Source organism: Paenibacillus sp. sgz302148 (genome assembly GCF_056120465.1).
Map to the genome: position 1 here is coordinate 115,344 of NZ_JBVYOJ010000013.1, position 83,857 is coordinate 199,200.

Sequence of the window (83,857 nt, forward strand, 5' to 3'; positions counted from 1 at the left end):
ATACGCCTTACGCTGTAAGACCTCATCGATCTTGGTACACCTTTGATTTCCAAGGACTGATTATAAATAAGCTGTCTCAGTCGGTATTCAAAATAGCTATCAACAACGTGATGATCGCAGTGTCCGAGCGCTTCGCCGATTACTCTTCCAGCCTTAATAAAGTCACGATTCGACCCGTCGGCATGTAGCTTCTCTATAGTCTTCAGCAAATAGGAATCGAAACAATTCTCATCGACGTTTTGGATCCTTTCTCCATCCCAAATACGCAACACGTTATGATGATTAGCAAGCGATAACCATTCATGCTCCATTAACTTTTTAGTTTCGAAATCTATTGATTCGTTGTCCTCGATTTCTCCGAAAACATTCTGAAGTTTTTCCGGAGGGATTTCGCCCGCGAATATATATTTGATATGTTGATCGGAAGTATTAAACCTTCTTTCGCAAGCTTCCACGGCATTAAAAACAAATATTTCATTTTGTTTTTTCCTTAGCAAATAAAGTGCATACCGCAACCCTATCTGTTCGTGGGCATTATTTCCGCTCCATATCACAATGGATGCTTCAGCAGGAATATGGTCTATTTGATCCATTATTCTTTGATGGTAGGTATCGTAATCATCATCATCGTCGCCATTGTTGATGTGGTCTCTGAACCATTCGACTCTATGGGCTCTTCCATCTTCCTCATGAAGCCGCCATAGAGGTCCCATAGAAAATTGATCTCGAAAACTTACCATCTTGTTTGTGTTTTCAATTCCCAGTTGCCTTATGACATATTTCAAACTCCCGGTTAAAATATCACCAAAAACAATATGCACTTTCGTGGCAGCATTATTCGGTTCCCATATCGAGATCCGATTATTAGGAACTAGCAGCTTCTCGTATAAGTCCTTCAAGTTTTTATTTAGATCTATTTTTGCATTACTGTCCCTTTCAACCATATCCAGTTGTAACTTGATGTTCGTAATAAGCTGTTTCGCTTCTTGCAGTGAAAGTCTATGGATTGCCTTCCTTATTTCTAAGTGCTTTTCCAAAAGCTGTGACCTGCCTCTCGTTTAATACTATAGGACAAACTCAGCGTATACTTCACCAGAAGGGTGGGTATTCCCTGTTTCAACAAAACCTAGTGATGAATATAGATTTTTCGCAATTAAGTTTTCTGGTTTATATGTAAGTTCAACGACCCTCGCTTCTCCATAAGGAGATGCCCTAGAAAATTCTATAGCTTTTATCATGGCTTCTTTGCCATACCCTTTGCCCTGATATCGCCCATCAATCATGATTTTAAAAACTCCATAACCGCTGTAATCGAAATTGCCATTTCCATCGTCATAATACATCATTATAAAGCCGACCATCTTCTCGTCTTTATAAATCGCAAATGTAATAATGACCTGACCTTCTTTTGAGGCAATATAAGCTTCTGCGAGTGCATGTTGGTTGGAGGAAATAAAGCGTTTCTGTTCCTCTGTAACTTGCAGCTCAATACATTCAATAAAGTTGTCCCACGTTATTTCTCTAAATTCCACTAACCAATCCCCCCACAAAATCTTTTCTAATTTCCAATATTAATTCTATAGATATTGGAAGTATCCTACTCGTCACTTCAACACGAATTGGAGCAGGTCGCCGCGGCGCCTGCTCCAATCATAAATAATTTTTACTATTGTTTCCCGTTAGCGTAGAATGGGCTATTTTGTTTCGATGACTGGCAGGACATTTACACGGTGTTTTAAATAGAATGTAATCGCAGCAAGGTCGATGTTAATAAACTGCACCGGATCGTTATGTATTCGTTCCGCCAATTCGTCTATGGTAATCCAGCGGGGGTTTTGCGTACTGTCACCTTCTTTGAGCAAATCACCTTCTGCCCTGCAAATAAAATAATAACCGACTGAATCGATACCTCCTTTAATGGTCTGGTACGCGGCAAATGGCCGAATACATTCGACAGCATAATCCGGATTGATCCCTACCGTATCAATACGTGTATCTTCTCCTTCAATCCAAGTAACATCGAGACCGGTTTCTTCCTTCACCTCGCGGCGCAACGCGACTGTTAAGGATTCGAACTGCTCCACCCCACCTCCCGGCAACTCCAGTTGCTTCGGTTGATTCGGCTTGTTTCGAGTTTGCACTATAATTTCGGTTTTCCCATCACGTTCACGCTCTACAATTGCACGGGCATTGACAAAAAACAATTGCACTCTCTCCTTTTTGAAATAATGGTAATTATCTATTTGAAATTCGTTATTCCCTACAATTTTCCTGCACTTCCATTGAGCATTACTGCCCGGTAGTTGAGAAAACTGCAACCGTTGGCCGGCTGCCGCTGTATCGTAATTTAGCTAAAGTATCTCCGTTAGTGCATTCACTCCCTAATCTTGTTCTTCAAATTCCATGATTAACTCCTGTGACCTTTTCATTGGTTCTGTTTTGTCTCTCGCTGGTCTTGTTATCATTTATCCGTTTGATGAAGGATGGCGTCATGAAAATTTATTTTAAAAAATGATGTGGCTTTTTACCTCCCTTCGGTGTCTAATGAATTGTAAGTTCAGGAGGAGGTACTACTGGTGTCACGAGCTCAAGACAAAACGAAAATCCCTGTTCTTCCGGAGGAGCAGGAACACATCCAGCATTTCGAAGACATTTATAATCAATATCAGGAGAGAATTCGAAAATATATCGCAGTAAAAACAAATTCAGCAGTTGCTGATGACTTAACGCAACAAGCTTTTTTAAAAGCAATGGAAAACTTCCACTTGTTTAAGCATAACTCCAGTATATTTACTTGGCTATTCAAAATCGCGCAGAATATCGTGAAAAACGAGTATCGTACAAGATCACGAAATAAAGAAATAGTGCACGAAGTTATTGATTTTCAGTCCCAATCGATTTCCCTCGATATCGTTAAAGATGTTGATATCCGTCTTGATATTAGTGCTGCATTAGCCCAATTGAATGAGTTAGATCAGCAAATCATATCATTGCGGTTTTTCGTCGACTGCACTCTATTGGACATATCCAAAATCATCGGGATGCCTGAAAGCGCGGTTAAGAACAGACTCTACCGCGCATTAAACAAACTAAAATTAGCATTAAAAGAATGGGGTGACATTACAATCATGTCTATCAAAGAATTGATATCGATTGTGGATAAGAACGAGGCTTCCACCAAGAATGATGGTATGAATAAGGTATACCATGACTTATTCGAGGAATTGAAATCCAATGTAGAGCGAATTCTAACAACCTATCGTCATCGACCATCTCAGAAAATCACTATCGAAATCTATCCAGATCTGTCCACTTTTCACCAAGCAATAGGCGAACCGGATGCGCCTAACTGGTTCATGGGTACCTACGAACACAACAAAATAAGAATCGTATCCCCACTGAACCCAGGCCCTGAACATACGTACCAATCGGTACTACGACACACGATAAGTTTGTTTACGATGTGGTTAGTGAAGGATATTAATCCGTTGGCACCGAAATGGCTTACTCATGGGCTTGGCGGACATGAAGCCAAACAAATGTCGCAAGAATATATCAAGTATAGCACCTCCGAAGCGATTCGAAATGAGGCTGTCCCTAGCTTTCAAGCATTAACTAATGATACGTGGGAATTCGAGAGGATGGGGGGATTTGGATTCTCGTATTTGATCGTTGAATTTCTCCTCCATTCTTACAGTTCAGATGAGCTCAACAAATTCATACGCGATGCCACTGATTTTCATGGCGCATTTCAGGTATCGGAAGCTGAGCTGCACGCGATGTGGGTGCAATATTTAAAATCTAGGCTATGTTAAACTTTAATAATGATATTTGACCATAACAAAACCACCTTCTAAAAGGTGGTTTTGTTATGGTCTCCCTTAGCTCAACAGTATACTATACATTGTTCTATCTAGTACCGCCTTATAGCTCCTATCATTAAACTATCTTGCCCGTTACTTTAACGAACTGGTTGCCGCGGCGCTTGCGCGAATACCGGAAAGCGGTGTAAAACAAGCGGTTTCTACTTTCTACATACATGACAGCTTGCATGAAACAGTTTTTTGGCCCGTACCCGATTCAGGCGAAATACCGTTTGCGTTCAGCGGCGGCGGGTTTTATAAAATTCGGGATGAAAAACAGCGGATACGCGAACAGGAACAAATTCGGAATCCACCAGGCCGGATCAAATTCCAAACGGATGGCCCAATAGGTGATGGCCTGCAGTCCCGAGCAAACAGTCAACACAAGCGAAGTTAATGCAAGGTTTTGCCAGATGGGCCGACCTTTTTTCCGCAAATAAAGGCTTGAAAGACCGGTCGCCGAAATAAACAGGTCCAGCGGGAAAAACGACCAGTTCCAGGCCACCAGCAGCGGATCGTTGTAGTTCTCGAACAAATATTCGGCCGGAATCAGGTGAAGCACCGTAATCGTCCAATAGACGATAAATCCGATATCCACGCCGAGAAAAAGCCATTTTAACGTCTTCGATTCCATGATGGTTCTCCTCTTCACTTAATTGTTGCGTTCTTGCGTCTCGACAGGTTTGCCTTCGCCATGCATGCCCCCGCCCAGGTTCAAGCCGACGACGCCGGCGATGATGAGGAGAATGGATACTAGCTTCAGCGTCGACACGGAATCTTTGAAAAACAATATGCCGATCGCCGCAATGAGCACCGTCCCGATGCCCGACCATGCCGCATAAGCGCTGCCGACGTCCATCCGATGAAGCGCAAGCGTAAGGAAGCTGAAGCACACGATGTAACACACCGCCACCGCTACGACAAATAACGGCTTTGTAAATCCCTCGGACAGCTTCATCGCCGTTGTCCCGAGCACTTCAAAAACGATAGCCGCAATCAAATAAAGCGACGCCATACAATCCCCCCTCCGCAATGCGAATGAAACGGTTAACTAAACCCGTCAAGCTTCAGGCCGTCCTTCGGCTGCGAGGCCGTTGACGAACACGTCGACCATAATAGAAAAAGACTCTGCCAGCGTCACATTGTTGTCCGCCAAATACTTTGGCTCGAATAAAGAATGGGTCGCCCCCTTGAACATTTGCAGCAATGCCGGGACGCTCGTTCGCCGCAAATGGCCCGAAGCCATGCCTTCCTCCAGAAGCCTCGCGACATAGTCCCATTCCTGCTGCATGAAAACGTCGATTTTGTTCCACTCCTTCGGATGAAACCGGCGGAGATCGGAAAACAGACGGGTAAACACAAACTTAAAGTCGCCCGGCAGCAGCGAAAGAATAGCCACGAGCTTCTCAATCACGTTCAGCTTGGGATCGTTGTAGATTTGTTCCTCTTGCCGCTGGATGTCCAGCAGCGCTTCATCGATGATAAAGCCGATCAGTTCGTCCTTCGAAGCAAAATGTTCATATAATGTACGTTTGCTTACGCCGAGATGGCTTGCCAGATCGTTCATCGTAAATCGGATGCCCTTGTCGTGAATGAGCTCGATCGTTGCTTGAATAATTCGCGGTTTCAAAAAACTGGCCACCTTTTCCAGAAAAATTATGAAACCATTATGGTTTCATTGGTACCAAAGACAACACTATAATATCGCCTCTGCTACGCCAAGTCAATCAAGAATGATACATATTCGGGAATGCCACGTAATGTGCGAGCCATGGTATAGAACGGATTTTTTAGTTTTACGGTGCTTAAATCCGCTCATACCCTTTCCAACGGCTCCACAAATCGACCCCTTTTCGCAATCTCCATTATTTGTACAGGTCATGCATGTCATTCTTCGCGAAGGGGGGTCATTTTGCAAAGGTGGAAATTTTGTAGGATCAATGTTAGTGGAAAGACGTTCCCCCGCATTGCGGAGTTCCCGAAAATTCTGTCTGGAAAAAGGTGTCCCAAAAACCTTGTTTCCTTTCACAAACAACGCGTAGAAGCGATTACTCTTTCTTGCAATGCCAACAAAATAGGCTTTTTTTGACAAGAACAGGTTCGTTTTTTATGACAGGAACACGCTCGTTTTTTATGGCAGGAACATGGTTTTTTAGTCGTGGAATTACGTTTCTTAACAGGAAGTTGCTTGTTTTGACAGGAAGAACTCATCACTACGCCTCCTTAGCTTAGATAATTACAGTAGATGTAAGCATAAGGATCGTTTCTTAGGCCAAATTGATAAATTATTATGTTCAATAGTGCCTCGATTTCAAAATCAAATTTAATGTACACGTGAATTAATGAAGTAAACTGCCAGTTACTTGAACAAACGAAAAGGAGCTGCCACGAAGGAGCTCCTCTACTATTGTATCCTTAAGGTCGCAGGTCAACCGCACAACTAAGCTGGAACGTAGGTCAGCCTGATCACCTGCTCGCCAATTCGATCGCTTGCCACGAGGCGCAGCGGCGGCCGTGGACCGGCGAAGAATGGTTTGCCGTGACCCAGCACGACTGGATGGAGATAGAGTCGATACTCATCAACGAGACCGAGCTCCGTTAGACTGTGCGCCAACTCCGGCCCGGCAACTTCAATCTCCCCTTCATGCTGAGCCTTCAGCCCACGTATGGCCGCTGCGAGGTCGCCCTCGATCAGAGAAGCGTTCGGACCGACGGACTTTAACGTCCTCGACACCACCCACTTCGGTTTGCTTTGCCACGCCGCTGCGTATTCCCGTTCCGGCGCATCCCATTCAATATAGTCTCCGTCCCAATACCGCATGGTCTCGTACATGCGGCGCCCATACAGGCAGCCCGCCAAGCCGCGCACGTCGTCGATGAAATGACGGAATAGCACGGGATCGGGTTGAAATGCCGGGTGGTCGTGGTCGACGAACCCGTCCAGAGACTGGTTCAATGCGAAAACGATCTTTGCCATTCGACTGACTCTCCTCCCTGGTATTCTCATAAATTCATCATCAGGATTACACGTCCCATATTCAGCCTCCTTAATGTCTACATTTTATCATACAACAGCATGGCCGGTTTCTCATGGATTGCTATTGTGCACAGTCCTGGCCCGACCGAAGGCAGACTGATCATCTCCTATCCTTTCAAACATTCCCTAATAGTTCATCGATGAGATTCAACTATCCTGCTCGTTAGTTCAAAAAACAAGAGGAACAGCTGCCGCGGCATACTGCTCCACTCTCGTTTTTCCCCATACGGGAATCTCGATACCATCAGGATCATACATTTTGAATAATAGTTCACATCCGCCTTGATCAATAATTTCGGTGACCTTGACGCTATTTTCTTGCAATAAGCTATGATGCTTTTCGACATTTTTAACATATAGTTCCAGACTAATAATTAATAATAATTAATAGAAAACGAACAGACGTCACTGCTCGAAATTCTACAAAAACATATCAGCCACCTCTGCCCAATCGTTTACCCTTGGTAAATCAGTAACATTCTTATTATACGGATTGGAAAAAAGTATTCCTTTACCCTTGAAGCTCTTTACATTATGTGCGCTATCATCAATCAAGTAGTCAGCTTGTATAATACTCTTATTTCCACAAAAAACGATATTTTCTCTCGGGATAAAACAAAAATGTTTTGATAGCCATTCTAGTTTATCGAGCATTGTTTTAGGTCTAAGTGTCGCGGCTGATACAATAAAAATTTCAAATTTTTTAGACAATTCTAAAATGACTTTCTGGCTATCTTTTATTACTTCAAGATCACTACAAAAGTTATCGTATTCCATGTAATTATAGAGTATGTTTCCTGCTATAGGGTTGTTGTTCAAGTGCTCTCTTATAGATTCAAAAGTTACATTCTCGCTATATTCTTTATTATAAAATGTTATCGCCTTCGAAAGGAAATCAGCAATTACTTCATCTTGATCGATTGCCAAACGCTGCTTTTCATTACTCATCGCTATCCCCCATTTTGAATAAGACATTCGAGACTCTCATAATTCCACCTTATGCCAACCAGCTTCACCTAAGAAATCTGATCTCGTCAATCCGTTTTCACCAAATAATAGCCGGAAGTTCGTTATCGTTCCGTTATGAGCAATTATATAAACTTTCTTTGTATCCAAAGTTTTTATCCATTTTATTAATTTCCACCCAAGTGCTTCAAAAGCTGATTCGCTGAGGGTATTAATTCCTTTATGCCATAATTCCTCATTATCGTTTTCTAGAACAATAAAGTCACTATGTTCGTTTTTTATTTTCTCAAGCGAATAGTTAGTATCACATTTTGAACATTAGATTCAAGACTTGCAATAAAAACATCATCCTCATTAAATGAGAATACCGATTTTAGATTAGTTACCTGCTCGCGGCCTTTTTCGGTTAAGCGCGGATTCACCACATTAGTCTGTCTGGAATATCTGTGTTATGTCCTCCCTGTCCATGACGAAGAAAAATTATTTCCAATATTTATCACCACCTCTAGTTTTTAAGTGATCTCATCGTAACATAAACTGTAAAATATATCCACACATCATACTGGTGAGCTAGAGAAGAAAAATCACTTAATTATTGGATATTTATTTTACGCCAATCTGCCCGAAAGCTTAACAAAAAGTGGAGTAACTGCCGCGGCATGCTACTCCACTATCGTTCCTCGTTAGTTCGGCCCTCATTTTTTTCTCCAAATATTTTTATATAGATCTGTAATCGTAAGTCTTACTATACCAGTATCTTCAACATTTTCTTTTTTGGGTACGTCACTCAAAAAGAAAGAGAATGAAAAGCAATCTCCGTTCTTATAATTCAAACCACATTGACCTGTAACTTGAGCGTTGTATATTTTTCCATTGTATTCTGCTGTTAATTTTGCGGTTGTTGATGTAGTGAATGAATGATCGTTAATCGACTCATGATGAACACCCGAGATCAGCGTAGCGCCTGATAAAGAATATTGTCCACTGGATCTAAATCCGATATCATATCCTCCATTTTGTGTTCTCTCAAGCCATGAAACGTAAATCCTATGTTCTCCATCGTTATAGATCTCTTTTCCAAAGTTACTCTCTAAGTTTGACAAATCAACTTTAAGCGAATATCGCCCGTCTACCAAATGACTATTTTTATCTGTAAATTCCTCTGTATTATTTGCAAGAAAAGATATTCCATTAGACCATAAGCCGAATAACCCCGATGACCAGAGGAATACAACCATCACTGCCATAAGAAGTACGGTGATGTAGAGTATCTTTTTAACTTTCATGTGTATCAAGCCTCCCTTCGTATGATTGAGACATAATGCCCGCACGGCAGAACCACTCTAATAACCAGTTCGTTTGTAAGACGGTTCACCACGAATTAATGTTCCATTTGTTTTAATTTTTGTGTTAAACTTCCCGTTATTTCAACGAATTGGAGCAGGTCGCCGCGGCGCCTGCTCCAATCATAATTATTACGCTATCGTATCCGTTAGCGCAACGAAGTACGCAGATCTGGATCGCAGCAGCCGCATTTGCTTGGATTGTATCATACAAGTCAATTCTGTCTATGACTCCGTTACGAGTTCTTGTAACTTTAATGCAAAAGTATCCCAGTTTGTATCAAACCCTCTATTAAACGTCCACCCGCTAGAACGCAGCTTCTCGCCTAAATAGATGTAATCGGCACGTTGCTTATCGTTTAGACTAATATCTAAAGCTATAGTTCCGTCACCAACCACGAACTTTTTCATGTAATCATGTAATTTCCAAAGAAGCGTTTCCTTATCGTCATCTCTTTCCATTCCCATGCGCATGATAATTGAATCCATAGCATCATCCAGTTTCTGGACAACAAGAGCTTCATTTTTCCAATTATGATCTTTTTGATCCTGTATCGTTGCTTCAAGCTGAGCCAGATCTCGATAAGTGTATGCATTCAATAACTCATATTTCAATTCTTGATTTCGGTTATCATGTTTATGATCCATAAATAAGTAAACATTCACGAATAACGATAATGCTAGAATTACTTTGATCCAATCAATTTTCCTCATACAATCCTCCAATCACTCAACAAGTTGTTTGGTGGTCAGCTCAATCGGGTATCCGGTTTGTAACCCAATGACCGTCAGAGAACTGGCTCTGCTGAAACACGTTAAACTGTTCATTTTCACACAACATGGCTTTTATGGAGGTTTGATCCCTTTCGGGTTTAGAGGATTTAATTATCAGTGATTCCACTAACATCCCCCCTTTCAATTTGGTGATCTAAAAACATGTAGTCAAAGAGGCCGTACTCATTTACATCGTCTTCGCCGTCATCTTCAAAGTAGCTCATATCGTATTGATATAATTCCATAAGATTTCGTAGTATCATTTTCTTTTCAAATGAAACCCTGATTAATTCCATGTAATCACCTTTTTGTACTGATCATACCACATGTTGGAATTAAACTGCCCGTTAGCTTAATGCCCTTCGTCAGTCTAATACTATATTTTCACGGTCTAACACTTTATTCTCAGTCTAAGACTTTATTTTCTTTGAACATCAGTCCAGTATCCCCATCGTACGCAATCGCCGTACGCCACCCGTCGCTCCAAGTAAGATTTAATGACTTCGACAATTATTCGGTTCATCATCAATGATCAGTACATGCTTTTTCTTTTCCAATTTAGTATGAACTTTTTGCATTTCCCGCAGGCTCATATCCAGGGGAGAGCTTCTATAAGGTCAGCGGAATGTTGCAGGCATTACTGTAAGCAATATAGTTACCCCGAGTATGGAAATTCGTTCGAATCCGTTGATTTTGTCCGTCTCATTGCTTAAACTTCATCATAAGAGCGCTTCCTTGATGTTGTTTTAGGTCGTCTTCAAGGCGGCGGAATACGGGACTATCCCGATTTTAGGACATGGCGCCTTCGGGGTGTACGAGGCGGAAACAGCCGGCATGCTGTGCTTCGATCAAATGAGCGGGGACGAGTTTTTCGTCACGAAAGCAATGCAAGTGGGATTACCGTCACGAATTGAAGCAAGTTGGAGCCTATGGTATTCCTGAAGCATTTCGGACCTAACCACCCGGATATGCCCCGATAAACCATTCAAGAGGAGTTTAACCATGATGACGAAACAAGTATTCGAACAGAAGAACGAGAAGATTAGAACGGCATTCCAAGAACTAAAGAAAAATCATCCGGAAAGATTGAAAAACAGGCTGAATTTGTCATGGAGCAATTGGGGCTTCGGCTTGGAGAAACTTGAGGTGTCGGCGAAAAGATTGCAGGAGTCAGGCATTGGATTTATCGAGTTGCATGGCAATCATTATGGTCCGGACCTGGGCTATCGCGTGAATGAAACGCTTGCGATTCTGGAAGGCCATGGCATCCGGACGGCTGGTGTATGTGGAATCTTCTCGAAGGACAACGACTTGTCGAGCAATCGCGCCGTAGATCGCCAGGCGGCGTTGGATTATCTCAAGCGGGAAATCGAGTTCACCTCTAGGATGGGAGGCTCTTATATTCTTGTCGTACCCGGAGCTGTCGGCCGACCGGGAAAATACGATGACATGGAGCTGGAAAGAAGCGTGGAAACGCTAAGGCTCGTTGCCGACTTATTTGTAGAATACGGCGTCAAGGCGGCGATCGAGCCGATTCGTTCCGCCGAAGTGAGCTTCGTGCACACGATCTCGGACGCGCAGAACTACATTCAAGCCGTCGATCATCCCGGTGTACAGCATATAAATGCGGATGTATACCATATGCAATCGGAGGAATCCCACATTGGGGAAGCGCTGCTGGCGGCCGGAGATCAATTGCTCAATCTTCATATGGCTGATAGTAACCGCTGCGCGCTAGGTGAGGGTTCTCTTGATTTGGACACCATCATTATGTCGCTTTACTTGCTCGGCTTTAATCGGGAAGGCAGATACTTCACTCCCGAGCCGCTTGGTCCCGGCGGAAATCCCTATCCGGCGATGTACGGGAAACCGGACAAGGCGCACTTGGACCACATGGTGATGAAGACCGCGTCCTATTTCCGCGAGCGGGAAGCTAATCTTCTTGGCTGAAGAGGAGATACTCAAGAAAGTTGTGGCGGCCGCTGGGAGTACGACGGTTCAGAGCGAAGTCATTTATACCACGTGATGGGAACAACGAACAAGGATACCGGCAAATACTCGGCTTTTACATCGAAGGCCATGAAAGCACTAACGGCTGGCAAGACGCGTTAAAAGATATGTACCGCCGCGGAGCAAAGTGCTGCTCGGTGTCTTCGATAGTCTGCCAGGGAACAGGCACCGTGGAAGTCTGCTCCCTGGTTATCTTTATTCTCCATTACTTCGCTGTGACGGCCTCGATCTCAACGAGCAAAACTGCCTGCAAACATTAAGCTGCTTTCCGTTTGTACGCGCGCATCGCAAAGATATAAGCTACGAGCATAATTCCGATGCACCAAGCAAGAGCGATCCAGATATCATTGCCTACCGGTTGATTTGATAATAGTGCACGGATGGTTTCTACGATAGAGGTCACCGGTTGATTTTCGGCAAAGGCCCGAACGACTTTCGGCATTGAATCGGTCGGCACGAAGGCAGAACTGATAAACGGCAGGAAGATTAACGGATAGGAAAAGGCGCTTGCACCTTCCACTGTTTTTGCGGACAGTCCGGCAATGGCTGCGACCCAAGTCAAAGCCAGCGTAAACAGCACCAGTATACCGGCTACGGCAAGCCAAGACAGTACCCCGGAGGGTGAGCGAAAGCCCATAATGAGCGCTACGAGAATGATGACGACAATAGAAATGACGTTGGATACCACCGAGGTCAGCACGTGCCCCCATAGGACCGTGGAACGCGCAATCGGCATGGAGTGGAACCGCTCAATGATGCCCCGTTGCTTATCCAAAAACAGGCGGTAAGCCACGTAAGCCACCCCGCTGGCAATAGCCATAAGCAGTATGCCAGGCAACAGGTAGTTCACATAGTTATCCGTACCAGTTTCGATTGCGCCGCCAAACACATAAACGAACAGCAGCATCATGGCAATCGGAGTGATGCAGACCGTGAAGATGGTGTCCATACTGCGAAAAATATGGCGCATGGAACGTCCAAGCATCACGCTCATGTCGCTGAAAAAATGGTTTTTTGCCGTCTCCATTTACATGGCCTCCTTTTTACCGATGATTGTGAGGAATATTTCCTCGAGTGTCGGTTGTTTTTCAACATACTCCACCTTTGCGGATGGAAACAGCTTTTTCAGTTCCGCGAGCGTGCCGCCGGCGATAATCCTGCCCTCGTGCAGAATGGCAATTCGGTCGGCAAGCTGCTCGGCTTCCTCTAAATACTGCGTGGTCAGGAATACCGTCGTGCCGCCGTCGGCAAGCTCCTTTACGATCTTCCAAACCTCGATACGCGCCTCGGGGTCAAGCCCGGTGGTTGGCTCGTCGAGGAAAATGATCTGCGGTTTTCCCACAAGGCTCAAGGCGATGTCGAGCCTGCGGCGCATACCACCCGAATAAGTAGATGGCTTACGGTCGGCCGCGTCAGTTAAGCCGAAACGTTTCAGCAAATCTTCCGCAACTTGACGCGGATGATCCAGATGCCGCAGCTTGGCAATCATGATCAGATTTTCCCGCCCGGTCAATATCTCGTCCACGGCGGCAAATTGCCCGGTCAGACTGATCGCACGCCGCACATTCTCGGGTTTTGACGCGACGTCAAATCCGTTTACGACGGCGGTGCCTCCGTCCTGTTTGAGCAGTGTGGTGAGAATTCTGACAATCGTCGTTTTGCCCGCGCCGTTGGAGCCAAGCAAGGCGTAAATCTCACCTCGCTTCACTTCAAAATCGACACCCTTTAGGACTTCTGTGCCCTTGAAAGACTTCCGCAGACCTTTCACTTCAATTGCTTTTTCCATCCCGACATCTCCCTTTTACTTTGATTTATCCGTAACCTTTTTTATGGCCTTGTAAACTTCTTGGTCAACAGATTCTTGATAGATGTCAGCGTAAGTTTTTGAATCTTTGATTAGATTGTCGCAGAAAGCCGCTACGTCACTACCCGTCACTTCGAGCACGCCTTTCCTCGAGGCCGCTCCCTCTTCAAAAAGATCGACAATCCCCGAGAGCAAACCCGTCCCCTCGGTTAGCTCAACAGGGCCAACCTTAAAGTAATATTTTTGAATCTCTTTATAAACAATCTGATAATCTTGCGGGAGCGCTTTGACACGGGCCATGTGCGCTCGCCACTCTTTTTTGCCTTCGATGATATCCCGAATTTTCATTTTATTTCCCTCCTATTTACCTAATTTTTTAGCGATATTATCGTTGAGTTGCTTGCGCCACTTGTCGCGAACAGACATTGCCCCTTCTTCGCCGGCCAGTGCTGAAACGAAGCCTTGGATATCGTCACCCAAAACCTCTTGGACACTCTGACCGTCCGCCGCCGATTCTTCCAGCAAGCCAAGCACACCGTCAAGAATGGGCATGAGGTTGCGACCGGTGAAATTAGAATGCCGCCAAAGATTGGCATTAATTTTTTCCCATGCCGCTTGATAATCAGCCGGCAGCTTTTTGGCTCGTGATTCAAAAGCTTTCAATTCCTTAGTCATGTCGCTGCCGGTGATTTTTTCCCAAAAGTTCATTGTTTTTTCTCCTTTAACTCGTTCATTTTTGATGATACAAATCCCCACTTTTCCCAGAACCTCCGAAGCTCCTCGCGCCCCGCGTCGTTGATCGCGAAAAACTTTCGCGGCGGTCCCATGTCGGATGGCTTCTTGGTGATCTCCACCAATTTGTTTTTTTCAAGCCGGATCAGGATGGTGTACACCGTTCCCTCCACAACATCTGTGAAGCCGAGGGCGTTCAGCCGCCGCGTGATTTCGTAGCCGTAGGTTTCTTGGCGGCTTATAATTTCAAGGACACAGCCCTCAAGCACGCCTTTGAGCATTTCCGTTAGGTTTTCCAGCACAATCACTCCTTGCTATTCTGTACGACTGGTATGCAGTGTTACTTACTACAGCTATAAAGTATCACGTAGTAGTCGGTTTGTCAATAGTGTTTTGCCCTGACACGGATTTTACATTTTCAACTATCCTTCGGGACGGGATCCTTTTTGGGCTTAGACTCTAGGTATTTTGCATTCCAGTTAAGTCGTAGTAACGATTTATTTTTTAGTCCGCAAAAAAAGTGAAGCAGCTGCCGCGGCATGTTGCTCCACTATCTTTTCCGTTATTAAAAGGGTGCGGACTCCTAATTGTTTTGTCGCGATAAAAATGAAACAAGAGCATTGTCGTATTCGGAAGAGTGCTTTCCAATCCATATGAGGTGGCCCCAAGAATCAAGCATACATACTTCCGAATGGGGAATCAGCGCTATCGCTTGTTCCGGATGACTTATGGGAACCGAGCTATCGTTTTGGCTGTGCATGATCAACGTTGGCGCTTGAATAGCCGCCAACTCCTTGGAATAATCACGTTGAGTTTGTTCCAAATCAATAAAGAAACCCGAATATGAACGCTGCCGTTTATTCATTTTACGAAACACTTCAGTGGAATGGTCGTCAAGCCGTTTCCGAATTTCTGAATAAGGGAGTTTAGAGAAGGAAGATGCCATCATTCTGAATGTTAGTTTCGGAAATAGGTTATTCATCACCGCAAGTATTTTCCATGTTCTTTTTTCGGTTTCTGGTTTGAAAATACGACTCGCCATTTTGTATTCTTTATCCTCCGGTGCAAGCCATGGTTTCGTAACCGCACATTGAAGTGTGAAACTGGCAACCCGATCGGGAAACATTGAGCAAAACACGATTCCGGTAGGCCCCCCTGCAGAAACCGCAATAACATGAACTTTGTCGATGGTCAGATGATCTAATAATAATTTATAAAAGTGGCAGGCTTGTCCTAAATCCGTAATCAGGGAAGTATGGCCATATCCTGCGCGGGAAGGAGTGATGATGGAATAGCCTGAAGTTAGCAATCTCTGATAACCGAATTCCTCATGACAGCTCGAATGACCGCCATGAAATACCAATATAGGGGTTCCCTTTCCGATAACCGAATATTCTAATGTAGTATCTCCGGAATTGATTATGCAAATTTCCCGGTGCATGGGGTCACCCTCCTGAATGGTAATCTTCTTGAAATGAAATTACGTTATTTTTGACCGGAAATCAATAACGAAACAGCTGTTTCAAACGTTTCGTTTATCTTACTTAAAGGTCCTCTATGAGTTGCTCCTACGTATTGGCCAGGAGGAATAGTGGCAGCCTGTTGTCGTTGTTCTATTGTTCCCGTTGGTTTAACAAAGCAACCAATCTAGCGGAATCTCTTTTACTATGCTACAATCTCCGCGCTATTTGAATCAACAAGTTTAGGACCATCCCGCAATGGATGGCCCTTTATCAATATCAAACTTTATCAACATAAAAGAAAATGGTTCCGTAGTATTTCATAAACCTTTTATAATCGTCATTTCCTTTCATAACGATTATGGTCGGAAAAGCATTTACTTTACGTCGTTTTAATACGGTCAGTAACTCCTTCTGTACGATGCAACGAAATTTGCCTTCTTCATACTGCACGACAAGCGGTGGCGGGGCCACTGCATGGTCATCATCTTCATCTGCAAGGTTTTCCCCGATCTCTATTCCATCACGCTGAATGAGACGAAGTGGAAACTTTACGACTCCGAAATAGAGATGATCTTCCTTTATGAAATCATCTAGAATGGGAATGACTTTTTGGGTAAGAAGCAGATAGCATTGAATCCATTCTTCGCACATCCCGACATTCGCATACTGTACAGCTGACTCCAAAGTCGGAGCATATGTTAAATGTCTATCGTTTTTCTTCGAATAGATGATTTTTTTAACGGAATCCAAGGATAAAAAGTATTCGTCCGCAAGTTCCGAAACCGTAACTCCATGCGCATACTTATTGCGAATCATGAGGTTGCGCCTCTGCAGCTCATCTCGGTAACCGGATGCCTCGCCCCAGGACTTTTTTTCCTCACCAGTAGGAATATAAAGAAGTTTTCCTGCCGCGTATTTCTGGATTTCTTTCAATAGCTCCTCCGGCAACACATCGCCGGCATTTTCATATTTCATACCATCACCATCTATAGGGCGTATAGTCGATCCTTCAATTCACTAATGGATTTCATGATGGACATGCACGATTCCGTGTCATCAATCGATGCATGCCAACGCAAGACATCGATCCCCTTATAGTAAGCCATACATAAGAATCTTTCTTTAAAATCCGGTATGACGATATCCCTTTTCTTGCAATACTCAGCTAACAATTCAGGTATCTTCAAGTAAGGCTTATTTAAATCCATAATGGCAAAATCCAATAGGAAATCGCAAATACCGGATCTGCTCCAATCAGGGAAACCGACCATCGTCTTGCCATCTGTGATCATATTGACGAAGAAGGTATTATTATTAACTAAATACCGTTTTCCTTCACAATAACGAATTCTGCCCTCCATTTCCTTAAAGTATTTCTCGAAAAATTCACGTTCTAAAATCGTTGTTTCGAACATTTCCCTCCAATTAAACCAATAGCCCTCTTTGTCTTCTGCAAATGTATCGATCAAAAATTCCCTGCAGGTCCCGTATTCTGTTGTACAATCATCATTAAACCCACCATAGCCTTGTACTCCCGCTATATCTGATGAACTGATCTCAAAAATCTTGTCAAAAAACAATTCGTAGCTTTCTGCAAACTGTGCAGGACTTAATTGATCTGCAACAAATCCATTAGGTGTCATACTTACCTTTTCAGAGAGCATCGCTTTTATGATATTATCCTTACCCACCCATTGATCGTCCCTTCCATTTTCAAATTGTAATCAAATCAGCTGCGCATCTGATATGAAAATCATAACATTGGAATTCGCTGTGTTATAGGCAACGAATATCTTTACTTAACTTTGCATAGGCAAAGGGGCTTGAAGCGTTACTGCATTTTTTAATCAGGCAAGTTTCCGGACCTCGTCCCTACTTCGTAGGAAGGACGCACATGATCGTAGTGTCATAAATCATTGAATTTACCGCCAGTAAATATCCTTCCAGATTTCAGGTGCAGCTGCGCGAAGCACATCGCCAGCGCCGTCCATTCCATGCTGTTCTATATACTTTTCCATCGCATCCAACGCCTTTTTAGCACGGGTCCAATCCTTATATTTCCTTTTTAGCAATTCAAGCGTTACACTGGAATTAAGTGTGTTTATCAGCTTCTTGACGAAAGGCTGGAATGGTGTTGTATCTTCCGGATCGTCACTTTTCCTCCCCCCGAGAACCAAGATTTCGGTCTCAATATTTTCTTTGTTCATCTCATAAATTGATTCTCTGAAATTCATAGGGCTGAGATCAATATCCCCGTCCTTCCACATTGTGACCATTTTCAGGATCCTTGTTTCGCCCTTGGTTTTCAGCATAGCGAGCATGTTATCGTAACCGCAGTCGGAACAGAAAAAGTCACGACAGACAGCTACGTATACGTTGTCGTGATTGGTAAGCAGCGCCGTCGCCTGTAAGTACGGTGCTGGTGTTTCTTCGGCAAGATTAGATTTCAATAATTCGAGCATAGTTTCAAACGTCGGCATAGCTTGACCATTCCTTTCGTTTGGGCTGCTTTTTTACAATATACAATATGTATTTGGCTTAACCTAATAATTTCCTTTTTTTGAACACCGCTTTATTTTTGATAAGTGCCTCTCGACAATGAAGCTGCCGAACATTTTCGTACGGCAGCTTCATGATGTGGTTTGCTTATTGTATCCGTTAGTTCAGTCTTCCGACCTCAACTCTGACAATCGTTTTCCATGTTTTCCGGTGGATAACAATCCGCCATTGCAGGAGTAAGATATATTTCTCTGCGGTCCCCCATTACTTTGTAGCCTTGCCCCACAACGAAATCATGAACTTCCTTCAGGGTTACCAGACTATCGCTATAACGGTGATCGTGAGTGATGTGTTTAACTTCGATGATGGACAAAGTCATGATCGAAGGCAACCACCAAAAAATAACTTTAATAAAAGTTCTTATCTGTGAGAACCTATTGGGTGGAACAAACCAAAGTTACCTGAGAAAAGGAGTTAGACCGATGGGAATATTAAGCGGTAATCCAAAAGATGAACCACTTCATTATGGAGAAGCGTTCGATCTGTGGTCATCATCAACGAAAGCGAAGGGCTGCGTTTCCGTTTATCGCGCATACCTATACCATGCCGGCGATAAAGATCTTAAACAAATATTGTCAGACTTGATCAACCAGTCGGAATTAGAAGCGAAGGAATGCGACCATATCTTACTTGGCAATGGAATCGTCCCTCCTCCCGATTTACCGGCAAGGCCCGAAGCTAAGCTAGAGGAAATTCCGGTTGGAGCAAGGCTTACGGATCAGGAAATATCCACGCTGACCGCCGCCGAAAACGCGGCGAGCATGACTGCTTGCAGCATGATGATGGGTAAATCAATCCGAGAGGACATCGCTGCCTTGTATGCCAAATATCACGCCACAAGAATGGCGATAGGCTTGAAGATTCTAGAAATGAACAAAAATAAAGGCTGGTTGGTTCCTCCTCCGCTTCATGTCAATAGACCTGAGCTTGTCGAAGCGTAAGAAACGAGTGTTCTATGAAATATAAACATGAAAAAAAGCCGCTTTATTCGGAGCTGGGAACCGTTGAATCGCAGCGAAATGAGATAACCGCCGAAGAATTCCCCGAAGGTCCATACGGCTCAATCATCGAGGCGAGTACGATCGGCAAAAGTAAGTCATGGCGGGACGATCAACGTGCTATAAACCCATATGGGTATGAAAATCGAGAATTACATGAAGGGATGCCCCGCGAGTACCCGCCGGATTATGAACCCTGATTGTTCAGTAGAAGCCGAACCGTAAGGTAAATCGGCTTCGTTTTTTTTCGCATTCTGGTCTGTAAGAGCACCTCCGTTGCCAAAGAATAGTATTAGGACAAAAAGAAATAATATTCATTCTTGCCTGCGTATTCATGAGTCTGAATGAAAAAACTAAATCATATTGGGGAGCGTAATGATTATAGTCGAAATTCTACACAAAATGGATGAAATTCTTCATTTAAACAAAACTCTATTCTCTGTCTGAAGTTTCCCCATGTTACCATCTCTAAGGCTTCTTCGATTGGGAAAAAGCCTACTTCCAAAGACTCAGGGGTCGTTGTTAAAATTTTGTTACCTCAATATCTATACCGCTCTCTTCTTTTGTTTCCCTGATCGCTGCATTTTTCAAAGATTGCAGCAGAAATAAAATGCTTTGCAGCCACTTCAACGTCCTCCTATTCTGCGGTTCAATTTTAGTTCAAAGGCTGGACTGGTGACATATTCCATATAATGTACTTTTCCGTTGAAATCTAAATAAGCTTGATAGCGAGTGCGAATAGCTGGAGCCGTAATCATATCCAGCACCTTATCTTTTTCAACCCAACGACATTCCGATGTTTCCTCAGATGTACACAATTCTCCTCCTACGGGTTTACATACAAAGTCTAGCATCACTTTAGTTGGAACATCAGTTACACCATCATGCCACTTATAAATTCCAGTATTAGAAAATACACCGAACAAATAAGAAACAGTTACATCTATTCCACTTTCCTCTTTTGTTTCTCTAATTAAAGCATCGATCAGGTTTTCTCCCACTTCTACTTGACCACCTGGCCATACCCATCCGCCATGTTGAGTTTTAACCAAAAGGACTTGCCCTTTTTCGTTTTCTACGATACCACTTACTGCTACAATATGAGTTGGCATTGCCATATGCATTCACCTCTTTATAATAAGACAATGTAGACCTTACTCTACATGAATTACTTCTTTGCCATCTTTATTGTAACCGCTCAAAATAAAACCAGGATGGAATTCACTGTATTTATCTTGCAATGCAAACCATAATTTATATTCATCACTTAGTTCCACTAATTCCGCGTCCTTATCAATATCCCCGCTTGACCCCTTCTGTTTAATATGAAGTCTAACAATCGACATTCCTTTGACTACGCCATAATAAAGCTGATATTTTTTATCATTATCTTTTGCATTGGAATCGAGATTAACCCAACCCCAAGTAACATCCATTTCAGCACTTGGGAACGACGTTGTTCCACCTCCGAAACCCCATTGATATCTATTGTTAATCTTATAAACTATTCCAACATCTATTCCTCCATTTGGATTTTCATAGAATAAGATGATACCGTTGTTTACTTCATGTTGATGATAGATTTGTTTGTATTTTATTCCTCCGTTTCGCATGGCCGCTTCAATCGATGTATATCCGTTATGAGTACAACCATTTTGTAGTAGGAGCAAGCATGTCGCCAATAGTAAAATCATCATTTTACGCATAAAGAAGCCCACCTTAAAGCAGAATGGTAAATGCCAAATATTTGTACGTTGGAAACAGAACAAAAGTTACATATTCTCCGGTCATGCTCATGTAAATCAAATTATATTGAATCATTTACAATAGTGTGTGAAGAACAACCGCGACGGCGCGCTCAAGAGCGTTCCGTTTCTGGACAACGATGTATTCCGACACTATTGGCCGCTTCTGTGGATCGTTGCCGCATTTTCCATTACGAAGCAAATTATCCGAATAGTTGTGCGTTATAAATCAAGCAAGCTGCTGGCTTTCTATATCGGAATGACGGTTATTACAACGATGCTTGTGTGCATCATGCTTACGGATAAAACTCTATGGAATCCCCATTTCATTCAAGATTTGACCGACTCGAGCCTTATGTCCACCGAAGGGTAACTTCAAAACCTTAGTGTCGACTTGGCCAAGGGTGAAAGAATGGCTCGTAAACGCCATCGTGTTGTTTGCATTGCTCAATATCATCAGAGAGTCCCTTGCCTGGTACCGAGCAAAATCATCGCCCTCTCCAATCCCAAAACAAAAGCCGCTTGTGTAGCGGCTCAGGATGTTAGAACTCCCCATTTCCCGATTATGGCCGGGTAAGAAGGGGTGTCGGCAAATTCTCGACAATCTGGCTGACCTCTTGTGGTCAACAGATAAGCCTCTGTTCCGTAACTCGGATCAGAGGCTTATTTTTACTTTAATATTGTCCTTTTATTACAAAAAACGAGCCCCGAATGGTTCCGGCTAGTTTAGACTTCTGCCTGGCAAACTTAAATTTCTCTTCTAACTCCTTCGGTACCTCCATCCCCTCCGACAGCTTAAAACCAACGGCCCGCTTCTTGGGGTCATCAACCGTATACATGACATTAAGCGCAAGACCATCCTCATAAAAGACGTAGGTAAATTGGATATTTTCCACTTGAAAACGCGACGTTTCTAAAGGTTTGGCCGCAAACTCAATATTGCGTTCTTCTTTTAAAATTCGGTTCACATAATCAAGGCTCTCCTGACTTTCGCTAGCGGGGACAACCGTAAATTCATGCTTGTATTTGGTCATAAAGTATCGGGCTTCATTCGCACGTAAACCGGCAAGCGCTTCTGCTACAGGTGAAGACTCTAGACCAACCGTGGATACATTTTTAAAATCAACGATATACGACATTTGAATCCTTCCTTCCCTCTCTTTATTCAAATTAATGCTCTTAACCACCGAATATTAAAATGGCGTTCACATAGACTGGTATTAACAAACACCTCTATCGATATTCGACGTTGTGCGTCAAAAAACCTTTTGAGGAAAAACCATAATCCCCTATCGCTTAATAAGGAGGTTCATCATGTTGAGGAAGAGTAAAAATTCAGGTAGAAGGTCTGCCGTAATTACCGGGGTGTTATTCATAGCCGGGTTGATTACAGGTATATTCAGTGTTGTTCCCGTTATAGATGGAGCAGACTACCTTATCAGGGCTTCTACAAATGAAAATCAGGTACTAATCGGAGCGTTTTTCCAGTTGTTCATGGTTGCTGCATATGTTGGTATTCCTATTGTGATGTATCCGGTTTTAAGTAAGCATCATAAAGGTTTAACTTTGGGGTCTGTTGCTTTCGGCACCATTGCGGGTGTGTTCATTATGATTGGTGTAATCATTCTTTTGTTGCTATTGACATTAAGCCATGAATTTGCAAAAATTGGAACACTGAATGTTTCGTATTTTCAGACCCTGGGCGGATTGTTACGGGAAGGGCGCGATTTGGTGAACCATGTGGCCACGACACTGGCATTTGTTCTGGCTATGTTCTTGTTTAACTGCGTATTTTACCAAACAAAATTAGTTCCACGTTGGTTGTCCTTTTCGGGTCTTATCGGGTCTATTTTGTCCATATTGGCAAGCTTATTATTTATGGTTCGTTTCATCGGTCTGGATGCAACCTACATGACGTTGAACATTCCAATAGCAGTTCAACAATTGGTTTTGGCTATATGGCTAATCCTTAAAGGATTCAATCGGGTGGATGCCCTAGAAAAGTAGGTGTAACTAAATGAAATCAGAACGTTTTTGGGACAAAACAGCAAGTCAATATGATCAAATCGAGATGAAGGACGAACAGACTTACATCAATATCATAAAAAGAACGAAAACCCATCTCAAAATAAGCGACGTTGTTATGGATTACGGCTGTGGGACTGGATTAATCGCAAATGAAATTGCCGAATATGTGAAAGAGATTCATGCGATGGATATATCTTCGAATATGATAGCAATTGCAGAAAAAAAGGCACAAGAGCGAGACATCGCAAATATAAACTATGCTCATGCGGCCATCTTTGATGAAAGGTATAAGAAAGGCTCATTTGATGCCATCTTGGCCTTTCATGTTCTGCATTTGCTCCAAGATGAACCTATTGTTCTGCAAAGAATGAATGAACTGTTGAAACCAGGAGGATTATTAATTTCCGCAACACCCTGCGTGGGAGAAAAGATATTTCTACGTAGTTTGTTATTCCTTGCAGGCAGGGCTGGTCTTACGCCGAAGATAAGATCATTTAAAATACGCAATTTAGTCGATACAATTGAGGAAGGGAATTTTTCAATTATCGAGTCGGATTGCTTGAAGAAAAGTTCTCAGGAATATTTCATTGTTGCTAAGAAGATATAACACATAATCGGAAATTCACCTTGTTCATCAGGCTTCTCTCCTCTTCCTTTAAGTCCTCTTACGCTATCCAGCTCTCTAATCCAGCCACCCCTTTTTTATGATAATATTCATAAAATTTCATTTCGCACTTGAAACTTACGTGACGTAATGCATTATGATGCGGATACCGGTAAAAATCTCGCGCGAAAAATAAGGGGATGATTATGGAACGGAAATGGAGAGTTGGAGAACTTGCGAAAGTAGCAACATATTCGGATGAGCCAACCTATAGGAGGACGAGATAAACCATGAACGAACGAGCCATAAATCACTCTACCTTTGTTATCAAACGTAATTATAACGCATCACCCGAGCGGGTATTCGCCGCTTGGTCGGACGCTTCGACCAAAGCCCAATGGTTCCCTAAAGCCGACGAGTTCGAATTCCAAATCGGCGGGCGGGAGATTAACCGCGGTGGTCCGCCGGGAGGGCCGATCTACACATTCGACGCCCGCTACCAAGAGATCGTGCAGAACAATCGCATCGTTTATACTTACATCATGGACTTGGGAGAAGCACGAATATCGGTCTCCGTGACAACAGTGGAAATTATACCGGCGGACAGCGGTACACAGCTTATCTACACTGAACAAGGCGCCTTCCTTGATGGCCATGATGCGCCGGAACAGCGCGAGCACGGGACGAAATATATGTTAGACAAGCTGGGCGAGTTTTTGAAGACCAAATGAAGAACACCATGAACGGAACTGAGATGCAGGCCGGCATGCGTGAATGGATCGGGCTCGCAGTGCTTGCCCTACCCGCCCTTCTTGTCTCCATCGATCTCTCCGTCATGATTCTTGCTCTGCCGCACATTGGCGCTGACCTCGGCGCCGACAGCGCCCAGCAGTTGTGGATCATCGACATCTACGGCTTCATGCTCGCCGGGTTCTTGATCACCATGGGAACGCTGGGAGATCGGATCGGTCGCCGCAAGCTGCTGTTGATCGGCGGGGCCGCATTCGTCATCGCCTCGATAATGGCTGCATTCTCCCGAAGCGCTGAGATGCTCATTGCGGCCCGCGCACTGCTCGGCATAGCCGGGGCAACTGTATCGCCTTCTACTCTAGCCTTGATAAGCAACATGTTCCGCGACCATAAGCAGCGCTCGCTTGCCATCGGCATATGGTTAACGTGTTCTGTGGGCGGCATGGCGCTCGGGCCTGTGGTTGGAGGAATCATGCTAGATCACTTCTGGTGGGGCTCGGTGTTCCTTCTGGGCGTGCCGGTCATGTTGCTTCTACTCCTAACCGGGCCCATGTTGCTGCCTGAATACCGACACCCCGTATCCGGCCGGCTGGATTTGACCAGTGTTGCTTTATCGCTAGGCACCATCCTACCGATCATATACGGACTCAAGGAAATCGCCAAATACGGTCTGCAGTTGGTCCCAACGCTGCTCATACTAGCGGGTGTCGTGCTAGGCACGGTGTTTGTGGCGCGGCAGCGCAGGCTGACGAATCCCCTTCTCGATTTACGCTTGTTCGCGAGTCCCGGATTCGGCGCTGCACTGGGAGGCATGTTCGGTATAACACTGACAGGAGCGACCATGCTCTTTGTCGCGCAGCACCTCCAATTCGTGCAAGGAATGTCGCCGCTTCAGGCAGGGCTTTATACACTCCCTGGGGTATTTGGCTCGATGGCCGGTATGTTTTTCTCACCGCTAATCGCACGCCGGATCCGACCGGCCCGTCTTATCGGAACGGGACTACTGATATCGGCCGCGGGCTGTTTTTTGCTTACCCAGGTGGGTGTTGAGTCAGGTCTCCCATTTCTGGTACTCGGGTACATCTGCTTCAATATGGGTTCAGCCCCACTCCCGAGCCTGTCCAGCGACCTGATTATCGGCTCGGCCCCGCCAGAGAAGGCAGGATCGGCGGCTTCCATGCTGCAAACCAGCGGCGAATTCGCCTTCGCGCTGGGCATCGCCGTCTTGGGCAGCATCGGCACGGTAGTTTATCGCAACCAAGTGGCGAACTCTATTCCCGCCGACTTGCCGGCATCTGCAGTGGAAGCTTCTCGAGACAGCTTGGCCGGTGCCACGGCTATAGCGGGAGGCCTCTCCGAACAAGTCGGCAAGGCACTGCTCACGGGGGCACGCGAAGCTTTTACGAGCGGGATGCATGTCGTTGCGGCTGTCAGCGGCGCCATCATGCTTGTTATCATCGTTCTTGTCGTTACGCGGCTTCGGCACGTACGGCCAATCGGAGAGAGACAGCCTAGCCAAGCCGACAGTATTCCGGAGGTTGCACCCAGCGCTGTCAAAGGATCAAGCTAGTTGCAAAATAGATGCGATGCGATTTGGTTTTACGCGTTGAAATATGAAATGAGACAATGGTATGATTGTTATTAATTTCATTTCATAATAGGTGACCTATGAGAAAAAAATTACAAGTCTACATATCGTCTACTTTTTACGATTTAATTGAGGAAAGACAAGCCGCTGTAGAAGCTATACTTCATACCGGTCACATCCCTGCTGGAGTTGAGCTATTCTTCAATGAAAGTCCATTAAAAACCAGGAAGAGATGGATCGACGAATCCGATGTCTTTATCCTCATTCTCGGAGGACACTATGGTCTAATGCTTCCTGACGGATCAAAGAGTTATACGCATTGGGAATATGATTATGCCGGAGAAGTCGGAAAACCTAGATTTGCTTTTGTTGTCACAGATGAAGCATTAAGACAGAAGCCATACGACTTTGTAACAGCGGAACACTATCAGAAGTTCCAAGCGTTTAAACAATCCGTATTTGAAGAAATCCCTACATTTTATGCTGAAAACGAACAGCACATTAAGTTGGTTATTCATGATAAATTGCCGGAATTTGCACGAAGGGACGATTTGTATGGCTGGGTTTCCCGCAAGGATATCCCAGATGTCCAAAAGTTATTGGAAGAGAATGCACGTTTGTTGAGTGAGAATGCTAAACTAATTGCTGAGTTAGAGAAAAATAAAAGCAAAGCAGCGACAAATCTAGGACTTCCCGGTTCCTAGTCTGTGTCACTGCTTTTTTATATGCATCTATTCTAAGCATTTAAAGCATTTCTCCAGTTGCCTGTCAGCTATGCGTCCTTACGTTAGCATTACGTATGCGTGATACAAGCTGGAATAAATACGTTCCGATCACAACGTCAACCCCAGCGCAAAACAACGGGTACCATTCTGGAACGCCGGGATTGACGAATAATCTATCGTGCACGAGATCGAACACCGCATGCACGATCCAAAGGATCCCGATGATTCTAGCTGACATCTGCACACGTAAGATCAGGCACACCGCTCCTCCGATGATAAAAGGCGCTCCGGCTAGCAACTCCATTGCAGCCGCGGTATAGTCCGCAGCGACAAGGGCAAAGGTTACGTAGATGAGGGGGAGTGAAATGACAACGGCCGCGTAGAGCCAGCTTTCCCCGTTAACTTTGCGTATGAGGAAGATCGACAGGATTCCAAGCGCTATACCGACAAATACTTCAATTAACATTCGGTGCTGCCTCCTTTGATTGATGCACGGCGGTTGCTTGGCCCTTTCTTCATTTTTCGAATGAATCGTCTATCCAGATAGAATGCAGTAAGCAATGCAGCTAAACTAAGCAAAACGGGTATACCGAAAGCTTCATAGGAAAACGGTTTGCCTTCGAATGTTAGATGGGTCGCACGGTATTCCACTCGCTTGGCACCATATTTGGCGGTTAGGACGTCCTCCTGCTTCGCTAAATCTTCAAATGGAGCATCAAACATAAATCTGTCAGCGTAGCCGCTGTGAATGAACTCAGGCACCACGTTGTTACCCCTTGCGTTCCACTGCTTGACTTCTTCCGCAGCTAAAGACTCGGCCTCTACCCCCGGAACGAACATTCGGTCCAGTTTCGGTGCATTCGACGTTTGATATCGGGTGACTAGGTTAAGGTGATACTTCGTAACGATCGGCTGCTTGGCGTCTGAGACGGTGTAAACCTTTGTTGTTCCCGAAGTGGCATACGTATCAAAAATGGCCGAAAGCGCTCCGTCATCCATCCCGTTGTACAACAATACCCCTGATCTCTTTTTGCTCCATTGGAATGCTTGGTTGAACAAAAAAATCAATTCGGTTCGATCAACATAATTAGGGTCTACCTTCGGATTTTTTAAGAAATGATAAGAAGGGTAATTCAACTCTTTCGCTATTTTCTCCGCCATGGGTTCGCCTAATTGCTGTGAGATCACATAGAGGACGGCATCGATTCCTGAAGTGATCGCCGCCGAAGAGACGATGTTCCCGTCTGCGACATAACGCAGATCCCTTCTCCACTTTGTTTCAGGATATTTGTCGATATCATGATAAGCAAAGCTTTTCCAGTCGGTCGCTGCTTCTTTCCCTTGTAATAATCCTGTATCGGCCAGATTCAACGCTCCGGCGCAAATGCTTAACAATTTCGTATCCGAATGTTTTTGTATCCATTCCCGGACCGGTTTATACTTTGCTTCGTCAGCCATAGGCATGGCCGGGATCACAATAAGGTCGGGACTTTTTCCTAATAATCGATCCAGCTCGTCAAAAGAATAGTGCGGCATCAGATCCAAACCGCCGGAGAGTGTTTTTACGTTTTTGTCCGGGGCAACTGCATATACGTTATAAGACTCCGTCATCGCAAACATTTCATACGGAACCATAAAATCAAACACTTCTGTCGTCGGATCGGATAAAAGGACAGCTACTGTTGGCTTTTTCGGATCATGTTCAGGCACGCTCACGCCTTGTAAAGCAGGCATTGGGGTTTGCCGGGTGGGAAACCAATATCCCTTATTGGATTGAATATACCCAAACGCACCGATCCCTCCGAAAAATATAACGAACATCATGACATAAACAACTACACGTAACAATAACTTCATCTTTCATTCTCCTCCGTTTTAATGAAAACCCATTTTTTTCGAACCATGCGGTGTTACCAACCGAGCCTTCCCTGCCAAAAAACCGAACACAAACATAATCAAAGCAGCGGCAACCGAAACCGCAAAAACTTGAAGTATTCCTGTACCCATCCCGTGTTGCAGAACATGCAGCGCCTGATCCGGAACCGTCTTCTGAAGCGTAGGATCCATGAGTAGGTTCGGGTCTTGAAGCAATTCCATCTGTGCACCCGAAAGGTTAACCGTATCGATTGTGGAAGCGGACTTTGTCAGTTGATTGTTCACCAAAGCGGCGAGCGAACTGCTTCCAACCGCCATTCCGATATTGCGGAAGAAGCTTAGCAATGAAGTTGCGCTTGTTGTCTGGTGATGGCTCACGGAAGTTTGGGCCAGTAGCGTGGTGATTGGAAAGAGCGGCCCAAGCCCAAGCCCCATAAGCAACATGGCAACGAAGAAGATTAGATCCGGCGTTTGAGGATCGATTTGGGTCAGCATATACCCGCCGATGCCGATCAAGACGACGGAAAGCCAGATCATGGTGCGGGCCGGAACCTTTTCAAGAAGATGACCGCCGATTCCCGTTCCGACAATCATCGCGACGATCATGTGGGTTAGAATCGTTCCGACATGCGTTACCGTGCCTCCCATTACCCCTTGAATATAGAACGGGATATAGACCATCACCGCAATCATAACAATGCCCTGCAACGATCCGATAACAACGGAGGAGACGACTTTCTTTTTAAAGAGGTTAAGGGCGATAATGGGTTCTTTGGCTATTCTCTCGACACGTATAAACAGATAAGTGAAGATTGCGCTCAGACCAAACAAAGTAACGATCTGCCAAGATGCCCAATCAAAATCCCTTCCGCCCATGACTAACGCAACCATGAAAGGTGATATTGCACAGACAAGCAGAGCTGCGCCGGCATAGTCGATGGAACCTTTGGAACGATGGCCCTTTTCTTCCTTGTAAAAGAGGCTGATCATGATGGCCGCTGCTACACCGAACGGAATGTTAATCCAAAAAACCCAGTGCCATGAATAGTGATCGGTAAGATATGCCCCGATGATGGGTCCGAGAATCAACGAAAGACCGTTAACCGCGGCGAATAACCCCTGAACCTTCCCTTGCCTTTCCGGTTTTACCAGATCGAAAATCATGCTGAACGCAATTGGCATAAGCGGTGCCGCGCCTAAGCCTTGCAATGCCCGGTAAGCAATCAGCTGCCCTATCGTTTCCGCATTCGCCGATAAGACCGACGCAACGACGAAGGTTGAGAAACCAATCAACAGAAAGGGCTTCTTGCCGAATTGATCCGCCAATTTGCCAAAGACCGGGATAAAAATCGTTGAGGTGAGCAAGTACACGGAAAATACCCAAGGAAAAACATTCATTCCTCCAAGCTGAGCGACAACCGAAGGTACTGCTGTTGCCATAATGGTGTGATCCAGATTTTCCATGAACACGCCGATAAACAAAGCGGCCAGAATAATCTTGACGTGCGTTGTTTTCATAACTAAGCTCCTTATCATAAATTTTCTCATTCGAAACATTTGTATACATACAAATATAAAGCATTATTTTTTATTGTCAATACTCAATTGTTGTACATTTACAATTATTTTTTTAATAAAAAACGGCTGCCTGTGAATTGAACTTCAGTTCAGCCGTTACTTGTTCAATGCTTAACGTTAGTATGCTTGATGATTTTCAATAAAATAGCCAGACTCTCCTCCACTTGTTTTCGCTTATTTTCGGGAACTTGGTTTAAAATGTCGGCAAACAACTGGTGATGTTTTTCATGAGCGACCCCAATCGCTTCCAAGCCCTTTTCGGTGAGTTTGATCAGCACTTCCCTTCGATTGTCCGGGTTGGGTTGCCTGTCCACCAGGCCGGCTTTCGCAAGTGGGTCCAGTGTTCTTGTCAACGTGGACGGGTCCACCCCAAGAATGCCTGCCAAATCTCCGTGACGGTAAGTTTGTGAACCGATTTCCATCAAAAGATGCAATTGTTTGGGGGTAAGCCCTTCGACAAAAGATTTGTCACCGCCGAGTACACCCGACATTTTAATAATGGAGTACGCGAATTCCCCGAATGTATCATGGATCATTTGTCATCACCTGTCTCGAATGTTTTATAATTGGTATATCAAAATAATTTCACTTTTGCAACAATTGCAATTTTGCTATTGACACAAAAAAATTTTGATTTATATTTGTATGTATACAATAATTGTTCCTAGGAAACAGTTATACAACATCAATCGCTGGAAAGCAATTCAAAAGGAGAGAGAACATGAACATCCACTTGTTAGAATGGGCACTCGTATCTTTTATCATCGGTGTTATATTGTCGCTGCCGATTGCTGCGATCTATTACGACAACTCGCCGCCTTGGGCCAAACTATTCACCAATCCCCGTAAGCTTAAATCCGCTCATCTCGATTTTTTTATGCAAGCATTTTCCGCCGGGCTTGTTTACTTGCTTGAGTTGTCAACAAAATCAGAATTACCTCTATTTATTGCTATACCTCTGATTTTCGGGATCATTTGTAACCCATTAATCCTTTTGATGGAGTCGACATCCTATTATCGTTCCGGATTTACCGGGATATTTTATCGATTACTTAAATATACAAGCCCTGTATCCCTGCTCTTCGCATGGATGGCAATCGCAATATACTTTCTGCCTCTCCATTTAATTATTTTTCTTTCCATCCTTGTGCTGACCGGGCTGATTATCATTTGGAACCATCGGCGCAAAATAAACTCGGAGGCGGAACCTGCATGAAACAGACGGTGTTAATCACGGGTGCATCAAGCGGTATTGGAAGGGCGTTAGCTGAACAATTCGCTGCCGATGGCTGTCATTTGGTGCTTACAGCGCGTAATAAAGCTAATTTATTGATACTTAAAGCGGTTCTGGAAGTGAAATATACGGTTTCGGTAAGCGTGATCCCAATCGATCTATCGATACCCAATTCACCCGATGTATTGTTTAACGAACTACAAAAAGATCGTATTACGGTCGATGTCCTCATAAACAATGCCGGATTCGGTATCCATGGCGCTTTTACGGAAACTCATTTGCCGGATGAGCTATCCATGATTGATTTGCATGCCCGAAATCTAACCCATCTTACCAAGCTGTTCTTACCCGGCATGTTGGAGCGCAAGCAAGGCGGCATCTTGAATGTCGCATCCACTGCGGCTTTTCAGCCGGGGCCGTTGATGGCGGTTTATTATGCAACCAAAAGCTATGTTCTCTCCTTCACGGAGGCACTGGCCAATGAACTCCGAGGGACCGGCATACGCGTGTCCGTTTTATGTCCCGGCCCAACGGAAACCAAGTTTGCAAATCGTGCAAAGATCCAAAACTCCAAATTGTTCTCGAGCAGTCTAATGAATGCAAATGCAGTCGCCCACGCCGGTTATGTCGGTTTTAGGGAGGGAAAAACCGTTATCATTCCTGGTTTTCGAAACCGCCTGATGGCTGCTTCCGTTCGATTTGCGCCACGGAATATCGTGCCCATGATTGTTCGGCACTTACATACAAAGTGAACAAAAAGCGGAGCAGCTGCCGCGGCAACCTGCTCCACTCTCGTTCCTCGTTAGAAATCCTATTCGTCGCAATAGCCCGTCATGTTCCTATCCCTTGATACGCCTCATTCCTTGCACGATCTGTTCCCTCTCACATTCTCCCAACGAATAGAGCACAGGCGCCGCAGGAATCTCAAACTTCAGATGAGAATGAGGAATTTCCGTCAATAACGCTCCAACCGGTTGTTGGCTTTTTTTATGACGGACAACATTCCAAAATATCCTGGATCTATTGTCTTCGGTTCCCCATTTTTCAATCGAATTTCGAAATAATAAACATTTGCCGATCACGAAATCATGCTCCACGAGGGGTTCCGTTGCTTCGAAACCGGCGTCCTCAAGGCCATCGAATAGCGCAGGCATTAACTGGTCCAAATACAGCCCATAGGCAGCGTCCTCGATTTCACGAAAAGCAACCGTTAATTGATCATGCATCGAATCATACAAGGGCTTCCATACCGATTCAATATACCGATTGCCTGCAACGCCGATCTCCTCGATTGTCATGCCGTCATGGAATACTGGTTTTACGCTCATATTTATTTCCTCCTTGAATGGTTTGCTCCCATCATACAACATGTAAGCAAATTGGAAGCTTTTGCGAAAAAGTTTGAAGGAAATTAACAAGAAGATCCGAATAACATTACAATGGTTTTAATGTTTGGGCATTCATTATAAAGGTGGGATTCGCATGGGCTTGCTCCCCAAAAAATTGGCGGGGAAATTTGGGATCAGCGCCAACACGTTGCGGAACTATGAAGCGAAGGGGTTAATCCCTCCTGCGGAACGATCTGCCACTGGATATCGTATGTATACGGAACGGCATGATGCCTACCTGGCATGTATTCAAGCCATGGCCCCGGCATTTGGGATGGAAGTGACGACCGAGGTGCTGCATTGTCTCCGAAGAAATGAGTTGGACGATGCATTGTGGATCGTTAGGGAAGGGGAAGTCATACTGCATCGGCAAAAAGCAGATTTGGATCAACTGATAACGGAGTTGAAATCGTATGCCGATGGAAGTCAAGCTTACGATTTGAACCAGCACTTCAGCATCCACGAGGTCTCAAGACGGACAGGGGTTCCCAAATCAGCGATCCGTTATTGGGAGAAAAGCGGCCTGTTCGCTACAGAGCGCGACCCTGATAACGGCTACCGTCTATATCAGGAATCACTTCTTCTTAAAATCAGGATGATTCAGGTGCTGCAAAGTTCTGTATATTCCGAGGATACCGTGAACTTGAAGCAATCGATTGCGCTTCTAGATTTGCATAACTTCGAACATGCGATAAAGCTGGCGGAAAGTATCCGAACCTATCTGCATAAAACGATCAAATGCCAGATGCGAGGTCTCTACTATCTATACCGCTTGATTGGATCGTTAGGCCTTTCGGAACCAAAATAACTACTTGTCTCGATGTTCTATCCCTTTCGTCAGCCCCTCTTCTCTGGCGGGCCACTTCAGGACGAGGATGAGCAGAATGATCGACATGATCGCGACGGGATAATCTTTCACCAAATGAACCTCGGACATCCCGAATGCTCCGAACACGACCAGCAGCAGCGACACAAACAACGATATGCGCTCCGTTGTTTTACGCAAGAAGATCAGCAACCCGGTTCCAAGGTATGCGAGTGTCGTCAGAACGTCACAGATGAGCGCGTAGTGGCCATAACCTTGAAGCGAGAATCCGTATCTCGCAAGCGCGGGAAGCTGCTCCTCACGGATCTGAAGGTAATTGCAAAACACCTAGCGAAACTCGATTCTCACTTATTTTTCCATCATACCATGCGAATTGTTCCTAAGGAAGTAACTCCATTATATCGAGTGAAGAGATGGAATGGATGTGATCTGCGTCCTGACTTCTCCAGGAAGAAATGTCCCTGCCGCATCGAACCATTGGGACATCGAGTCCTGAATGCGCATCAGCGAACATGTCCGGCAACAGGGTTTGGAAATGGATATCATCGGACAATTTTCGATCAGCTGGATTGTTCGTCTCAAAAAAACAGTCGCAGAGTACCGGCGGTCATGCCGATGCCCTGCGACTTTTCGGTGCGTCTTATTTATTTGCCTTCGTCGTCAGCCGAGGGACCGTAGAGGCCCGGCACCGGAATATCGAGAAGCCGCAAATAAACTCCGAGCTGCGCCCGGTGGTGAACCATGTGGCTTAATCCAAAGGAGCGAAGCGCGATCGCCCGCGGTTGGCGCAGGATGATATGGTCGCCGTTCCGCAAGGTCCATTCCTCGCCGAGCGTTTTCTCGTCGCATTCGGCTAGCAGCTTTTCAAGCTTGACGATGTTCGCGTCGAATTCTTCCAACACGTCTTCGCGTCTTTCCAAAGCTTCGCGCCGAAGCGGCACGGTCGAAAGGTCAAATTCCGGGTAAAGAAAAATCGCGATTTGCCAGTTCAGCAGGTTGATCAGGTGCGTAGCCAGCCCGCCGAGCGTCATCGACTTCACGTGCGGCTTCCACGTCATATGCTCATTGGGCAAGCGCTCCAGGATGCGGCGCGTCGTAGCCAGCTCATGCATGGCATCTCCGACAATCAATTGTTTCGCCATAGTTTTCCCCTCCTCCCTTATATGTCCAGCATACTATAATCCCGGTCCAGTGGAAAGGCTTGCCTTGGATAAAGCCTCCGGGGATGAATGAAGGGGAAAATCGTTTTCATTGTTTCTTTCGTACGGGAAAAATAATATCCGTAATGGATTCCTCTGACTCAGGACCATGATTTCGTTCATCGTAGATTTCGATATTATAGAGTCCGGAAAGTTCATATCCGCTTTGTCTTAACCACGTGGAATATAAGTAAGCATGTACAGCACCTGCATTTTCAAACGGACCTTTGAATGTAAACAACACATATGTATTTGCCGGAATCTCTCTAAACACCATTCCTTCCGGAATCTCCTCATTTGAGGAAACTTCGACTCCAATAAAGAATTCGAACGGGTCGGTTTCAGGGTTATAATCCTCAGGGTCTGTTGACAGCCCAAATACTTCTCTTTCGTTTCTACAATTCTTAATCTCCGATCTTCTCTGTACAAAGGTTTCCGCTAACTTTAGAGTCGTCCTGTTCTGTTGCACATCATATAGGGTAACATTCGTGGATAATCCAATGAATCTCATCGACGGCTTCTCTATAATTATCGCTTCCATAGTCAACCTCCTGTTTGTTTAAAACAAACATAGCAATAACTTCAAGAATATTATGTCGCAATTTTTCTTTATAGTAAACTGTTTTCCTCATGAAATTCGCATTGTGCAGTTTCTTGATCTGTGATAAAATGTGGACTTATTAAAGATATTTAATAAGTTGTGGTGGTGAATAACATAAAGCAGCCTTTTGTTAATCCGAAAATGATGGGCGATCTGATTCGTCAACATATTCGTGCAACGCTCTACCGCGATATGGAATCGACCAAGGCTGAGCTGGCGCAGAGCACGGGCATCAGCTTCCCTACAATCAGTAAAGCGCTTGATGAAATGAATGATTCCGGCGAGGTGCTGCTAACGGGGCTCGGCGTATCGAGCGGAGGCAGACGGCCGAAAACCTATAAGTTGAATCCCGACTACATGTCGGGGTTAGCCGTATATCTGGAGAAAGATTTCTCCTCCTACTCGATACTTAACTACGTGGGGGAAGTCATCGGACGGGAGACGCTTCCCGGTGTGCTGCAAGTCGGTCCGGAGCTCCTGACCGAACAAATCGGGGCTTTCTTGGCACGTTACCCCTCTGTTCGTGTTCTAACGCTGGGTGTCCCCGGTGCGGTGAATGACGGTCGCGCGTTCCACATTCCCGATTACGAACGGTTTAAGGATTTCAACTTCAAAGCTTTTTACGAGGAGCGGTTTTCCCTAAGGGTCCAAGTCGAAAATGACATGAATACTACGGTTATCGGTTATTACGACCGCATCGGCAACGACGATTCGCTCTCTCTTGTGTACCTGTATTTGGGCAAAAACGGACCGGGTGCCGGAATTATTATCAACGGGCACGTTGTGAGAGGCAGAACCTTTTTTTCAGGCGAGGTTTCCTATGTGCCGCTGTCCGGTACGCAGAACTTCGTTCAAATGCTTGATGATGCTTTATCCATACAGGACAGCAATGAGAGCCGTCTGAAGCTTATGGAAGCCATAAGCCGCCTCGTCGCCGCTTTCACGGCCACGATTAATCCGCATACCGTCATTTTCTGCAGCTCGGAACTCACCGACGTTGAACTTGTGCGGATCCGTAATCGAAGCGCTTCGTTTGTTCCGGAAGAGAATTTGCCGGACCTTGTCGTTAGCGACTGGGAGCAGGATTATCTTCATGGACTTCATCAGTTGACAGTAAGGAGTATGCTGACAGCGGATTGAAGCCTAACACCTTAGGAGGAAATTTATGAACCATTCATTAAGCGGTCGTCAAATTCATTTGTGGCGAATCGCTATTTATTTCATTTTTGCATTGCCCGGGTTCACGATAGCATCATGGGTATCGCGAACGCCAACGATTCGGGATGCTCTTGGGGCTACAACGGCACAGATGGGATGGATTATTTTCGGATTGGCCGCAGGCTCCATCATCGGTCTGTTGAGCGCTAGTCACCTGATTGCGAATAAGGGCGGGCGCTTTGTCATGGTAGCTGGGCTGGCGGTCAGTTCGGTTGGACTTGTCGTTGTAGGTATGGGCGGCTCATGGCTGATTAACGGCATCACGGTATTTTTGGGATTGGCCGTCTTCGGCTTCGGGAACGGAATATGCGATGTGGCAATGAATGTGGAGGGAACGGCCGTTGAAAGAGCTGCTCAAAAGTCGCTCCTAACCGGTTTCCATGCCGCGTTCAGCGTAGGTACGCTGCTTGGCGCAATGGCCGGATCGGCTGCGATTAAGGCCGACATATCGGTCGCTGTTCACATGGCGTTGGCCGTTGCGGTTACCTTGCTGTCTATTCTATATTTATACCGTCTCGTACCCGCAGGCACCGGGAAGGAAACCGGCGGTGATTCGATGGATCCGCCAATGAGTGCCAGGGGACGCATGGCCGTATGGAAAGAGCGGCGTACGGTTCTGATCGGTATCATTGTGCTTGGAATGGCTTTTGCGGAAGGCTCCGCCAATGATTGGCTGCCGCTTGTTATGGTGGACGGCTACAAGGTTACGCCGGCCATAGGTTCATTCGCTTTTGGCCTATTTGTGGCCGCGATGACGATTGGCCGCGCGGCAGGCGGCCTGCTGCTCGACCGGTTCGGCAGAGTTGTCGTTCTGCGGGCATCCGCGCTTTTTGCGATTACAGGACTGCTTATCGTTATACTGGGGCAAAGTTACGCGGTTGCAACAGTCGGGATTATGTTGTGGGGACTTGGCGCGGCGTTCGGCTTTCCGGTGGGGCTGTCCGCCGCTGGAGACGATCCGCGCGGAGTAGCCGCAAGGGTAGGCGCCGTATCGACGGCCGGTTACCTTGCATTCCTTGTCGGGCCGCCTTTTTTGGGGATTATCGGCGAATCGGTCGGCCTGCTTCGCGCCCTGATCGTCGTGCTTATCGCCGTCACCGTCGCCGGCTTGCTGTCACAAGCCGCGAAACCCATTGGACAGCACAATAAATGAAGCGGAATTCATCTGCCCGTTCTTGAACAAAAAGTGGAGCAATTGCCGCGGCAGGCTGCTCCACTTTCGTTTAGTATAAATCTTCCGTTGGCAGGATTCCTAAGCTTTTCGCTTTTTTGATGACCTCGACCCGCGAGCCTACATGCAGCTTCTGGAACAGCTCCGTTAAGCTGTATTCGAGCGATCGCTGGCTGATCATCAGCGTCGTCGAAATTTCCTTGTTGCTTTTTCCTTTCGCAAGCTCCCGAAGCAGCTTTTCTTCTTCCGGGGTAATCGTGGTTTTGTCGCTTTCCGTATCGCCGAGCACGACGATTTCCTGACGCCTTAGCTGCCTGAGCAGCCTCATCGGGACAATCGCCTCTTTCCTGGCCGCGCAGCGGATCGCTTGAATGAGCTGCTCGCGGGTGGACGTTTTGGCGATGAAGCCGGACACGCCCGACTCCATCAGCAAATTGAAATGAGGGGCGATATCGAAGCCCGAATAAATGAGAATGACCGCATCGGGAACATATTCGAGTATTTTTCGGGTCAAATCAGCGCCGTTAATATTCGGCATATATAAATCGAACAGCATGACGTCGAATTTCTTCAGCCGCACCAAATCGGACACGCAGTATACATCCGTTTCAATCGTAACGCTCATATCCGGCTCGGATTCGATCAACATTTTCGTCCCCTCGACGACGGATCGATGATCGTCAACCAATAAGATTTCCATAACGCTCACCTCCTTTAAGCTGCGTCGTTGTCGGAATCCGTATCTTCACATGAAACCCTTGCTTCGGAGCGGACGTTAGTCTCACTTCGCCCTCCAAGCTAAGAACCCTTTTTTCGATGCCCGCAATGCCCATATGCTGAAACGAGCCTTCAAAAGCGGATAAATCCATCCCGATCCCGTCGTCCGAATACGAAAAGTACAGATGGTCCTCCGTAACGGCCAGAGTCATCGTTACCTTACTTGCTCTCGAGTGTTTGTTCGCATTGTTAAGCAATTCCTGCACGATCCGGTATACGCCGAGAATTTGGTCCTCCTGCAGTGAGCAATCCTGGCACTCGGGCAAAAATTCGATCTCGTAATTGGCGAACATGCGCGTATACGAAAACAAGCTTTTGAGCGATTCGACGAGCCCCATTTTCATCAGAAAAGGCGGACGAAGCTCGTTGCACGTAATGCGAATCTGATGAATCGTATCCAGAAGCCCCTCTTCGATTTGCTTCAATTGCTGCTGCGTGTCTTGGGCGAATGCCGCGGTGGAACGGAGCGATTCCAGCTTGCGATACCAAATGATCAAATTTTGCAGCACCGAGTCGTGCAAATCGCCGGACAGCGAAGCCCGCTCCTTCTCCGACAATTTAAACAACAGTCTTAACATCCACCTCGGCGTTTCGTTTTTGGCCACCATATCCTCGAGACGCTTCATCAAATCTTCGAGCAAGTGAAGATTATCATACAGGATGGTCACGTAATGGACGGCCGTCTCCAGCCATTCCTCCTCGATCCTCAGCATGGTATGGTTCCCCGCGATCCGCAAATAAACGGGCTGCTGCTTCTCTCCGATTTTGACCCAAATGTCGTTCGTGTTCGCCAGCTCATGTTCCTGCCCACGCGGCACCTCTTCAATGGAAACGCCGGTGACCTGCAGGACCGTTCTTACCTCTTCGATAAGCCGGTTCTCGAGCTCCGATACTTTCATGACATTGGCAAGGTCGCTGGAGAAGCGATTCAAGCTTTCCTGAAGGCTTCTATATCTCTCTTCACTTTGGATCAGCTCTCGCTCTTCTCTTTTCCGTTCCGTAATATCTTTGACAATGCCGTGAATGCCGTGAAGCTCTCCGCCAAGAAGGATCGGAACAAACGTAATGCTGACGATCGTCTCCCCGGGTCCGGATTTCGTAATGCGGCATTCGATATCTCTGGATTCATTGTTCTGTATGACGGAAAATAAAGCCCCATATATCGCCGGATGATCTTCATCCAAGATTAAGCCGAGAAAGCAGCGGCCTTTCATCGTATCGATCGGAATGCCGGTGATCCGCTCGAAGGACCGGTTGGCATTTACAAAATAAAATCCGTTTAATTCAATGGAGAATACGCCGTCCAAGTTATTTTCGAACAACGATTTATACCTTTGTTCGCTTTCTTCAAGCGCCAGCTCGGATCGCTTCTTCTCGGTAATATCCAGAGTAATCATGTCGATTCGTTCAATCGCACCGGAATGGTCAAGATACGGGTGGATGATCATATTCCCCCACCTTGTTTCCCCCTCGGGAAGAACCCAGCGAAATTCTTGGCGAACCGGGGTCCCTTTATCGAGCTTTTCCTTCACTTCGGTCATGAGGACAACGTTATCGTCCGGATGAATGGCATCATGCGTACGCATCGGATTGTTCATAGCCTCAAGCCGCGGAATGCCCGTTATTCTCTCGAAGTTTTCCGAACAATACGAATACCGGGTAAAGTTTTGGTCCGTTGATATCACAACAGCGTTAACATTATCCAAAATATTTTCAAGCAACCGCTCGCTTTGTTTTCTTTCCGTAACGTCCCTGACCACGGCGACCACATATTTCACCCGATCCTCAGCGTCCAGCACAGGCCTTACCCGAGTCTCGATGTAAACGGTATGGCCTTGCTTGTGCAGAATCCGGTATTCCACATTCACCGACAGCTTCGATCGTACCGACTCCGCATGCAACAAACGAACGCGTTCCCTGTCGTCCGGGTGAATGCCTTCAAATGCGTCTATGCCTTCGTATTCGTCGACACGATAACCAACAATGGACATAAAGGACGGGGAAACATACCGTACGATCGCATCGTTATCCACCACGACAATCACATCCGAAATATTTTCGGCAATAATTCTATAAATCTCGTCCGATTGCACGGAATCCTGGTCTATCGCAGGATGCTTGGACTCGCGGAATTTCACGACGTGCGAAACGATTGCTCCGTCGTCTTCAACGGGGACAAGCTCGAATGCACTGTCGATTGCGTCATCGTCCAAATGTTCGATATTGCCGCCGAACCGGCTGCGGAAAGCGTCGTTACCCCATAAGATCCGACGATCCGGTCGGATGATGCACATCGGCTCGGGCATATGTTTCAGCGTCAGCTGCGCGCTTCGAATGACATCTTGAGATGGATCCACCTTATTCCTTCCCCCTTATAGATCACAACAATCGACCACACGACTATTATAAAGGAATCATCGCTCATTTAGCGCGCAAAAAAAAGCGGATGTCCGCAATTTTTGCGCTTGGCCCAAATATAAAGACCCGCGGCAACATACTGCGGGCCTTATCTCTCTATCTATTTGATCGTCAGTTCGAGCATTGTATTCTTCTTGCCGTTTAAGTACTTATCGAGGAACGACAGAATGACGTTGTTGGTGACCTGATAAAAATCGTTTGGTTTAACGGCCCCTGGAAGCGAGACGAAGCCCGTGCGATTGCCGTAATATGGCTTGAGCAAAGGATGATCCGGAAAGCTCAGGTGGTCCACCATTGTTGTTCCGCTTATTGTCATGTCATAAGTTTCGTCTCCTTGAATCGCCTGTTCGTACCTTGTTGCAAACTCATTAAATAATTTCTCGACCGCCTTCGGATCCACGCCCGGTTGTTGCGGCAGTGGGATTTGGCCGTGCAATTGTTGATCATGGGTTACCACCTTGATGAATGCAAACGGTTTGGACATCTTGGCCGATGGATCCGTCATGCCGTATAACGATCCGTCAAGGTTGATCGCCGCTTTGACCCTTGGATCAATCTGCAAAGCCCGCGCTGCGGTCGCCCCGCCCACGGAATGTCCAACGGCCGTGATTTTGCTTAGATCCAGCTTGTTTTTAAAGCCCAATTTATCGTCAGCTTTGTTTAAGACATCCAGTTGATCCATCACAAATTGCAAATCCTTAACCCATATATTATTCACGACATCGTCCGAATTTTTAATATCCAAAGCACCCTGAAGGTCATTGTTCTTCGTGTCGAACGGAATGAACTTGCCGTTTTTAAATTCGACCCCTAAGCTGAAGTGAGTATGCTCGATGCTGAATACGATAAACCCGTGGCTGGCCAGCTCCCGGGTGATCGATTGATATTCCCATCTGGCGTCGCCCATACCATGGGAAAACAAAACGATCGGATACTTGCCCTGTTTTTTCGATAACAATGCCTCTTTATACGTTTGGGTATCGACTTTGTTGATTTCCGCGAATTGCTCCCCCATACCGAGGCTGGCCGCAAAGCTCTTGATCCCTTTGACCGGCGAAGGAACGTACGTCTCCTTCTCTTTGCCTGCGCCGCTGTCAATCGGGTACCACGCTTGAACCATAATCTCCCGGTAATCGTTCGGGTCCTCGGTCAACAAATCTTTTCTCGATTTATCGGTCCAATCGAAGTTAACGGTTCCTACTTGATAAGGACCCGCCATTTTCGGCAAAACCGGTACGGAAACAACGGGCTTCGTTTGGGCGCTTTTTGGCGCGCTGTTTTCACTATTCGCTTGAGCGTGAACCGAAAGTCCATTGGAAAATAATGAGACTGCTGCGATCATGCCGATAACTGCTTTTTTCATATGATTTCCTCCACCACTATGATTTGAAATTGAATTTCTTTGTTTCTTGGTGCTTATAATCCGTCAATCGTCAACCTGAGTAGGCCCGCATATGTATCCATGGATCACCTCCCTCATCTTTACCGCCGCAAATCGACGCAATCGAAGAATGAATTAGGAGGCGACATCCCTTCGGGTGAACACCAGCCAGGAAGCTGCCATAAAAATGATATAATGGACGATCAACACGGCGATCGAAAACGACAGGGTCATTCCGGCGATTTTCGGCGTTCCGTTCAAATACACGGTCAAATCGGTATTTTCGAACAAAAAGTATTTCGCCCAAGAAAACGACGTCAAAAAATTCGCCACGGCCGAACCGACAAACATGATGCCGATCGAAAATCCGATAGCCAGCGAGCTGCTGCGAAAAACAGTGGAAATCATAAACGCCATCGTGACGATGATGATCAACTGAACGCATTCGTAGCCGTATGTACGAAGCACGTGGTGAATCATATTGACTTCATGAACGGCGCCGCCCTGCGCATACAGATACGGTGTCCCCACGTCGCCGAAGCCGACAAGCATGCCGGATAGGATGAAAGCGGAAGCGAATATCACTAAAAATTGAAACAGCGAAAAGGTAAGCGTGCTAAAATACTTCGAAAGCAGCACCTTGGAACGCGATACCGGACGGATGAGCAACAGCTTGATCGTCCCGGAGCTGAATTCGCCGGCAACGCTGTCCGCCGCTACGATCACCGTAAACATCGTGACGAATACGATTAAATTGGATGCCGTCAGCACATTGCCCCATAACGTATTCTCCGTTGGCGGGATATCGTGTTCGAGCCGATACTGATTCATCAGCAAGTCCGCTTGAAGCTCCGCTTTCCGATCGTCCGGCGTATCCTTCTTCGCCATCTGGCTCTGAGCGTCCTCGATCTGCTGCCGGACATTCGCTTTCCAGTCGCCGCCCACGCCACCATGCATGGAGGCAATATGATTTTGCACGAAAATTAAAGTAACCGCCGTAATGAGGATCAAGCCGGCAACCAACATCCATGTACGCAGCCGCCGATAAATTTTCATATTTTCATTCAAAAGCAAATTAAGCAATCTGCTCGCCTCCCGTCACTTGCAGGAACTTCTCTTCGAGCGTGAGCGTCATCTTCTTGATGCCGTAAACCTTGACTCCGCCTCTAACGAGCAGCTCGTTCACGGGGGCGATTTTCTCGCGCTCCAGAGCAAGCGCAAGACCCTCTTCCGTATCTTCTATTGCGCTAGCGAAATGAATTGACGCGAGCAGCTGGCGGGCCAAGTCCTTGCGATCTACATCGAATACGACTTGCGTGTCCGCTTCGCCGCCGACGAATTCGCGAATCGGCTGGACATCGACCAGCTTGCCTTGTTGAATAATGGCGACACGGTCGCACATGAGCTCCATCTCCGAAAGCAAATGGCTGGAGACGATGACGGCGATGCCTTCTTCCCTGGTCAGTCTCCGTAAGTAATCTCTTAGCTCGCGTATCCCCGCCGGATCCAGCCCGTTGGTCGGCTCATCCAAGATGAGCAGGGACGGCCGGTGCAGCAGCGCTTGAGCGACTCCAAGACGTTGTCTCATCCCCAGCGAATACGTCCGCACTTTATCGTGAATCCGGTTTTCGAGCCCTACAAGCGCGGTAACCTCCCGGATTCGCTCCTTTGTAACGCCCGGAACCATCCTCGCGAAATGGAGCAAGTTCCGATAGCCGGACAAATATTTGTACATTTCCGGATTTTCGACGATTGCGCCCACCTTTGCGATCGCTTGCTCATATTTTTTTGCAATGCTGTGGCCTTCGATCAGGATGTCTCCCTCGCTCATCCGCATCAAGCCGACCATCATGCGGATCGTGGTCGTTTTCCCCGCTCCGTTCGGCCCCAAAAAACCGAACACTTCCCCCGAATTGACATTCAAGCTCAGCCTGTCAATTAACTTCTTGCCGCCCATGATTTTGGATACATTATTCAATTGCAGGATTGGTTTCAAGCCGTCATTCTCCTCTCCAATCGAGTTCTCGTTGGCAATGCCGCATGGATCTATCATACCGAAGGGAAGAGTTTCGAAACCCGCAATGTTTTGCTATACTCCCGCATTGTTTTGCTGCATTCCCGCAAATATTTGCGGGATGCGCGCAGCTTTCTTAAAATATTTTTTTAATCTGTCGATTTTGTCATTTCTCATTCGTTGTCTCCATAGAGGCTGAATTTCGAACAGTCCAAACTAATGGAGAGAGGATGTTGTAAGATGGCAAAACACACAACTTATATTATGTCGGAGGACGCAAAAACTCAGGCCGAGTTCTACACGCATGCGCTCGGAGGAGAGATCCTATCGGTAATGACGCATGGGCAGCTTCCTGGAGCAAAGGAAGAACTCAAGGACAAAGTTGTTAATTTGAGTCTGATGGCCGGAGGAATTAACTTCTTAATGTCCGATTCCGTATTTGAGCCGATCATTCGGGGGAACGCCATAAATCTCTGTCTCGAGTATGCAACGGAAGCCGAAGCCCGCGAAGCCTTCGATAAGCTAGCTGAAGGCGGCAAGGTGAAGTGCCCTTTGGAGCCGGCATTCTGGGGCGCCTTGTTCGGACACATCGAAGACAAATACGGCGTCATGTGGATGATCACCACCGCGGGACCGACTGCCTAATAATAAGAGCGAGAGAACAAAAGCCCACCCGAAAATATATCTCGGGAGGGCTTTTTTCAGCGAATAAAAATAGTGGAATTATCTTCATGCAGCTTGTCCACATGATCGATGATTTCGTAAATATTATCACTTTCGAACTGGAAGCGATCATTTAAAGTAACAATCCACTTATCATCCATGTAAGATACTAAGATCACTCCGTTGACGGCTTTAATGGCAACGTTTCGCATCTTTACATCTTTCAAGCTCATAATCTCATCATACAAAGGATGAGGTTCGCCATCTCTGAACAGTTCCATAAAAAACCTCCGTTTTAGAGTTAACGTTCCCCAAACGTAACAGATTCATTCTCTTGCGCACTTATAGACCACAGCGGTTGCAACGCCCCTGCCTCCGGTAATAATAGAAAATCGTAGCTACTCCCAGCGCTATCCCCCAGATCGGAAACAACAGGAGCGGGGTTGAAGCTCCCCAGTTTTGCAAATTCTGAATTGAGAACCCGAGGACGACATCAATGCCGGTAATGGTCAACATGATAGAGACCAGCCCAGCAGGAACGACGGCCAGAGCAGGAGGGACGCGCTTTCCGGCCCAAAACGGAATCCAACGAGGGAAATCTTCACCCCACGACTTAATAAGTCCACGTGTCAGGATGGTGCCGCCGATCGATACCAAGGCAAGGCCCGCTCCTGCCCATACCGCGCCTGTATCCTGAAGACTTTGAAATAATTCCTTTGTAATCCCCAGAGGGATTCCGAGCAGCCAAGCGATACGGGTGATATCGTAATAAGCGGGGGCAAGGATGGCAACGTAGGTAATCCATCTTCCCCAACGAGCCGCGGAGTCGGAAACCATCCAATGGCTCGAATCGCTTTTGCGACCACAATAGCGGCAAGCGTCTCTGGATAGGCGTTGGAAGGACAAAGCCGTGGCTGCCCACAGCAAACCGCCGGCAATGCAAATAAATTGGTTTACCACTGGCCATGTGAATTGATCGAAATAATGGATCGGCAACGTCCAGAAAAGCGACCCAATCAAAAAAATGGGAGCGTATGCCACTACAATAAGCGCCCGGGCATCAGGAATGGCTAAGCAGAAAATCGTCGCAGCGCTCCAAGCATATAAGAGGAGCATCGTACGGATAAAACCGCGCGCTTTGAAATTGCACTTGAAAAGTACGATCACGCCAAGAAAGCAGAACATAGAAATAACGGGTCCAGCTTCCGCGGCTGTGACATGTTTAAAAAACGAATTTTGCGTCTTTGGGTCGTTCACCAATCCTAATGGAAAGCCAAAGCCTCCAAGCGACCAATACAACCCCAGCGCACCATAGACCAGCGTCCAAACGATGGCTGCGTACCGGACCCATTCCGGCCAACGCCTCCACCAGCCAAGCGATGAAGGCTTCCGTTCCATCGTCTCCCGGGTACGCTTTCTCGTTCTAATGCCGTAAGACAAAGCGGCCAAACAGATCGTAATTCCCCATGTGAAGAATCCCCCGTAAACCGGGAGCAGTACCCAGGGAGAAAATGTCGGGGTGTTGGAAAAACTTATATCGCCGACGATAAGCTTATAAAATGTTACGAGGCTAATGTAAACGAATGACAAGCCGCCTCCCCCCGCTGGGACGAGCAAAAGCCAGCGCGGGATTTTCTGTCCCCAATCTTGAACCAAAGCAAGCGCAAGCAGAGAAGCGATTAAAGCCAATAGGGCGGTAATATCGATTCCGTGAGCGTATAGAAAACTGATGGTTGGACCAGAGTCGCTTTTCATAGCGGCATGAAGCTCCTCGATGCCTTTCCCCGAAGCCAGAACGGTGAAGCCCATCGCCCAAAGGCTTTTTAAAATCGCATAGGGTACTAGTGCGACAGACGCTGCATATCCCCATCTTGTAGACAACCACCATGCATGTTTCTTCATCATTGCAAGTCTCCTTCCTAAAAACGGCGTCGTTACCGTTATTATAAGGAGCGCAAGTAAACAGCAGGTAAACGGAAAACTAACTTCATCCTAACTTTGCATCAATGGCAACCTGATGGACAGAGAGGTTCCTTCATTCGGCTGGCTGACGACGACCAAATCTCCGCCATGGGCTTTAATGAGTTGCTTGGCAATGGACAGTCCCAAACCCACACGTTCGAAAGAGGGTATGGCTGCATCGCTTTTAACGAGCGTCTCGCTGAATCCGATTCCGTTATCGTCGATCCGGATCTCCGCCGTTCGGTCACTGGAACGTGAAATACGAACCGCAATCTCGGTGCCTTCCGGATTATGAACGACCGCATTGACGAGCAAATTACGAATAGCCCGTGTCAGTAGCTTCGGATCAAAGGATAACGGAATTTGTTCCGACTTCGCCTCCATCATAAAAAGATAGCCGTTTGCCCAAGGCGCACTACTAACATCCGCCACCGTTCTGCGTACCAGCTCAACGATATTGGCTTCCTCGGGTTTTAGAGGGATTTGCCCTTGAATCGTTTCATTGAGATCCTGCACCAATTCTTGCAGATGAACCGCTTTCTGCTGAATGATAGCTAGAAACTCCTTTTGTTCCGCTTCACTCCACCGATACTCCGTATTCATCAGCATGGTGGAATAACCGGATATGTAGGTTAACGGCGTTTTTAAATCGTGGGATATGCCTCGAATCCATTCTTGTTTCGCTTGCTCCGACTCCCGTAGTTCCTTTTCGTTTGTTTGCAGCGTGTTCGCAAGCATTCGTAAATGCTCGAACAATTCCTTGTAGACTGCATACGGAATTTTCAATGTTCCTTTCTTAGGGGAGTGGATCTTATCCCACCGTATGGGAAAATCATATTGACCGTTCGCCAAGCGTCTGATCCATACGATGATAAAATAAACCGGCTTCCCCAAATACCAACCGATCAGGAGAAAAGTCAGAATAATAAGTATGGAGCACAAGGTTACGACAAAGATCCCAAAGCTGCTTGAACTGTTTCCGGTCAAGATCGTCTGCGGCCAAAATAACCATGCCACTCCTATGACAAGCGCTTGAATGCATGCAAACCCGAAAACGAAAACGACCAACAGCTGTAAAGCTACACGGAGCATAAAATTCATTATCCTAACCTCCCGAGGGCGGAACAAACTTATATCCGATCCCTCGTAGCGTAACGATTAGCTTGGGTTCGGACGGATCGGCCTCCAGCTTCTTTCGAAGTCTGGAGATGTGGATCACGACCGTTTTCTCGTCCCCTAGCACCATAGTGCCCCACACTTGTTCGTATAGTTGTTGAGCGGTGAATACCCGGTTCGGATGTTTGCAAAAATAGAGTAATAATTCGAGCTCTTTGGCAGGACAAGGTGTGTCCACATTGCCTACGATCAGTTGGCCAGTGGCCCGGTTAACTGTAAACGTATCGTACCGATACATCTCCTCAGCGCTTAAAACATCAGATGAATACAATGAGCTCCGCCTCAAATGGGCCTGAATCCGTGCGATAACTTCCATCGGGTTGAACGGTTTCGTCACATAATCATCTCCGCCCAGGTACAGACCCTGCAGCTTATCCAAATCGCTAGAGCGGGCGGTAAGGAACAGGATCGGACTGTTTACGATTTTACGCAACTCCACACATAAGGAAAACCCATCCATGTCCGGAAGCATGACATCCAAAACGATCATATCGAAACGCGCCGTCCGCACAGCCATGAGCGCCTCAGCAGCGGAGCCGGCTTTTGTAATTTGGGTATATCCTTCTTTTCGAAGAAGATTCTCGAGCATGATCAGAATGCCTTCTTCATCATCGACCACTAAGATTGCTTCATTTCGCACGATGCCGACCTCCTTTTGCTTGTATATTCTTCATCGGTGCCGCGGAAAGCCATTCCACAATCGTTCTACGTTAGTTCAGCGATTAAGTCGATTTCATACCTACTGCCATGTTATGGGAAGTTAACCCCAGAAGCGATTCTTCACTTTCGACTTTCCTTATCGACTCCAGTAATAACTCCAGCTTGCTTTGATCATTTCGAATTTCATGCAAATTGGGCAAATATTCAGCAAAACTTTCGATTGCATATAATCCCACTAATGTAAAGTTAGATTTACGAATCTCATCCTTAATCCAAGACGGGTTATGAAATATCGTATCCATGAAGTATTCTGCACTTGGCGGGCGATGCTGACCATCAATTAAATCCCTCTGCATCATGGTCACAAACTCCGGATCTTTTATAAAATTAAAATAAAATCCATTGAACATCGAAGCGAACTGAGAAATCGTAGCCGCTAAAACTAATCCCCCGGGCTTTAAAACCCTGTTAGCCTCTGACAATGCTTTTAAACGGTCTGCCTGCTCGGTCAAATGATATAGGGGGCCTAGCATAAGGACAACATCAAACGAGTTATCAGCAAACTTTAGATCGCGTGCGTCACCCACAAACGAATTCTTCAAAGGGAATTTACTCGTTTTTGATGCTGCCTCAGCCTGCTCTACATGCAAGGGTACAGGATCAATAAGTGTAACGCTATGACCTAATTCAGATAACCAAAAAGAATAAACTCCGGACGCTCCCCCGATATCAAGAATTTCTAATGAATGATCCTTTGAAATATGGCGACTTATTAATTCTCTTGTTCGGATCTTCTCCAATGAGAAGCCATCCAAACGAGTACTTTCTTTACTGAGATTCGTGTAATGATGAATTAATTCTTCGTTCTCCATCTTATTCCCCTCCCAAAATAAAAACGCCCCAAAGCCAATGCTCTGGGACGATATGAATCGCGTACCACCCAGGTTGCCATGTTTTCACACAACCACCTTAATTGACTCACGCACCACAGTCAATTACTTTCTGAAGAAAACTGCCAGGTACATATTCTTGCTGGAGTTCATTACAGTCTCCCTTTGCGGATATTTATTGGCCTAGCGTGTATTTTGTTAAAGTGTCGGCACTTCCCCTTAACCGCTCTTCCAAAATCAAGCGCAGCTCATCAGGAATCCGTTCAAACTCGACCCCTTTCCCCAAAAACAAAAGCCAATCCGCATAATACTCTAGCGCCTCAACATCGGTCACATCCAGTTGAACATTGAAAATCCCACTCGACTGGAACATCCCTGTAAAGGACAAAATAATCCCCGGCGGGTGCAAGCGCTTGAAGCGCTGAACCCCAGTCTTATCAAGCTTTACAACCAGATTGGATTCACGTGCGCCAAGCCGTTTTTTGCTTAAAATCTCTTGCTCAGACCGCTTCATCTCCTGCTCAGAAATTGCCGAATCCCGCAGCATCTCAACAGGCAAATAACGAAACTCATCGGCATCAAGATCATAAACCTCGACCAGCCAATGAGCGTTTGAGTTAAAAATATGAATCAAAAAAACGTCCATCAACTGCGGCCAGCCGGGACTCGGCTCATAGGTCAAGCGCAAGTGCTTATCTCGCACAGCAAGCGAAATCAACTGGTTCAACTCCGCAGGCGCCGCATCATCAAGTTCCAAAAGATTCGGATTAGCAGGATTTGTATTTTCAAAAAGCAAGATATTATTCAACTCGATCAGCTCGTCGTGCTGGGTTTGCGACGCAATGCCGATGAGTTTTTCAGTGATGGAGCGGCGATTTTGCAAATAAGGCAGCTGCGAATTTTTCGAGGCGATAAAGCTGATAAATATCGCTTTCAGCTCTTCTGGCGTGAAACGGACGGCGGACAGATACTGATTTTGCAGGACATTGTAGCCACCCCCGCGCCCAAGCTCGGTCGTCAGCGGAAAACCCATCGCCTGAATCTCGTTAATGTCGCGGATCGCCGTCGCACGAGAAATCTTGAACTCCCGCTGAATCTCTGCAATCGTAAAATGCGCGCGGTTATTGATGAAGCGCATGATCAGGTTCACTCGTTCTGTCTTCTTCATGATTTTATTGTATCAGAAATGTAGCATCAGTACTGATTTTGATTCTGTTTTTACATTACTTTTTTGATATTCAATAAAAAGTATCGTTTTTTGATACATTTAGCGAATAGTATCAATCTTGTAAAGAATAATCCACAAAGGAGATAACAAAATGTCTAACTACTCTATCCAAACAATCTCGGAAAACTACAAAATGACTGCTTATGGTGTTTTACTTGAAGACTACAATGATTGGGCAGGTAATGCAGCAAAAACAGCAGCGAAAAAAGCTGAAATCACTGAAAACGGCAAGCTTGCCGAACTTCTCGCGCTCGCTGACGGGCAGGAATATCAAATCAACTACGTCATCGACGGCAAGGCTTGGCGCGGCTTCGGCGTGATGGGTGCATACGACGTGGAAGGCGCGGTCGTCCTCGACTTCCTCGCCGGGGACTACCTCGTGGTGCCTGGCACAGGCGCTGACAAAGACCGCCTTGCTGACGAAATAACAGGCAAAGTTTTTGGTGGCCTGCTACAAGAAATCACAGACTACAAATACGTTGGTCCTGGTAACTCAACATTTGTCAAAGCAGCTGAAGACGGTAAATTCTACGGCGAAATGTGGCTTCGTGCAAAAAAAGTAGTAGGCTAATCTCAGTCCTATACACCGCTTAAACCTGGATAAAGGAGCACTCCCATGACAAATTACACAGTTGAACAAAAAAAATCATTTACATTGACCGCTTATGGTTTTTCAATTCAATCCAATTTCCAAGACGCTCCAGCTTTGCAAAAGGAAAAAGCAGAGTTTTGGGGAGGACTCAAGGCTGACGGGCGTTTTGATAAGCTCAAAGCGGCCGCAAAAGATGATCGCGAATGGTCAGTCAACGAGGTTTATCAAGGCAGACCGTGGAATTATTTCGCGGTAGAAGCTAGCAAATCGGTGGCTGACGCTACACGCATCATCGAGTTTCCAGAGAGCGAGTACATCGTGGTCGCAGGAACTGGCGACAAGGAAACTTTGTTTGATCAGTTGACTTACCGCGCTTTTGGCGAAGTCTTGGCACAAATCACGGACTATGCTTATATCGGCGGTCCAAATGCGACTTATCGCAAAGAAAACGGCGACGGCACTTTCTACGGCGAATTTTGGGTTCCTGTGGTAAAAAAATAGTAGGGTGGGCAAGAAGAAACTCACTGTAAACGACATATTTCTCCAAAGATAACTCTTATAGCAAGCCAAGAAGGCTGCCCATGAACAGGGCGGCCTCTTTCTGTGGATACAACTTTAATAAAAACGACAGTTGATTCTTCTGATCGACTGCCGTTTTTTGTTCCGAACTATCTGTACCCGTTAGCTTAACGAAGTATTGAAGATACGCCTTACGCTGTAAAACCTCATCCCTCTTGGTACACCTTTGATTTCCAAGGACTGATTATAAATAAGCTGTCTCAGTCGGTATTCAAAATAGCTATCAACAACGTGATAATCGCAGTGTCCGAGCGCTTCGCCGATTACTCTTGCAGCCTTAATAAAGTCACGATTCGACCTGTCGGCATGTAGCTTCTCTATAGTCTTCAGCAAATAGGAATCGAAATAATTCTCATCGACGTTTTGGATCCTTTCTCCATCCCAAATACGCAACACGTTATGATGATTAGCAAGCGATAACCATTCATGCTCCATTAACTTTTTAGTTTCGAAATCTATTGATCCGTTGTCCTCGATTTCCCCGAAAACATTCTGAAGTTTTTCCGGAGGGATTTGGCCCGCGTATTTGATATGTTGATCGGAAATATTAAACCTTCTTTCGCAAGCTTCNCCGTTGTCCTCGATTTCCCCGAAAACATTCTGAAGTTTTTCCGGAGGGATTTGGCCCGCGTATTTGATATGTTGATCGGAAATATTAAACCTTCTTTCGCAAGCTTCCACAGCATTAAAAACAAATATTTCATTTTGTTTTTTCCTTAGCAAATAAAGTGCATACCGCAACCCTATCTGTTCGTGGGCATTATTCCCGCTCCATATCACAATGGATGCTTCAGCTGGAATATGGTCTATGTGCTCCATTATTCTTTGATGGTAGGTATCGTAATCATCATCATCATCGACCTCATTGTTGATGTGGTCTCTGAACCACTCAACTCTATGCGCTCTTCCAGCTTCCTCATGAAGCCGCCATAGAGGTCCAAAAGAAAATTGATCTCGAAAACTTACCATCTTGTTTGTATTCTCAATTCCCAGTTGCCTTATGACATATTTCAAACTCCCGGCAAAAGAATCACCAAAAACAATATGCACTTTCGTGGCAGCATCATTCGGTTCCCATATCGAGATCCGATTATTAGGAACTAGCAGCTTCTCGTATAAGTCCTTCAAGTTTTTGCACAGATCTATTTTTGCATTACTGTCCCTTTCAACCATATCCAGTTGTAACTTGATGGTCGTAATAAGCTGTTTCGCTTCTTGCAGTGAAAGTCTATTGATTGCCTTCCTTATTTCTAAGTGCTTTTCCATAAGCTGTGACCTGCCTCTCGTTTAATATTTTTAACGCAACGAAAGCGATGGATCGGTTTCATCGCTTTGCTCTCGTATCCGTTAGCGTAGCAACGAACATTATGATCTTAAGCCCACAAAATCAAAAAGGCTATATAATAACTCTAAACTTCTTATTGGGCTTACTTCTCCTTCTTTTTGCTCTAGGTTATCTATGGCAATATGTACACGCCGGTGTGTTTGGTTCAAAAAGCCTCCACCAAACCCATGGCAACCTTGAGCTACTGCCCAAGCAAAAGCTATACTTTTATTTCTCTTCATCTTTGTATCTTTCAATCCAGTTGAACGTTTCCAAGCCCATAATGTTGCCAGGTTTATGAGATAAAAAATTTCGTTTTTCCAATCTCCTTCCTTAACAGTAAAACCCTCGCTTTCTAAGATACTCCCTATCTCCTTAGCAGTTAAAATATATTTTCCGTTCAATAAGTCGGATCCCATTCTATTACGCACTGCAGAGACATTCATAAATGGTTTTATATAATTGGGGTTTGAGTTCCAAAAATTGTGATCAAGCTCCGATGCGTAAATAGGAAGTTGAATGAGTTCTGACTTTACAACATCTGTCTCATCTAATTTCGGAAACTCTTTAAGCTCTGTGGTAGAATGTTCAGAAACTTTTCCGTTATATTCGAGCCAATATCCACTTTCATCTTCAATAGATAGATGCTTCAGCATTGGCTTAATTTTATAAAATAATTTAACAACTTGTATGTGGATCTCTGTTGGGGCAAAACCAGTTTTAACAAAACCAGAAAACTCTTGGTTTTTATTCAACTGTATAGCGATAGATTCGCTATCTGGATGTGGTGAAACCATAATTGAATTGTTGTCGCTATTGTTAATAATCCACTCATTACTCCTAGCGTAATCTTCTACGTAGCGTAATAACTCAACTACATTATCTTTTTTAGCTATACCTTCATAATGAATCGTAGTTCCCATTATTCCCCTCTCCAAAATCATTGTATATATTCTTTAGGGGTAAACCCATTCTGCCCTGAGCTTTCCTTCTCTGTTTAGATCTGTTTGACCGTGCCTTACCACATAAAACAATCAGCAGCCCTCCTTGAAATTGCACTTCATTAACCAAATATACCACATATTAACGCAATCCTGCCCGTTAGCTGGAATAGTTGAGCGAAATTCAGACATTCCCGCCGCTGGCTTTAATCCTATTACTTTCCGACAAAGATCAGTTCATTCAATCTTTTTGTTCCGAAGGTGCCTGTCCATATGGCGTTAGTGTTCCCTCATCTTTGTCAGTGCGATAAAATCCTCTCTGTCACGAAGCACATCAAACTCTTTTGATTCAAGTTGCCAGAGATTATGTTCATGTAGGGATGGAGAATCAGATGTATCGAATACCAATCTGTCGAAAATTGGCGTAGTATAAGGAGGATTTCCTGTTCCTTTAAGCTTTCTGTACTGCATGACGTATTGGATTGATTTTCGCAGTGATTCCACCGCCTCGTCATAACGATTTTCAGCGACAAGGAGCTTTGCCCAACGAAAGTAGATAACCGTTAAGGGGGAATAATAGTCAAGATAATTACCGTCACTAAAAATCAGGTTGATAATATCCTCTGCTATCTGAAGATTAGCATAACTTTCATAGTGGATCATCTTGTGGATAAACTCATGCGTAGCTTGATTGAGCATCTCTTGGCGATGCTTGAGCAGTTCTTCCCCCGTCAGACAATATTCGAGCGCAAAATTCCTTTCTTGGGGATCCTTTAGAGTTTGAACATATGATAATGCTTCTTCATACCGTCCGAGCTTAGAGAGCGCCTGGACAAGCATACCAACAGGGTTGAAATCGGGATATTCGTCAATGAGTTCCTTGAAATGCCTGACCGAACGTTCTAAATACTCCCGTTTCTGTGCCTCATCCGTTGTTTCTTCAGCACAAAATAACTCATCACAGGCGCGTCTATATAAAAAGGTTTCGTCATGCGGATATTCCTTCAATGCAGCCTCGGATATTTTGAGTGTTTCGTGCACACCGTGCCGCAATGCTTGTTGCCACTGCTCTTCCAGATCCGCGCGGCGATCCGCCGTATATCCTAAAAGCTCATCCGTGCTGATATGAAACAGTTTTGCCAATGGAATAATAAGTGACAGGTCAGGTGATGCGGCACCGGTTTCCCATTTACTCACCGCTTGGTAGGAAATACCTAAACTTTCTGCGAGCCTTTCTTGAGTCAGACCATTTTTCTTGCGTAATTCCTTTAGTCTCTCACCAATCCCATTCAACGCATCTTACCTCCAATTATTTGTTGATAGTTCGACATTTGATCTATGATTTAATTAAATCACAATAAAATAATAAGCACACTAGCGCATTTTTTGATTTGTCTCAACCGTTCGAGTTTTGGATAGTGCAGTATAAAAAAACCGTTATAGAAAAATGTCCAGAAAGCCTGGATACGGGCCAAAGTTTCGGAATCCCACAACGGGGTATTTTGCTATTGTGAAGATTTCGCATGAGTTCGTTGAATAGGGAGCCTCTGCTACGGCAGTATGCCCTATGCCCCCGGTTATTTTTTTAGTTTTTGTGGCTATTTACAACTTATTGGTGTCTAATCATATGTGGAGACAAAGGAGGTTCACATGTGTCTGGGCCCAATGACAAATTCGATAAAATCTATGAGCAATATTATAAAAAAATCCACCGGTTCCTCTCCCTGAAGGTCGATAACCAGACAGCAGAGGACGTTACTCAGTTAGCATTTGTTAAAGCTATGGAAAACTGGCACACTTTTCGGGGAGATTCAAGTGTATTCACTTGGATAAGCAATATCGCTTATAACACATTAAAAAATGAATTTAGAAAAAGGCACCGAAACTCGGAAACTTCGATCGATACGGTGGACATGGAAAACCGATTTATTACGATTGAGTTCACAAAAAATGTTGAATTACGAATTGATGTAACTGCGGCGCTGCTTAAACTTAGCAAGCTCGACCGCGAAATAATCTCACTGCATTATGATGTAGGGTGCACATTTAAAGAAGTATCCGAGATCGTTGGGATGCGGCTCAGTGCAGTAAAAAATCGATTATATCGGGCATTAGCAAAGTTAAGAAACGAACTTGATGATTGGGAGGCTCAAAAAATAATGTCAATTCTAGATTCTATATCTTTTGTCAGTAAAGATGTCGGATCAACAAATAACACCACAACAGATAATAAGATTTATCAAGATATCATCGAACATCTAAGAAGTAACGTTGATCGAATTTGTTCAAAGTTAAAGCATCATCCGTCAAAAAAAATAACCATTGGGATTTATCCGGATCTTAACTCATTTCATCAAGCAGTAAACGAACCTGACGCTCCTTATTGGTTTATGGGCATGGTTGAAGCGGATACGATAAAAATCACCTCCCCTCTAAACCCAGGCCCAGAGCACACTTATCAATCCATTCTAAAATCGACCGTGCACCTCTTTACAATGTGGTTAGTGAAGGATATAAATCCCTCAGCTCCAAAGTGGCTATATCAAGGGATAGGCGGTTATGAAGCCGGATTAATGACAAGAGAATATATAAATGAGTCGATTTTGGAGTTAGTTCAACGAGGAGATATCCCAACGTTTTCGGATCTGGAAAATAACACATGGGATTTCGAGAAAATGAAAGGCTTTCAGTTCTCCTACCTCCTTTGCGAGTTTATTCTACAAAAATACGGGTCGGAAGTTCTTAATCAGATCATTAGAACGCCGGACGATTTTGAAGGCGCCTTCTCTTGTTCCGCCCAGGAGGTTCATAAGCAATGGGAAACAAATTTAAGAATCCAGTTGGGCGCGTGATTTCTGAATAAAGAAGGCACCCCTGGTGGGTGCCTTCAAAATTTCCACATAGTCGAATAACCGCGAAGCAACTACTCGAACTTAATAACCAACGAATGCCCGGCATTCATCCGAACGTTTGAAGAGAACGCGAACACCTCTTCTTGCCAGTTACAGTCAAGGACTTCCGTGCCGTTCAACGAAATCCCGTTGACGTTCTGCCCTTTCATAAACGGCAAGTTCAGGTAACCTAATTCCAGTTCCCCGTAAAGCACGTTCAGTTCGATCCGGCCGTTCTTCCGCACGAAGGTTCCCCAGCCTGAATCCAGTGACCAGAAGCAGCGGAAATCCCCCTCCCCGGTAATAGGATGGAAGCCGATCCTTCTCTCCGTCATATCATATTCGAATCCGCTGAAAGCAAGCAGCAGCGCATAGCTGGCCATCGATCGTGCATAGTTGCTTCCGCATTCGAATTCGTTCCACGGATTTCGCCGTTCTCCGTCGTACCGGCCGCGGATCGCTTCGACGATCTCCATGCCCTCGGCGACCATTCCTTCCTGAATCATATGAATCGCCGCCTGATATTCGAAGCCGTTCATCGTTTCCGTCGAATAGGTGAGCGGGACGGTCGGTCTCGCGGTGCCTTCCGGCCATGTGCAAATCATTAGCCCGGCCTCGTCGTTCAAGCTGTACAAGCGCCATGGGTTGAATATGTTTCGCATGCTTTTTTTGAAATTGTGGCGGTAGATGGATGCGAGCGACTTCCGGGTCTGCTCCGGATCGAAAATCTCGCCCAAACCGCACAGGTTAGCATGCCACTGGGCCAACACCTGATCGATAACACAGCCGTCCGCGACCTGATATTTAATTTCCTTCGCTTCGTCGTTCCAATAATCCCTAACGGCGCTCTCGTCGTACTTCTCCAGAACGGACCGATCCTTCAAATCGACGGTTTGGACATAATAATTGCCGTTAAACAAATGTTTATCCGTCCATGCTTTCCCTTTGGCAAAAAGCGTCAAGTACTGTTCCGCCGCCTCCGTTTCCCCCAAATGACGGGCCATTTCAGCGCCTGCTTTAAGCGCGGCGAGATAAAAACCGTTCAGCCAGGCGTTTGGTCCGTACAGCTCCATATCGAGGGTATGGTGCTGCCTGCCCTCCAGCACGCCGTCCCGGTCGGCGTCCCAGCGGTCTTCGTTCGTATCGGCCCAGGCGAATTCGATCGACTTTTGGACGGCCGGCCAAATCGATTTCAACCAATCGGTATCGCCGGATATTTTCCAATCGCGGTACGTTTTGATCACGCCGCCGAACTGGCCGTCCGCGCACGCCCGGAAGCCCGATGTCAATCTGCCGAGCGGAAGCTGCAGACGAAACGCCATTTTGCCGTCGTCCCGGAAGTTGTAGGCGTAATCCAGGCTGCGCATGGATCGTTCCAGCTTCGGGAATAGAAACGGCAGCGCATAGGCGTAGTTCCATACGTGAGTGCAGGAGCCTTCACAGCAGCCTTCGTTGCAAATGCAGCCTTCGAAGCCGTAGAACGAACCGTCCGGCAGCCTCAGGCAGGTCGGCGATTTCAGGATCGAAATGTTTGCCGAAACGGCGTCGAGCGCGGCGGGAGGCAGGGTGGACGAGAACAGTGCATCTTGGAACAGCTTCGTTTCGCCGTACAGCCGCCCCCAATGCTCCAACGAATACATAGCGCTTTGGGTGGAATCGGAAAACAGCGTGGCGTAATAATTTTTCCACGTCGCGGGTTGTGACGGCTTGCAAGTGTCGTCGTTGCAGCCGCAAGATTCCGGATTCCAATAATTGTGGCAGTTCGGGAAGCTCCAGGTGATCACGAATCGAACGTTATTGCTCTCGCCCGGCTTCAGCACGAAATGCGCGGCCAGGGAGCAGACGTCCTCGCCATTGCCTTTCGTCTCGGCTGGGTCATAAGTGCGGTTTGTATATTTGGCCGCCTCGGTGAAGTCCTTCCAAAAAATCTCCAGATTGTCGCACCAGCCGCCGCGGTACCAATACTCCTGATAGCTGACGTCATCCGCATCCGTTGCAATGGACAAGTCGCCGAATTCGGGAGCGTTGAAATCATGGCCGCGGGACGACAGTTTGATCAGTTGAATTTTGCCTTTTTTCGCATAACGGTGGTAACGTTTATGGTCTTGCATCGGGTTCGTCAGCGAAAGATTGACCGTATACGTAATCGTCCGGTCGGTTGTATTATGCAGCGCAATGTCAAAAAATGCGCCGGGGATGCTTGAATCTTTATCGTTAAGCGGAATGAACGGATTAAACGCCGTAAGCTCTACCGCGCCCGGGAAATTGTCGTCGGTCGCTTGCAGTTGGGCAAACGGAAATTCGCCGATAAAGCGGGTATGCTGAAAATGCGGGACGCCCGCCATGGTCGCCCGATTGGGCCCGAAACCGAAGCCGCCGTGCTTCCTCGTTTGAATGTTGCCGATGTAAGAGGGATAAAGATCGCCGTTCAGCACGCGGGCGTCGAGAAGTTCGCCGTCCGCTTCGGCTTTCACCGCAAAAAAGCTGAACCCGTTCTCGCTTTGCTTGTTCGGCCTGTTGAATATTTCCCAGTCAATCAACCGGCCGTTTCCGGCAAGACCGATACTGCCTGTTCCAATGCCTCCGAGCGGAAACGAAATTTCTTTCGTTTTGACCCCTTCATAAATAAATCTGCTCATAGCCGCATGTCTCCTTTTTGAACAGGAAATTGTATTCCGTTCACGTGAACGACACTATCTTAGCATAGGGTAAAAATGTTGTAAACTTATTTCGTTCACGTGCACGCCTATTGCTAAGTTTATCCGGCTAGACATCAACACGATTCCCCTGCGATAATCTGATGATCAACGAGCGTTGTCAGCGGCACTTGCCGACCTTCGATTTGTCCGATCAGGCAGTCAATGATCCGATTGCCGATTGCTTCCAAGGAATACGATATCGTCGACAAGGCAGGGGAAATATATTTGAGCGTTTCGATATTGTCGAAGCCCATCAGTCCGACATCCTCCGGCACGCGAATCCCTTTTTCCTTCAAATGGAGCCAAATTTTCAGCGCGTATTTATCGCTTGTGCAGAAGATGGCTTTTCGTTTACCGCCCTGCGCAAGGAGATTGTCGATCTCTTCGATGTACCCTTTATGGTCGATGACATGAGATTGGAGATGGTTGGCCTTCTTCAGCGCATCCTGGAAGCCCGCGAACCGTTGTTCCACGGCATAAACGTTCGTTTTGCCGCGAAGTGATAAGGGGGGGCTGACGTAAATGATTTCCTCGTAGTTTTTGGCTGCGAGCATAGCAATCGCGTCGCGGACGGCTTTCCGGTCGTCGATCCATACGTACGGCACAGTTTTGGACACCCGGTTGCCGAATGTGACGACAGGAATATTCAATCGCTGAATATATTGCTCGAAGGCCGAACCCGTGTTTACCGATATCAAAATAATGCCGTCCACCTTCCGATCCGCCAAATGATTCAGGCATTCCCGTTCGATGTCCGGATTTTTGCGCGTGAGCGTCAGATTGATGAAGTAGCCCGCTTCCCTTGCCCGCGATTCGACGGCATTGATCAGTTGCGGAAACAGCTGGTTATCAATGTCGAAGATGACAGCCCCGATCGACATCGTTTTGCCCTTAACGAGGCTTTGGGCGAGAAAATGGGGCCGGTAGCCCAACTGTTGGGCCGTATCCAGAATTTTTTGCTTGGTAGCTTCGTTCACTCCCGGACGGTTATTCAACGCCCGGTCAACGGTTCCTCTGGAAACGCCGCATATTTCTGCAATTTCTTTGCTTGTAATATTCATTCGTTTCACCTTTGAACATCATATTGTATTCCATTCTGCATGCTATCATACCATTATTCAGCGTGCAAAGTAAAAGGAAATAAGAGTCGTTCACGTGAACGAAAAAAGTATTTACGAATATCGAACGTCATGTTACACTGTAGTCGTTCACGTGAACGGTGATCATTTGGAAAGTTGGTGTTCGACTTGAAACTTGGTAACGCAGGTGATCATAACAGAAAGAAAGGGCTGCTTGCCGAATGCATCAAGCACAGAAATCTTTTACTTATGATTTTGCCCGGCATACTCTTCTTTTTAATTTTTAAGTATGCGCCAATGTACGGAATTCAAATTGCGTTCAGAGATTTTAAGTTCAACAAAGGGATTACGGGGAGTACGTGGGTAGGGCTGCAGCATTTTTACGACTTATTTGCTCGCCCGAGCTTCAAAGAAGTTTTTATGAACACAATACAAATAAGTACGCTTAAACTTATTTTCGGCTTTCCTGCTCCGATTATTTTCGCCTTACTCTTAAATGAGCTCCGAATGGTTAAATTCAAAAAAGCGGTTCAAACCATCAGTTATCTTCCACACTTCGTTTCATGGGTAATCCTTGGCGGTCTATTCCTTCAATTACTTTCACCAACTACAGGTCCGTTAAATATTTTAATCAAAGAATTAGGGATGAAGCCTATATATTTCTTAGGCGACAATGATTGGTTTGTGAGCACGCTGGTTGCTACGGGCATTTGGAAAAGCATTGGTTGGAGCTCTATCGTTTACCTTGCGGCGATTGCGGGGACCAACTCCGAATTGTATGAAGCAGGTAGTCTTGATGGCTGCAATCGACTCCAGCTTGCCTGGCATATTACCATTCCGGCAATCATGCCGATTGTCACCATTATGTTCATTTTTGCTGTTGGCGGCATCGTTGCAGACGATTTTGATCAGATTTTCAACCTCTATTCTCCAGCTGTATATAAAGTTGGCGATGTGCTTGGTACCTATACCTATCGATATGGAATAGAAAGCATGGATTATAGTTTTGCTACGGCGGTGGGGCTGTTTACGAATATTGTATCTTTGATCATGGTCTTCGCTGCAAACTATTTTGCGAGGAAATTCAGCGATTACGGAATTTGGTAAGGGGGTGTGGCACAATGAACAGTTCGATCCGAATAAAGAAAAGCATCGGAGAGCATGTCTTTGATTCTTTCAATGTAGTATTCATGATTTTATTATGCTTTACTACAATGTATCCATTCTTGTATCTGCTCTCCCTTTCTTTAAGTAGTGGGAATATCTCCTTAACGAAAATCTACTTGATCCCTCCTGAGTTTTCGCTTGCTAATTATGAAAGCGTTTTAAGCTACGGATATATAAAAACCGGTTTTATGAATTCGATTATGCGGGTTGTCCTTGGAACAGCGCTGGAACTATTTTTTTGTCTACTCACTGCTTACCCGCTTGCCAAAAAATATCTTCCCTTGAGGAATTTTTGGACCGGAATCATTGTATTTACGATGTTTTTTAGCGGAGGGCTAATTCCAACCTACATACTCATGAAAGAATTGCATCTCATGAACTCCATATGGGCGCTGGTTCTTCCGAATCTGGTTCCTGCTTTCTCCATGATCCTGATTCGAAATTATATCATGTCACTTCCTGATAGTATCGAGGAGTCAGCAAAAATAGACGGTGCGGGTGAATTTACGATTCTTTATAAAATCATTGCGCCAATGATTACTCCGATTCTTGCGACAGTTGCGCTGTGGTCGATTGTCGGACACTGGAATGCATGGTTTGACTCGCTGCTCTATTCAACGTCCCCCGAGAAGCAAGTATTGCAAGTTGTTATGCGAAACATTATTCAAAAGGGAGATGTAAGTTTGGAAGCCGGGTCAACCTCCACAACACTTTCCGGCACCGTTAATCCAACAACAATAAAGGCTGCGACGATCATGATCACTTCGTTACCCGTCATCGCCATTTATCCTTTTTTACAAAAGTATTTCGTTAAAGGGATTATGGTTGGTTCTTTAAAGGGATAAAAAATCAAGGGAGGAAAAACGTATGAAAAGTTTTGTGACATTAAAAAAGAGCATGGTACTTATTCTTTGCGCTGCAATGCTCGCATCGTTCACAGCTTGCGGTAACAATGAAGAAAAAACAGAGGCCAACGCCGAAGCATCAAATTCGTCAGAATCCGCTACTCCAAACCTTGACAAGAAAATTAAAATTTCTTGGGTGGGTTGGTCCGATCCTGTTGATAAAAACGGTGAAATTGTCAAAGAAATTGAAAAGAAATTCAACGTTGAAATTGAAATGATCGATGCTAGTGATTCAGCAGCCTTTGACGTCAAAATCGCAGCTGGAGAAGTTCCCGATGTCTTTCCGCTTGGTTTCTCCAAATTCCAAAAGTACATTGACGATGAAATTGTAAGCCAAATTCCATATGAAAACATTGAAAAATATGCCCCCAATTTATACAAAGCTTATCAAACTGAAGTGCCAACCTATATGGATTTGACGAAGGTTGATGACAAAAACTATGGACTCGTTGTACCGAACCCGGAAAGCGGAAACTTTAGGCCGCTCGTTGTTTGGAGAGGGGATTGGCTTGAAAATGTAGGCATCACAAAGGTGCCGGAAACATTATCTGAGTTTGAAGATGCAATGTATAAATTCACAAACAATGACCCCAACCAGAATGGTAAAAAAGATACCTATGGTTTGTCTGAATCCATGATGCAAACCGTTTACGGCGCATACGGTTATCTTCCGACTTCATGGTCAAGAAAGGATGGAAAGCTCGTTTACGGCGCTGTTCAGCCTGAAATGAAAGAAGCTTTGAAAGTTTTAGCCAAGTGGTACAAGGACGGTGTGCTTACGCCGGAATTTATCAATGGCGAGAATAAGGGCGGAGACTGGTCTATCGCCACTGATTTTGTTAACGGTATTATTGGCGTAACCAGCTACCCGGAATATCTGTACTGGAAACCGGCAAAAACACCTGGCGATCGAGAAGGTTCTAACATTATGGAGTTGAGAAAAACAATTCCGAATGCTGTTGATAAGCTTGTCTACGGCAAACCTGTCGCAGGTCCGGACGGTAAGAAAGGTCTTAATATGAGGAATTCGCTTCAAGGCAGATTTATCGTATTCGGTAAGCAAGTGGAGAAAGATCTGGACAAGCGGGCTCGTATCTTAAGCATCCTGGATTACTCCTCATCTACTTATGAAGGTTATATGCTAACTCGTTACGGCAAAGAGGGCGTGCATTACAACATGAAAGACGGATACCCTGAGGCGGTGGCGCCTTACTCCGATTGGAATGAAATCACTAAAATCGGCGCCGGAGCAACATTCAATAATGCAATTTGGCTGCCGTCAATCATTGAGAAAGTCAACCGTGAATACGCTTGGGGCAAATCGCTTGGAACACTTCAAAGTGACGGTATTATGAATGAAATCATCTTACCCTTGCCATCAAGCGCAAAATATCAAGCGGAAATTGACAAAATTAGATCAGAAGCATATGTAGATATGATAACTGGTAAAAAATCCATTGATTACTTCGACACATTCGTCGAAAGCTGGAGAGCTGCAGGCGGAAGTGTTCTTGAAGAAGAAGCAGCTGCAAAATAGTAAGCGCCTTTTACGAAAAAAAGCTGACACCTGTATGAACAGATGTCAGCTTCTTTCATTTCGTATGATTTAAAATGCCGGCAATACCGCTTCACCGTATTTCTCTGCAATGAATTTTTTCAGTTCCGGCGAATGAAGGGCTGCTGCCAGCTTCTTCATCGCATCGGAGTCTTTGTTGTCCGGACGAGCAACAAGGATATTCGTGTAAGGGGAGTCCGTTCCTTCGATAAAGAGCGAATCTTTCGTCGGTGACAGATCTGCTTGCAGCGCATAGTTCGTGTTAATAATCGCAGCATCGAATTCGTCAAGCACACGAGGTAGCATTGCGGCTTCAAGCTCTTGGATTTTTAAATTTTTCGGGTTTTTGGTAATATCACGAATCGTCGCATCTGTACCTTTACCTTCGGCTAACTCAAGAAGACCTTGCTTCTGCAATAACAACAATGCGCGTGTGCTATTCGAAGCATCGTTCGGAATCGCAACCGTCGCACCGTCTTTTAATTCATCGACGGATTTGATCTTTTTGGAATAGGCGGCTAACGGCTCAAGATGGACACCAACGACACTAACAAGGTTCATATTACGATCTTTATTCATTTGATCCAAGTACGGCTGATGCTGGAAGAAGTTCGCATCAAGCTGCTTCTCGAACACTTGTACGTTCGGCTGTACGTAATCCGTAAATTCCTTCACTTCAAGCGTAACGCCTTCTTTCTCCAAGATCGGCTTCACGAAGTTCAGAATTTCAGCGTGCGGTACCGCGGAGGCTCCGACGACTAATTTGTTACTATCCTTACTGCTGCTGTTGCCACAACCCGCTGCTGTCAGTGCAATGACGATAACTGCTGTTAATGTGATTAACCATTTCTTCATTTGTAGTTCCCCCATGATCGTGTGAATTTGTTGAATCTATATTATTTTCTAGAAAACCGCTGGACTAGACGATCGCCAAGCACTTGGATGAGCTGAACGATCACAATCATTAAGATGACGGCAACGATCATGACCTCGATCTCATACCTTTGGTAACCGTATCGAATGGCCAAATCCCCAAGACCGCCGCCCCCAATCAATCCGGACATCGCCGTGTAGGAGACTAACGTTACAATCGTGATGGTGATGCCCGCAATCAGACTCGGCATGGATTCCGGCAGTAATACTTTGCTCACGATCTGTCCTTTTGTAGCTCCCATCGCTTCAGCCGCTTCGATCACCCCGCGATCCACTTCACGAAGCGAGGTCTCCACGAGTCTGGCGAAGAACGGAGCCGCTGCGAGCACAAGCGGCGGAATGGAGCCAATGACACCGATCGAAACCCCAACAATTAATTTCGTCAAAGGGATGACCGAGATCATCAGAATGACGAAAGGTACGGAACGTAAAATATTGACGATGAACGAAATCACCCGATAGAGCATCCGGCTCCAAGCCGAATTTCCTCTTGCCGTCATGAACAGCAAGATCCCGATCGGAAGGCCGATAATCAATGTAAACAGACCTGAGAAGAGCAACATTCGCAAAGTATCCCATGTTGCCGTCCATATTTCGGACCAATAAATTTTCGAGAAATCAAACCCCGTAGATAAGAGCATTATCCGATCACCTCCATCTCATGAACCTGTGGACGCAGCAGCTCATGCGTCTTGGCAATCGCTTCTTTAGCCCCTTCAAACCGCACGATGAGCTGGCCATAAGGGACGTCCTTCATGGTAGCGATCGTCCCCTGCAGGATGGCAAAGGAAACGCCTGTTGCCTGCACCACTTCGGATAGGATAGGCTGGTACGTCGATGTTCCTAGGAAGTTGATCTTCACTACCTCCGTATGATCGTTCGACGGTAGCGAAGCGATTATGCGGTCCAGCAGCTCTGCGCTTTCGTTCTCTTCCCGGATGAATTCTCGCGTTACTGCATGCTGCGGCTTCAAGAATACCTCAGTCACAGGACCTTGTTCTACGATGCGTCCATCATGTATCACCGCTACCTTATCGCAAATCGTCTGAATGACGTGCATCTCATGGGTAATGAGAACAATCGTAATCCCGAATTGCTTATTAATATCAAGCAGCAGCCGTAGGATGGATTGGGTCGTCTGCGGATCCAGTGCGGAAGTAGCCTCATCGCATAATAACACCTCGGGATCATTCGCAAGCGCACGAGCGATACCTACACGCTGCTTCTGTCCGCCGGACAGCTGAGATGGATATTTGTTGCGGTGTTCTTCCAGGCCGACAAGCTGCAACAGCTTGCCCACTTTCTCTTCGATTTCCGCTTTTGGTGTCCGGACTAACCGCAGTGGAAACGCGATATTATCGAAGACCGTGGCTGACGACAATAAGTTAAAATGCTGAAAGATCATCCCGATCTTCCGACGCGCTCCCTGCAGCTCTGCCTCGGACAAAGCGGTGAGATTGGTGTCGCCAATCCATACTTCTCCTGTCGTTGGGCGTTCCAGCATATTGATGCTGCGCAGCAAGGTACTCTTGCCCGCGCCCGAATGTCCGATAATCCCGAAGATTTCGCCTCGATCAATCGTGACATCGACATCTGTAAGCGCCACGGTCTGTTTATGTTTATGGCCGTAGGTCTTTGACAGTTGTTTAAGCTGTATCATGATTGTCCCCTCTCGTTTCTAATCGGGCTATTGCAAAAGCCCTTTTCCGGCACAACGGAAAAGGGCTGACAAGTCATCATCGTCCTCTTCTCATCTACCAGAATTCTGACATGAATTCTGAAGGATTTAGCACCATGACACTCCAAATCCACATATTCGCTGGATCTAGAATCGGTTGCCGGGCTTCACAGGGCCTGTCCCTCCGCCGCTCTCGATAAGAAAGTATCGTTTGTATTCAATTTAAATTGAGTATAGTGTTGATCATAACAGAAGTCAAATGGAAATATTTTGAATGTTGCGATGATGCTTATTACGCTGCATCATTTCGATCTATTCGAACGCTCTAAGAGCCTCGAATTTCCGAGATGATGGAGCTGAGGAACTTTTGCTGTTCAACACTAGCTTTTTCACATGCCCCTTTCTTCGACCGCCCGAAAATAGTGCCCGTCCGGATCATAAAAGGTGAAATAACCGAAATCATTCGTAAATACAGGTTCTTTATCAATATGGGCTCCGGCTTGTTTCATCCGTTCATGCAAAGCAAGCAAATCCTTCGTTAACAGCTCAACCATCGTCACATGTCCCGTGCTGTTTGTGATAAAGAATGAACGAGGGAATACAAACTTCAATTGCGTGACATCTTCCGGTCTGGTTTCCATTAAAAAAATACCCGGACCGTTTCCATTTTTCAATGCAACATGTGCCTCTCCGAACGAATAATCTGCTGAAATCAATTCATAACCCAACACATCGCAATAAAAATCCACCGACTTTTTCAAATCCGTGACTGGAAATCTCATGCAACAGTAACCGCTCACATCCGCAGCATCCGTTTTTTTGCTCGGCATTTTCTACATTCTCCTGTTCTAATATTCGTTATGAATTACTAAATTATCACTTGTGTTTTCAATTCGTTAAATAATTCCACAATCCTGCCTTTTTATGAACAGCCTAATCCTTTGAGGTTTGCCCGTTAGCGAAGCGAAGGGCTGCACGCGGCAGCCCTTCTGTATCGAATCAAACTTTGGGGTAATCAACGACTATCACGTTTTCCAGTATACCGTCCAACGATTTCACAAATTCCTGATGGACGGGGTGCGGCCCGTATGAACGAAGCGAGGCAAGATCTTCGAACGTAACCCGTAATCCGAGCGAATAGCCGTGAATATTCTCGACTTCTTCCGTTGCATTAATCCCTGCACTTATATCCAAAATTCCGGGAATACGTCCCCGGAACGCGAGCAATTGATCCAGCAGCTCCTGTTGTTTGGCGGGGGTGACGTTCGTATTGAACTTGAATACGACGAGATGTTCGTACATCGCTTAACGACTCCTTTTTTATGATAAATATTCGCTTGGCGGTCTGCTCAACCGGGTGTCCGGTTTATAGTATTTTGTTAGCCAATGGGTTAAGGATTTCTCTTTGAAACCAAGACGCTCATACAATGTTTTCGCAGGATTGCCTTTGACCACCCCGAGCTTCACGATTGTTTCGCCCCGACGCATCATTTCATTGACAAGAAATGAAACAAAAGCTCTGCCGTATCCACGCGATTGAACATCAGGGCGAACGGAGACATGACTTAGTTCATTCCCGTCAATGATTCCGACTGCCACGATTTCACCGTCGACAAGCATCACGAATCGATTGTTTTTGTCTTCCGCAAAACGCTTCCGCTCCCTCTCATTCGGAGGGAAATAATACGATGGCAGAATACCCACATGCTCATGCATTTTGTAAAATGCGATTTCCCAAATCTGATGACATACTAGATAATCATCATCTTCATATTGCCTGACCGTAATATTGTTTTCAGGAAGAGGCTTGCCTTCACGCTCCATGATATAAGACGAATAACTGATATAATAACCGTTTTTATATAAAAATTGCAGAGAAGAACGGTCGCCCTCTACACATGCGCCCATCGAACGTTCTACTGCTTCGCTTTGGGAAAGCAATTGATCCGCCTTGGCAATCAGCGCGGTGCCTATACCCATTTGTCTGTATTCCTTGTTGACGAATATCGTTGTCTCCGCTTTTCGTTTAATACCGTCAAACGAAAGAAAACCGACGGTCACGCCGTTGTAACGAGCCACAGATATACCATCAGAGAACGTTCTTTCGCTCGCTTGGAACATGTCGTCAAACTGTTCGTTTCCGCGCAACATCGCTTTGATCGCCGCTTTATCCCTATCGGGGATATAGGGTTCTATGAAAAGATTTTCTACCACGGGCGTCTCCTTTCTATTTAGTGGTAAATTCATTGATTATATTTTACCACACAGTTTCTGTGCCGCGACATGCTGCTCGAATCAACGTACCCGTTAGCGGAGAACGTTCACCGCAACCTGATTTAGCTCTCCAAGCAGTTTCCCTCGTCGAATCCTAGCATGAGATTCATGTTTTGTACCGCAGCACCTGAGGCACCTTTACCTAAATTATCGTATCTTGAGATGATGTTAATCTTATCGTTTTGTCCAAAAACAAAAATCTCTAGCCGGTTCGTATGATTACATTCCGAAATCACGAAGTGCCCTTCATCAAGGTATGCTTCTGAATCATACGGCATCACATGTACAAAACGCTCCGATTCAAAATACGTTGCTAATACTTCATGTACATTTTTCGCAGAAGCTTTTTTAGGCAAAATCCTGCTTAGTAAGGGAACTGACATGGCTAGCCCTTGTGCATAATTAGCTTTAATGGGTGTGAATAATGGCTCGTATAGAAGTCCTGAATACAACACCATCTCAGGTATATGCTTATGATTGTGTTGCAACGCATAGTGTCTGGGAACATTCAGTTTTCTTGCGGCAACTAACGATGAATTCTCATATTCCTCTATGCCGCTTCGTCCGGCTCCGGAATAGCCTGTCACGGAATAACACGTAACAGGATAATCTTGTTGAAGAATACCAGCTTCAATTAGCGGTCGAATCGTAAGGATAAAACCGGTTGCATGGCAACCTGGAACGGAGACCCTCGATGCAGTCCGTATGAATTTTCTTTGATTTTTTAATTCAGGCAAACCATACACCCAATTTTTATCGGTTCTAAATGCAGTGCTGGCATTTATAATTTTTGTTTTTTCGCTTTTCACAAGTGCTACGGACTCTCTAGCAGCTGAATCGGGAAGACAAAGAAAAACGATGTCTGCCCCATTAAGAAATTTACTCCGTTCCTCAGGATCTTTTCTTTTATCGGAGTCAATCCTGAGAACTTCAATGTCCGATTGTCTTGACAGATACTCAAATAGCTTCAAACCTGTCGTACCTTCTTGTCCGTCAACAAATACTTTATATTTCATACCGTCCTCCTCAAAGAAATGAATATAAATACCCGAATATGTATAAATATACACCATTTTTTTGTCTCCGGCCATCCCCTCTTGCAAATTTATGCCAATAGTTTTTGCCTAACCTGCCGCGGCGTAGCTGGATGAATAGAAAAAAGCCGAGCAAATGCCGGGAAATGTCCCTGAATTTGCTCGGCTTCTATATGACTTTTTGCTGAGTTTATTTGCTTTTCTTTCCCTACTCCACCGTCACGCTCTTCGCCAAGTTCCTTGGCTTATCCACGTCGTTGCCCAATGCCAGCGCTGCATAATACGACAGCAGCTGCAGCGGCACGACGGACAGCGCCGGCGTAAGCATTGGCAGCGTGCGCGGGATGTCGACCTGCTGGTCGACCGACTTCGCCAGCTCGGCGTCGCCCTCGAAGCCTAGTCCGAGTACGTTCGCGCCGCGCGCTTTGACTTCCTTGATGTTGCTCACGGTCTTCTCGAACAGGTCTTCCTGCGTCGCCAAAGCGATAACCGGTATACCTTCTTCGATCAGCGCGAGCGTCCCGTGCTTCAATTCACCCGCCGCGTAAGCTTCGGAATGAATATACGATATTTCTTTCAGCTTCAGCGACCCTTCTTGCGCAACCGCATAGTCGAGGCCGCGGCCGATGAAAAATAAGTGCTGATGTTCAGCGATCTGTTCGGCATAGTCCTTCATCCGTGCGGATTGATTCAAAATGTGCTCGACTTGCTCCGGCAATGCCTGCATCGCGGCAATCATTTGCCGGATGTACGCGGCATCCTGCGTGCCGAGCTCTTGGGCCATGTACAGCCCAAGCAAATAAAAAGCGACAAGCTGCGTCGTATACGCCTTCGTCGAAGCGACGGCAATTTCCGGACCGGCGTGCGTGATGATCACGTCGTCGGCTTCGCGTGCGACGGAGCTGCCGACCACGTTCGTGATCGCGAGCACCCGTGCGCCGCATCGTTTCGCCTCGCGGAGCGCCGCCAGCGTATCGGCCGTTTCGCCGGATTGGCTAACGACGATAACAAGCGTGCGCTCCGTAATGATCGGCGAACGGTAGCGATATTCCGACGCCACGTCGGTTTCGACCGGAACGCGCATCATCCGTTCCAGCACCGTCTTGCCGACCAGCCCGGCGTGATAAGCCGTGCCGCATGCGACGATATGCACCCGCTCCACGGAGCGAAGCTGCTCTGGCGTCATGCCGACTTCCGGCATCACGACGCCGCTTCCGTCGGCGGCAATGCGACTGCGCATCGTATCGCGATACGCCTTCGGCTGCTCATAGATTTCTTTCAGCATGAAGTGATCGAATCCGGCTTTTTCCGCGGTGATGAGATCCCAATCGACATGAAGTATTTCCCGTGCAATAAAATTCCCTTCGATTGTCATCAATTCGACAGCGTCCTTCGTCAGAACAGCCATATCGCCGTCGTTCAGGATGTACACGTCGCGCGTATATTCCAGAATCGCCGGAATGTCCGAGCCGATGAAGTTTTCGCCTTCGCCGATCCCGATAACTAGCGGGCTCGCGCAGCGAACGGCAACGAGCTTCTCCGGCTCGTATTCGCACAGCACGCCCAGCGCAAAAGCGCCGCGCATCCGCCGAATGGCACACTGTACCGCCTTCACGATGTCGCCGTCGTATTCGTCGGCGATCAGGTGCGAGATTACCTCCGTATCCGTCTCCGATACGAACCGGTGGCCTTTGGCGATCAGTTCTTCCTTCAGCGTGATATAGTTCTCGACGATCCCGTTATGGACAACGGAAAATTTCATCGAGTTGTCCGTATGCGGATGCGAGTTCACGTCCGACGGCTTGCCGTGCGTCGCCCAGCGCGTATGTCCGATGCCTGCGCCGCCGCTTAGCGGCTGCTCCGTCAGCTTCGACTCCAGCACCGCGAGACGACCCTTCGCCTTCATGATCTCCAGACCGTTGCCCGTATATACGGCAATTCCCGCCGAATCGTAGCCGCGATACTCCAGCTTCTTCAATCCTTCAAGCAAAATCGCTTGCGAATCCCGTTTCCCGATATATCCAACAATTCCGCACATAATGAATAACCCTCCGTTATGACATGCCGAAAGACCTGATAACGGAAGCGCCGCCGAAGCGGCAGATCGTATTCACTTGTTGTTTACCTTATCGTGATCGTCATGAATGACACAATCCCAAACTTCCGCCGTACCGGCCGTAGCCGGTTCAGGATCTTCCGACATTCATGATCAATTTAGTTTATTGTTTCGCAAAAATATATATAAATCATTCGCTTAAGTTCGCATTCAAAAATGCATCATCATACCGGCTTCTTGTCCGATCGGTTACCCGATCGTTTTGCTAACCGGTTTTACGGCTATGATGATTAACCGGGAGGCCCCCGCCGAAAACTTCGAACCCCTCCACCTCGTCAGCTTGCTTTTCATCCATATGAGGGACGCACGTCCATCTTCAGGTTATATCGCTGAACCTTTCAACAGGCAGCAATAACGAAACCTTTATTGATGTAACATCATTTCGCAGGATCGGCAAAGCCATTCAGGCGCATTCCTAACCTCGTCAATGATGTTCCGTGCAGATTAACCTAACCGGTTAATGCCGACCCTCGTCAGTCTGTCTAGCCAAGCTCTGGCGCTTGTCAATCCGTCTAACCTCTACCCTCGCTTTCTGCTTCGGAGTACTATTAATCATCTTATTCATTTTTTGCGGTCCGCGCAACCCATTTTCATTCATTTTCACAGCAATACCTGCAAATTCCACCAAATTGCTTAATATTACCTGAGCCCATCACCCTAAGAAGAAAAAAATCGCATAGGCGAACAGCCCCTATATAGGACAACTGCCCGACTCCGCAACGTGACCTCAATAAACCGCTGCATGAAAGTCAAATTCCCCCAAAGGGCATGCATGAAACACACCTCACCTGGGGGAATCTCTTGACAACTGACCTTATCTAAACAGCATCTATCAGCCGTTCGTTGTTACGAACCTCACCTGACAAATAGCCTGCCAGAGCCGAATTCTACCGCAGCGCAGCCTCTACCACTTCGGCGATTTCCGCCACGTAAGCTTCCACCTGCTCCTTGTCAGGCCCTTCCGCCATCACGCGGATGAGCGATTCCGTCCCGGACGGACGGACGAGCACGCGGCCGTTGTCGCCGAGCTCGGCCTCGACCTTGGCAATCGCCTCTTCGATGGCTGTATTGCCTTTAAACTTGCTCTTGTCCGCCACGCGAACGTTAACGAGCACCTGCGGATATTTGCGCATCTTCTGCTTCAGCACGCTTAGCGGCTGGCCGGAAGCCTTCACCGTCGCCGCGAGCTGCAAGCCTGTCAGGATGCCGTCACCCGTCGTGTTATGGTCGAGGAAAATGACATGCCCCGATTGCTCGCCGCCCAGATTGTAACCGCCGCGGCGCATTTCCTCCATGACGTAACGGTCGCCGACAGCCGTCTGCGCCGTAATGAGCCCAAGCTTCTTCGTTGCTTTGAAAAAGCCGATATTGCTCATCACTGTCGTCACGATCGTACCGTTGTTCAGACGGCCTTCCTTGTTCAATGCATCGCCCAGGATGCACAGAATGAAGTCGCCGTCGACTTCTTCGCCCTTCTCGTCTACGGCAATCAAGCGGTCCGCATCGCCGTCGAACGACAGCCCTAGATCCGCGCCAAGCCGCACGACTTCCTCACGAAGCTTCTCCGGATGCGTCGAGCCGCAGTGATCGTTGATGTTCAGCCCGTTCGGCTCCGCGTAGATCGCCGTTACGTTCGCGCCAAGATCGCGGAACAGCTTCGGCGCCAGCTCGTATGCCGCGCCGTTCGCGCAGTCCAGCACGATGTTCATGCCCTGAAGCGGCGTGTCGATCGTCGTTTGTAGAAAATCGGTGTACAGGAACTTCGCTTCATGATCCTCCGTCACCGACCCGATCGCGCCACCGACAGGACGAGGTAGCTCGTCCTTCTCGGCGTCCATCAACCGTTCGATTTCCAGCTCCGTCTCGTCGGAAAGCTTGAAGCCGTCACCGCCGAAAAACTTGATCCCGTTATCTTCAACCGGATTATGCGACGCCGAAATCATGACGCCCGCATCCGCGCCCAGCTTTCTTGTCAAATAAGCGACAGCCGGCGTCGAAACAACGCCAAGACGAATAACGTCCGCGCCGATCGACAGCAAGCCCGCTTCCAGAGCCGCTTCCAGCATCGGGCCGGAAATCCGCGTATCGCGTCCGATGACAACCTTCGGCCGTTCCGTATGTCCGGCCATTACATAACCGCCGCAGCGGCCGATCTTATATGCCAACTCTGCCGTTAAATCCTGATTCGCTACACCGCGAACCCCGTCTGTTCCAAAGTATTTGCCCATTAGTTTCTCTCCCCCATATCATACTATTCGAAAAAGTCTATTATTATAAGACGCAGTATAAGCGCTATTTGTTCACGCCAATATTCCCCAATGTCTCATCTATGAAACCGGGCTAGCGAAAGTCACATTCCACTAGCCCGCTTCACGTCGCTTATTTGCCTTCCCCATGCCGCTCACGAACACGCCTTATGCTTATTTCCGGATAAGCGCTACTCCGGATTGTTCCCCGACGGCGGGTCGGTCTCCGGCTTGTCCGCTCCGGTTCCCGTATTCTCCCCGCTGCCCGGCTCGCTGCCGCTGGTCGGAGGCTCCCCGCCGGCGCCTGTGCCCGTGTCATCCGGCCCCGCCGGATCTGTTGTCGTAGGTGTCGATGGCTTGGGGCTTATCTCGACTGTCACGTACAAGGTCCCTTCATAGCCTTTCTTAATCAGCATCGGCAGATTTACCGTTACCGGCAGCTTATGCGTCCCCGGCGGCAAATCCGCCACGCTGACGATCGCCTGCACGTCTTCCTTCGTCAGCTTGCTCATCAGTTCCGGAGCGCCCTCCAACGGAACATCGATCAGGCCGCCTGCCGGGTCCGTTATTTTCGTAACAAAGCCGTCGCTTTGTCCGCTAATCAGAATCGGCACCTTCTCCATCGGCTTCACGGTGGAAGCGACAACGGTAATATCGAAATCCACCTTCGCCGGTTCCACCATCTCGATTTTGCCGACGGCGTTCAAGTCCATCGAGAAGGTCGTATTGCTCGTAATGTTGGACAAATCGACCTGAAGCCCGTCGTAAAACTGCAGCTTATCCAGCACCTGCTGCGGCCCGTATACCGTGACTTGCTCCACGCTTTGCGTAAGCGAGGAAATCGCGTAGCCTTTCGGCGGCTGCCCGATCCACTTGACTTGAAGCGGCACCGTCTTGAACGGACGGGTGATCGGCACCTCGGCTTCGACGACCGCCGGGTTGATCTGCACTCCGGCAATTTCATTGCCGCTCCTGTCGTAGGCGACCAGCTTCACTTTGTCCTTCACCGTCTTGCTTAAGCCGTCGATGTTCATTTCCGCCCCGACCGAGTCGACTCTCTTCAACTCGCTCTCCGGCAGCGTAACATGTACGCGGGTCGGCGTCACGATCGGCGTTCCGGCCTTATACCCTTTCTCAGGCGTCCCCTTCGTCTTGATCGTCACATCGATTTCCTTCTTCTGCAACGCTTCAATATGTACGGTGACCTGAGACGGATAAATCTCCAGCACGTCAACGCCCGACGGAAAGTCCGCGCGCAGCGGCAGCGTATACGTTCCGGACTGCGCTTGGCTCAGGTCGAGTTGAATTTGATAATCTTCGGGATTGAATCGGTTCAGTACCGTATCCCTGCCTTTTACCTTCACCCGCACGACCTGCGGATTCACCGATCGAAGCACGAATTGCTTATCGTTGAACCCCACCGCCGTAATTTTAACATTGTTGATATCTTCCGTTCGCATCAGCGAAGCAACCGTCCCCGGACTGTCCTGCACGTCCCAATGAACGACCGCCCATAACAGCAGTCCTAGCACCAATGCGATGATTTTGACTACCGTCGGATTTTCCAGCCATTTATCCATTCGATTCACCCTTCCTTTTCCAGAAAGAGCTCTTCTCTTTGACCTTCGGCTTCAATTCCTCGAATAGCTTGGAAATGAGCGACTCCTCCTTGATGTCGCGAACGATTTGACCGTTGATGGCAAGGGAAATTTGACCGGTCTCTTCGGATACGACAACCGAAATCGCGTCCGACACCTCGCTGATGCCGATCGCCGCGCGGTGGCGCGTCCCAAGCTCCTTGCTGATAAAAGGATTTTCCGACAGCGGCAAGTAGCAGCCCGCCGCCATGATCTGGCTGCCTCGAACAATGACCGCTCCGTCATGAAGCGGCGTATTCGGGATAAATATATTGATCAGGAGCTCCGAGCTGATCGCGGACTCCATCTTGATCCCCGTTTCGATGTAGTCGGTTAGCCCCGTGTTCCGTTCGAATACGATCAAAGCGCCGATTTTGCGCCGGGATAAATTGTTCGCGGTTTTGATCACTTCGCCGATCCGTTTGCTGAACTCCTGGTCGTCCGCGGACGTACGGCTGAACAGCTTGCCCCGTCCTAATTGCTCCAACGCCCGGCGCAGCTCCGGCTGAAAAATAATAACAACCGCAAGCACCCCGAACGTAAACATCTGATTCATCAGCCAGCGCAGCGTGTATAAATTGAACCAAGTACTGATCGCCCAAGTGGCCACCAGCACGAAAATCCCTTTCAACAGCTGCACCGCTCTCGTCCCGCGGACGAGCAGTATCATTTTGTAAATGACATAGCTGACGATTAATATATCAATGATATCCTTAATCGAATCTTTCCACGTCAAGTCTGCAAAATAATCCATTGCCGCATCCCCCAACAAACTGCCTGTATCTCTATATATACTATAACTATACCAGATAACAATCGCAAACCGTATAGTGCTTTTTACGCAAAGCAAAGAGCCTCCGGCCGAATGATTCGCGGAAGCTCCCTACCCAAAACCTAATTCGAAACGAACAACTCGCCGAGTTTGTACCACAGCCAATCGACCGCTTGATTGATTTTGTTGACATGACCTGAAATATGCGCGGTCGACGCCTGGAACAACGTCCCGTCGATGACCGTCAGGTCGCCGACGACTTCGCCGTACACTTGCGTTGTGCCGTTCTCTACCGTTAAATTGCCGATCTTCGTTCCTTCCGGCACGATGACCGTATTGCCTTGGATGACCAATTGATCCAAATCGGAGCCTTTGACCACGAGCTCGGAGCTCTGATTCCACATCGTCATGAAGCTGCCCATCATCACCACGAAGAACAAAGCCGCGGCGGTCGCCGCCGGATGACGCTTCACCCAATTCACCCATGCGTTCTGCTTGCGCTTCCGCGGCAGCGATTGCATGATCTTCTCCGTGAGGCCGTCCGGCACCGCCGGCATCGCTAACGCGCTGACGGAGGATTCTGTCCGCTCCAGCCACTTGAAATGATTGCGGCACGAAGAACAGCCAAGCATGTGCTCCTTCAGCAGGACAATGTCGGCGCTTTGAAGCTCGTCATCGAAATACTCGTGCATCAAAGAGATCGCTTTTGTGCATTCCATGTTCAGCCGACCCTTTCATCATACTTGAGTTACTTGTTTAATACCATACGTTTCACGATTCGATATGTTTCAAAAATCTTTTTCCAATCGTTTCCGCAAAAACTCCCTGCCGCGATGCACCCGCGTCTTCACGGTCGTCACCGGCATGTCCAGCACGTCGCCGATTTCCTGCAGCGACATGTCGTGCAAATATCGCAAAACGACGACCGACTTATATTTGACCGGCAAGCTGTCGATCGCCTTGCGGATCGTCTGCTGCGTCTCCGACAAGAGCAGTCGGCTCTCCGGCGTCTCGTTATCGCTTGGAATCATCGCGTAGCCGTCGATGCCTTCGGCATCCGTAATTTCCGCATCCAGCGAAAAATTCGGCTTCCGCTTGCGCAGCCGGTCAATGCATAAGTTCGTCCCGATCCGATAAATCCAGGTCGAAAACTTCTGCAATTCGTCATAACGATCCAAGTTCATATACACGCGCAGAAACGTTTCCTGCACGACGTCCTCGGCCTCATGGCGATTGCTCAGCATACGGTAAGCGAGATGATATATTTTATCTTTGTATAGATCCACCAATTCCGCGAACGCCCTTTGATCGCCTTTGCGGGCCAGCCGGGCGAGTCGCGTCTCCATCATATGCACAACGATTCCTCCAGTCTTGCCGGGCGGGGATGACCCGAGTTTCGTTCCGGCAACGACGTTTCCAACAACAACAACAACAACATTTGAAGAAACTTTTCTTTTTCTAATGCTCAAGGATAAACGGCTAACGCCGTCCTAATCGGCGCATCGTTTACCGAGAGATATAAGCCAAGGATAGAGTGAAACTTATACTTTCTTTAAGAAAAAAACCGGGAGCCTTTTAGCGAAAGACTCCCGGCCTATGCAGCTTGCACCGTTATGCATGAACGTACTATGGATGTGTGCGGCGCAAATCAGCCTGTATTGCGGAGTCCCGATGCAATGCCGTTGATCGTGAGCAGCACTTCGCGCAGCAGGTTCGGATCGTCTTGCGCTTCTTCGCGCAAAGCACGCAGCTCGGAAAGCAATTGCACTTGAATATAGCTTAACGGATCGACATAAGGATTGCGCAGCTTGATCGATTCCTGAATGACCGGCACATTATCCAAAATTTCTTGTTGCCCCGTTATTTGTAGTATTAAGTCCGAAGTCAACTTATATTCTTCTTCGATCGCGGTAAAAATCCGCTGATGAATTTCTTTGTCTGCGATCATGTTCGCATATTCTTTGGCAATCAGCAAATCGGCTTTGGCGAGCGCCATTTGCAAATTGTCGATTAGCGAACGGAAGAACGAGAAGTTTTCGTACATTTGCCGCAGCACCTGCATGTTCTCCTCGCGGCCTTGGTAGAAGCTTTGCAGCCCCGTGCCCGCTGCGTACCATGCCGGCAGCAAGTACCGGCTTTGCGTCCAGGCGAACACCCAAGGAATGGCGCGCAGATCTTCGAACCGGTCGCTGTTCTTCCGTTTGGAAGGACGCGAGCCGATGTTCAGCTCGCCGATTTCCTGCAGCGGCGTGGACTCCTTGAAGAACGTCAAGAAATCCGGATCGCGGAAAATCAAATCCTGGTATTTCGTTTGCGACTTCTCGGAAATGCCTTTGACGAGCGTTTCCCATTTCTCTTCGCGGTTATCGTTTTGCGGATAACGGGCGTACATCGCCGCCGCGATAAGCGCGGACGTCGCTTGCTCCAAGCTCCGGTACGCGATGCCCTGCATCGAATAACGCGATGACAGCACTTCGCCTTGTTCCGTGATCTTGATGCCTCCGCCGATCGTGTGCGGCGGTTGGGCCATGATGCTGCGGTTGAGCGGCATGCCGCCACGGCCGAGCGCTCCGCCGCGACCGTGGAAAAACTTCAGCTTTACATCATATGCATTCGCGGCGTCCGTAATATCATTCAGCGCCACGCGCAGTTCCCAGTTCGCCGTAACGACGCCACCGTCCTTGTTGCTGTCGGAGTAACCGAGCATAATCTCTTGTAGATTATTTCTCGCCGCAACGCTTTCGCGGTAGGTCGGCAGCTCGAACAGAGTACGCATAATGCCTGGCGCGGCATGCAAGTCGTCGATCGTTTCGAACAGAGGCACCGATTGCAGCGTGCAGTGCACGTCCCCGTTCGACATGCGGCGGAACAATCCCGCTTCCTTCGCGAATACGGATACCTCCAGCAAATCGCTCGCGCCTTGGGTCATGCTGATCAAGTAGCTGGAGATGCAGTTCTCTCCGAATTCCTGTTGAGCGCGGTATACGGTCCGGTACACGTCCAGGCATTCCTGCGTCGATTCGGAATAATCGAAGTACGGCGATGTGAGCGGCCGCGGATCGTTAAGCAGATTGTGCAGCAGCTCGATCTTCTCTTCTTCGGACAGCTGCGAGTAATCGACGACGATGTTCATCTGCGCCAATATTTCTTTCATCGCATTTTCATGCTCTTTGCTATGCTGACGAATATCGAGCGTCACCAGATGGAAGCCGAACAGCTCCACTTGACGAATCATCTTCTTAATGTACGTATCGGCCACGTAGTCGGCAAAATGGAATCGCAAGCTGCGATCGATCAGCTTCAGCTCGTCGATCAGCTCGGAAGGACGGTTGTAGCGCTTATCGCTATCAGTAACCGACTTATCGGACGTATTCGCCAGCTTTTGCAGCATATACGAAATTTTGATCCGGTAAGGTTCCTTCTCGTTGCGCCACAAATCTTCCACGACAATCCCGCTCTCGCGGTCCCGTTGGATCGATTCGTTTAATTCAGGCAGCACCTTCACGATGCTGTTGCTGAAGCTCATCAGGCTGGACAATTGCTTCAGCAGCGATTCATATTTCTTGAGCACCAGCTCGCGGTGCATTTCGAGCGTCTCCCATGTCACATCCGCGGTTACGGACGGATTGCCGTCGCGGTCGCCGCCGATCCAGGAACCGAAACGCAAATAAGTAGGCACGTGCCATTGATGGGCCGGATAATATTTGTCCAGGCACCGCTCCAGCTCCTCGTATACGTCCGGCAGCACTTCGAACAGAGTTTCGTCGAAGTAATACATGCCGTTGCGCACTTCATCGATTACCGTCGGCTTGCGGTCGCGCAGCTCGTCGGTTTGCCACAGCGTGACGACTTCGTTCAGGAGGTTCTCCCGCAGTCTCTCGCGCTCGCGCAGCGTCAGCACCGGATTGTCCAGCTCCATGACCTGCTCGGCGATCCGTTTGTGGATGTCGAGTACCGCGCGGCGAGTCGCTTCCGTCGGGTGCGCCGTCATGACGAGCTCGAGCGAAATGCCCTCAAGCACTTCCTGCACTTCCTCGTACGAAATGTTGCGGCGCTTCAGCTCCATTATGACGCTTTCGATCGAGCCCGGTTGAATCGCTTCCCCGGAAGAACGCTCGTAGTCCCGTTTGCGGCGAATCCGGTGATTCTGCTCCGCAATGTTGACCAGTTGGAAATAAATCGCGAACGCACGAATAACCTGATGCCTTGCTTCAGGGTCCAATGTGACGATCATTTTCTTAAATTCATCATACAATTCCGGTATTAATTCCGCCCGCAACGACTTGCTCATTTCCCGAATTTTTTCGACTATATCTAAAAGCTCTTTCCCGCCTTGATGGACAAGAACTTCGCCTAAGATGTTACCCAAAAATCGTACGTCTCTGCGCAGCAAGTTGTTCGAGTTCGATTTGTTAACCGTAGCCGTTTCAGACATCGTGTTCACCCCATCCATAATCAGTTCGACAAGTTTTTTGTATTTCCTTTCATCATACTATAAATGTCGATGAAAATCTTCATTTCCGGTTCATTTTTTGTCAAAAGTTTTGCTGCCAAATCTCGTCTATCTCCCCATCTGGTAATTTGTTCAAAATTGCAGAATGGGCCTATTAACATTATATGCCGTTAATGATTTAGCTCGTCGATGATTCAAGACAATAAGGTTAAACGGTAATCGAAAGATTGGTGCAAGCTGTGCGAGCAAGGAGCCATGGATCGATATTGTGCGCTATGGTTCCGAAATCAGGCCGTCCACTATCTATGTCCCTGACCAAGCGCGTCCCCGTGGGTCGAAGCCGCTCGTCACGAGGATTGCAGGAACAGCTTTCGCTTGAATTTGGCCAGTTGGTTACGAAGGTTGTACAAAAAATGGGGGATTAATCTGCGTTTGAACTTTAAAACTGGGTTAGTATCATTTTCATAAAAATGCAGCATGCCGTTTCTTCGGCAAAACAAAAAAAGGACAGCGTATTGCTATGCTGTCCTTCGTTTGTTCCCTACTTCATATATAAGAGTCACTTCATTTCTTCTAGAAACACAAAAAAACCTCCATACTCGGAGGATTCGGTTGCAAATAATGGAGCGGGTGATGGGAATCGAACCCACGCTACCAGCTTGGAAGGCTGGAGTTCTACCATTGAACTACACCCGCAATAAAACTTGAAAATAATGGTCGGGACGACACGATTTGAACATGCGACCCCCTGGTCCCAAACCAGGTGCTCTACCAAGCTGAGCTACGTCCCGAAGTGTAAAGCTTATTAAATTGAAATGGCGTGCCCAGAGAGATTCGAACTCCCGACCTTTTGATTCGTAGTCAAACGCTCTATCCGGCTGAGCTATGGGCACAAATTATGGAGCGGACGACGGGAATCGAACCCGCGACCCTCGCCTTGGCAAGGCGATGCTCTACCGCTGAGCCACGTCCGCATTGTAAAGATGGTGCGCGTAGAGGGACTTGAACCCCCACGGTCGCCCGCCAGATCCTAAGTCTGGTGCGTCTGCCAATTCCGCCATACGCGCGTTTTCTTGAATAAAACATGGTGAGCCATGAAGGACTCGAACCTTCGACACCCTGATTAAAAGTCAGGTGCTCTACCAACTGAGCTAATGGCTCGTACAAATGGCTGGGGATCAAGGATTCGAACCTTGGAATGACGGAGTCAAAGTCCGTTGCCTTACCGCTTGGCTAATCCCCAATGGTGGAGGCTGAGGGGATCGAACCCCCGACCCTCTGCTTGTAAGGCAGATGCTCTCCCAGCTGAGCTAAGCCTCCATTTGGATTGCAACTCATTTAAAGTTTTAAGTGGTGACCCGTAGGGGATTCGAACCCCTGTTACCTCCGTGAAAGGGAGGTGTCTTAACCCCTTGACCAACGGGCCATGTTGTATCGGCATGGAGCTCTCAACCGGGATCGAACCGGTGACCTCATCCTTACCATGGATGCACTCTACCTACTGAGCTATGAGAGCATATGGCTCCCCGAACAGGACTCGAACCTGTGACAACTCGGTTAACAGCCGAGTGCTCTACCAACTGAGCTATCAGGGAATATTATGGACCAACGATACAGCTTTTATGCTGTGCTTGGCGACGTCCTACTCTCCCAGGATCCTGCGATCCAAGTACCATCGGCGCTGGAGGGCTTAACGGTCGTGTTCGGGATGGGTACGCGTGGAACCCCTCCGCC

General features: G+C 46.8%; 82 protein-coding genes, 11 tRNA genes, 1 rRNA gene, 2 pseudogenes and 1 riboswitch (1 of these 97 running past the window's edge). Of the genes and pseudogenes, 23 read left to right on the plus strand and 73 right to left on the minus strand.

The window, feature by feature from the left end:
- The 3 genes from AC0LWM_RS19935 to AC0LWM_RS19945 form a co-directional block, all read right to left on the minus strand.
- Positions 1-1,037: the 5' portion of a DUF1835 domain-containing protein gene (locus AC0LWM_RS19935; RefSeq protein ID WP_474676746.1), read on the minus strand. Its footprint begins 37 nt before the window's first position; 1,037 of the gene's 1,074 nt are visible here — the first part of the coding sequence; it begins with the start codon at positions 1,035-1,037; the stop codon falls past the left edge of the window.
- A gap of 27 nt (positions 1,038-1,064) precedes the next feature.
- The gene (locus AC0LWM_RS19940) at positions 1,065-1,532 is read right to left on the minus strand and encodes a GNAT family N-acetyltransferase (protein WP_474676747.1); all 468 of its coding nucleotides are present in this window, start codon (positions 1,530-1,532) and stop codon (positions 1,065-1,067) included.
- A gap of 162 nt (positions 1,533-1,694) precedes the next feature.
- Complete coding sequence (locus AC0LWM_RS19945) at positions 1,695-2,204, minus strand: NUDIX hydrolase (protein WP_474676748.1); 510 nt, start codon at positions 2,202-2,204, stop codon at positions 1,695-1,697.
- Between the two features lie 372 nt (positions 2,205-2,576).
- Between AC0LWM_RS19945 and AC0LWM_RS19950 the strand changes: the two genes are divergently transcribed.
- Positions 2,577-3,815 (plus strand): RNA polymerase sigma factor, encoded by a 1,239-nt coding sequence (locus AC0LWM_RS19950; protein WP_474676749.1) that lies wholly within the window; start codon positions 2,577-2,579, stop codon positions 3,813-3,815.
- 265 nt (positions 3,816-4,080) lie between these two features.
- Here the strand turns inward: AC0LWM_RS19950 and AC0LWM_RS19955 are convergent, their stop codons facing one another.
- From AC0LWM_RS19955 to AC0LWM_RS19985, 7 genes are all read right to left on the minus strand, one after another.
- A complete protein-coding gene (locus AC0LWM_RS19955) occupies positions 4,081-4,497 on the minus strand; it encodes a DUF5360 family protein (RefSeq protein WP_474676750.1) in 417 nt (138 codons plus the stop codon).
- Positions 4,498-4,515: 18 nt separating this feature from the next.
- Positions 4,516-4,878: a DMT family transporter gene (locus AC0LWM_RS19960; protein WP_474676751.1), complete on the minus strand. Its 363-nt coding sequence runs from the start codon at positions 4,876-4,878 to the stop codon at positions 4,516-4,518.
- 45 nt (positions 4,879-4,923) lie between these two features.
- Positions 4,924-5,493, minus strand: coding sequence for a TetR/AcrR family transcriptional regulator (locus tag AC0LWM_RS19965; protein ID WP_474676752.1), 570 nt, complete (start codon positions 5,491-5,493; stop codon positions 4,924-4,926).
- A gap of 810 nt (positions 5,494-6,303) precedes the next feature.
- Positions 6,304-6,840, minus strand: coding sequence for a dihydrofolate reductase family protein (locus tag AC0LWM_RS19970; RefSeq protein ID WP_474676753.1), 537 nt, complete (start codon positions 6,838-6,840; stop codon positions 6,304-6,306).
- A 480-nt stretch (positions 6,841-7,320) separates the two neighbouring features.
- On the minus strand, positions 7,321-7,848 hold the full coding sequence (locus AC0LWM_RS19975) for a 5' nucleotidase, NT5C type (RefSeq protein ID WP_474676754.1): 528 nt from the start codon (positions 7,846-7,848) through the stop codon (positions 7,321-7,323).
- Between the two features lie 713 nt (positions 7,849-8,561).
- The gene (locus AC0LWM_RS19980; protein ID WP_474676755.1) at positions 8,562-9,152 is read right to left on the minus strand and encodes a hypothetical protein; all 591 of its coding nucleotides are present in this window, start codon (positions 9,150-9,152) and stop codon (positions 8,562-8,564) included.
- 282 nt (positions 9,153-9,434) lie between these two features.
- Positions 9,435-9,923: a hypothetical protein gene (locus AC0LWM_RS19985; protein WP_474676756.1), complete on the minus strand. Its 489-nt coding sequence runs from the start codon at positions 9,921-9,923 to the stop codon at positions 9,435-9,437.
- Positions 9,924-10,985: 1,062 nt separating this feature from the next.
- Between AC0LWM_RS19985 and AC0LWM_RS19990 the strand changes: the two genes are divergently transcribed.
- Together AC0LWM_RS19990 and AC0LWM_RS19995 are read left to right on the plus strand one after the other, a co-directional pair.
- Positions 10,986-11,933 carry a sugar phosphate isomerase/epimerase family protein gene (locus AC0LWM_RS19990; RefSeq protein WP_474676757.1) on the plus strand — a complete coding sequence of 316 codons (948 nt, stop codon included), beginning with the start codon at positions 10,986-10,988 and terminating at the stop codon, positions 11,931-11,933.
- A gap of 43 nt (positions 11,934-11,976) precedes the next feature.
- Positions 11,977-12,153: pseudogene (locus AC0LWM_RS19995) on the plus strand (transposase); the annotation flags it as partial.
- Positions 12,154-12,249: 96 nt separating this feature from the next.
- Here AC0LWM_RS19995 and AC0LWM_RS20000 read toward each other — a convergent pair.
- From AC0LWM_RS20000 to AC0LWM_RS20040, 9 genes are all read right to left on the minus strand, one after another.
- On the minus strand, positions 12,250-13,020 hold the full coding sequence (locus AC0LWM_RS20000; RefSeq protein WP_474676758.1) for an ABC transporter permease: 771 nt from the start codon (positions 13,018-13,020) through the stop codon (positions 12,250-12,252).
- The gene (locus AC0LWM_RS20005; protein ID WP_474676759.1) at positions 13,021-13,779 is read right to left on the minus strand and encodes an ABC transporter ATP-binding protein; all 759 of its coding nucleotides are present in this window, start codon (positions 13,777-13,779) and stop codon (positions 13,021-13,023) included.
- A gap of 15 nt (positions 13,780-13,794) precedes the next feature.
- Positions 13,795-14,145 carry a DUF1048 domain-containing protein gene (locus AC0LWM_RS20010; protein WP_474676760.1) on the minus strand — a complete coding sequence of 117 codons (351 nt, stop codon included), beginning with the start codon at positions 14,143-14,145 and terminating at the stop codon, positions 13,795-13,797.
- Positions 14,146-14,157: 12 nt separating this feature from the next.
- Positions 14,158-14,505, minus strand: a complete 348-nt coding sequence (locus AC0LWM_RS20015; RefSeq protein ID WP_474676761.1) for a DUF1048 domain-containing protein — start codon at positions 14,503-14,505, stop codon at positions 14,158-14,160.
- Entirely contained in the window at positions 14,502-14,810 is a 309-nt protein-coding gene (locus AC0LWM_RS20020; protein WP_474676831.1) for a PadR family transcriptional regulator, read from the minus strand. Before AC0LWM_RS20020 ends, AC0LWM_RS20015 begins: the two co-directional genes overlap by 4 nt.
- Positions 14,811-15,112: 302 nt before the next feature.
- Positions 15,113-15,970, minus strand: a complete 858-nt coding sequence (locus AC0LWM_RS20025) for an alpha/beta hydrolase (protein ID WP_474676762.1) — start codon at positions 15,968-15,970, stop codon at positions 15,113-15,115.
- Positions 15,971-16,268: 298 nt separating this feature from the next.
- Complete coding sequence (locus AC0LWM_RS20030; RefSeq protein WP_474676763.1) at positions 16,269-16,967, minus strand: CD3324 family protein; 699 nt, start codon at positions 16,965-16,967, stop codon at positions 16,269-16,271.
- Between the two features lie 11 nt (positions 16,968-16,978).
- Positions 16,979-17,683 carry a hypothetical protein gene (locus AC0LWM_RS20035; protein ID WP_474676764.1) on the minus strand — a complete coding sequence of 235 codons (705 nt, stop codon included), beginning with the start codon at positions 17,681-17,683 and terminating at the stop codon, positions 16,979-16,981.
- A gap of 231 nt (positions 17,684-17,914) precedes the next feature.
- Positions 17,915-18,472: a hypothetical protein gene (locus tag AC0LWM_RS20040; RefSeq protein ID WP_474676765.1), complete on the minus strand. Its 558-nt coding sequence runs from the start codon at positions 18,470-18,472 to the stop codon at positions 17,915-17,917.
- A gap of 501 nt (positions 18,473-18,973) precedes the next feature.
- Here AC0LWM_RS20040 and AC0LWM_RS20045 point away from each other — a divergent pair.
- Positions 18,974-19,492, plus strand: a complete 519-nt coding sequence (locus AC0LWM_RS20045; protein WP_474676766.1) for a DUF3231 family protein — start codon at positions 18,974-18,976, stop codon at positions 19,490-19,492.
- Between the two features lie 14 nt (positions 19,493-19,506).
- Entirely contained in the window at positions 19,507-19,749 is a 243-nt protein-coding gene (locus AC0LWM_RS20050) for a hypothetical protein (RefSeq protein WP_474676767.1), read from the plus strand.
- A gap of 179 nt (positions 19,750-19,928) precedes the next feature.
- Here AC0LWM_RS20050 and AC0LWM_RS20055 read toward each other — a convergent pair.
- The 3 genes and pseudogenes from AC0LWM_RS20055 to AC0LWM_RS20065 all read right to left on the minus strand — a co-directional run.
- Positions 19,929-20,146 (minus strand): annotated as a pseudogene (locus tag AC0LWM_RS20055) (NUDIX hydrolase); the annotation flags it as partial.
- 29 nt (positions 20,147-20,175) lie between these two features.
- Positions 20,176-20,667, minus strand: a complete 492-nt coding sequence (locus AC0LWM_RS20060) for an NUDIX hydrolase (RefSeq protein WP_474676768.1) — start codon at positions 20,665-20,667, stop codon at positions 20,176-20,178.
- 36 nt (positions 20,668-20,703) lie between these two features.
- Positions 20,704-21,255: a hypothetical protein gene (locus AC0LWM_RS20065; protein WP_474676769.1), complete on the minus strand. Its 552-nt coding sequence runs from the start codon at positions 21,253-21,255 to the stop codon at positions 20,704-20,706.
- 127 nt (positions 21,256-21,382) lie between these two features.
- Here AC0LWM_RS20065 and AC0LWM_RS20070 point away from each other — a divergent pair, with 127 nt between their 5' ends.
- Positions 21,383-21,667 carry a hypothetical protein gene (locus AC0LWM_RS20070; RefSeq protein WP_474676770.1) on the plus strand — a complete coding sequence of 95 codons (285 nt, stop codon included), beginning with the start codon at positions 21,383-21,385 and terminating at the stop codon, positions 21,665-21,667.
- 301 nt (positions 21,668-21,968) lie between these two features.
- On the opposite strand, the gene AC0LWM_RS20075 is transcribed toward AC0LWM_RS20070, so the two are convergent.
- On the minus strand, positions 21,969-22,433 hold the full coding sequence (locus AC0LWM_RS20075) for a phage tail protein (protein ID WP_474676772.1): 465 nt from the start codon (positions 22,431-22,433) through the stop codon (positions 21,969-21,971).
- A gap of 175 nt (positions 22,434-22,608) precedes the next feature.
- On the opposite strand from AC0LWM_RS20075, the gene AC0LWM_RS20080 reads away from it, so the two are divergent.
- The 5 genes from AC0LWM_RS20080 (at position 22,609) to AC0LWM_RS20100 (ending at position 26,968) form a co-directional block, all read left to right on the plus strand.
- Entirely contained in the window at positions 22,609-23,301 is a 693-nt protein-coding gene (locus tag AC0LWM_RS20080; protein ID WP_474676773.1) for a DUF4386 domain-containing protein, read from the plus strand.
- A gap of 10 nt (positions 23,302-23,311) precedes the next feature.
- Positions 23,312-23,929 carry a class I SAM-dependent methyltransferase gene (locus AC0LWM_RS20085; protein WP_474676774.1) on the plus strand — a complete coding sequence of 206 codons (618 nt, stop codon included), beginning with the start codon at positions 23,312-23,314 and terminating at the stop codon, positions 23,927-23,929.
- A gap of 287 nt (positions 23,930-24,216) precedes the next feature.
- Positions 24,217-24,657, plus strand: coding sequence for an SRPBCC family protein (locus AC0LWM_RS20090; RefSeq protein WP_474676775.1), 441 nt, complete (start codon positions 24,217-24,219; stop codon positions 24,655-24,657).
- The gene (locus AC0LWM_RS20095) at positions 24,654-26,246 is read left to right on the plus strand and encodes an MFS transporter (protein ID WP_474676776.1); all 1,593 of its coding nucleotides are present in this window, start codon (positions 24,654-24,656) and stop codon (positions 26,244-26,246) included. The genes AC0LWM_RS20090 and AC0LWM_RS20095 overlap by 4 nt, the downstream gene beginning before the upstream one ends.
- Before the next feature lie 98 nt (positions 26,247-26,344).
- A complete protein-coding gene (locus tag AC0LWM_RS20100; RefSeq protein WP_474676777.1) occupies positions 26,345-26,968 on the plus strand; it encodes a DUF4062 domain-containing protein in 624 nt (207 codons plus the stop codon).
- 64 nt (positions 26,969-27,032) lie between these two features.
- Here AC0LWM_RS20100 and AC0LWM_RS20105 read toward each other — a convergent pair whose 3' ends face one another.
- The 4 genes from AC0LWM_RS20105 to AC0LWM_RS20120 form a co-directional block, all read right to left on the minus strand.
- The gene (locus AC0LWM_RS20105) at positions 27,033-27,455 is read right to left on the minus strand and encodes a hypothetical protein (RefSeq protein WP_474676778.1); all 423 of its coding nucleotides are present in this window, start codon (positions 27,453-27,455) and stop codon (positions 27,033-27,035) included.
- Entirely contained in the window at positions 27,449-28,846 is a 1,398-nt protein-coding gene (locus AC0LWM_RS20110) for a DJ-1/PfpI family protein (protein ID WP_474676779.1), read from the minus strand. The genes AC0LWM_RS20105 and AC0LWM_RS20110 overlap by 7 nt, the downstream gene beginning before the upstream one ends.
- Before the next feature lie 18 nt (positions 28,847-28,864).
- Entirely contained in the window at positions 28,865-30,382 is a 1,518-nt protein-coding gene (locus AC0LWM_RS20115; RefSeq protein ID WP_474676780.1) for a DHA2 family efflux MFS transporter permease subunit, read from the minus strand.
- 164 nt (positions 30,383-30,546) lie between these two features.
- Positions 30,547-30,978 (minus strand): MarR family winged helix-turn-helix transcriptional regulator, encoded by a 432-nt coding sequence (locus AC0LWM_RS20120; RefSeq protein WP_474676781.1) that lies wholly within the window; start codon positions 30,976-30,978, stop codon positions 30,547-30,549.
- A gap of 185 nt (positions 30,979-31,163) precedes the next feature.
- Between AC0LWM_RS20120 and AC0LWM_RS20125 the strand changes: the two genes are divergently transcribed.
- Together AC0LWM_RS20125 and AC0LWM_RS20130 are read left to right on the plus strand one after the other, a co-directional pair.
- Positions 31,164-31,658 carry a hypothetical protein gene (locus tag AC0LWM_RS20125; RefSeq protein ID WP_474676782.1) on the plus strand — a complete coding sequence of 165 codons (495 nt, stop codon included), beginning with the start codon at positions 31,164-31,166 and terminating at the stop codon, positions 31,656-31,658.
- The gene (locus AC0LWM_RS20130) at positions 31,655-32,428 is read left to right on the plus strand and encodes an SDR family NAD(P)-dependent oxidoreductase (protein WP_474676783.1); all 774 of its coding nucleotides are present in this window, start codon (positions 31,655-31,657) and stop codon (positions 32,426-32,428) included. Before AC0LWM_RS20125 ends, AC0LWM_RS20130 begins: the two co-directional genes overlap by 4 nt.
- Positions 32,429-32,515: 87 nt before the next feature.
- On the opposite strand, the gene AC0LWM_RS20135 is transcribed toward AC0LWM_RS20130, so the two are convergent.
- Positions 32,516-33,004, minus strand: coding sequence for a DUF6022 family protein (locus AC0LWM_RS20135; RefSeq protein ID WP_474676784.1), 489 nt, complete (start codon positions 33,002-33,004; stop codon positions 32,516-32,518).
- A 124-nt stretch (positions 33,005-33,128) separates the two neighbouring features.
- Between AC0LWM_RS20135 and AC0LWM_RS20140 the strand changes: the two genes are divergently transcribed.
- Positions 33,129-33,872 (plus strand): MerR family transcriptional regulator, encoded by a 744-nt coding sequence (locus tag AC0LWM_RS20140; RefSeq protein ID WP_474676785.1) that lies wholly within the window; start codon positions 33,129-33,131, stop codon positions 33,870-33,872.
- On the opposite strand, the gene AC0LWM_RS20145 is transcribed toward AC0LWM_RS20140, so the two are convergent.
- From AC0LWM_RS20145 to AC0LWM_RS20155, 3 genes are all read right to left on the minus strand, one after another.
- Entirely contained in the window at positions 33,873-34,217 is a 345-nt protein-coding gene (locus AC0LWM_RS20145; protein ID WP_474676786.1) for a hypothetical protein, read from the minus strand.
- A 317-nt stretch (positions 34,218-34,534) separates the two neighbouring features.
- Positions 34,535-35,032, minus strand: coding sequence for a DinB family protein (locus tag AC0LWM_RS20150; RefSeq protein WP_474676787.1), 498 nt, complete (start codon positions 35,030-35,032; stop codon positions 34,535-34,537).
- A gap of 106 nt (positions 35,033-35,138) precedes the next feature.
- Positions 35,139-35,630, minus strand: a complete 492-nt coding sequence (locus AC0LWM_RS20155) for a GyrI-like domain-containing protein (protein ID WP_474676788.1) — start codon at positions 35,628-35,630, stop codon at positions 35,139-35,141.
- A 165-nt stretch (positions 35,631-35,795) separates the two neighbouring features.
- Here AC0LWM_RS20155 and AC0LWM_RS20160 point away from each other — a divergent pair, with 165 nt between their 5' ends.
- Together AC0LWM_RS20160 and AC0LWM_RS20165 are read left to right on the plus strand one after the other, a co-directional pair.
- On the plus strand, positions 35,796-36,830 hold the full coding sequence (locus AC0LWM_RS20160; protein WP_474676789.1) for an ROK family protein: 1,035 nt from the start codon (positions 35,796-35,798) through the stop codon (positions 36,828-36,830).
- 25 nt (positions 36,831-36,855) lie between these two features.
- Positions 36,856-38,061 (plus strand): MFS transporter, encoded by a 1,206-nt coding sequence (locus AC0LWM_RS20165; protein WP_474676790.1) that lies wholly within the window; start codon positions 36,856-36,858, stop codon positions 38,059-38,061.
- Positions 38,062-38,131: 70 nt separating this feature from the next.
- Here the strand turns inward: AC0LWM_RS20165 and AC0LWM_RS20170 are convergent, their stop codons facing one another.
- From AC0LWM_RS20170 to AC0LWM_RS20190, 5 genes are all read right to left on the minus strand, one after another.
- Positions 38,132-38,779, minus strand: a complete 648-nt coding sequence (locus tag AC0LWM_RS20170; RefSeq protein ID WP_474676791.1) for a response regulator — start codon at positions 38,777-38,779, stop codon at positions 38,132-38,134.
- Entirely contained in the window at positions 38,760-41,213 is a 2,454-nt protein-coding gene (locus tag AC0LWM_RS20175) for a sensor histidine kinase (protein WP_474676792.1), read from the minus strand. The genes AC0LWM_RS20170 and AC0LWM_RS20175 overlap by 20 nt, the downstream gene beginning before the upstream one ends.
- A gap of 161 nt (positions 41,214-41,374) precedes the next feature.
- Positions 41,375-42,637 (minus strand): alpha/beta hydrolase family protein, encoded by a 1,263-nt coding sequence (locus AC0LWM_RS20180; RefSeq protein ID WP_474676793.1) that lies wholly within the window; start codon positions 42,635-42,637, stop codon positions 41,375-41,377.
- Between the two features lie 153 nt (positions 42,638-42,790).
- Positions 42,791-43,738 carry an ABC transporter permease gene (locus AC0LWM_RS20185; RefSeq protein WP_474676794.1) on the minus strand — a complete coding sequence of 316 codons (948 nt, stop codon included), beginning with the start codon at positions 43,736-43,738 and terminating at the stop codon, positions 42,791-42,793.
- Complete coding sequence (locus AC0LWM_RS20190) at positions 43,731-44,612, minus strand: ABC transporter ATP-binding protein (protein WP_474676832.1); 882 nt, start codon at positions 44,610-44,612, stop codon at positions 43,731-43,733. The genes AC0LWM_RS20185 and AC0LWM_RS20190 overlap by 8 nt, the downstream gene beginning before the upstream one ends.
- 297 nt (positions 44,613-44,909) lie before the next feature.
- Here AC0LWM_RS20190 and AC0LWM_RS20195 point away from each other — a divergent pair, with 297 nt between their 5' ends.
- The gene (locus AC0LWM_RS20195) at positions 44,910-45,314 is read left to right on the plus strand and encodes a VOC family protein (protein WP_474676795.1); all 405 of its coding nucleotides are present in this window, start codon (positions 44,910-44,912) and stop codon (positions 45,312-45,314) included.
- Positions 45,315-45,370: 56 nt separating this feature from the next.
- Here AC0LWM_RS20195 and AC0LWM_RS20200 read toward each other — a convergent pair whose 3' ends face one another.
- The 6 genes from AC0LWM_RS20200 to AC0LWM_RS20225 all read right to left on the minus strand — a co-directional run bounded on the left by AC0LWM_RS20200 (position 45,371) and on the right by AC0LWM_RS20225 (position 51,170).
- Positions 45,371-45,613 carry a hypothetical protein gene (locus AC0LWM_RS20200; RefSeq protein WP_474676796.1) on the minus strand — a complete coding sequence of 81 codons (243 nt, stop codon included), beginning with the start codon at positions 45,611-45,613 and terminating at the stop codon, positions 45,371-45,373.
- Positions 45,614-45,674: 61 nt separating this feature from the next.
- Positions 45,675-47,237: a hypothetical protein gene (locus AC0LWM_RS20205; protein ID WP_474676797.1), complete on the minus strand. Its 1,563-nt coding sequence runs from the start codon at positions 47,235-47,237 to the stop codon at positions 45,675-45,677.
- A gap of 87 nt (positions 47,238-47,324) precedes the next feature.
- Entirely contained in the window at positions 47,325-48,395 is a 1,071-nt protein-coding gene (locus tag AC0LWM_RS20210) for a sensor histidine kinase (protein ID WP_474676798.1), read from the minus strand.
- 4 nt (positions 48,396-48,399) lie between these two features.
- Positions 48,400-49,110 (minus strand): response regulator transcription factor, encoded by a 711-nt coding sequence (locus tag AC0LWM_RS20215; RefSeq protein ID WP_474676799.1) that lies wholly within the window; start codon positions 49,108-49,110, stop codon positions 48,400-48,402.
- An 82-nt stretch (positions 49,111-49,192) separates the two neighbouring features.
- Positions 49,193-50,002, minus strand: a complete 810-nt coding sequence (locus AC0LWM_RS20220) for a class I SAM-dependent methyltransferase (protein WP_474676800.1) — start codon at positions 50,000-50,002, stop codon at positions 49,193-49,195.
- 193 nt (positions 50,003-50,195) lie between these two features.
- The gene (locus AC0LWM_RS20225; protein ID WP_474676801.1) at positions 50,196-51,170 is read right to left on the minus strand and encodes a helix-turn-helix transcriptional regulator; all 975 of its coding nucleotides are present in this window, start codon (positions 51,168-51,170) and stop codon (positions 50,196-50,198) included.
- A gap of 169 nt (positions 51,171-51,339) precedes the next feature.
- On the opposite strand from AC0LWM_RS20225, the gene AC0LWM_RS20230 reads away from it, so the two are divergent.
- Together AC0LWM_RS20230 and AC0LWM_RS20235 are read left to right on the plus strand one after the other, a co-directional pair.
- Positions 51,340-51,819 (plus strand): hypothetical protein, encoded by a 480-nt coding sequence (locus tag AC0LWM_RS20230; RefSeq protein ID WP_474676802.1) that lies wholly within the window; start codon positions 51,340-51,342, stop codon positions 51,817-51,819.
- Between the two features lie 45 nt (positions 51,820-51,864).
- The gene (locus AC0LWM_RS20235; protein WP_474676803.1) at positions 51,865-52,341 is read left to right on the plus strand and encodes a GyrI-like domain-containing protein; all 477 of its coding nucleotides are present in this window, start codon (positions 51,865-51,867) and stop codon (positions 52,339-52,341) included.
- Positions 52,342-52,521: 180 nt separating this feature from the next.
- Here the strand turns inward: AC0LWM_RS20235 and AC0LWM_RS20240 are convergent, their stop codons facing one another.
- The 3 genes from AC0LWM_RS20240 to AC0LWM_RS20250 all read right to left on the minus strand — a co-directional run bounded on the left by AC0LWM_RS20240 (position 52,522) and on the right by AC0LWM_RS20250 (position 55,977).
- A complete protein-coding gene (locus AC0LWM_RS20240) occupies positions 52,522-53,685 on the minus strand; it encodes a DUF1835 domain-containing protein (RefSeq protein ID WP_474676804.1) in 1,164 nt (387 codons plus the stop codon).
- A gap of 99 nt (positions 53,686-53,784) precedes the next feature.
- Complete coding sequence (locus tag AC0LWM_RS20245; RefSeq protein ID WP_474676805.1) at positions 53,785-54,666, minus strand: hypothetical protein; 882 nt, start codon at positions 54,664-54,666, stop codon at positions 53,785-53,787.
- A 297-nt stretch (positions 54,667-54,963) separates the two neighbouring features.
- Positions 54,964-55,977, minus strand: coding sequence for a helix-turn-helix domain-containing protein (locus tag AC0LWM_RS20250; RefSeq protein WP_474676806.1), 1,014 nt, complete (start codon positions 55,975-55,977; stop codon positions 54,964-54,966).
- 359 nt (positions 55,978-56,336) lie between these two features.
- Between AC0LWM_RS20250 and AC0LWM_RS20255 the strand changes: the two genes are divergently transcribed.
- On the plus strand, positions 56,337-57,536 hold the full coding sequence (locus AC0LWM_RS20255; protein WP_474676807.1) for an RNA polymerase sigma factor: 1,200 nt from the start codon (positions 56,337-56,339) through the stop codon (positions 57,534-57,536).
- A gap of 71 nt (positions 57,537-57,607) precedes the next feature.
- On the opposite strand, the gene AC0LWM_RS20260 is transcribed toward AC0LWM_RS20255, so the two are convergent.
- On the minus strand, positions 57,608-60,214 hold the full coding sequence (locus AC0LWM_RS20260; RefSeq protein WP_474676808.1) for a GH116 family glycosyl-hydrolase: 2,607 nt from the start codon (positions 60,212-60,214) through the stop codon (positions 57,608-57,610).
- A 134-nt stretch (positions 60,215-60,348) separates the two neighbouring features.
- A complete protein-coding gene (locus AC0LWM_RS20265) occupies positions 60,349-61,335 on the minus strand; it encodes a LacI family DNA-binding transcriptional regulator (protein ID WP_474676809.1) in 987 nt (328 codons plus the stop codon).
- 186 nt (positions 61,336-61,521) lie between these two features.
- Here AC0LWM_RS20265 and AC0LWM_RS20270 point away from each other — a divergent pair, with 186 nt between their 5' ends.
- From AC0LWM_RS20270 to AC0LWM_RS20280, 3 genes are read left to right on the plus strand one after another with little or no spacing between them, the layout of a single operon-like run.
- On the plus strand, positions 61,522-62,460 hold the full coding sequence (locus tag AC0LWM_RS20270; RefSeq protein ID WP_474676810.1) for an ABC transporter permease: 939 nt from the start codon (positions 61,522-61,524) through the stop codon (positions 62,458-62,460).
- A 14-nt stretch (positions 62,461-62,474) separates the two neighbouring features.
- Positions 62,475-63,365 carry a carbohydrate ABC transporter permease gene (locus tag AC0LWM_RS20275; protein ID WP_474676811.1) on the plus strand — a complete coding sequence of 297 codons (891 nt, stop codon included), beginning with the start codon at positions 62,475-62,477 and terminating at the stop codon, positions 63,363-63,365.
- A 22-nt stretch (positions 63,366-63,387) separates the two neighbouring features.
- Positions 63,388-64,962 carry a type 2 periplasmic-binding domain-containing protein gene (locus AC0LWM_RS20280; RefSeq protein WP_474676812.1) on the plus strand — a complete coding sequence of 525 codons (1,575 nt, stop codon included), beginning with the start codon at positions 63,388-63,390 and terminating at the stop codon, positions 64,960-64,962.
- Positions 64,963-65,031: 69 nt separating this feature from the next.
- Here AC0LWM_RS20280 and AC0LWM_RS20285 read toward each other — a convergent pair whose 3' ends face one another.
- From AC0LWM_RS20285 to rrf, 26 genes are all read right to left on the minus strand, one after another.
- On the minus strand, positions 65,032-65,835 hold the full coding sequence (locus tag AC0LWM_RS20285; RefSeq protein WP_474676813.1) for a MetQ/NlpA family ABC transporter substrate-binding protein: 804 nt from the start codon (positions 65,833-65,835) through the stop codon (positions 65,032-65,034).
- A 41-nt stretch (positions 65,836-65,876) separates the two neighbouring features.
- Positions 65,877-66,554 (minus strand): methionine ABC transporter permease, encoded by a 678-nt coding sequence (locus AC0LWM_RS20290; protein ID WP_474676814.1) that lies wholly within the window; start codon positions 66,552-66,554, stop codon positions 65,877-65,879.
- The gene (locus AC0LWM_RS20295) at positions 66,554-67,573 is read right to left on the minus strand and encodes a methionine ABC transporter ATP-binding protein (protein ID WP_474676815.1); all 1,020 of its coding nucleotides are present in this window, start codon (positions 67,571-67,573) and stop codon (positions 66,554-66,556) included. Before AC0LWM_RS20295 ends, AC0LWM_RS20290 begins: the two co-directional genes overlap by 1 nt.
- 87 nt (positions 67,574-67,660) lie before the next feature.
- Positions 67,661-67,794, minus strand: a riboswitch (SAM riboswitch).
- A 186-nt stretch (positions 67,795-67,980) separates the two neighbouring features.
- Entirely contained in the window at positions 67,981-68,421 is a 441-nt protein-coding gene (locus AC0LWM_RS20300; protein ID WP_474676816.1) for a VOC family protein, read from the minus strand.
- 169 nt (positions 68,422-68,590) lie between these two features.
- Positions 68,591-68,893 (minus strand): Dabb family protein, encoded by a 303-nt coding sequence (locus AC0LWM_RS20305; protein ID WP_474676817.1) that lies wholly within the window; start codon positions 68,891-68,893, stop codon positions 68,591-68,593.
- 18 nt (positions 68,894-68,911) lie between these two features.
- The gene (locus AC0LWM_RS20310) at positions 68,912-69,805 is read right to left on the minus strand and encodes a GNAT family N-acetyltransferase (protein WP_474676818.1); all 894 of its coding nucleotides are present in this window, start codon (positions 69,803-69,805) and stop codon (positions 68,912-68,914) included.
- Positions 69,806-69,927: 122 nt separating this feature from the next.
- The gene (gene argC / locus AC0LWM_RS20315; protein WP_474676819.1) at positions 69,928-70,881 is read right to left on the minus strand and encodes an N-acetyl-gamma-glutamyl-phosphate reductase; all 954 of its coding nucleotides are present in this window, start codon (positions 70,879-70,881) and stop codon (positions 69,928-69,930) included.
- Between the two features lie 226 nt (positions 70,882-71,107).
- Complete coding sequence (gene glmS, locus AC0LWM_RS20320; RefSeq protein WP_474676820.1) at positions 71,108-72,937, minus strand: glutamine--fructose-6-phosphate transaminase (isomerizing); 1,830 nt, start codon at positions 72,935-72,937, stop codon at positions 71,108-71,110.
- A gap of 965 nt (positions 72,938-73,902) precedes the next feature.
- Positions 73,903-75,243 (minus strand): phosphoglucosamine mutase, encoded by a 1,341-nt coding sequence (gene glmM, locus AC0LWM_RS20325; RefSeq protein WP_474676821.1) that lies wholly within the window; start codon positions 75,241-75,243, stop codon positions 73,903-73,905.
- A gap of 209 nt (positions 75,244-75,452) precedes the next feature.
- Positions 75,453-76,841 carry a CdaR family protein gene (locus AC0LWM_RS20330; protein ID WP_474676822.1) on the minus strand — a complete coding sequence of 463 codons (1,389 nt, stop codon included), beginning with the start codon at positions 76,839-76,841 and terminating at the stop codon, positions 75,453-75,455.
- Positions 76,834-77,652: a diadenylate cyclase CdaA gene (gene cdaA / locus AC0LWM_RS20335; protein WP_474676823.1), complete on the minus strand. Its 819-nt coding sequence runs from the start codon at positions 77,650-77,652 to the stop codon at positions 76,834-76,836. The genes AC0LWM_RS20330 and cdaA overlap by 8 nt, the downstream gene beginning before the upstream one ends.
- 140 nt (positions 77,653-77,792) lie before the next feature.
- On the minus strand, positions 77,793-78,389 hold the full coding sequence (locus tag AC0LWM_RS20340) for a zf-HC2 domain-containing protein (protein ID WP_474676824.1): 597 nt from the start codon (positions 78,387-78,389) through the stop codon (positions 77,793-77,795).
- 69 nt (positions 78,390-78,458) lie between these two features.
- Positions 78,459-79,019 carry an RNA polymerase sigma factor SigW gene (gene sigW / locus AC0LWM_RS20345; RefSeq protein WP_474676825.1) on the minus strand — a complete coding sequence of 187 codons (561 nt, stop codon included), beginning with the start codon at positions 79,017-79,019 and terminating at the stop codon, positions 78,459-78,461.
- Between the two features lie 299 nt (positions 79,020-79,318).
- Positions 79,319-82,105 carry a phosphoenolpyruvate carboxylase gene (ppc, locus tag AC0LWM_RS20350; protein WP_474676826.1) on the minus strand — a complete coding sequence of 929 codons (2,787 nt, stop codon included), beginning with the start codon at positions 82,103-82,105 and terminating at the stop codon, positions 79,319-79,321.
- Positions 82,106-82,745: 640 nt separating this feature from the next.
- Positions 82,746-82,819 (minus strand) — tRNA-Gly (locus AC0LWM_RS20355).
- An 18-nt stretch (positions 82,820-82,837) separates the two neighbouring features.
- Positions 82,838-82,914, minus strand: a tRNA-Pro gene (locus AC0LWM_RS20360).
- Between the two features lie 25 nt (positions 82,915-82,939).
- Positions 82,940-83,016: transfer RNA gene (locus AC0LWM_RS20365), tRNA-Arg, on the minus strand.
- Positions 83,017-83,022: 6 nt separating this feature from the next.
- Positions 83,023-83,097, minus strand: a tRNA-Gly gene (locus tag AC0LWM_RS20370).
- A 10-nt stretch (positions 83,098-83,107) separates the two neighbouring features.
- A tRNA-Leu gene (locus AC0LWM_RS20375) sits at positions 83,108-83,190 on the minus strand.
- 18 nt (positions 83,191-83,208) lie between these two features.
- Positions 83,209-83,284: transfer RNA gene (locus tag AC0LWM_RS20380), tRNA-Lys, on the minus strand.
- 7 nt (positions 83,285-83,291) lie between these two features.
- Positions 83,292-83,366, minus strand: a tRNA-Gln gene (locus AC0LWM_RS20385).
- A 1-nt stretch (position 83,367) separates the two neighbouring features.
- Positions 83,368-83,443 (minus strand) — tRNA-Val (locus tag AC0LWM_RS20390).
- A 31-nt stretch (positions 83,444-83,474) separates the two neighbouring features.
- Positions 83,475-83,549: transfer RNA gene (locus AC0LWM_RS20395), tRNA-Glu, on the minus strand.
- Positions 83,550-83,563: 14 nt separating this feature from the next.
- Positions 83,564-83,639 (minus strand) — tRNA-Thr (locus AC0LWM_RS20400).
- 3 nt (positions 83,640-83,642) lie between these two features.
- Positions 83,643-83,718: transfer RNA gene (locus AC0LWM_RS20405), tRNA-Asn, on the minus strand.
- Positions 83,719-83,752: 34 nt separating this feature from the next.
- Positions 83,753-83,857: ribosomal RNA gene (rrf, locus tag AC0LWM_RS20410) — 5S ribosomal RNA — on the minus strand; the annotation flags it as partial.

Coding starts and splice junctions, on each gene's coding strand:
- AC0LWM_RS19955 (WP_474676750.1), bottom strand. CDS start 4,497: ATGGAATCGAAGACGTTAAAATGGCTTTTTCTCGGCGTGGATATCGGA.
- AC0LWM_RS19960 (WP_474676751.1), bottom strand. CDS start 4,878: ATGGCGTCGCTTTATTTGATTGCGGCTATCGTTTTTGAAGTGCTCGGG.
- AC0LWM_RS19970 (WP_474676753.1), bottom strand. CDS start 6,840: ATGGCAAAGATCGTTTTCGCATTGAACCAGTCTCTGGACGGGTTCGTC.
- AC0LWM_RS19975 (WP_474676754.1), bottom strand. CDS start 7,848: ATGAGTAATGAAAAGCAGCGTTTGGCAATCGATCAAGATGAAGTAATT.
- AC0LWM_RS19980 (WP_474676755.1), bottom strand. CDS start 9,152: ATGAAAGTTAAAAAGATACTCTACATCACCGTACTTCTTATGGCAGTG.
- AC0LWM_RS19985 (WP_474676756.1), bottom strand. CDS start 9,923: ATGAGGAAAATTGATTGGATCAAAGTAATTCTAGCATTATCGTTATTC.
- AC0LWM_RS19990 (WP_474676757.1), top strand. CDS start 10,986: ATGATGACGAAACAAGTATTCGAACAGAAGAACGAGAAGATTAGAACG.
- AC0LWM_RS20000 (WP_474676758.1), bottom strand. CDS start 13,020: ATGGAGACGGCAAAAAACCATTTTTTCAGCGACATGAGCGTGATGCTT.
- AC0LWM_RS20005 (WP_474676759.1), bottom strand. CDS start 13,779: ATGGAAAAAGCAATTGAAGTGAAAGGTCTGCGGAAGTCTTTCAAGGGC.
- AC0LWM_RS20010 (WP_474676760.1), bottom strand. CDS start 14,145: ATGAAAATTCGGGATATCATCGAAGGCAAAAAAGAGTGGCGAGCGCAC.
- AC0LWM_RS20015 (WP_474676761.1), bottom strand. CDS start 14,505: ATGAACTTTTGGGAAAAAATCACCGGCAGCGACATGACTAAGGAATTG.
- AC0LWM_RS20020 (WP_474676831.1), bottom strand. CDS start 14,810: ATGCTCAAAGGCGTGCTTGAGGGCTGTGTCCTTGAAATTATAAGCCGC.
- AC0LWM_RS20025 (WP_474676762.1), bottom strand. CDS start 15,970: ATGCACCGGGAAATTTGCATAATCAATTCCGGAGATACTACATTAGAA.
- AC0LWM_RS20030 (WP_474676763.1), bottom strand. CDS start 16,967: ATGAAATATGAAAATGCCGGCGATGTGTTGCCGGAGGAGCTATTGAAA.
- AC0LWM_RS20040 (WP_474676765.1), bottom strand. CDS start 18,472: ATGCCGACGTTTGAAACTATGCTCGAATTATTGAAATCTAATCTTGCC.
- AC0LWM_RS20045 (WP_474676766.1), top strand. CDS start 18,974: ATGGGAATATTAAGCGGTAATCCAAAAGATGAACCACTTCATTATGGA.
- AC0LWM_RS20050 (WP_474676767.1), top strand. CDS start 19,507: ATGAAATATAAACATGAAAAAAAGCCGCTTTATTCGGAGCTGGGAACC.
- AC0LWM_RS20060 (WP_474676768.1), bottom strand. CDS start 20,667: ATGGCAATGCCAACTCATATTGTAGCAGTAAGTGGTATCGTAGAAAAC.
- AC0LWM_RS20065 (WP_474676769.1), bottom strand. CDS start 21,255: ATGCGTAAAATGATGATTTTACTATTGGCGACATGCTTGCTCCTACTA.
- AC0LWM_RS20075 (WP_474676772.1), bottom strand. CDS start 22,433: ATGTCGTATATCGTTGATTTTAAAAATGTATCCACGGTTGGTCTAGAG.
- AC0LWM_RS20080 (WP_474676773.1), top strand. CDS start 22,609: ATGTTGAGGAAGAGTAAAAATTCAGGTAGAAGGTCTGCCGTAATTACC.
- AC0LWM_RS20085 (WP_474676774.1), top strand. CDS start 23,312: ATGAAATCAGAACGTTTTTGGGACAAAACAGCAAGTCAATATGATCAA.
- AC0LWM_RS20090 (WP_474676775.1), top strand. CDS start 24,217: ATGAACGAACGAGCCATAAATCACTCTACCTTTGTTATCAAACGTAAT.
- AC0LWM_RS20095 (WP_474676776.1), top strand. CDS start 24,654: ATGAAGAACACCATGAACGGAACTGAGATGCAGGCCGGCATGCGTGAA.
- AC0LWM_RS20100 (WP_474676777.1), top strand. CDS start 26,345: ATGAGAAAAAAATTACAAGTCTACATATCGTCTACTTTTTACGATTTA.
- AC0LWM_RS20105 (WP_474676778.1), bottom strand. CDS start 27,455: ATGTTAATTGAAGTATTTGTCGGTATAGCGCTTGGAATCCTGTCGATC.
- AC0LWM_RS20110 (WP_474676779.1), bottom strand. CDS start 28,846: ATGAAGTTATTGTTACGTGTAGTTGTTTATGTCATGATGTTCGTTATA.
- AC0LWM_RS20115 (WP_474676780.1), bottom strand. CDS start 30,382: ATGAAAACAACGCACGTCAAGATTATTCTGGCCGCTTTGTTTATCGGC.
- AC0LWM_RS20120 (WP_474676781.1), bottom strand. CDS start 30,978: ATGATCCATGATACATTCGGGGAATTCGCGTACTCCATTATTAAAATG.
- AC0LWM_RS20125 (WP_474676782.1), top strand. CDS start 31,164: ATGAACATCCACTTGTTAGAATGGGCACTCGTATCTTTTATCATCGGT.
- AC0LWM_RS20130 (WP_474676783.1), top strand. CDS start 31,655: ATGAAACAGACGGTGTTAATCACGGGTGCATCAAGCGGTATTGGAAGG.
- AC0LWM_RS20135 (WP_474676784.1), bottom strand. CDS start 33,004: ATGAGCGTAAAACCAGTATTCCATGACGGCATGACAATCGAGGAGATC.
- AC0LWM_RS20150 (WP_474676787.1), bottom strand. CDS start 35,032: ATGGCGAAACAATTGATTGTCGGAGATGCCATGCATGAGCTGGCTACG.
- AC0LWM_RS20155 (WP_474676788.1), bottom strand. CDS start 35,630: ATGGAAGCGATAATTATAGAGAAGCCGTCGATGAGATTCATTGGATTA.
- AC0LWM_RS20165 (WP_474676790.1), top strand. CDS start 36,856: ATGAACCATTCATTAAGCGGTCGTCAAATTCATTTGTGGCGAATCGCT.
- AC0LWM_RS20170 (WP_474676791.1), bottom strand. CDS start 38,779: ATGGAAATCTTATTGGTTGACGATCATCGATCCGTCGTCGAGGGGACG.
- AC0LWM_RS20180 (WP_474676793.1), bottom strand. CDS start 42,637: ATGAAAAAAGCAGTTATCGGCATGATCGCAGCAGTCTCATTATTTTCC.
- AC0LWM_RS20190 (WP_474676832.1), bottom strand. CDS start 44,612: ATGGGCGGCAAGAAGTTAATTGACAGGCTGAGCTTGAATGTCAATTCG.
- AC0LWM_RS20195 (WP_474676795.1), top strand. CDS start 44,910: ATGGCAAAACACACAACTTATATTATGTCGGAGGACGCAAAAACTCAG.
- AC0LWM_RS20200 (WP_474676796.1), bottom strand. CDS start 45,613: ATGGAACTGTTCAGAGATGGCGAACCTCATCCTTTGTATGATGAGATT.
- AC0LWM_RS20205 (WP_474676797.1), bottom strand. CDS start 47,237: ATGATGAAGAAACATGCATGGTGGTTGTCTACAAGATGGGGATATGCA.
- AC0LWM_RS20210 (WP_474676798.1), bottom strand. CDS start 48,395: ATGAATTTTATGCTCCGTGTAGCTTTACAGCTGTTGGTCGTTTTCGTT.
- AC0LWM_RS20220 (WP_474676800.1), bottom strand. CDS start 50,002: ATGGAGAACGAAGAATTAATTCATCATTACACGAATCTCAGTAAAGAA.
- AC0LWM_RS20230 (WP_474676802.1), top strand. CDS start 51,340: ATGTCTAACTACTCTATCCAAACAATCTCGGAAAACTACAAAATGACT.
- AC0LWM_RS20235 (WP_474676803.1), top strand. CDS start 51,865: ATGACAAATTACACAGTTGAACAAAAAAAATCATTTACATTGACCGCT.
- AC0LWM_RS20245 (WP_474676805.1), bottom strand. CDS start 54,666: ATGGGAACTACGATTCATTATGAAGGTATAGCTAAAAAAGATAATGTA.
- AC0LWM_RS20260 (WP_474676808.1), bottom strand. CDS start 60,214: ATGAGCAGATTTATTTATGAAGGGGTCAAAACGAAAGAAATTTCGTTT.
- AC0LWM_RS20265 (WP_474676809.1), bottom strand. CDS start 61,335: ATGAATATTACAAGCAAAGAAATTGCAGAAATATGCGGCGTTTCCAGA.
- AC0LWM_RS20275 (WP_474676811.1), top strand. CDS start 62,475: ATGAACAGTTCGATCCGAATAAAGAAAAGCATCGGAGAGCATGTCTTT.
- AC0LWM_RS20280 (WP_474676812.1), top strand. CDS start 63,388: ATGAAAAGTTTTGTGACATTAAAAAAGAGCATGGTACTTATTCTTTGC.
- AC0LWM_RS20285 (WP_474676813.1), bottom strand. CDS start 65,835: ATGAAGAAATGGTTAATCACATTAACAGCAGTTATCGTCATTGCACTG.
- AC0LWM_RS20290 (WP_474676814.1), bottom strand. CDS start 66,554: ATGCTCTTATCTACGGGGTTTGATTTCTCGAAAATTTATTGGTCCGAA.
- AC0LWM_RS20295 (WP_474676815.1), bottom strand. CDS start 67,573: ATGATACAGCTTAAACAACTGTCAAAGACCTACGGCCATAAACATAAA.
- AC0LWM_RS20300 (WP_474676816.1), bottom strand. CDS start 68,421: ATGCCGAGCAAAAAAACGGATGCTGCGGATGTGAGCGGTTACTGTTGC.
- AC0LWM_RS20305 (WP_474676817.1), bottom strand. CDS start 68,893: ATGTACGAACATCTCGTCGTATTCAAGTTCAATACGAACGTCACCCCC.
- argC (WP_474676819.1), bottom strand. CDS start 70,881: ATGAAATATAAAGTATTTGTTGACGGACAAGAAGGTACGACAGGTTTG.
- glmS (WP_474676820.1), bottom strand. CDS start 72,937: ATGTGCGGAATTGTTGGATATATCGGGAAACGGGATTCGCAAGCGATT.
- glmM (WP_474676821.1), bottom strand. CDS start 75,243: ATGGGCAAATACTTTGGAACAGACGGGGTTCGCGGTGTAGCGAATCAG.
- AC0LWM_RS20330 (WP_474676822.1), bottom strand. CDS start 76,841: ATGGATAAATGGCTGGAAAATCCGACGGTAGTCAAAATCATCGCATTG.
- cdaA (WP_474676823.1), bottom strand. CDS start 77,652: ATGGATTATTTTGCAGACTTGACGTGGAAAGATTCGATTAAGGATATC.
- AC0LWM_RS20340 (WP_474676824.1), bottom strand. CDS start 78,389: ATGGAATGCACAAAAGCGATCTCTTTGATGCACGAGTATTTCGATGAC.
- sigW (WP_474676825.1), bottom strand. CDS start 79,019: ATGATGGAGACGCGACTCGCCCGGCTGGCCCGCAAAGGCGATCAAAGG.
- ppc (WP_474676826.1), bottom strand. CDS start 82,105: ATGTCTGAAACGGCTACGGTTAACAAATCGAACTCGAACAACTTGCTG.